This window comes from Bradyrhizobium glycinis (genome assembly GCF_016031655.1).
Classification (GTDB): domain Bacteria; phylum Pseudomonadota; class Alphaproteobacteria; order Rhizobiales; family Xanthobacteraceae; genus Bradyrhizobium; species Bradyrhizobium glycinis.
The window spans coordinates 1-83,367 of sequence record NZ_JACCHQ010000032.1; the positions used below are offsets into that span (position 1 = coordinate 1).

An 83,367-nucleotide genomic window follows, 5' to 3' on the forward strand; every position below is an offset into this window, starting at 1 on the left:
TTTGTGCCATTTGCCCGGAAAGATGCCAGATTGACGCAGCGCCGGGGACATACGGCGCGGCGCATTTCCGGGGAATAGGCCTGACCATGAAACTCGTCGTCGCGATCATCAAACCCTTCAAGCTCGATGAGGTCCGCCAGGCCCTGACAGCGATCGGCGTGCACGGCATGACCGTGACCGAGGTGAAAGGCTATGGCCGGCAGAAGGGCCACACCGAGATCTATCGCGGCGCCGAATATGTCGTGAACTTCCTGCCCAAGCTGCGCATCGAGATCGCGGTCGCTTCCGACGTCGCCGACAAGGCGGTCGCCGTGATCACCGCGACGGCGCGCACCGGCCAGATCGGCGACGGCAAGATCTTCGTCACGCCGATCGACCACGCGCTGCGCATCCGCACCGGCGAGACCGACAGCGACGCGCTCTGAATTCTGTTTTGACGCGTTTCTTCGGGCGAACCGGTATCCACTTCGCTTGAAAACGCTTTGATCTGCTTCGATCGCACCGGGCAACGACGCCACGATGTGCGACACCAATTGATGCCGGGGGAACGATATGGCGGGATTGTTGCGCCGCGTAGCTGTTATGGCTGCGCCAATCGGATTGTTGTCCGTCATAGCTTTGCCGGCACGCGCTGCAGGCTCCGAGATCAACACCGCCGACACGGCCTGGATGATCGTCGCGACAGCGCTGGTGCTGATGATGACGATCCCCGGGCTCGCACTGTTCTATTCCGGCATGGTGCGCAAGAAGAACGTGCTCGCCACCATGGCGCAGAGCCTGGCCGCGGTGACACTGATCTCCATTCTCTGGGTGGCGTTCGGCTATTCCCTTTGCTTCGTCGGCGACGGCCCGTGGATCGGCACGCTCGATCGCTGGTTTCTCGCCGGCATGACCATGGACAGCGTCAACCCTGCGGCGAAGACGATCCCGGAATCGCTGTTCATGCTGTACCAGATGACGTTTGCCATCATCACGGTGGCGCTGGTCGCGGGCTCGGTCGCCGACCGCATGCGGTTCTCGGCCTATCTGCTGTTCTCGGTCGCCTGGTTCATCTTCGTCTACATTCCGTTGGCGCATTGGGTGTGGGGCGGCGGCTTCCTCGCCAGCATGGGCGTGCTCGATTTCGCCGGCGGTCTCGTCGTGCATCTGTCGGCCGGCACCGGCGGCCTCGTTGCGGCCAAGGTGATGGGACGCCGTCACGGCTACGGCACCGAGAATCTCTCGCCGTTCGATCTGTCGCTCGCGGTGATGGGCACCGGCCTGTTGTGGGTCGGCTGGTTCGGCTTCAACGGCGGCTCGGCGCTCGGAGCGAACTCACGCGCGGTGATGGCGATCATCGCGACCCATCTTGCCGCCTGCGCCGGCGCGCTGACCTGGGGCGCGATCGAATGGTCGACGCGGCGCAAGCCCTCGGTGCTCGGCATGATCTCGGGCGCCGTCGCGGGTCTCGGCACCATCACGCCGGCCTCGGGCTTCGTCGCACCATGGCACGGCATCGTCATCGGTATCATGGCCGGTGCGGTCTGCTATTGGGCCTGTACCTGGCTGAAGCACCGCTTCGACTACGACGATTCGCTCGACGTCTTCGGCGTCCACGGCATCGGCGGCCTGACCGGCACCCTGCTTGGCGGCGTGTTCGCCACCAGCGCCATCGGTGGCACCGCCGGCCTGCTGGAGGGCCATCCGCAGCAGCTCCTGATCCAATTCTATGGGGTCGCCGTGACCTTCGTCTGGTCGGCGGGCGTCAGCTTCATTCTGCTCAAGCTGGTCGGCCTGTTCGTGCCCTTGCGCGTATCCCGTGAGCACGAGCTTGAGGGTCTGGATATTTCGCAGCATGGAGAAGCCCTGCAATAGGCGCCGATGCTACGTAAATACCGTCCTGCTGCCCGACGCGTGAGCAACATTGTGTCGGGAGCCTGTCTTGCCCATTTTTTGAGCTGGTGCGACCACGTTTTGAGCGCGACGTAATAGCGCACCGCATTACAACACCCGCCGAAGGCGAAAACACCCGTTTTCATAATCCGTTAGGCAATCCGCCTGATCTGGCACGGCATTTGATTCTAGGGGTCCGGCTGTGCCCGCGTAGTGAAACTTCTCCCTCGTGGCGAACCAGTCGAGAACGCCCGGCCAGGACCGGGCCCAAGCGGGGATAGGACCCATGAAAATTGTTATGGCGATCATCAAGCCATTCAAGCTTGAAGAAGTCCGTGACGCCCTGACCGCCATCGGCGTTCACGGTCTCACGGTGACGGAAGTCAAGGGGTATGGCCGTCAGAAGGGCCACACGGAAATCTATCGCGGCGCCGAGTATGCCGTGAGCTTCCTGCCCAAGATCAAGATCGAGGTCGCTGTCGCCTCCGACCAGGTCGACAAGACCATCGACGCCATCACGTCCGCGGCGAAAACCGGACAGATCGGCGACGGCAAGATCTTCGTCATCAACCTCGACCACGCGGTGCGCATCCGCACCGGCGAGGCCGATGCCGCGGCCCTCTGATTTCGCGCTCAACCTTATCCAAGCAGGAGTAAACAATATGACGTTCAAGCGTCCCTATGGCGCGGGATTGGCGGCTCTCGCAGTCGGCCTGTTCGCTGCGACCGCAGCCTACGCCGAGCCAACGGTCAACAAGGGAGACAACGCCTGGATGCTGACATCGACAGTCCTGGTGCTGTTGATGACGATCCCTGGCCTCGCGCTGTTCTACGGCGGCCTGGTCCGTTCCAAGAACATGCTCTCGGTCCTGATGCAGGTGTTCTACACCGTTTGCGTCGTCACCGTGATCTGGGCCGTGTACGGCTACAGCCTCACCTTCACCGGCGGCTCCGACTTCATCGGTGGCTTCTCCAAGGCCTTCATGATGGGCGTCACCACCGATTCGAAGGCTGCGACCTTCTCGGTCGACGCCAACATCTCGGAGCTCATCTACATGTGCTTCCAGATGACCTTCGCGGCGATCACGCCCGCCCTCATCGTCGGCGCCTTCGCCGAGCGCATGAAGTTCTCGGCCATCGCGCTCTTCATTCCGCTCTGGGTCACCCTGATCTACTTCCCGATCGCGCACATGGTCTGGTATTGGCCCGGCCCGGACCTGATCCAGGACGCGGCCAAGGCGCTTGCGGCGGCGGGTGATGCGGCGGCGAAGACCGCGGCGCAGGCCAAGCTCGACGAGATCAACGCCGACGCCGGCTGGATCTTCAAGATGGGCGCCATCGACTTCGCGGGCGGCACCGTGGTGCACATCAACGCCGGCATCGCAGGCCTCGTCGGCGCTCTCCTGATCGGCAAGCGCGTCGGCTACGGCAAGGAGCTGATGGCTCCGCACTCGCTGACCATGTCGATGATCGGCGCCTCGCTGCTCTGGGTCGGCTGGTTCGGCTTCAACGCCGGCTCCAACCTCGAGGCCAGCGGCGGCGCTGCGCTCGCCATGACCAACTCCTTCGTCGCCACCGCGGCCGCCGCACTGTCGTGGATGTTCGCGGAGTGGATCATCAAGGGCCATCCCTCCGTGCTCGGCGTCATCTCCGGCGCGGTCGCGGGCCTCGTGGCCGTCACGCCTGCGGCCGGCTTTGCCGGCGTCATGGGCGCGATCGTCCTCGGCCTCGTGGTCGGCGTGGTCTGCCTGTTCTTCTGCACCGTCGTGAAGAACGCGCTCGGCTACGACGACTCGCTCGACGTGTTCGGCGTGCATTGCATCGGCGGCATCGTCGGCGCCATCGGCACTGGCATCCTGGTGAACCCCGCGCTTGGCGGCGCCGGCATCGTCGACTACACGGCGATCCCGCCGAAGGTCGCCGATTACGACTTCGCCACGCAGATTCTCGCCCAGCTCAAGGCCGTCTGCACCACGCTGGTGTGGTCGGGCGTCGGTTCGGCGATCCTCTACAAGGTCGTCGACGTGATTGTTGGTCTCCGCGCCAACGTCGAGAGCGAGCGTGAAGGCCTCGACATCACCGAGCACACCGAACGCGCCTACAACATGTAACCCTCTCCTCCCGGGCGCGGTCTCTTCGGGGACCGCGTCCACAACTACGGTTCGGGCACATACCCGGCAATGCCCTGACCGTTGAGGGGCTCCAGCGCAAGCTGGAGCCCCTTTCTTTTGGCCCGGGCTCGAAAGAAAAACATTGCCATTCCGCGCGGCCGGCGCAGAAATATCGACCATAAAGATAACAATCGGGAGGTCATCATGCGTTTGGAAGGCGGATGCTATTGCGGCGAGGTGCGCTACGTGGCCGAGGGCGATGCGATGATGCAGGCGCAATGTCACTGCCGTGAGTGCCAGTACATCTCGGGCGGCGCGCCCAACACCTTCATCGCGATGCCGGCGGCCGGCTTCACCTACATCACCGGGCAACCGAAACAGTTCACGCGCAAGGACCTCGAGCGCCCCGTCACGCGCGAATTCTGCGCCGAATGCGGCACGCACCTCGTGACCAAGGTTCCGGGCCTGCCGGCCGCGATCCTGAAGGTCGGCACACTCGACGAGCCGGCGCAGTTCCAGCCGCAGATGGCGATCTACACCTGCGACATGCAGGAATTCCACACCATCCCCGCCGGCATGAAGACCTTCGAGAAGCTGCCGGGGCGCTAGGCACCTGATTCTGCGAAGCTCGTCTCGAGCAGCCGGCATCCCGTTGTTATCCGGCCCCATTATTCCCGCTCTGGACGCGGGCGGCGGCCGATGGTTAATCGCGTCTTAACCTCGCCCTATCTATGGTGAACTGAACCGCTTCCCGCCGGCGCCTTGGTGCGACCGGCCGTTCCAAGAGTACTGGCGCCCAACGAATGGCTCTGACCGCTTCATCCCGTGCGCCGCAGGGCGGTAATGGCTCCGATTCCGAACGCTCGCCCTTCGTCCGGCTGAACGAGCTTTTGTCCTCGCATCAGCCGGGCAAGCCTTTGATTTCGCTTGCGGTCGGCGAGCCCCAGCATCCCGTGCCCGACTTCGTCGGCCCGGTGCTGGCCAAGCACATCGCCGATTTCGGCCGTTACCCCGCGAACAAGGGCACTGATCCATTCCGCAACGCCGCCGGGGCCTGGCTGTCGACGCGCTTCAAGCTGCCGCGGCCGCTCGACCCCGAGAGCGAGATTCTCGTGCTCAATGGCAGCCGCGAGGGGCTGTTCCTCGCCGCGATCGCGGCCGCGCGCTATGTCGGCCCGCGTCCGGGCAAGCCCGCGATCCTGATGCCGAACCCATTCTATCCGGTCTACGGCGCGGGCGCTCTTGCGGCGGCTTGCGAGCCGGTCCATCTGCCGACCACGGTCGAGAACGGCTTCCTGCCCGACCTCGACGCCGTCGATGAAACGACGCTGGCGCGCACGGTGGCGTTCTACCTGGCTTCGCCCGCGAATCCGCAGGGCTCGGTCGCGAGGCCCGGCTACTTCAAGCGCTTGAAGCAGCTCGCCGACCGCTATGGCTTCGTGATCCTCAGCGACGAATGTTATTCCGAGATCTACACCCGCGAGGCTCCCGGCAGCGCGCTGGAATGCGCCGGCCCCGACTTCACGCGCGTGGTCGCGTTCCAGTCGCTGTCGAAGCGCTCCAACCTGCCGGGCCTGCGCGTCGGCTTTGCAGCCGGAGACAAGAGGTTCATCGGCATGTTCCTCGAGCTGCGCAACATCGCAGCGCCCCAGGTGCCGGTGCCGCTGCAGCATGTCGCGACCGTTGCCTATGGCGACGAGGCGCATGTCGAGGAGAATCGGCGGCTGTACCGGATCAAGTTCGATCTCGCCGACCAGATCATCGGCAATCGTTACGGCTATCGCCGGCCCGATGCCGGCTTCTGCGTCTGGCTCAACACCTCAGGGATCGGCGATGACGTGTCGGTGACGCTCAAGTTGTTCAGGGAAGCAGGCGTGCGCGTGGTGCCCGGCAGCTTCCTGGCGCGACAGCAGCCTGACGGATTCAATCCCGGCGCAGGCTATATCCGCCTCGCGCTGGTGCAGGACGGCGAGACCACGGCGCAGGCGCTGCACCGGCTGGTCGAGACTCTGGGTTAGGCAGGGCCCATGAGCATGTCGGCAATCGAACGCGTCATTCCTCTGGTCGGCCATTTGCCGCCCTCGATCCGCGAGGGGCTGGCGCGGCGCATGCGCGAGCTCGCCGGCCTCGGCCTGATCGCGCTGGCGGGCGTCGCTGCGGCGGCACTGATGACGTGGTCGGTGCAGGATCCCAGTCTCAGCCACGCGACCTCGCGGCCGATCCGCAACATCCTCGGCTATGCCGGCGCGATCGGCGCCGATCTCGCCATGCAGATCCTGGGACTCGGCGCGATCATGCTGGTGCTGACCGTTGCGGTCTGGGGCTGGCGCATGATGACGCACCGCCCGTTCGACCGCGAGGCGCTGCGGCTCGGCTCCTGGATTCTCTGCACGGTGATCGCAGCAGGATTCGTCAGTTGCTTTCAGCATGGCGGGGCCTGGCCGCTGCCGACCGGCCTCGGCGGCGTGGTCGGCGATGCGCTGGTGCGCGCACCGGCGGTGATCTTCGGGCCCGCCGGCACGATCTATCGCATCGTGCTGGGCACGATCCTGTTCGCCGCGATGACCGCGACCTTCCTGATCGCCTGCGGCCTCGGCGCGCGCGAGCAAGACGACGAGCTCGCTGAGGTCGCCGATGACGACAAGCCGCTCGACGAAGACGAGGAGAGCGACCGCGGCTCGGTCTCGCTGGGCTGGCTGTTCCACGCGCTGATGAGCACCAAGGCGCGGCTGATCTGGCTGTGTGGCGCCGCCTACCGCTCGCTGGTCTCGAGCGGACCGAAGACCAAGGCCGCCCAGTTCAGCCGGCAGGAGCCTAACCTCGGCGGCGGCCGCTCAGCGCCGCCGATCTCGCCGCAGTCTCAAGACGAGGACTACGAGGACGAGCACGAAGACGAATTGGAAGACGACGAGGAGGAAGAGGAGGAGCCCGCCGCGCGCGCCCCGAAGAAGAAGGCCGCGCCTAAGCCCGCTTCCAAGAAATCCTCCGACAAGTTCGATCTTCCTTCCGTCTCCATGCTGGCCGCACCGAAGGCCGGCGATCGCCAGCCGCTCAGCAAGGCCGAGCTGGAGAACAATTCCCGTTCGCTCGAAGGCGTGCTGCAGGATTTCGGCGTGCGCGGCGAGATCGTGAAGGCCAATCCGGGTCCGGTGGTCACGCTGTACGAACTGGAGCCGGCGCCCGGCATCAAGTCCTCGCGCGTGATCGGGCTCGCCGACGACATCGCCCGCTCGATGAGCGCGCTGTCGGCGCGCGTCGCCGTCGTGCCTGGGCGCAACGCGATCGGCATCGAGCTGCCGAACGCGCATCGCGAGAAAGTCTATTTGCGCGAATTGCTGGTGGCGAAGGAGGCGACCGAGACGGTGGCAAAGCTGCCGCTCTGCCTCGGCAAGACCATCGGCGGCGAACCCGTCATCATCGACCTCGCGCGCACGCCGCACATGCTGATCGCCGGTACCACCGGCTCGGGCAAGTCGGTCGCGATCAACACCATGATCCTCAGCCTGGTCTACAGGCTGCGCCCGGACCAGTGCCGCCTGATCATGGTCGATCCGAAGATGCTCGAGCTCTCTGTCTATGACGGCATTCCCCATCTGCTCACGCCCGTCGTGACCGACCCGAAGAAGGCGGTGGTCGCGCTGAAATGGGCTGTGCGCGAGATGGAGGAGCGCTACAAGAACATGGCCAAGCTCGGTGTGCGCAACATCGACGGCTACAACACGCGCCTGCTCGAATTGAAGGCCAAGGGCGAGGAGCCGACGCGCACGGTGCATACCGGCTTCGACAAGGAGACCGGCAAGGCGATCTACGAGGAAGAGAAGCTCTCCCTCGACCCGCTGCCCTATATCGTCATCATCGTCGACGAAATGGCCGATCTGATGATGGTCGCCGGCAAGGACATCGAAGGCGCGGTGCAGCGTCTGGCGCAGATGGCGCGCGCCGCCGGCCTGCACGTGATCCTGGCGACGCAGCGTCCATCGGTCGACGTCATCACCGGCACCATCAAGGCCAACTTCCCGACCCGCATCGCCTTCCAGGTCACGTCCAAGATCGACAGCCGCACCATTCTGGGCGAGATGGGCGCCGAGCAGCTGCTCGGCCAGGGCGACATGCTCTACATGGCCGGCGGCGGTCGCATCAGCCGCGTGCACGGACCGTTCGCCTCCGACGAGGAAGTCGAGAAGGTGGTGCGTCACCTCAAGACGCAGGGACAGCCGGAATATCTCGAAGCCGTCACCGCAGAAGAGCCGACCGAGGACGAGGACGGCGCCGTGTTCGACGCCACCGGCATGGGCGGCGATGGCGGGGGCGATCTCTTCCAGCAGGCGGTTGCGATCGTCAAACGCGATCGCAAGGCCTCGACCAGCTACATCCAGCGCCGCCTGCAAATCGGCTACAACCGCGCCGCATCGCTGATGGAGCGCATGGAACTGGAGGGCATCGTCGGTCCCGCCAACCATGCTGGCAAGCGCGAGATTCTGGTCGAGGAAGAAGACAGCCATATGTGAGGCGAGGAGCCTCTGAGCAACATTTCACGCAAATTCGATATCTGCTTTTGCCCGAAATCACGGTAAAAGGGCGCCCAGCCACACAGGACGACGCGTTGATCAGACATCCGGACATTCGATTCGCTGCCACCATCGCCGCGCGAAGCGCGCGCATGGCCGGCGTGCTACTCGTCACCGCCGCGATGGTGACCGCTGCGTCTTTCGCGCAGACCGTGCCGGTGCCGAAGCCCGCGCCGAAGGGGCGCGACAGCGGCGCATCCGCCGGCGGGCCGGCCGTCACCGGCGCGACGCAGGCGCCGCCCAATCCGGTGATCCCGGATCCGCGGCGCAACGTTCCGAGCAGCATCTTCCAGACCTTCGACGCCAACCAGAAGGCGCAGGCGGCCAAGGTCAGCGCCTACCTGTCGTCGCTGCAGACGTTGGTCGGGAATTTCGTCCAGGTCGGTCCCGACGGCAGCAAGACGCAGGGCGATTTCTACATCCAGAAACCCGGCAAGGTGCGCTTCGAATATGACGCGCCGAACCCGATCGACATCGTCGCCGACGGATCCTCGCTCGTGGTACGCGACCGCAAGCTCGCGACCCAGGACGTCTACCCGCTGTCGCAGACGCCGCTGCGCTTTCTCCTGTCCGACCGCATCGACTTGATGAAGGACACCAATGTCGTTGGCGTCTCGGCCGACGACGTCTTCATCAGCGTCACCATCGAGGAGAAGCAGGCCCTGGTCGGCACCAGCCGCTTGCTGCTGATGTTCGGCGCCAAGGACGGCCAGCTCAAGCAGTGGACCGTCACCGATCCGCAGGGCTACGACACGACGATCGCGGTGTACAATTTGGACTCGAGCAAGAAGCTCGATCCCAACATGTTCAAGATCGATTTCACCAATTACAGCACGCCGTCGCCGGGTTGAGACATTGATGGCCGCTCGGATGACCGTCATGCCCGGGCTTGTCCCGGGCATCCACGTTTTGGGTCAGACAAAAAGGCGTGGATGGCCGGGCCAAGCCCGGCCATGACGAATGGAGTTTGTTAGACCGCTCCCATGCGTCTTTCCCTGACAACCTGGAACATCAATTCGGTGCGGCTGCGCATCGACTTGGTCGCGAAGTTTCTCAAGAGCGCGCGGCCGGAGGTGCTGTGCCTGCAGGAGACCAAGTGCATCGACGACGCCTTTCCGCTGAAGCGCTTCAAGCGGCTCGGCTACGAGCACGTCGCGCTGAACGGGCAGAAGGGCTATCACGGCGTCGCCATCGTCTCGAAGATCCCGTTCGAATCGAAGGACATCCGCACCTTCTGCGACAAGGTGGATTCGCGCCACATCTCGGTGTCGTTCGGCGAAAAGGCGGGCATTGCAAAACCGCTGGTGCTGCATAATTTCTACGTGCCCGCGGGCGGCGACATTCCCGATCCCGCACTGAACGAGAAATTCGACCACAAGCTCCGCTTCCTCGACGAGATGGCGGCCTGCGAGCCCCTGCATCCGCGCTCTGAGGACCGCCACATCCTGGTCGGCGATCTCAACGTCGCCCCGCACGAGAACGACGTGTGGTCGCACAAGCAACTGCTGAAGGTGGTCTCGCACACGCCTGTCGAAACCGAGAAGCTAAAGGCGGCGCTCGCCGCTGGCGAATGGGTCGACGTCGCGCGTGATCGCATTCCGATGTCGGAGAAGGTCTATACGTGGTGGAGCTACCGCTCGCCCGACTGGACCGTCGGCGATCGCGGCCGCAGACTCGACCATATCTGGGTCTCGCGCGCGCTGAAGGATGCGGTCAGCGATTTCAAGATTTTGCGCGATGCGCGCAGCTGGGAGCGTCCGTCGGACCATGTGCCCGTCACGGTGACGCTGGAGGTATGAGCTCCGGCGTCATGGAGAAAACTACGACGTCAGCTTCGCACCCGCCATCAGGATATCGCTGGCGATCTGGCTGGAGCGCACTGCGAATTCGTCGCGCAGGCGCACCGCCGCGGCGGGATCGCTTTCGAGCACGCGCTGAAACAGGCTGCGGGCGACGCGGATGACGGAGGAATGCTCCAGCGCGATCGCGCTCGACGGCCGTTTCATCGGCACCACCAGCGCGAGCTCGCCGATCAGCGCGCCGGGACCGGCGATCATTTCGGCGCCGGCGCCGTCCTCGACCCGGAAGGCGCCGCGCTGGACCACGAAACCTGCATCGGCGTCGTCGCCGAGATTGAACAGTACGTCGCCGCGGACGAAGTCACGCTGCTCGGAGCCGATCGCCAGCATGCGCAACGAGGCGTCTCCCAACAGGCGCAGTGTCGGGACACGCTCGAGAAGCGCTACATCATCGTCGATTGACATTCAGGTCCGAGGCTCGAAGGCGTGCGATCTAAAACGATTCGCACGCCGTCGAAGCGTATCACGGCACCAGCTTGTAGCCACCGGCTTCCGTCACCAGGATCTCCGGGTTGGCGGCATCCTTCTCGATCTTCTGGCGGAGGCGATAGATGTGGGTTTCCAGCGTGTGGGTGGTGACGCCGGAATTATAGCCCCAGACCTCCTGGAGCAGGGTCTCGCGCGACACCGGCATCTGGCCGGCCCGGTAGAGGAAGCGGAGAATCGCGGTTTCCTTCTCGGTGAGGCGGACCTTACGGGCATTGGCCGCGGTCAGCATCTTCGAGCCGGGGCGGAAGGAGTAGGGTCCGACCGAGAACACCGCGTCCTCGCTGGCTTCGTGCTGGCGGAGCTGGGCGCGGATGCGGGCCAGCAGCACGGCGAAGCGGAAGGGCTTTGCGACATAGTCGTTGGCGCCGGATTCCAGGCCCAGGATCGTGTCAGAATCGGTGTCGTGCCCGGTCAGCATGATGATCGGCGCCTTGAAGCCACCCTTCCGCAGCGAGCGGACAACCTCGCGGCCATCGGTGTCGGGCAGGCCGACATCCATCAGGACCAGATCGGGGGAATTGGCCTTCGCGGCGCTGGCGCCCTTGGCGCCGGTATCGACAGCAGAAGCCTCGAATTCTTCGTGTAGCGATAATTGCTCCACCAACGTATCGCGCAGATCGGTATCGTCATCCACGATCAGGATCTTGCGGGCATTGGCCATGGGGGGTCATCCTTTTAGGGTCCGGCTCGGCGGCACATCCGTGCCGCACCAGCCGCGAGGGGAAGTTTAAGGTCGCCGTTATTATTGTTGTTCGTGTTGAAGTAGTGGGCTGTTACCGATTCACAAGCCAGAAGCACTCTAACTCAGAATAGCAGGACGTTTTGATGAATGTCCTGTAATGAATTCGACATTGCACATTCACATGAAAAATAAAGCAGCTTCAGTTGGTTATACCAGGAATCGAGGCGGCGGGCCGCTCTCGGCAATCCGCGTTAAGCCTGCTGCCGGCAATCCCCGCCGGGGCTGGCTGACGGCCGGAGCGCTGACCATTCCGGTTGCGCTGGGGCGAGGCGGCATTCTCGCCAACAAGCGCGAGGGCGATGGCGGCACCCCCAGAGGCAGCTTCCGGCCAAGGCAATTGTGGTGGCGGGCCGACCGGCACAGCCGTCCCCGGACGTTCCTGCCGGCCCGGATGATCACCGGCGTGGACGCCTGGTGCGAGGATCCGCGGGACCGCCATTACAACCAGAGCATCCGGCTCGGCGAGGGGCAGGGCGGTGACCGGCTCCAGCGCGCCGACCATCTCTACGACTTCATCATCGAGATCGACCACAACACCCGACCCCGCATCGCCGGCCGCGGCAGCGCGGTGTTCTTGCACCTTGCCCGCGACAATTTCGGCCCGACCGCCGGCTGCGTCTCCATGACGAAATCCGCGATGCTGCAATTGCTGCGGCGCCTGGGCCCGCGCACAAAGATCATCATCGGATGAGGGGCACATGCTCGACAAGCGCAGCGCCCTTCGTGGTGCGCGGCCGAGCCGCGCCTGTCTCGGCACTGTACCCTGTGCCCTGGGTCCCGGCTCTGCGCCGCAACGCTTGGGCGTTCCAGCTTGTCCGGGAGACGACAGGGAGCACCGAGGGCGCACCTTGTTCCGTCATTGCGAGGAGCCCTTGCGACGAAGCAATCCAGACTCTTTGCGCGGAGGGACTCTGGATTGCTTCGCTTCGCTCGCAATGACGAAATCGAGGACCTGTATGGCTCCCCGGACCCGGCTTACGGCAACTACCGATGCCCGAAGATGGCGCTGCCGACGCGCACATGGGTGGCGCCCAGCATGATGGCGGTCGCGAAATCGGCGCTCATGCCCATCGAGAGATTCGTCAAGCCATTGCGCGCGGCAATCTTGGCGGTGAGCGCAAAGTGCGCGGCGGGCGGCTCGTCGACCGGCGGGATGCACATCAATCCGGAGATCGTCAGCCCGTAGGTGTCGCGGCAGCTTGCAATGAAGGCATCGGCCTCGCCGGGGGCAATCCCGGCCTTCTGCGGCTCCTCGCCGGTGTTGATCTGAACGAACAGCTGCGGGTGCCTGTTCTGGGATTCGATTTCCTTGGCTAACGCTTGGCAAATGCTCGGACGGTCGACCGAATGGATGGCGTCGAACAGCGCGACCGCCTCTTTCGCCTTGTTGGATTGCAGCGGCCCGATCAGATGCAGCGCGATATCCGGGTAAGCAGACGTTAACGCCGGCCACTTGGCTTTGGCCTCCTGCACCCGATTCTCGCCAAATGCGCGCTGTCCGGCGGCGATAACCGGGATAATTGCATCGGCCGCGAACGTCTTGGACACGGCGATCAGCGTGACCGAGGCGCGATCACGCTGCGCGTCCCTGCAGGCGCGTGCAATTTCGGCTTCGACCGCGGCGAGCGCGTTTGGTGAATGGCCGGTTACCGGCGCGCCGTTGGCTTCCGTCATGACGTCTCTTTGTTGTGACCCGAGCCCGAGTTAGGTCCAACTTTATCGAGTTCAAGAAACAGTTTTTGAACCCTTCGTTTTACCTTAGCCCGCGGGGTGGGTAGCGAAAATGGCAAGCGTCAGTCTCAACCGCAAGCGCGCGAAACTCAAGCAGGTTCTCGGAATCCGGGCGCGGCTTGCGTTGCTCGCGGTGATTCTCGTGACGCCCTTGATGATCGAGCGCATCCGTTCCCTCGAAGACACGCGCGCGCGGCAAGTTGCGCAGGCCGCGGCTGAATTCACCACGGTGGCAAGGCACAGCGCCGATGCGCAGCGCCAGGTCATCTCGTCGGTCGAGACCATCCTGAAATCCGAGGCCTTTATCCGCGCCTCCGCCGGCGGCATCAGCAAGAGTTGCGACGTGCTGCGCGCGAGCCTGCCGTCGAGCCTTCCCTGGATCCGCACGCTTCTGATCGCCGGCCAGGACGGCCGCATCCAATGCGCCACCAACAACATGTATGTCGGCCTCGATCTCAGTGACCGGCCGTACTTCCAGCAGGCCCAGGAAACCGGCCGCTTCGTGCTGAGCGACTTCATCATGTCGCGACCGGTACCCTCGCCGACGGTAATGGCGGTTTATCCGGTTTCCGCCTTCAGCGGCGTGGCCGATGCGGTCGTGCTCGCCACCGTCAATCTCGACTGGATGTCGAAGGTCATGAACAATCTGGGCGGTCGCGCCGGCATCACCGCGGTGCTGGTCGACAGCGCGGGCACAGTGCTGGCGGCCCCGGCCGATCAGCACAGCGCGGTCGGCCGTCCGCTCGACAACATGCCGCTGATGTCCGCAATCGCCGACAAGGCGCTGCGCTCCGATCAGGATGAGGGTTCGCTGTCCTTCCTCGCCGCCGACGGCTCCCGCCGCGCGGTCAGCTATATCCGCATCGCCGGCACCAATGCCCGCCTGATCGCCAGCATCGACGAAGACAAGGTGTCCGCAGCGGTCAGCCGCGACATCCGCACCGCCTATCTGCAGCTCGCCTTCGTCCTCATGTTCGTCCTGCTCGGCGCGCTGATCGCCGCCGAAAAGCTCGTGATCAAGCCGATCGAGATGCTCGCCGACATGGCCAAGCGGCTCGGCGAAGGCGACCTGTCGGCGCGCGCCGCGCGCAATCGCCTGCCCGCCGAGTTCGTGCCGCTGGCCCGCGCGTTCAACGCGATGGCCGCGCAGCTGAGCCAGCGCGAGCGCGAGCTGATCGCAAGCAACGACCGCCTGACGGTGATGGCTTCGATCGACATGCTGTCCGGTCTCGCCAACCGCCGCGGTTTCCAGAGCCGGCTGGATTTCGAATGGATGCGCGCGCAGCAATATGGCAGCGAGCTGGCGCTTCTGATGATCGACGTCGATCATTTCAAACTGTTCAACGACACCTACGGCCATCTCGAAGGCGATTCCTGCCTGACGCGGCTCGGCGAATCGCTGTCCGGCATCGCGGCCGACACGATGGGCTTTGCGGCGCGGTATGGCGGCGAGGAGTTCTGCCTGCTGCTGCCGAACACCGACGTGACGCGCGCCGTCGAGATCGGCGAGCAGGTGCGTTCGGCCGTGCTGAGACTCTGTCTGCCGCACATCACCTCGAACCACATGATCGTCACGGTCTCGATCGGCGTCGCCGCGACCAAGCCGAACGAGACCCTGCGCCCAGGCGACCTGATCGAAGCCGCAGACGCCGCGCTCTACGCCGCCAAGCACCGCGGCCGCAACAACGTCGTCGAGCACGGCGTGCAGGCGATCGAGACCAGCGCGGCCGGCATGATGATGGTGGCGAGCGCCTAAAGCGCTGGTTCTTCACCTCGCCCAGCTTGCGGGGAGAGGGAGCATACCGTCGCTGACCGCTACCCCGCAGCCCCGGCCCGCTCGAGCTCGATCTCCGTCACCACACGATTACGACCGCCGCCCTTGGCGAGATAGAGCGCGCGGTCGCAGCGCTCGATCAGATCCGTCATCGTCTCGCCGACCCGATATTGCGCCACGCCGATCGACACGCTGATGCTGGGCAGGGTCTCGCCGGTCGAACGACGCGTGATCGTGGCTTCGGCGATCGCGCGCCTGATGCGTTCGGCGATCTCGGCGCAAGCGGCCAGATCGGCGTCCGGCAGCACCGCGATCAGCTCCTCGCCGCCATAGCGGGCCGGCAGATCCTGCGCGCGAACCTTCTCGCGCAGCACCTTGGCCATCAGGCGCAGCACCTGGTCGCCGACGCCGTGGCCGAAATTGTCGTTGAACGACTTGAAGTGGTCGATGTCGAGCATCAGCACGCTGAGCGGCTCGCCCCATTCCGCGGTCGTCTGCGCCTTGCGCAGGAATTCGTCGAGGGCCCGCCGATTCGCCAGCCCGGTCAGCGTGTCGGTCCGGGCGCGCTGCTCGGACCGCGACAGCGAATCGCGAATCACGTCGAGCTCGCGGGTCTTTTCCGCAAAGCCCGCCTCCAGCCGCGTCGCCCGCGTGGCGGCCCGCGCCAGCTCGTTCATGAGCTGGGCAACCAGCAGCTTTGGATCGACGCCGGCCTTGCCCTGGTCGGCCACCTGGCTGATGACCTGCATCTGCGAATGATTGTCGGCGATCGCCGTCGCCAGAAACTCCTTCGCCGTCCCCATCAGGGCCTGCAGCCGCTCGGAGGTGTCGACCACGGCGGCACTCACTTTCGGCGCGACGTAGGTCTCGAACAGATCCTGATTGGTTTGGGCGTCGAAGGGACGATTGTGATCGATCAGGAGATCGATCGCATTGCGCAGATCGTCATGGCTGCCCGCGAAATACTGGAACCAGACGGCAAAATTGGCCGGAGTTGGAGCAATCCGCTGTTCGGCCATGCTCCGCATCGCCCGTCCGGCGACGGACGCGGCGTAGTCGTAATCGGGATCGTCGAAGCTGGAATCCATGTGCGGTAACGCGGGCCCTGTCGGACCGCAAATTGGCATTGACCCCTTAATCACACCCCAACGCGGGCCCTCGTAGTTATGCGGAGGCGTCGTCAAAGTTCCAGAACGCGGCAACCCATTGACCCCTTAAGGTCTTCTATGGCCTAGTCCGCCGTCTTGAGACGGCCGAACCACGAAAACCCAACGATTCCATGACCTCCGAACGCTATAACGCCCGCGACGCCGAACCGCGCTGGCAACGCCTCTGGGACGAGCAGGCGATCTTCGTCTCCAAGAACGACGATCCGCGGCCGAAATATTACGTGCTCGAGATGTTCCCCTACCCGTCCGGGCGCATCCATATCGGCCATGTCCGGAATTACACGCTCGGCGACGTGCTGGCCCGCTTCATGCGCGCCAAGGGGTTCAACGTGCTGCATCCGATGGGGTGGGACGCCTTCGGCCTGCCGGCCGAGAACGCCGCGATTGAGCGCAAGGTGGCGCCGAAAGCCTGGACCTACGACAACATCGCCGCGATGAAGAAGCAGCTCCGCTCGATCGGGCTGTCGCTGGACTGGTCCAGGGAGATCGCGACCTGCGATCCCTCCTATTACAAGCACCAGCAGAAGATGTTCCTGGACTTCCTGCGCGCAGGGCTTGCCGAGCGCGAGAAGCGCAAGGTGAACTGGGACCCCGTCGATATGACCGTGCTCGCCAACGAGCAGGTGATCGACGGCCGCGGCTGGCGTTCGGGCGCCGTGGTCGAGCAGCGCGAGATGAACCAGTGGGTCTTCAAGATCACGAAGTACTCGCAGGAGCTCTTGAGCGCATTGGACGGGCTGGACCGCTGGCCCGACAAGGTGCGGCTGATGCAGCGCAACTGGATCGGCCGCTCCGAGGGCCTGTTGATCCGCTTCGCGCTGGATGCAGCGACGACGCCGGCCGGCGAGAGCGAGCTGAAGATTTTCACGACGCGGCCGGACACGCTGTTCGGCGCGAAGTTCATGGCGATCTCGGCGGATCATCCGCTGGCACAGGCCGCCGCGTCGAAGAACCCGAAACTCGCGGAGTTCATCGCCGAGATCAAGAAGATCGGCACCGCGCAGGAGATCATCGATACCGCTGAGAAACAGGGTTTCGACACCGGCATCCGCGCGGTGCACCCGTTCGATCCCTCCTGGAAGCTGCCGGTCTATGTCGCCAATTTCGTGCTGATGGAATACGGCACCGGCGCCATCTTCGGCTGCCCGGCGCACGACCAGCGCGACCTCGACTTCGTCAACAAGTACAATCTCGGCAACACGCCCGTCGTATGCCCGGAAGGCCAGGACCCGAAGAGCTTCGTCATCACCGACACCGCCTATGACGGTGACGGCCGCATGATCAATTCGCGCTTCCTGGACGGCATGACCATCGAGCAGGCCAAGGAAGAGGTGGCGAAGCGGCTCGAGACGGAGCTGCGCGGCAATGCGCCCGTCGGCGAGCGGCAGGTGAATTTCCGTCTGCGCGACTGGGGCATTTCGCGCCAGCGCTATTGGGGCTGCCCGATTCCCGTCATTCATTGTCCAAAGTGCGACGTGGTGCCGGTGCCGGATGCCGACCTGCCTGTGAAGCTGCCCGACGATGCGACCTTCGACAGGCCGGGCAACGCGCTCGATCATCATCCGACCTGGAAGCACGTCACTTGCCCGCAATGCGGCGGCAAAGCCCAACGCGAAACCGACACCATGGACACCTTCGTGGATTCGTCCTGGTACTTCGCGCGCTTCACCGATCCCTGGAACGAGACAACGCCAACGACGCCTGTGGTCGCCAACCGCATGCTGCCGGTCGACCAATATATCGGCGGCGTCGAGCACGCGATCCTGCATCTGCTCTACAGCCGCTTCTTCACCCGCGCGATGAAAGCGACGGGGCATGTCGCGCTGGACGAGCCGTTCGCCGGCATGTTCACGCAAGGCATGGTGGTGCACGAGACCTACCAGAAGGCCGACGGCACCTATGTGCAGCCGGCCGAGGTGAAGGTCGAGGTCGGCGGCAACGGACGGCGCGCCACGCTGCTGACGACAGGCGAAGACATCTCGATCGGCCCGATCGAGAAGATGTCCAAGTCGAAGAAGAACACGGTCGACCCCGACGACATCATCGAGACCTATGGCGCCGACGTCGCCCGCTGGTTCATGCTGTCGGACTCCCCGCCCGACCGCGACGTGATCTGGAGCGACGAGCGCGTCCAGGGCGCCTCCCGCTTCGTGCAGCGGCTGTGGCGTCTGGTGAACGATTCCGTCGAGCTCGGCAAAGCCGCGCCGGCAGCCCGACCGGCCAGCTTCGGCCCGGTCGCCACGGCGTTGCGCAAGGCCGCCCATGGCGCGCTGGACAAGGTCACCACCGGCATCGAGCGGCTGCACTTCAACGTTTGCCTGGCCCATATCCGCGAATTCACCAATGTCTTCTCCGAGGTGCTCCAGCGCCCCGGCCAGCCTGCCCCGGATCTCGCCTGGGCGATCCAGGAGGCCAGCCAAATCCTGGTCCAGCTGTTCTCGCCGATGATGCCGCATCTGGCCGAGGAGTGCTGGCAGGTTCTGGGCCGAGCGGGGCTGGTGTCGGAGGCCGATTGGCCGCAAATCGAACGCGATCTGCTGGTTGAAGACAGCGTGACCCTGGTGGTCCAGGTCAACGGCAAGAAGCGGGGTGAGGTCACAGTTGCAACAGCGGCCCAAAATCCGGAAATCGAGGCTGCCGTTTTGGCCCTCGATGCGGTAAAGCTGGCCCTGGACGGCAAGCCCGTCCGCAAGGTGATCATCGTCCCCAAGAGGATCGTGAATGTTGTCGGCTAGGATCCGTATCGCAGCCCGCTTGCTGGCAGTTGCCGCGCTGGCGGCGCTGACGGCCGGCTGCTTCCAGCCGATGTATGCCGAGCGCAGCGACGGCACCCCAGGCCTGCGCGAGAAGCTGATGGGGGTCGAGCTGCCCCCGATCATCAAGCCCAATGCTTCCCGCGAGGCCCGCGTGGGCGTCGAAATCCGCAACGCGCTGGCGTTCAAGCTTTACGGGACCGCGACGGGCATGCCGCCGACCCACCGGCTCGACATCCGCTTCACCACCAGCCGCTCCTCCCTGATCGTCAGCTCCGCGACGGGACTGCCGACCAGCGAAAATCTCGGCATCGACGCCCAGTACAATCTGGTCGAGGTCGCGACCGGCCGGTCGGTGATGTCAGGCTCGACGTTCTCGCGCGTGTCCTATGACATGCCGGGGTCCTATCAGCGCTTCTCGCGCACCCGCGCCGTGCGCGATGCCGAGGATCGCGCCGCCAACGAGATTGCCGAGAACATCACCACCCGGCTCGCCTCGTTCTTCACCGCGGGGACGTAGTTCACTCCCATCATTCCGGGGCGCCCGCGGAGCGAAACGGAATCTCGATCCCAACCTCCGGATTCCGGGTTCGCGCTGCGCGCGTCCCGGAATGACAATCTGGACCATGGTCGCACTGCGCGGAAAAGAGATCGACGCCTTCCTCGCCCGCCCCGATGCGGGCCGTCCGATCATCCTGCTCTATGGTCCTGATGCCGGCCTCGTGCGCGAGCGCGCCGACGCGTTGATCGCATCCAGCGTCGATGATCCCAACGATCCGTTCTCGCTGGTCAAGCTCGATGGCGACGAGCTCTCCGCCGAGCCTTCGCGCCTCGTCGACGAAGCCATGACCGTGCCGCTGTTCGGCGGCCGCCGCGCCATCCGCGTTCGCGCCGGCTCGCGCAGCTTTGCCTCCGGCATCGAGACGCTGGCCGAGATGAACGTGAAGGATTGCCGCATCGTGATCGAGGCCGGCGAGCTTCGCCCGGAATCACCGCTGCGCAAGGCTTGCGAGAAAGCCAAGACCGCCGTGGCGATCGGCTGTTATCCCGACACCGAGCGCGATCTTGCCAAGCTGATGGACGACGAGCTGCGCATCGCGAATTTGCGCATCGCGCCGGACGCCCGCGCGGCGCTGATGTCGTTCCTCGGCGGCGACCGCCAGGCCTCGCGTAACGAGTTGCGCAAGCTGACGCTCTACGCCCACGGCAAGGGCGAGGTCACGCTGGATGACGTCATGGCCGTGGTCGCCGATGCCTCGGAGCTGAAGCTCGATCCGATCGTCGACGGCGCCTTCGCCGGGCGGCCCGACATCGTCGAGACCGAGTTCGCCAAGGCCATGATCGCCGGGACCTATCCCGGCGTGATCATCTCGGCCGCACAGCGCCAGGCGGCGTGGCTGCACAAATCGGCGCTCGCGATTGCCGACGGCACGCCTGCCTCCGCCGTGCTCGACGGCGGTTTTCCGCGCCTGCATTTCTCGCGAAAGCCCGCGGTCGAAACCGCGCTGCGCAATTTCAGCCCGGCGCGACTCGCCGCCATCATCGAGCAGCTGGCGACCGCCGCGCTCGACACGCGCAAGCATTCCACCCTCGCCGCCGCCATCGCCCAGCGTGCGCTGATGGCGATTGCCGCGAATGCAAAGCGGCGGGGCTAGGCTCTCCGCTCCGACGTCAAGCGAGCGCAACTCTCTCCACGTCATTGCGAGGAGCGCAAGCGACGAAGCAATCCAGACTCCCTCCGCGGAGAGATTCTGGATTGCTTCGCTGCGCTCGCAATGACGGTGTTGGCGCAGATGCGCATCACACTCGGTGTCGCCCCTGCGTTGGCGGGTCGACACCGAGACCGCGTCTACACCGCGCCCTTGGCCAGCCGCTTCATCACCTCATCGAGCTGATCGAGGTTGCGGTAGTTGATCTGCACGGAGCCGCCGGGGTCGCGGTGATTGACGGTGACCTTGAGGCCGAGCGCGTCGCTGACGCGCTTCTCCAGATCGATCGTGTCGGGGTCCTTTTCCTTGCCGCCGCTGGCGCGCGCCTTCTGCGGCTTGCGCTCCGGCACCCCCTCTTCATGCGCGAGCGCCTCGGCCTGGCGGACGTTGAGACCTTCCTCGACGATGCGCTTGGCGGCGGCGAGCGGATCGGGCACGCCGATCAAGGCGCGAGCGTGGCCGGCCGTTAGCTCGCCGGTCGCGATGAAGGCCTGCACCTCAGCCGGCAGCTTGGTCAGCCGCATCATGTTGGCGACGTGGCTGCGGCTCTTGCCGACGACCTTGGCAATGTCGTCCTGGCTGCGTTTGAACTCGTTGGCGAGCGCGTGATAGCCCTGCGCCTCTTCCATCGGGTTGAGATCCTCGCGCTGCACGTTCTCGACGATCGCGAATTCCAGCGCGTCGCTGTCGCTGATGTCGACCGGAACGATCGGCACCTCGTGCAGGCCGGCCATCTGCGAGGCGCGCCAGCGCCGTTCGCCGGCGATGATCTCGTAGCGATCCTGCGCGCCCTTCACCGGACGCACCACGATCGGCTGGATCACGCCATGCTGCTTGATGGAGTCGGAGAGCTCCTTCAGCTCGGTATCCGAAAAGGTACGGCGCGGGTTGCGCGGATTGGCCTTGATGAATTCGATCGGCACCTTGCGCTGTGCGCGCGGACGATCGACATGCTGAGCCTCGCCGCCGACATCACCGATCAGACTTGCAAGACCCCGGCCCAGTCGCGAACGCGCTTCGTCGGCCATCGCCAGCTCCCTTGGATTCAACTTGAACGCTCCTGCTACTCTGTTCCTGTCATTCCGGGACGCGCAAAGCGCGAACCCGGAATCTCGACGTTGTTCAATTTCAAATCTCGGGATTCCGGATCAATTCGCGTGCCGCGAATTGTCCGGAATGACATCGCCTGGAATTCAATGCGTCGTGCGCAGCTCGCGCTCGCGCTGGATCACTTCGGTGGCGAGCCGCAAATAGGCTTCGCTGCCGACGCATTTGAGATCGTAGACCAGCACCGGCTTGCCGTAGGACGGCGCTTCCGAAATGCGCACGTTGCGCGGGATCATGGTCTTGTAGACCTTCTCGCCCATGAACTGGCGAACGTCGGCGACGACCTGGTTCGACAGGTTGTTGCGCGAGTCGAACATGGTCAGCACGATGCCGTGGATCGACAGGTTCGGATTGAGCGTCGAGCGCACCTGCTCCACCGTCTGCAACAATTGCGACAGACCTTCGAGCGCGAAGAACTCGCATTGCAGCGGCACCAGGATCGCGTCCGAGGCCGCCATGGCGTTGACCGTGAGCAGGTTGAGCGAGGGCGGGCAGTCGATCAGCACATAGGTGTAGTCGGCGTCCGGGGAGACGTTGTTGTTGAGCGCGCCGATCGCATCGCGCAACTTGAAGGCGCGGCCAGGCGTGGTGCCGAGCTCAAGCTCGAGGCCGGAGAGATCCATGGTCGACGGCGCGATGTGCAGCCGCGGCACCGCAGTCGAGACCACCGCCTCGCGCAAGGCGGCTTCGCCGATCAGCACGTCATAGGTCGAGCAGGAGCGGTTGCGGCGATCGATGCCGAGGCCGGTCGAGGCGTTGCCCTGCGGATCGAGATCGACAATCAGGACGCGCTCGCCGATTGCCGCGAGCGCCGTGCCCAGATTGATCGCTGTGGTTGTTTTCCCCACGCCGCCCTTTTGATTCGCCAAGGCCAGGATGCGCGGATGACCATGGGGGACCTCATCGGTCTTTTGCGCCGTCTGTTCTTGCTGTGGTTCGTCAATCACGCTCATCGCAATTCCCCACTCACCTCTCAACGCCTCAGCTGCGCCGTTCGGCGGCATTGAGCTCCACGATCCAGCCGTCGCCCGTGCGGCTTTGATGGAGCTGCGGCCGAATATTCCAATATTTAGCGGCTTCGGTCAATTCAGCCTCTACATCTTGACCCTTGAGAAATAACGCCTTTGCGCCCTGGCGCAGCAGCGGCTCCGCGAAGCCGATAAGTTGATGTAGCGGAGCCAACGCACGTGCGGTGACGCAATCGACGGGGCCGGTGATTCTATCCACATTATCCCCGATCTCAGCGAGATGTACGACTCCCGGAGATGCGGTGACGCGGATCGCTTCGCGCAAAAAGGCGGTCTTCTTGGCGATTCGCTCGACGAGATGGACGCTCGCGGCAGGTGTGCCGGCCATGGCGCAGGCGAGCACGACGCCGGGAAAGCCGCCGCCGCTCCCAAGATCAACCCAGCGTTTTGCGGCCGGCGCGAGATCCACCAGCTGGAGCGAGTCGGCGATGTGCCGCGTCCAGAGCTGCGGCAAGGTCGAGGGCGCGATCAGATTGGTCTTGGCCTGCCACTCCCGTAGCAGCGCGATGTAGCGATCAAGCCGCTCCTCGGTTTCACGTGAAACGGGAGCGAGCTTGAGGGCGGCGATCTTGTCAGCGGCGATGATGGAATCGAGCGCCTTGTCGTTGGCCGCGGCCTTGCTGATCGTCGGGCTGGCCGTCCCAGGTTCGGTTCGCCGCCCGGCGCCCTCACCCGCCCCGGGGCGTCGCGATGGCGGGCGATCTCCGCCTGATCCGCGCTGTTTCACGTGAAACGCCTATACGATTGCCTTGGAAGTCTTTCGTGCCTCCCGGCGGAGATAGGCCGCGAGAATGCCGAGCGCCGCCGGCGTCATTCCGTCAATCCGGCCGGCCTGGCCGACGGTGAACGGTCGCGCCTTCTCCAGCTTGGCGCGCACTTCATTGGAGAGACCAGGAACGAGCTGGTAATCGACATCCGCCAGCACCATTCCCTCGTCGCGCCGGAAGGCTTCGACGTCGGCGCTCTGGCGCTCCAGATAGACGTCGTACTTGGCGTCGATCTCGAGATGGGTTGCGATGACGGGATCGATGGCCGACAGCTCGGGCCAGATCGCACGGACCTGGCGCCAGCCGATCTCCGGATAGGCCATCAGCTCGAAAGCAGAACGGCGCTGACCGTCCCGGTTCAACGACAGCCCGTGCTTGATGGCTTCGTTCGGGGTGATCGTCAGGGATTTCGACAGCGTCCGGGCGGCGTTCAGGGCGTCCATCTTGGCGCGATGATGCCTGATACGGGTGCTGCCGACGCACCCCAGCGCGATCCCCTTCTCCGTCAGACGCTGGTCGGCATTGTCGGCCCGCAGGGTCAGCCGGTACTCGGCCCTGGACGTGAACATCCGATAGGGCTCGCTGATCCCGCGGGTCACGAGGTCGTCGATCATCACACCAAGATAGCCGTCCGCGCGGTTGAACACGGTCAGTGCGGCACCGCTGGCGGAAAGGGCCGCGTTCAGGCCGGCAACGATGCCCTGCCCGGCGGCTTCCTCATATCCGGTGGTGCCGTTGATCTGCCCGGCCAGGAACAGCCCGCGCAGACGCTTGGTCTGGAGGGTCGGATCGAGCTCGCGAGGATCGATATGGTCGTATTCGATGGCGTAACCGGGGCGGACCATCTTCACCCGCTCCAAGCCGGGAATGCTGGCGAGGATCGCAAGCTGGACCTCCTCCGGCAACGAAGTCGAGATGCCGTTGGGGTAGACGGTGCTATCGTCGAGCCCTTCCGGCTCCAGGAAGATCTGGTGGCCGTCGCGGTCGCCGAAGCGGACGATCTTGTCTTCGATCGAGGGGCAATAACGCGGTCCGGAGCTCTTGATCTGGCCGGAGTACATCGGAGAGCGATGGACGTTGGCCCGGATAACCTCATGGGTCGCGGGCGTGGTCCGGGTGATCCCACACTGGATCTGTGGCGTCGTGATCCGCTCCGTCATCACCGAGAACGGCTCTGGCGGTTCGTCGCCGGGCTGCATCTCGACTGCGCACCAGTCGATGGTGGTGCCGTCGAGGCGTGGCGGAGTCCCGGTCTTGAGGCGTCCAAGAGTGAAGCCGGCGCGCTCGAAGGAGCTGGAAAGGCCCATCGCAGGGGCCTCGCCGACGCGTCCGGCGGGCCAGTTCTTCTCACCGAGATGGATCAGTCCGCGGAGAAAGGTGCCGGTGGTGACGACAACGGCCCCTGCCCGGAGCTCCCGGCCGTCCGCCAGGCGGAGCCCGGTGACCCGGCCATCGACCACGACCAGCTCGTCGGCTTCGCACTCGATGACAGAAAGGCCTTCGGTCTGGCGGATGGCCGCCTGCATCGCCGCCGCATAGAGCTTGCGGTCGGCCTGGGCCCGCGGACCGCGGACAGCAGGACCCTTCCGGCGATTAAGGACACGAAACTGGATACCGCCGGCATCGCCGACGCGGCCCATCAGGCCGTCGAGCGCATCGACCTCGCGCACCAGATGGCCCTTGCCGAGCCCGCCGATGGCGGGATTGCAGGACATCGCGCCGACCGTGGAGAAGCGGTGCGTCACCAGAGCGGTCGTCGCCCCCATGCGCGCAGCCGCAGCCGCGGCCTCACAGCCGGCGTGGCCGCCGCCGATGACGATGACGTCGAAGCTCCCTCGCTCTGTTCGCATGGACGGACTTCTAGCTCACCGGCGAAAAAGCCGGAAGTGGAAACTCGGGGTGTGTTTCACGTGAAACAAGCGCGGGCCAGGTCGGCAGCAATTTCGCGAAAACAACCCCATGCACAGTAGGAGGAGGATTATTCACATGCTGTTTCACGTGAAACAAAAGAGAGGCTCTCGCTCGACGGGGTCGAACACAAGCCGTGTCGTGTGTCTATTGTCTCTCTGCCGGAGCTGCCAGTCGAATGCAGGCGGCAACCACGTCATACTCCGTCATTGCGGGCCAATGGGTCGCACGGCGCGCGGCCCGATCGCAGGCTCCGCGAAACAATCCGGGTCTCGCGGTGGAGGCAGTCTGGATTGCTTCGTCGCATGGGCTCCTCGCAATGACGAGATCCGAAGTATGGCCGTCGCCCTGCCGCTCGCTCCCTAGATCGGAACGGCAACTGGCACTAGCTCACCCTCGGCGGTGTTTCACGTGAAACAATCAGGAACCCCCTGGGAGAAGCGGGCCACCGTTTCACGTGAAACAAAAGAAATGGAACAAAGACTAGTTCTACAATGAAGGACTAGTGCTACTTTCCGATGCAGAACTTCTGGAAGATCGCGCCAAGAACGTCCTCGACGTCCACCCGGCCCAAGAGTCGGCCTAGAGTATAGGCGGCGGCACGCAGCTCTTCGGCCGCGAGCTCCTCGCCGTCTTCTACAAGGTCCAGACTCCGGCGCAAGCTCTCTGAGGCACGGCTCAATAACTCGCGCTGGCGTGCTCGGGTCACCATGGCCCCCTCGGTCGTTCCAAAGAACTCCGAAGCGAATTTCACCAGCGCCTCGACCAGCTCAGGGATGCCGTCGCCCCGGCTCGCCGAGATCTCGAACTCAACGCCCGGCCTGACCCCTCCGACCCGTTCAAGATCAATCTTGTTGCGCACGATCCAGACCGAGCCGCCGGACGAAGCAACACCGTCCGCAGATGTCCCCCGCGAGCGGATCGTGTCCGGCTCGACGGCTTTCCCGCCCTCCACCAGCCACAGCACCAGATCGGCGTCCTCGGCGCGCGCGCGGGCGCGGCGCACGCCTTCCTGCTCGACCGGATCCTCGGTCTCGCGGATGCCGGCAGTGTCGATCACGGTGACGGGATAGCCGTCGAGATCGAGCTGCACCTCGATCACGTCGCGCGTGGTGCCGGCATGCGGCGAGACGATCGCGACCTCGCGGCGCGCGAGCTGGTTGATCAGCGTCGATTTGCCGACATTCGGCTCGCCCGCGATGGCAACCACGAGGCCGTCGCGCAGCCGTTCAGAATGTCCCTGTGCCGCAAGCACCTTTGTGATTTCGTCGTGAAGCGCTCCGATCGCTTTCACTGCCGGCGCCCTCAGCTCCGCCGGCACGTCGCCTTCATCGGAAAAATCGATGCCGGCCTCGATCAGCGCAGAGGCCTCGATGATGCGCTCGCGCCAGTCGCGCGCGCGGTCGCCGAGCAAGCCCTGTAATTGGCGCAGCGCCTGGCGGCGCTGGCGGTCGGTGTCGGCGTGGATGAGATCATCGAGGCCCTCCGCCTCGGTGAGGTCGATCTTGCCATTCTCGAAGGCGCGGCGCGTGAACTCACCGGGCTCCGCCGCGCGCGTATTCGGGATATTGGAAATCGTTGTGAAGAGCGCCGCCAGCACCGCCCGGCCGCCATGGACGTGAAATTCGGCGATGTCCTCGCCGGTGGCGCTGGCCGGTCCGGGGAACCAGAGCACGACCGCATCGTCGATCGGCTGGCCCGCGCCGTCGCGGAGCAGCCGGCGGCTCGCTTGTCGCGGCGCCGGCAGCCGGCCCGCAAGCGTCGTCAGCGCCGCGCCGGCTTGCGAGCCGGAGACGCGGATCACGGCGATCGCGCTGGGCGCCCGGCCGGATGACAGCGCGAAAATGGTCTGGTCTCGCGGATGCATAGCCTATTTGTCCGGCCGCGGCTGAAAACGCAAACGTCCGTTTTCACCTCGAGCCAATCGGATTTTGCTGCACCAGATTCCGCAGCAAATCTATTTTGCACTGCAACATAATTGCAGCATTTTGCTGCAGGTCACGCGATCGCAGGCGGGGAGGCCGACCAGAATTTCAAGAATTGGTTTTATATCAATGGTTTAAGAGAAACGAAGATCGGGCAGCGGCTGCCGCTCATGCTGCACCTTCGCTGCAGCAAAGCCGCAACAAAAAGGGCGCCCGAAGGCGCCCCGGAATCTTTGCTGCAGTGCACTCAGGTGTTCATGGAGTCGAAGAACTCCGAATTGCTCTTGGTCGAGCGCAGCTTGTCGAGCAGGAAGTCGATCGCGTCCATCGTACCCATCGGATTGAGGATGCGGCGGAGCACGTACATCTTCTTGAGCACCTGCGGATCGGTGATGAGCTCCTCCTTGCGGGTGCCGGAGCGCGAGATATCGATCGCCGGGAAGGTACGCTTGTCCGAGACCTTGCGATCCAGGATCAGCTCCGAGTTACCGGTGCCCTTGAACTCTTCGAAGATGACTTCGTCCATGCGGCTGCCGGTATCGACCAGCGCGGTCGCGATGATGGTCAGCGAGCCGCCTTCCTCGATGTTGCGGGCCGCGCCGAAGAAGCGCTTCGGACGCTGCAGCGCGTTGGCGTCGACACCGCCGGTCAGCACCTTGCCGGATGACGGCACCACGGTGTTGTAGGCGCGGCCGAGGCGCGTGATCGAATCGAGCAGGATCACGACGTCGCGACCATGCTCGACCAGGCGCTTGGCTTTTTCGATCACCATCTCGGCGACCTGAACGTGGCGCACCGCCGGCTCGTCGAAGGTCGAGGACACCACCTCGCCCTTCACCGAGCGCTGCATGTCCGTGACTTCTTCCGGACGTTCGTCGATCAAGAGCACGATCAGATAGCATTCGGGGTGATTGTGCGTGATCGAGTGCGCGATGTTCTGCATCAGCACGGTTTTACCGGTGCGCGGCGGCGCCACGATCAAGGCGCGCTGGCCCTTGCCGATGGGAGCAACGATGTCGATCACGCGTGCAGACAGATCTTTCCGAGTGGGATCGTCGATCTCCATGCGAAAACGCTGATTCGGAAACAGCGGCGTGAGGTTGTCGAAATTGACCTTGTGCTTGGCCTTTTCCGGGTCCTCGAAATTGAGCGTGTTGACCTTCAGCAGCGCGAAGTAGCGCTCGCCCTCTTTCGGGCTGCGAATATGACCTTCGATGGTGTCGCCGGTGCGCAGGCCGAAACGGCGGATCTGCGACGGCGAAACGTAGATATCGTCCGGACCAGGCAGATAATTCGCATCGGGCGAGCGGAGGAAGCCGAAGCCGTCGGAGAGCACCTCGACGACGCCCTCGCCGACGATATCGGTCTCAGCGAGCGAGAGCTGCTTGAGAATGGCGAACAGCAGCTCCTGCTTGCGCATGGTGCTGGCATTTTCGACCCCGTTCTCTTCCGCGAACGAGACCAGCTCGGCCGGGGTTTTCGACTTGAGGTCCTGAAGTTTGATTTCCCGCATTGGGGTGGTCCTGTGGGGTAGCCTGAAAAGAGGGGGGTGCGAGGAGGCTCTGAAATGCGGACGCGAGCAGGTGCAGGTAAGGTCCGCAGGTCTGGCAAGGTGAGCGCCGGTGAGGCTTCAAACCTGATGCGGTGTCCGGCCTCTGGAAGGCTCGGACACAACCACATCCGCCTGCGTTGGGTGGGATATCGATAATATAGAAAATCGCTTAGCGCTCCGCAAGCCGAAGCGCTGAGCTAATGCCGCGCACTTTGCCTAGAACGGCTTCACGATCACCATGATGACGATGAAAATCATCAGGACGGTCGGCACCTCGTTGATTATTCGATAGAATTTCTGGCTTCGCGGGCGCCGATCGGCGGCGAAATCCTTGACCCAGCGGGAAAAAAAGCCGTGGACCGCCGAGAGCACCAGGACCAGTGCCAGTTTGACGTGCAGCCAGCCGAACGCGAACCAATGGCCGGACCAGGCGAGATAGAGCCCGGCGAGCCAGGTGACCATCATCGCGGGGTTGATGATCGCCTTGAGCAGCCGGCGTTCCATCACCTTGAACGTCTCGGACTGCTTCGAGCCGATTTCGGCCTCGCAGTGATAGACGAACAGCCGCGGCAGATAGAGCATGCCGGCCATCCAGGAGATGACGGCGATGACGTGCAGCGCCTTGATCCAGAGATAGACGTCTTCGAACATTTTCGGGGGTCCGGCTTGCTGCCCAGCTCGGGAACGCTGGGGATAGTAAGAACTCGTTAAGGTCTTACACTGCACACATATCCGTCCGTAGCGCCTTCCTCAAATCTAGAATCTTAGATTCTTAAGGTTTGAGTCTATGTGAGCGTGGATTGGACTCACACAATTCCGTCCGCGCGTTCACGCGCGCTTGTTCACATCCATCCACATATTCCGGACAGCATCTGGCAACTTCCGATAAGTCCGCCGGCTTCAAAGGCTTGCGCGTTTGTATCGGCAGCTTATCAAGGGACTTGTCCGCGCAATCCCGCTTCCCTCTCGGCGAGGCGCCGGATTTGTCCTGACCGGCAGCGGTGTGAAGAAAATCACGCCTTGTCCCGCCCCTGGTGTCGCGCATCCCTTTCCAAGGGGTTAAGCTCCACAGAAATCCACAAACCACCCCAACGAAATTCAAAGGGTTTTTGTGCCGACCTCGAACAATTATTTCCATCTCCACCTGGTCTCGGACTCCACGGGTGAGACGCTCATCACCGTGGCGCGCGCGGTCGCGGCCCAATATGCCAACGTGACGCCGGTCGAGCACGTCTATCCCTTGGTGCGCAGCCAGAAGCAGCTCGACCGCGTGCTCGACGAGATCGAGGAAGCGCCGGGGATCGTGCTGTTCACGCTGCTCGAGAAGGATCTGGTCGCGAGACTCGAGGACAAGTGCAAGCAGATCAATGTTCCGAGCCTGTCGATCATCGGGCCGGTGATGCAGCTGTTCGAGGCCTATCTGGGAGCCGCGACCACCGGCCGTGTCGGCGCCCAGCACGTGCTCAATGCCGAATATTTCAAGCGTATCGACGCCTTGAACTACACGATGATCCATGACGACGGTCAGCATGTCGAAGGTCTCGACGAGGCCGACGTGGTCCTGGTCGGCGTGTCACGGACATCGAAGACACCGACATCGATCTATCTCGCCAATCGCGGCATTCGTACCGCCAACGTGCCGCTGGTGCCGGGCATTCCGGTGCCCCCGCAATTGGAGACGCTGACGCGGCCGCTGGTGGTCAGCCTGCACGCGACGCCGGAACGCCTGATTCAGATCCGGCAGAATCGCCTGCTGTCCATGGGCGCCGAGTCCGGCAGCCGCAGCGACACCTACACCGACAAGCAATCGGTCACCGAGGAGGTCGCGTTCGCGCGCAAGCTGAGCGCCAAGCATGATTGGCCGCTGCTGGACGTCACGCGCCGCTCCATCGAGGAAACCGCGGCGGCGATCATGAAGCTGTATAGCGATCGCCAGCGCAACCGGCCGTCCGAGTAAGTGTCGCCGATGAGTCTGTGGCGCGGCAAAACTCCCTTGATCCTGGCCTCGCAAAGCAGCGCGCGCAAAATACTGCTGGCCAATGCCGGGCTCGAATTCGAAGCCGTCACCGCTGACATCGACGAGCGCAGCGTCCAGGCCGCGTCAAAGCTCTCGAACCCGCGCGAGATCGCCCTGCTCCTGGCCCGCGAAAAGGCCAAGGCTGTTTCTGCCGATCGTCCCGGAAGCTATGTGATCGGCGCCGACCAGACGCTGGCGCTCGGGATGCGCCTCTTCAACAAGCCGGCAGGCCGCGCGCAGGCGCTGGCGCAATTGCGCGATCTCGCCGGTCAGACGCACGAGCTGAATTCAGGCGTAGCCGTGGCGCAGGATGGCAGGATCCTCTTCGAGGACGTTTCCGTGGCGCGCATGACCATGCGGGGAATGAGCGAAGCCGAGCTTTCGGCCTATCTCGACGCCGCCGGCAATGCCGTCACGACCAGCGTCGGCGCCTATCAGCTCGAGGGCCTCGGCATCCATCTGTTCGAGCGCATCGAGGGCGACCATTTCACCATTCTCGGCCTGCCGCTGCTGCCGCTGCTTGCGTATCTGCGCAGCGAGCAGCTAATTGCGGTGTAGATGCGACAGAAGGCTGGGCGCTGATGCGGATTCTCGGACTGACCGGCTCGATCGGGATGGGCAAATCCACCACCGCGAAATTGTTCGCGGAGGCCGGCGTCCCCGTCTACGACGCCGATGCCGCCGTGCATCAGCTCTATGAGGGCGAGGCCGCTCCCGCGATCGAGGCCGCCTTCCCCGGCACCACTGCGAACGGCAAGGTCGACCGGCAAAAACTGTCGGCGCGCGTCGTGCACGATCCCGCCGCGATCAAGCAGCTCGAGCAGATCGTTCATCCCATGCTCGGCGCTTCCCGGCAGAAATTCTTTGCCGACGCCGAGGCCGCCAAGGCGCCGGTCGTGGTGCTGGACATCCCGCTGCTGTTCGAGACCGGCGGCGAGAAACGGGTCGATGCTGTGGTCGTGGTATCGACCTCGCCGGAGCTGCAGCGCCAGCGGGTGCTGGCGCGTGGCACGATGGACGAGGCCAAGCTCGATGCTATCATCGCCAAGCAGATGCCGGATGCCGAGAAGCGCAAGCGGGCCGATTTCGTGGTGGATACCTCACACGGACTTGACCCGGTGCGCGCCCAAATCGCGCACATCCTGGCCGAGGTCGTTAAGATGCCGCAACGGCGGGCCTGATTCGCCGCTTCACACGGCTTCTTAAGACATGCGCGAAATCGTCCTCGACACCGAAACCACCGGCCTCGATCCGCTGCGCGGCGATCGACTGGTCGAGATCGGTTGCGTCGAGATCTTCAACCGTATGCCGACCGGACAGACCTATCACGTCTACATCAATCCTGAGCGGGACATGCCGGCGGAAGCGTTTGCGGTGCACGGATTGTCGTCCGAATTCCTGGCGACCAAGCCGTTGTTCCACGAGGTCGCCGACGACTTTCTCGCGTTCATCGGCGACGCCCCACTGGTGATCCACAACGCCTCGTTCGACATCGGCTTCATCAATGCCGAGCTCGACCGCATCAAGCGGGCTGCGATCCCGCGCGAGCGCCTGGTCGACACGCTGCTGCTGGCGCGTCGCAAGCATCCCGGCGTGTCCAACCGGCTCGACGATCTCTGCTCGCGCTATTCGATCGACAATTCACACCGCACCAAGCACGGTGCGCTGCTCGACGCCGAGCTGCTCGCTGAGGTCTATGTCGATCTGGTTGGAGCGCGGCAGTCGCAGCTGCTGCTGGCCTCGGACACCGAGGAGATCAGGATCAGCAGCGCCGGCGATGCGCCGCGGCGGCAACGTCCGGTGCCGCTCGCGCCGCGGATTTCCGAAGTTGAGCGCGAGGCCCATCGGGCCTTCATCGCAACGCTGGGCGACAAGGCGATCTGGAACGAGTACCTGCCCGCTCCAGCCGCGCTCGCGGTGGCTCAGGCCTGACCGGCCTGTCCGCCCTGAGCGGCCATTTGCCGCTCCATGTTCTGGCGGTAGAGACCGACGAAGTCGACCGGGTCCAGCATCAGGGGCGGGAACCCGCCGTCGCGCACCGCCGTCGCGATGATCTCGCGTGCGAACGGGAACAAGAGCCGCGGGCACTCGATCATGACCAGCGGGTGCAGGTTCTCCTTGGGCACGTTGACGATCCGGAACACGCCGGCATAGGCGAGCTCGAACGAGAACATCACTTTACCTGCGGTCTCGGCCTTGCCCTCGACCGACAACGTCACCTCGAATTCCTGTTCGCTGAGATTGTTGGCGCTGACGTTGATCTGGATGTTGATCTGCGGCGGCTGGCTCTGCTGCTGCAGCGAGCTCGGAGCGTTGGGATTTTCGAACGAGAGGTCCTTGGTGTATTGCGCCAGCACGTTGAGCTGGGGAGCCTGGGCCGCCTCGGGAGGGGTGCCGTTACCGTTGGTCATGAAAGTGTCTCCTTACCCGATTGGGGCTGAATTTCGCGGCGGTTGGCTAACATAGGGCCGGCTCGTTCCACAAGGACGAACGGTCCCGGGTCGGGAGTTCAGGCCGCACCCGCGCCTTGGACGTTCATCCTGCCTTTTCCGCGAAATTTCGCCTTAAACGTTTGAAGATGCGCCGTTTCCAGGCAGGATCGGGTTTCCCCTTAAGCATAAAACGCGCTACACTTGGCGCTGTGCCAAAAGGCGCCATTGGCCGGGCCAGATTTCGTGCCTACATCCCACGGACCTGACGTGGACCTAAAATGGTGATGTAGACTTGCCGTTTCAGTAGGGAACGGTCTACTGGCCGGATTGATTTTCCCGGCAACGAGCCCTGAAAAGACCAGAAAGCGAATACGACGTGGACATCTACACCATCATATTCCTGGCGCTGGCCGTCTTCATCTTCTTGCGGCTGCGTAGCGTGCTGGGGCAGCGCACCGGCAACGAGCGGCCGCCGTTCGATCGCACCGCCGCCCGTAACGCGCTGGGAGGTGCCCAGGACAACAACGTCGTGACCATGCCGGGCAAGGTGATCGACCAGGCGCCGCTGGCGCCGACGGCCGAGCCGACCGCACCGACCGATCGCTGGAAGGGACTGGCCGAGCCGGGCACTGCGCTGGCGCAGGGTCTCGATGCTATCGTCGAGAAGGATTCCAGCTTCGACCCGCGCCATTTCCTCTCGGGCGCGCGCGGCGCCTACGAGATGATTGTGCTGGCCTTCGCCAATGGCGATCGCCGCGCGCTGCGCGATCTGTTGTCGTCGGACGTCTATGACAGCTTCGACGCCGCGATCAAGGAGCGCGAGAAGAACGAGCAGAAGACCGAAACGCGGTTCGTGTCGATCGACAAAGCCGAGCTCGTCGGCGCCGAGTTGCGCGATCGCAGCGCGCAGCTCACCGTACGCTTCGTCTCACAGATGATCTCGGCCACCCGCGACAAGGCCGGCAACATCGTCGACGGCAGCGCCGACACGGTCGCCGACATCACCGATATCTGGACTTTCGCCCGCGACACCTCCTCTCGCGATCCGAACTGGAAGCTGGTTGGCACCGGAAGCGCGAATTAAGATCTTCCTGAAGAACGGCGCGACGGCGCTTTGCGCAGGCGCCGTCGTGCTGTCGTCGTTTTCGCTCGGTGCCGAGGCGGCGCGGCGTCACCATCGCAGCCACCATCATCATCTGCCGCGAACGCCTGCCGCTCCGTCGCGGCCCTTGCCCTATCCGCAGCTCTCCCTGCCGTTCGAAATTCCCGGTGCGCAATATCTGCCGCTCGCCTGGGCGGACGTGAAGGGGTGGGGCGACGACAATCATCTCGCCGCCTACAAGACCTTCCGCGCCAGCTGCAAACCGATCAATGCGCAGAACGGTGCGGCCGAAGCCAAGGCTGAACCCAAGGCCGAACCGAAGGCTTTGGGTGCCTCGCTGGGCGAGCCCTGCCGGGTTGCCAAGACGCTCGATCTCACCGATGACGGCAAAGCGAAGACCTTCTTCGAGGAGAATTTCACGCCGCTGCGGATCTCGCGGCTGGGCGAGCCCGATGGCTTCGTCACCGGCTATTACGAGCCGGTGCTGGAGGGGTCGCGCACGCAGACCGACGTCTACAACGTGCCGGTCTATCGCCGTCCCTCGAACCTGTTCGTGCGCGGCTACAAGCAGGATTCGGTCAGCCTGCCCAACAAGGGTCCGGTCTATCGCAAGATCGGTCGCCGCAAGCTGGTGCCCTATTACGACCGCGGCGAAATCGAGGACGGCAAGATCGCCGGCCGCGGCCTCGAGATCGCGTGGCTGAAGGATCCGACCGATCTGTTGTTCGCCCAGATCCAGGGCTCGGCGCGGATCAAGTTCGAGGACGGCAGCTCGGTCCGGCTCAATTACGACGCCTATAACGGCTATCCCTACACGGCGGTCGGTCGCATCCTGATCGAACGCGGCATCATCCCGAAAGAGGAGATGTCGATGCAGAAGATCAGGGAGTGGATGGCGCAGAATCCCGATGGCGCCAAGGAGCTGCGGCGCGCGAACCGTGCCTACGTCTTCTTCCGCGAGGTCAATCTCTCCGACAAGGACGAGGCGGTGGGCGCGCAAGGAATTCCGCTGACCGCGGGGCGCTCGATCGCGGTCGACAAATCGCTGCATGTCTACGGCACGCCGTTCTTCATCGAGGGCGAGCTGCCGATCGAATCCGAGCGCGCCAAGACGCCGTTCCATCGGCTGATGATCGCGCAGGACACCGGCTCGGCCATCATCGGTCCCGCGCGTGCCGATCTGTTTTTCGGCGCCGGCGCGGATGCCGGCCGTGTCTCTGGCCGGCTGCGCCACCCCATGCAATTCGTGATGCTGGTGCCGAAGAGCCTCGATCCTGCCCCGCGGGCCGCGAAGCTGCCGATCCCGGATCCAAGGCCGTCGGAGAAGATCGCAAAGCTGTTTCCGCAGACGGACCCGGCAAAGACCGGCACGCCTGTCGCCGCGTCGGCGCAAGGCAAGAACGAAACGATTGCCGTCGCCGGCCCGGTACCGCTGCCGGTGCCGCGTCCCGCGATCGAGCCTGCCCCTGAGCCGCGCCGTCCGGCGAAGAATCGTCCTCATCGCCCGCAATGAAACGGCCGTCCCGTCCGCCCGTGCTGGAGCCTCGCCCCTCGCGGCGCCGTCGCGCGCTGAGCGAGGAGGAGCGCGAGCTGTGGGATCTCGTCGCAAAGCATGTCAAGCCGCTGCGGAAGCATCGCGCGGCGAAGGCGCATCCTACTCCGCGCGCCGAGTCGTCGTCCGCGACCCAGGTGACGAGGACGTCGCCACCGCCAACACCGGTTGCCGCTGCACCGTCACCACGCGTCGCAAAGCCGTCGATTCCGCCGCTGGCGCCGCTCGGCAAGCGCGAGCGGACTAAGCTGTCGCGCGGCCGCCGCGAGATCGAGGCGCGGCTCGATCTGCACGGCATGACCCAGATGCGCGCCCATCGCGCGCTGGCCGGCTTCCTGCACCGCGCCCATCAGGACGGCCTCACCTTCGTGCTCGTCATCACCGGCAAGGGCCGCAGCGGCGGCGAAAGCGGCGTGCTCCGCCGCCAGGTGCCGGAATGGCTCAGCCTGCCCGAATTCCGCGCCTTCGTTGTCGGCTTCGAGAAAGCCGCGATCGGCCATGGCGGCGAGGGGGCGCTGTATGTGCGGATCAGGCGGGCGAGAGGGTAGTGATTCTACACCTCTCCAGCTTGCCGGAGAGGTCGGCGCGAAGCACCGGGTGAGGGCTCTCTCCTCTTGGGGAATCCCTATGCGGAGAAAGCCCTCTCCCCCCCTCCCCCGCGGGGGAGGGAGCGCACCGCCTAAAACGGCCGCACGATTCCGACGCGCGGGATCAAGGTGATGATCAAACCGAAGATGTTTGTCCTTTGATCCTCCGCCGGAATCAGCGGGACCTGCTGCTTGGCCGGCAGCATCTTCACCGCATGCAGGATCAGGAACAGGCAGACCGCCCAGTTGGAGATCCAGCGCGAATAGTCGAACACCATCGCGAACATCACGAGATAGGCGGCGCTGATGCCGACCAGCGCTGCGGTGATGAGCCGCTTGTGCAGATCGCTGGCGAGCGCGCTGATCAGGCTCGCGAAGAAGCGCCACAACGGCGTGTGCAGCCAGATCAGAAGCGCAAACACGGGCACGCCGAGGATGTTGTGCGGCAGGCGGCCCCAGGTGTCGGCAACCTCCTTCGCCAGCGGCTGGTACCAGATGTAGGCGAATTGCAGGAGGTCGGTGCGCGCAGGGTCGGTCATCCGACTCTTCAGATAGGCGACGAAGTCTGCTTCGGCGACCGGCATCGTTCCCAGAAACTGCGCGGCGAAGAACAGCGCGGAGACGGCGGCGAGAGCGATCATGCCGAAGACGACATTGCCGCGATTGTAGCCGCAAGCGAGGTAGTGCCGGATCACGACGATGGTGATGATCGTCGGCACATACATCAGGAGATGAATGTGATGGATCAGCACGAGAATGATCGAGAACAGCGCAGCCGTCGCCACGAAGCCGAGCGAGCCCGCCGGCATCAGCAAGAGGATGATGGCCAGCGCGCAGCCATAGATGTCGAAATGGCCGAGCGTGTGCATGAAGTTCTTGAGGAAGAACGGCGATCCCGCGGTGAAGACGAACAGCGGCAGCGTTCTCGCCGAGAAGCCGAACGTCTTCTGGAAGAGCCTGGCATAGAGGCCCAGGGTCGCAAGCCACGTCGCCCCGCCGAGCGCGAACACTGGCCATACCGGCACCTTGTCCGTGAACAGCGCGACGATAGCCCCGATCAGCGCGCGCTTGATGAAGCCGAAATGATAATCGACCAGAAGATGGATGTAGGGGACGTAAGGCGGCAGCTGGATCTTGTGAATGAGCACGCCAACGATGACCGCCGCGTTGATCGCGAGCAGGAGCCGCCAGGGATTTTGCAGGATGCGCACGGTCACGCCGCATCCATAGCGTGACCGCCCCGAATTACAAAATGAACCGGCTCAGATCCGCGTTCTTGGCGAGGTCGCCGATGTGCTTTTGCACGTAATCCGCATCGAGCCGGACGGTCTCGCCGTTTCGGTCCGGGGCGGTGAAGGAGATCTCGTCCAGCACCCGCTCCATCACGGTCTGAAGCCGCCGGGCGCCGATGTTCTCGACCGTTGAATTGACGGCAACCGCAATGTCGGCCAGCGCATCGATGGCGCTGTCGGTGATGTCGAGCGTCACGCCTTCGGTCTGCATCAGGGCGACATATTGCTTGATCAGCGAGGCCTCCGGTTCGGTGAGGATGCGGCGCATGTCGTCGCGGGTCAGCGCCTGCAATTCGACGCGGATCGGCAGGCGGCCCTGCAATTCCGGCAACAGGTCGGACGGCTTGGCGACGTGGAAGGCGCCGGATGCGATGAACAGGATGTGGTCGGTCTTGACGGCGCCGTGCTTGGTCGAGACGGTGGTGCCTTCGATCAGCGGCAGGAGATCGCGCTGCACGCCCTCGCGCGAGACGTCGCCGCCGACGCGGCCGTCGCGGGCGCAGATCTTGTCGATCTCGTCGAGGAACACGATGCCGTTGTTCTCGACCGCGCTGATCGCCTCCAGCGTCAGCTGCTCGGTGTCCAGCAGCTTGTCGGATTCCTCGTTGACGAGGATCTCGTGCGAGCCTTCCACCGTCAGCCGGCGCGTCTTGCTGCGGCCGCCGAGCTTGCCGAAGATGTCGCCGATCGAGATCGCGCCCATCTGGGCGCCCGGCATGCCCGGGATCTCGAACATCGGCAGGCCGCCGCCGGACGATTGCGTCTCGATCTCGATTTCCTTGTCGTTCAATTCGCCGGCGCGCAGCTTCTTGCGGAAGGATTCCCGCGTCGCCGAGCTCGCATTGGCGCCGACCAGCGCATCGAGCACGCGCTCCTCCGCGGCAAGCTGGGCGCGCGCCTGCACGTCCTTGCGCTTCCGCTCGCGCACCTGCGCGATTGCGACCTCGACGAGATCGCGGACGATCTGCTCGACGTCGCGGCCGACATAGCCGACCTCGGTGAACTTGGTCGCCTCCACCTTCAGGAACGGCGCATTCGCGAGTTTGGCGAGCCGACGCGCGATCTCCGTCTTACCGACGCCGGTGGGGCCGATCATCAGGATGTTCTTCGGCAGCACCTCCTCGCGCAAGGAGCCTTCGAGCTGCTGCCGCCGCCAGCGGTTGCGCAGCGCGATCGAGACGGCGCGCTTGGCGTCGCCCTGGCCGACGATGAAACGGTCGAGTTCGGAAACGATTTCGCGGGGGGAGAAGTCTGTCATGTCACCTTAGCTAGGGTCAGAAGCGGGCCGGGACAAGCTGCTTTTTTCCGCCGTCAGATGATCGGCGGGCCGGATTGCCATTGCTTCACGGCCTCGACCGGATGGATCAGCATCAGGATATTGAGCGTCAGATTGTCGCGAATGTGGAGCGCCAGCATGATCTCCAAGGCGAGCCCAAGCAGCGCCGTCGCGCTGACAGGCAGCGCGCGCGCGATCAGGAACCCCAGGATCATGGCGAGATTGTCCGAGACCGAATTGACGATGCTGTCGCCGTAATAATCCAGCGAGATGGTGCCGGCGCGGTAGCGTTCGATGATGAACGGCGAATTCTCGACGATCTCCCAGGTGCCTTCGATCAGCATCGCGACGATCAGCCGTGCCGGCCAGGAGAGACGCAGGAACGGCAAGCGCGCGAACAGCAGCCAGGTCAGGCCGTAGAACAGGAAGCCGTGCAGGACGTGTGAGAACGTGTACCAGTCGGCGATCTGCTGAGAATTCTCCGAGCTGTTCACCACGCCGTGCCACAGCTTGATGGTGCCGCAGGTGCAGATCGGCACGCGCCCCATCGCAAGCAGGATCACGGCCTGCAGCGCCAGCAGCAACAGCGCGATGCCGGCCCAGGCGAGCGGCGGGACAGCGACCTTGCTCTCGCGCGTCTGCACCAGCGTCACGGTTCGCGCACCATCAGCAATGCCGGACCGTCCGGCGTCTCGACCATGCGCTCGCGGACGAATCCCGCCTTCTCATAAGCGCGTATCGCGCGAGCGTTGAGCGGGTCCGGATCGGTGACCATGCGGGGCAGACCCTGCCGAAACCATTCATCGACGAATTGGCGCGTCAACGCCGAACCATGCCCGCGCGCGATCATGTCGCTTTCGCCGATGAACTGGTCGATGCCACGCGTGCCCTCCGGTTGCGGCCCGAAGCCCGTATTCCAGGCGGTCAGGCGGTAGCATTGAAGATAGCCGAACGGCCTGTCGCCGGCCAACACGATGAACTGGTCCATCGCCGGCTCGTCGAGATCGCCGCTGACCAGCGAAAACTGCTCGTCCGGATCGCCCCACCACTCCCGCACATGCGCCTCGCCGAGCCAGCGCCGGATCAGCGGCAGGTCGGCTGAGGTCATGGGATGGAAGGTGTAGGTGGGGGCCATTCTATCGGCCGCGGCGGCACTGTGCTCCCTCCCCCGCGTGCGGGGGAGGGTTGGGGAGAGGGTGCCTCCCCAATGGGACAATCCCCCAGAGGAAAGAGCCCTCACCCGGCGCTACGCGCCGACCTCTCCCGCAAGCGGGAGAGGTTAGAGCCAGTCCGGAGCTCCGCTGTTCAATCACACCCCTAACCGCTTGCCAGGCTCTCGATCGTCACATTCCGATTGGTGTAGACGCAGATGTCCGCGGCGATGTCCAGCGAGCGGCGGACGATGCTCTCGGCGTCCTTGTCGGTGTCGAGCAGGGCCCGTGCCGCCGCCAGCGCGTAATTGCCGCCGGAGCCGATCGCCATCACGCCGGCCTCGGGTTCGAGCACGTCGCCGGTGCCGGTGAGCACCAGGGAGACGTCCTTGTCGGCCACGATCATCATGGCCTCCAGCCGCCGCAAATAGCGGTCAGTGCGCCAGTCCTTGGCGAGCTCCACCGCCGCTCGGGTCAGCTGCCCCGGATATTGCTCGAGCTTGGATTCGAGCCGCTCGAACAGCGTAAACGCGTCAGCCGTGGCGCCGGCGAAGCCGCCGATCACGTCGCCCTTGCCGAGCTTGCGGACCTTCTTGGCATTGGACTTGATCACGGTCTGGCCGATCGAGACCTGGCCGTCGCCGCCGACCACCACCTTGCCGCCCTTGCGGACCGTCAGAATCGTGGTGCCGTGCCAGCCGGGCGAGCTGTTCTGGGAATCCTGCATGAATGATCCTCGTTGTCCGGCCTGATTTAGGCGGTCAGGACCGAGGGCACAACGGGCCGTTCCGGGCCGAATTCGCTCACCATAGGCAGAAGTAGAGGCCCGGCCAGCCGTTCCCGCAGTAGCGAAGGTGTCATTTGGCTGTTAAGAGACTGGCGTTTTCGGCTCCCAAGCTAGAATGGAAACCGCATTTCAATGCGCACCGCGACGATCAAGCGCAAGACCAAGGAAACCGACATCGAGGTCTCCGTGAACCTCGATGGCACCGGCGTGGCCAATATCGCGACCGGCATCGGCTTTTTCGACCATATGCTCGATCTCCTCGCCCGCCATTCCCGCATCGACCTTACGGTCAAGGCCGTGGGCGACCTGCACATTGATTATCACCATACCACCGAAGACACCGGCATCGCGCTTGGCCAGGCGGTCAAGCAGGCGCTCGGAAACATGGCGGGCATCACCCGCTATGCCGGCGTGCACATGCCCATGGACGAGACGCTCACGCGCGTGGTGATCGACATCTCGGGCCGCCCGTTCCTGGTGTTCAAGGCCGACTTCCCCCGGCACAAGATCGGCGAGTTCGACACCGAGCTGGTGCGCGAGTGGTTCCAGGCCTTTGCCATCAACGCCGGCGTGACTCTCCACGTCGAAACCCTATATGGCGATAACAGCCATCATATCGCCGAGTCCTGCTTCAAGGGTCTGGCGCGGGCGCTGCGCACGGCCGTGGCGATCGATCCGAAGGCGGCGGGCGAAATCCCGTCCACCAAGGGCTCGCTCGGCGGCTGACATCTCCGTCTTGCGGCGAACGCTTGCTGGCGGTATCACTGAATTCGAGTACGGGGCATCACCATGCCTGTCTACACAGTCCACGCTCCCTCACCCGCCGGAGCCGATCTGCGCGCGACCGACAGATTCGTGTTCGTACGCGACGGCTTCCATTTCTGGGCGATGATCTTCGGTCCGTTCTGGCTGTTGTGGAATCGGCTGTGGCTGGCGCTGATCGGCTATCTGATCTTCCTGGCCGCGTTCAACGTGGGGCTGTCGAGCCTCGGCGTCGGGCGCTCCTCGATCTTCTTCGCCGATTGCATCCTCGCGCTGCTGATGGGCCTCGAGGCCTCGAGCCTGCGCCGCTGGACCTTGTCGCGCGGCAAGTGGCGGCAGCTCGACATCGTGGTCGCCGACGACAGCGATACCGCGGAGCACCGCTTCTTCGAGCGCTGGAGCCAGAAGCAGAACGGCATTGCTGGCGATCAATGGGCGGTCGAGCGCGGCGGGCCGCCGCCCACCCGCAACGTGCCGGGCCAGCCATTTTCGAACCCGCCGCCGATTCCGGCCGGCGGCATCATTGGATTGTTTCCAGAACCGGGAGGGTCAAGATGAGCGTCGCCATCATCGATTACGGTTCCGGCAATCTGCATTCCGCCGCGAAAGCCTTCGAGCGCGCCGCGCGCAGCCTGGAGAGCCCGCAACAGGTCTTCGTCACCAGCGATCCGGACCGGGCCTACAGCGCCGATCGATTGGTGCTGCCGGGCGTCGGTGCCTTCGCCGATTGCCGGCGTGGGCTCGACGCCGTCAACGGCATGGTCGAGGCCATTACCGAAGCGGTCCGCGTCAAGGCGCGGCCGTTCTTCGGCATCTGCGTCGGCATGCAGCTGATGGCGAGCCGCGGCAAGGAGCATGTCGTCACCGAAGGCCTGAACTGGATCGGCGGCGACGTCGAGAAGATCACGCCGCGCGATGAAAGCCTGAAGATCCCGCACATGGGCTGGAATACGCTCGAGGTGCTCAGGGAGCATCCGGTGCTCGACAAGCTGCCGCTCGGCCCGAAGGGCCAGCACGCTTATTTCGTGCACTCCTATCACCTCAACCCCGCCAGCGAGGCGGACGTGCTCGCGCGCGCCGATTACGGCGGGCCCGTCACCGCGATCGTCGCGAAGGACACCGCCATCGGCACGCAGTTTCACCCCGAGAAGAGCCAGCGCTTTGGCTTGGCCCTGATCTCGAACTTCTTGCGATGGAAACCGTGATTAATTCGGCGGCTCTCACCTCGTCATTGCGAGCACAGCGAAGCAATCCAGCGTCTTTCCGCGGCGGCAGTCTGGATTGCTTCGCTGCGCTCGCAATGACGGAGCGCTTAGCTGGCAGGTGCGTTCCCATGATGGGGACGAGAGCAGGTGCGACATGATTCTCTATCCGGCGATCGACCTCAAGAACGGCCAGTGCGTGCGCCTCGAGCAAGGCGACATGGCGCGCGCGACCGTGTTCAATCTCAATCCCGCATCCCAGGCGCAGAGCTTTGCCGCGCAGGGTTTTGAATATCTCCACGTCGTCGACCTCGACGGTGCCTTCGCCGGCAAGCCGGTGAATGCCGAGGCTGTCGAAGCGATGCTGAAGACAATCAAGATTCCGGTGCAGCTCGGCGGCGGCATCCGCGATCTCGCGACCGTCGAAGCCTGGCTCGACAAGGGCATCACCCGCGTCATCATCGGCACCGCCGCGGTGCGCGATCCGGAGCTGGTGAAGTCCGCCGCGAAGACATTCCCCGGCCGGGTGGCCGTGGGCCTCGATGCCCGTGACGGCAAGGTCGCGGTCGAAGGCTGGGCCGAGACCTCGCAGGTGACGGCGCTGGAGATCGCAAAGCGGTTCGAGGATGCGGGCGTTGCCGCCATCATCTTCACCGACATCGCGCGCGACGGCCTGCTCAAGGGCTTGAACTTAGAGGCGACGATTGCGCTGGCCGACGCCATCTCGATCCCCGTGATCGCCTCCGGCGGCCTCGCCTCGATCGAGGACGTGAAAGCCATGCTGACGCCGCGCGCCAAGAAGCTCGCCGGTGCGATCGCCGGCCGCGCACTCTATGACGGCCGGCTCGATCCGGCCGCCGCCCTCACCCTGATCCGCGACGCGCGCAGGAGCTGACCCATGTTCAAGGTACGCGTCATCCCCTGCCTCGACGTCAAGGACGGCCGCGTCGTCAAGGGCGTCAACTTCGTCGATCTCAGGGATGCCGGCGATCCCGTCGAAGCCGCGATCGCTTATGACGCGGCCGGCGCCGACGAGCTCACCTTCCTCGACATCACCGCGACCCACGAGAACCGCGGCATCATGCTGGACGTGGTCCGACGCACGGCGGAAGCCTGCTTCATGCCTGTCACCGTCGGCGGCGGCGTGCGCGAGGTCAACGACATCAAGACGCTGCTGCGCGCCGGTGCCGACAAGGTCTCGATCAACAGCGCCGCAGTATCCCGCCGCGAATTCGTCAAGGAAGCGGCCGAAAAATTCGGCGAGCAATGTGTGGTGGTCGCGATCGACGCCAAGCGGGTCAAGCGTCCGGGCGGCGACCGCTGGGAGATCTTCACCCATGGCGGGCGCAACTCCACCGGCATCGACGCGATCGAATACGCGCAAGAGGTGGTTTCCCTCGGCGCCGGGGAGATCCTGCTCACATCGATGGACCGCGACGGCACGCGGCAGGGATTCGACATTCCGCTGACCCGCGCGATCGCCGACAGCGTACCCGTTCCCGTGATCGCCTCGGGCGGCGTCGGCAATCTCGACCATCTCGTCGACGGTATCCGCGACGGGCACGCCACGGCGGTGCTGGCGGCTTCGATCTTCCATTTCGGGGAATTCACCATCCGTGAGGCCAAGGAGCACATGGCGCGGCGTGGGCTGCCGATGCGCCTGGATGCCTGACGACTCCCGTTCGTAACGATGCTACATTGGCGGATGGAGATGGCCGCCGTGGCCAAATCTGTTGCCAAGCGTGTTTTTCGAGTGAGTCCGATGCCGCGTTTCACGATCCATGATCTGGCCGAGACCATCGACGCCCGCGCGGCGTCCGGCGGCGAAGCATCGTATACCCGCAAGCTGCTCGACAAAGGCCCCGAGCATTGCGCCAAGAAGTTCGGCGAGGAGGCAGTCGAAACCGTAATCGCTGCAATCGAAAACGATCGCGCGCACCTGATCGCTGAAAGTGCCGACCTGCTCTATCATTTCCTTGTGCTACTGAAGGCCCGCGGCATAAAGCTGGAAGAGGTCGAGGCCGCGCTGGACAAGCGGACCTCGATGTCGGGGCTGGAAGAGAAGGCGTCGCGCAAGGGCGGCTAGGCAAGGGCGAATAGATCGCAACGGAAAGGCGGCGTCATGGATATCCGCGCACCCGAGCAGCAGTACAATCCCTACCGCGTCTATACGCGCGAGCAATGGGCGCGGCTGCGCGACGATACGCCGATGACGCTGGAGCCGGGCGAGTTCGACCGGCTGCGCTCGCTGCACGACCGCCTCGACCTGCAGGAGGTCGAGGACATTTATCTGCCGCTGTCGCGCCTGTTGTCGATCTACGTCGACGCGACGCAGCGGCTGTATTACGCCGAGCGCCAGTTCCTCAACATCCGGGATCGCAAGGTGCCCTACATCATCGGCGTCGCCGGCTCGGTGGCGGTCGGGAAATCCACCACGGCACGTGTGCTCCAGGCGCTCCTGGCACGCTGGTCGCCGCGGCCGAAGGTCGAGCTGATCACCACGGACGGATTTCTCTATCCCAACGCGGTGCTCGAGCGTCAGGGCATCATGCAGAAGAAGGGTTTCCCGGAGAGCTACGATCTGCCGCTGCTGCTCAGCTTCCTCTCCGATATCAAGTCCGGCCGCGGCCACGTGCGCGCGCCGGTCTATTCGCATCTGACCTACGACATCGTGCCGAACCAATGGGCCGAGATCGACCAGCCCGACATCCTGATCGTCGAAGGCGTCAATGTGCTGCAGACCGGCAAGCTGCCGCGCGACGGCAAGGCGGTGCCGGTGGTTTCCGACTTCTTCGATTTCTCGGTCTATATCGACGCCGACGAAGCGGCGCTGCGGCAATGGTACATCAAGCGCTTCCTGGCGCTGCGCGACACCGCGTTCACCGATCCAAAATCCTACTTCAACCGCTATGCGCTGTTGTCGGACGAGGAAGCCACCGCCACCGCGATCGCGATCTGGGAGCGCACCAACCTCGCCAATCTCGAGGACAACATCCTGCCGACCCGGCCGCGTGCGACGCTGATCCTCAAGAAGGGCGCCGACCATACGGTGGAGAGCGTGGCGCTCAGACGGCTGTAAGCGCGCCGGACAGCCGAGCCGATTGCAATTTTCCGGCTGAGTATCTTTTGATGCAGACCGACAAAGGGTATTCCGATATGGCCTTCGAAAACGTGAGGGGCCATGGTTGATCGTCTCAGAAGCGCTGCAGAGCATCTTGAAGCGCCGACATGTCCAGACTGCCACGTCGAGATGAAGTGGTTCCGCTCGGAATTGCTCACGGACGAGCCGACCCCAGTCATCGCGCATCTCTTCGTGTGCCCGCATTGCAAGCGCGCCGCACAGGCAAATACCGTCTTCCGGAGAGGCCAGACGACGCCCGACAGGCTATCTGCACCGCGCTTTATTGCCTCTGCTGCATGACATGCTGCGATCGACCGATCGCCCGCTCCAGGCCCGGCATGACGATCATTTCGGGGACCCCTGTTGCGACTTCGAGACGACGAAGATGTGCCACGTCGTCAGAAACATCGCAGCGACGAGCGGGCCGATGACGAAGCCGTTCGCGCCGAACGTCGCAAGGCCGCCCAGGGTGGCAAGCAGCACGACATAGCTCGGCATCTGGATCGACTGGCCGACCAGGATCGGGCGGAGAAAATTGTCCGCAAGGCCGATCACGAAAGTGCCGAAAGCGAGCAGGATGAGGCCCTTAGTGACGGCGCCTGCCACGAGCAGATAGAGCGCGACCGGAACCCAGACCAGGGCGGAGCCGAGGACGGGCAGAAGTGAAAGCAGCGCCATGACGGCGCCCGCCAGCAGCGGCGCAGTCAGCCCGAGCACCCAGAAGATCAGCCCGCCAAGCGCTCCCTGGATCATTGCAACCAGGATGATGCCCTTGATCGTCCCGCGAACCGACAGGGTGAACGCATCCAGGATCTCGGCGGTATGGCTCGCACGCAGCGGCAGCGCGCTCCGGATGCGCAGGTTCAGTTCGTCACCGTCGCGCAGGAAGAAGAACAGCAGGTACAGCATCACGAGCAGGCTCGCGACAAACTCCACGGTCAACTGGCCGATATTGATCGCGTGCCCCGCCAGTTGCTGTCCGGCCGGGACCACCAGGCTCGACAGGCGTTCTTTCAGGGCCGTCAGATCGATGCCAGCCAGGCGATCCGAGATGGAAGCGGCCCAGCCCGGCAGCGCGGCTTTCAGCTGCTGCAGGGGATGCGCCAGATTGATCTCGCCACTTTGGACGCGCTGAACCAGCTCGCCTCCCTGGTCGATGAGCGAAGCGATCACGATGGCGACGGGGATCAGGACCATGACGACCACGACGACGACAGTGAAAAGTGCCGCAAGGTTGCGCCGTTTCGGAAACGTTTCCAGGCAACGCCGATAGAACGGCGCGAAGATGATCGCCAGCAGCGTGGCCCACAACACAGCGCCGGAGAACGGCCAAAGCAGCCAACCGAACGCGAGTGAGATCACGCCAAGCCAGACGAGGAATGAGCGGCTTTCCGATGTCCTCACGTGCTTGCCGGCCTCCCGTCGCTACTTGCCCGACGTGCTAGCACATGACAGCGGCGGGGCGGCAAGTTTCGCCCCGCCTCCGTCGCGCCGGCGGCGGGATCAGATGAGGCCTGTCACTTGCCGGCTTTTGCGGCCCAATCGGCCATCTTGATGCGGCCCGCAAAGGTGGCGGGACCAGGGGCGCCGGCCTTGTAGACGAAGGCCTCGCCTTCATGGACGTCGCCCGCGTCCTTGCCGAAGGCATCGGCGATGTTGGTCTTGTGGGTGACCAGGACCGTGTTGGTGCCGGCCTGCGGCGGCGCATCGACGAGCTGACGCACGGCCTGCCCGGCCTTGGCATTGGCGCCGGTCGGGTTTGCCATTCCCGATGCGCTGGCGTTGCTGCTGTCGGTCAACGCATCTACCGGCTTGACCTCGCGGCCGGAGATCAGTTTGCCGGCCTCGACCGCGCGGTTCAGGCGGCTGGTGTAGACGTCACCGATGGGGATCGCGAGGTCCTTGATCGCCGTCCCGATCAGGCGCGCCGCCTCCCTGCCCTTCTCGCTGAGCTGACGCTGGGCGCTCATGTCGTCGAACTTGAAGGGGTAGACATCCTTCTGGCTGTCGTCGGTCGCGGTGTGACGGAAAATCAGGACATAGCCGCCCTGCTTGAGCGACGAGATGAGGTCCGGTGTATCGGCGGCTGCGTGCCGAGAGATTCCAGCGAGGAGGACAATCAGGACAAGGCGGCAAAGCACGTTCATGCGCAAAATCCTTTGTTGCAAATGGCCCCTCAAGGATCGTGACGCGCAACACGCGCGATTTCAATTGCGATCGTCGGACGAGATCAGGTTCCCGTGAGATCCGGAACCGTCAGGTGTCGGGACGCGGCGAGGCCCGCCAGCGCCTCCTCGAGCTTCTCGCGGTCGAGCGGCTTGATCAGAAATCCGTTCATGCCCGCCTCGAAGCAGGCATAGCGATCCTCCACCAGCGTGTTGGCGGTGAGCGCCAGGATCGGCGTGTGCTGAGCGCCCAAGTGACCACCCAAGTGACCGCCTAAGGCGGCCTCGTGAGCGCGGATGCGCTTTGTCGCCTCGATGCCGTCGAGCTGCGGCATCTGGATGTCCATCAGCACGAGATCGTAGGGCGTGCCGGCCGATGAGGCGGCGAGCCAGGACTCCAGCGCGGCTTCGCCGTGGACGGCGATGACGACGCGATGGCCGAGCTTGGTCAGCAGCGAGCGCATCAGCAAGGCGTTGATCTCGTTGTCCTCGGCGACGAGGATCGACAGGCCTTTCGCGGGCGCGGCGCCAGCCGATGCCAGCGGCGGCTCCGGCGCGAGATCCGGCGAGGCGACCTCCGGCGTCAGGGCAAGGCGTGCGGCGAGCGAGGCCGCACGCAGCGGCTTCACCAGAAAGCCGGTGAAGGCCGGCGACAGCTTCTCGTGCCGCGAGCTCGACGTCAGCAGCACGAGGCGCTGCAAGGCATGCGCGCGGGCGGCCTCACCGAGATGATCGGCCATGGCTGGACCGATCGCACGATCGATCAGCACCGCGTGCCATGAGCGTTCCGGCAGCAACGCTTCGGCGACCGCCGCATCTGCAACCAGGCAGGTCTGGCCGCCCCAGCGTTCGAGGCGCCGCGCGATGAGCGAGGCTTCGATGCCGTCGGCGACGAGGAGCATCGACTTGCCGGTGAGGTCGGGGCTCGGAAATGCGGTTTGTCCCGCCCCGCCTTGCGACGGCGGAAGCGGCACCGCGACCTCGAAGGTCGAGCCCTTCCCCGGTTCGCTCGTGAGCGTGATGCGGCCGCCCATGCGCTTGACGATGCGCTCGCTGATGGCGAGGCCAAGTCCGGTGCCGCCATAGGTGCGGGCGACGCGCTCGTCGGCCTGCTCGAACTCGCGGAAGATGCGCTGCTGGGCCTCGGCTGCGATGCCGATGCCGGTGTCGCGAACCAGGAAGCTGATCTCGTTCGCCCAGATGCCGGGCTCGACGATCAGTGCCACGCCGCCGTTGCTCGTGAACTTGATGGCGTTGCCGGCGAGGTTGAGCAGCACCTGACGCAGCCGCGCGGCATCGCCGACCACTTCGAGCGGCAGGCGCTCGTCGACATAGGCGGCGATCTCGAGCGTCTTCGCCTGCGCGCGCGGCGCGAGCAGCTCGGTGATCTCCTCGATCAGGGTCGAGAGTGCGAAGGGACGTTGATCGAGGTCGAGCTTGCCGGCTTCGATCTTGGAATAGTCGAGCAGCTCCTCGATCAGAGCCATCAAGGCTTCGCCGGAGGTCTTCACCGCTCTGGCATAGGTCGCCTGCTCCGGCGTCAGATTGGTGTCGAGCAATAGGCCGCCCATGCCGATGATGCCGTTCAATGGCGTGCGGATTTCGTGCGAGGCCATCGCCAGGAAGCGCGACTTGGCGCGGTTGGCGGCATCGGCCTGGTCGCGCGCGTCGGACAATGCGCGCTCGGTCTCGGTGCGGTCGGTGACGTCGCGTCCCACGCTCTGCAACTCGGCGGGCTGGCCAGCATCGCGGCGGACATAGCCCTCGCGCCAGGCGATCCAGCGCGCGCCGAGCGGCGTTGCGATCTTCTGGTCGTGAATGCGCGTGCCGCTGCTCTCGCGGGCGCTGTCGCCCTGCTCCAGCACGTCGAAATCGAAGCGCGTGCCGACCAGCGCGCTGCGCGCCTGCCCTGCGAGCGCGCAATAGGCCTCGTTGGCAAAGGTGATGCGGCCATCGGTAGCGCGTAGCACGATCAGGTCGCCCTGCTGCTCGAACAGGCTGCGGGCGCGCTCTTCCGCTTCCTTCAGCTCCCAATTGCGATCGATCAAGGCCTCATTGTGTGCGGCGAGCGTCCGTAGGCGTTTGCTAACGAAGCGCAGGCGCATGCTCAGCGTCGCAAGGCCGAGGCAGGCGAGCGCGAACAGGAAGCTGGCGCCGATCGCAAAGGCGTGGGGATCGTAGCCGGAATTGTCGGACCGGCTGCCGGAGACGAAGCCATAGGCGCCGCCGAACGTCGCCGAGAAGATCATGAAGGAGCGGATCGCGAAGGCGAGCCTCGGATGCCGCCGCCTGAAGCGGCGCATGCGCACCTTGATCCGGAACGTCCGACTCATCGCAACCGACCCTTGCCTGAAACCCCCGCCGCCGCGTGCGACGATGGCCCGCCGACCTTGCGAACAGCTTGCGGCGGTGACGCCGCCTCCGAACAGGGTTGACGAGGTGTTAACCGATCAGAGCGACGCCGCCTGGAAGCGGCCGTGGCCGCCACGAGCGCCGACGATCAGCGCCGCCGCCTCGCGCGGCGAGAACGTCTTCGAGCGCACATAGATTCGGTAATCCGCCGGTCCTTCACTGGAGAGATAGACCACCTGGCCGCCATCGACCGGCTGCGCGGCGATCGAAACGAGACGCGTCGAGGGACTAGCCTGGCAGGAGTCCGGCTCGGAGCCGAGGCCGTCGTCGACCACGGCGAAATCCGCAGCGTCGGCATCCTCAGTGATCTGGACCCGCACCGTGGCCCGCGCGGGATCGTCGGTGAAGGCGACATGCACGCCGGCGGTCCAGAACAGTGAGGTGAGCGCGACCGATGTGTCGCCCAGCGCGATGCAGGGATGCGACACCGATCCGATCTCGGCGCGGGCGAACACCGCAGCCGCGAACAGGGGAACCGCCGAGGCCAGGAACTTGAAACGCAACATGACGCTCTACTCGCTAGGCCCGGGAACTCACAACCGAAACGCGTCGGGCCTTATGGTTTGCAGAGCGTAAAGGAAAGTCGTTACCGCCGGGTTGATGCGTGGAATGATCAAGCCAGCTGCCGCACATCCTCCGCGAGTGCGCGGTAGGACAGCGCTTCGGCGAGGTGCAGCCGGCCGATCTTGTCGGCATGGTCGAGATCGGCCAGCGTGCGCGCCACCCGGAGCACGCGGTGATAGCCGCGCGCCGACAGGCGCATCGTCTCCGCGGCATCGCGCAGCAGTTTGGCGCCTTGCGCGTCCGGCTTTGCGATCTCCTCCAGCACGGAAGCGGGGGCTTCGGCGTTGGTGCGGACATGGGGCAGGCCTGCATCCGCATAGCGCGCCAGCTGGATGTCGCGCGCCGCCGCCACACGGGCGGCGACCTCGGCCGATCCTTCCAACGGCGGCGGCAGGATCAGGTCGGCGGCGGTCACCGCCGGCACTTCGATGCGCAGATCGATGCGGTCCATCAGCGGACCGGAGATGCGCGCTTGGTAATCGCCGGTGCAGCGGTCGATGCGGCCGCGCTTGCAGGCATAGCCGGGCTCGAACGCGTTGCCGCAGCGGCAGGGATTCATCGCCGCGACCAGCATGAAGCGGGCAGGGTAGGTGACGCGATGATTGGCGCGCGACACCGCGACCTCGCCGTTCTCCAGCGGCTGGCGCAGCGAATCCAGCACGCGCGGATCGAACTCCGGCAATTCGTCGAGGAACAGCACGCCCTGATGCGCCAGCGAGATCTCGCCGGGCTTGGCGCGCGCGCCGCCGCCGGTGAGCGCCGCCATGCTGGCGGAATGATGTGGCGAGCGGAACGGGCGCCGCGCCGTCAGCGCGCCGCCTTCGATCTCGCCGGCAACGGAGGCGATCATCGAGACCTCGAGCAGCTCGCTTGGCGAGAGCGGCGGCAGGATCGAGGGCAGGCGCGCGGCCAGCATCGATTTGCCCGCGCCCGGCGCGCCGATCATGAGCAGATGATGCCCGCCGGCGGCCGCGATCTCCAGCGCGCGCTTGGCGCTTTCCTGGCCCTTGATGTCGCGCAGGTCGAGTGTCGAGGCGGCGGCCTCGTGCACCTTCGGTGTCGGCCGCGACAGCACCTGCGTGCCCTTGAAATGGTTGGCGATCTGGATCAGCGAGTGTGCGGCAATGATCTGGATGTCCGGGCTCGCCCACGCCGCTTCGGAGCCGCAGGACGCCGGGCAGATCAGCCCTTCCTCGCGCATATTGGCGCCGATCGCGGCGGGCAGGACGCCGGCCACGGGCGCGATCGAGCCGTCGAGGCCGAGCTCGCCGAGCACGGTGAAGCCGGTCAGCGCATCCGGCGGGATCGCGCCGATCGCCGCCATCAGCCCGAGCGCGATCGGCAGGTCGTAATGGCTGCCCTCCTTGGGCAGGTCGGCGGGCGCCAGATTGACGATGATCCGCCGCGCCGGCAGCGCCAGCCCCGAGGCGATCAGCGCCGAGCGCACCCGCTCGCGCGCCTCCGACACCGCCTTGTCCGGCAGGCCGACGATGGCGAACGCCGGCAGGCCGGGCGCGACCTGCACCTGCACGTCGACCGCGCGGGCCTCGATCCCCTCAAAGGCGACGGTTGAAACTCGCTGAACCATGCCGAACCAGCCTGCCCATTGCTGCAATTAGGGGTAGCAGAGCGCGGCCGGTTTCGCAAGAACAATACGGGAACAATCGTTTGGCGGCGGTCAAGTCCTAACAAGGCGTAAACGCGACGCGGAGACTACGTCTCGAATGCCACCGGCTCTCCTCAGCACATTCCAACGAATGTTCGCTACTCCTAGGCCTGCGGGATGGGCCGTGGTCTAACGGGTGAACAGTTCAAATGCTTGTAAATCGCCGGAGAAGCGAACGTCGGGTGTGCAGCCGTCTCGCCAAGATCCATTTTGGCGCGGGCTCGCTGCCGCGGGATTGCACGATCACGGATATTTCGGATGGCGGCGTCAAAGTGGTGGCGGAATTTCTCGAGGTGCCGCCGCAATTCACCATCATCTTCGCGCCTGATTATTCGCGCCAATGCCGCCTGCGCTGGCGCATCGGCTGCGAATTCGGCGCCGAGTTCGTCGACTGAACCTCAACAGGCGCGCCGCCTTAACGGGACTTTAGCGTTAATCGGTAAGCATCTCTGATCAGTTGCCGAGTGATCAGAGTATGTCCAAGCGTTCGTTCCCCGCCTTTGCCCCGGCGGGATATCTGTGTTCCGCCGTCCTGATCCTCGCCCTCGGCGGCTGTCAGACGGCCGGCATCGAGGACGTCACCGGTGCGCTAGGCCGCAAGCAGGAGTCCGTCGCCAAGGACGGCGACAGGACCGACAGCAAGGCCGACGCCAGGCCGGAGATGGACGCACTTCGCGAGCGTTATCGCGCCAAGCCCGGCGATCCCGCAATTGCTCTCGAATACGGCAAGGCGCTGCGTGGCAGCGGCCAGCGCGCGCAGGCGGTCGCGGTGCTCGAGCAGGCCGTGCTCGCCCATCCCGGCAACAAGGCGCTGCTCGCCGGCTATGGCCGTGCGCTCGCCGACAACGGCAATTTCCAGCAGGCCTTCGACGTGCTCGGCCGCGCGCATTCGCCTGAGGATCCCGATTGGCGCATCCTGTCGGCGCAGGGCGCGGCGCTCGATCAGCTCGGCCGCAACGAGGAAGCCCAGCAATATTACGCCGCGGCGTTGAAGATCGTGCCGAACGAGCCGACCGTGCTGTCCAATCTCGGCCTGTCTTACATGCTGCAGAACAATCTGTCGAAGGCCGAGCAGGTGCTCGGCCGCGCCTATCAGCGCAATCAGAACGATGCGCGGGTGCGTGCTAACCTCGCGCTCGTGCTGGGATTGCAGGGCCGCGAGGCCGAGGCCGAAATCCTCGTGAAGGCAGATCTGCCGCCGGACCAGGCCGCGGCCAAGGTCGCGGCGCTGAAGCAACTGCTGGCGAAGAAGCAGCAGCGGGCGGACAGGTAATCCGCCCCTCCTGCTGTACGCCAGGGCAATCGCATTGAATTTTGCAGAGGTCGTCATGCCCGGGCTTGTCCCGGGCATCCACGTTCTTTGTGCTGCGTGGAAAGGCGTGGATGGCCGGGACAAGCCCGGCCATGACGTTGTGGAGACAGCTGGTGCCCCAGCCAGATCTCATATGTGATTGCGCAGCGCTGTGGCCCTTACGACGCCTTGCGATGCGGGGCCGAGCTGCGTCCTGACTTGCCCTTCAGCTTCTTCAGCAGCGGCTCGAGCAGCGAGCGCTTCGGCTTCTTCACCTCGCCGCGGCCGGCGAGGCGGTTCGCCATATTCTGGAACAGAACGGTGGTGCGGTGGGTCCTGGAGACCTCCGCGATCATCTGGCCGTTATTGGCCGCGGTCGAGAACAGCTTCGAATCGAACGGGATCACCGCGATCGGCTGGCTCTCCATGGTCTTGGCGAAGGCCTTGACCTCGATCTCCGCGCGCTTGTGCATGCCGACCTGGTTGAGGCAGTACAGCGGCGGCCGGTCGTTCGGTCGCGCCGCCTTCAGCACGCTCAGCATGTTCTTGGTGTTGCGCAAGTTGGCGAGATCGGGCTCGGCCACGATCACGATGTCGTCGGCGTTCACCAGCGCGCGCCTTGTCCAGCCGGACCATTGATGGGGCACGTCGAGCACGATGCAGGGCGTCGTCATGCGCAGCGTGTCGAACACCGCGTCAAAAGCTTCGGCACCGAAATCGTAGACGCGGTCGAGCGTGGCGGGCGCCGCCAGGAGGCTGAGGCGATCGGTGCATTTGGCGAGCAGGCGCTCCATCAGCGCCGTGTCCGGCCGGTCCTGCGACAGCACCGCATTGGCGATGCCCTGCACCGGATCCTGATTGTAGTCGAGGCCCGCGGTGCCGAAGGCGAGGTCGAGATCGATCACCACGGAATCGAGCGAAAGGTCGCGGGCGATGGTCCAGGCCAGATTATGCGCGACGGTGGACGCGCCGACGCCGCCCTTGGCGCCGACCACGGCGATGACGCGGCCGGTGATGATGGCCTCTGAGGCCGAGAACAGGCTGCAGATCGAGCGGACCACGTCGAGGGTCTCGACCGGCCCGACCACGTAATCGTTGACGCCGCGGCGGACCAGCTCGCGATAGGGCGCGGTGTCGTTGGGGCTGCCGATCACGACCACGCGGGTGCCGGGATCGCAGACGCCGGCGAGGTCGTCCAGTCCCTCGAGGATGTCGCGCGTGCCGTCGGACTCGATGACGATCACGTTCGGCGTCGGCATCGATTCATAGGCCTCGATCGCCGCTGCGAGGCCGCCGTCCTTGGCGCTGAGATGGGCCTTGGCGAGCCGGCGGTCCTGGCCAGCCGCCGTCACGGCCTTGAGCGTCTGCTCGGTCTCGCAGAAGGCTTGCACCGAAATGCGAGGAACCGGCGCGATGTGTTCCTCGGGATGCTGCGGATCGTCGCCGTCGTCTTGAATGCCTATCATTTGGCGGTATCGCTGAGTTTGGCCTTGTCGGATTCGGGATAGGTGGTCGTCGTCGTCGTGCCCTTGCGATAGCGATCGAACGCGATGTCGCGCCGTGCGGTGTAGGCGGGCGTCTCGGCGCGCGGTTGCTCGAGGTCGGCCGGGTTGTCGATCATCGCGGCGAGATTGCGCTGGCTGGCGCAGCCCAGATTGAAATAGGGCCGGTTCTCGTTGTAGCCGGGATCGAGGATGTTGGGGCCGACGTCTTCCGGCCACAGCCCGCAGGGGCCGGCGACCGCGGTGATCTTCGAATAGCTCAGGCGGATGGTGGGCAGCAGCCCGGGATCATCAGGGCGAAAGGGCCGCTGGACGATGGCACGTGACGGCACGCCGCCGGAGGTGAGCACCGAGCGAATCTCGTGGTAGGTCGCAGCCGCCGCGCGCGAATTGGCGGTGTCGACGGGCACGTCGACGACCACGGAGCCGGTGCCTTCGCGCACCCAGTCCCGCGCGATGCCTGCAACGTCCGAATGCTGCGCAGCCGAGAGGCCGCCTCTGCTCTTGCCGACGAAGATAACGATCGACTTCTTGCCTTCCTGCACCGCGATCGGGTGGCGCTGGCGATAATCGGTCGGCACCGTCTGGGTGACGATCTCGGTGGTGTTACAGGCGCCCAGCATGACGGACAGCCCCGTCAGTGCCAGTGCGAGCCGCAAATTGCGACGTCGATCGGCTGATGTTGTCGTCATCCCCAGATCCCTCCTGCCCCGTGTCTTGCCCGGTCCCCAAACCGTTCGTCTCAGTCGATGATGAAGCCGAAATCACCCGGCGTGCCGGCGACCGGATCGACACGGCTCGCAATGCCGTAGAGGCGGTTGACCCGGCCGAGCAGCGCCCTCTGCGCGTCCGAGGCCGGTGCGAAGCCGTCGTCGGGCCGCGACAATTCCTTCTGGGCGACCGCGCGCACCACATAGGGGGTCACGATCACCATCAATTCGGTCTCGTTGTTGACGAAGTCCTGGCTGCGGAACAGCGCGCCGATGATCGGCACCTGGTCGACCCCGGGCAGTCCGTTGATCGCCTGCTTGGTCTGCTGCTGAATCAGGCCGGCCATCGCCATCGAGCCGCCCGAGGGAATTTCCAGGGTCGTTTCGGCGCGGCGGGTCTGGATCGAAGGAATGGTGATCGAGTTGGTCGTGTTCAAGGACGCCGACTGCGTCAGCGTGATCGAGTTGGTGTTCGACAGCTCCGAGACCTCGGTCATCACGCGCAGGCTGATGCGGCCTTCGCTCAGCACGACCGGCGTGAAGTTCAGGGAGATGCCGAACTTCTTGTAGGTGACTTGGGTGGTGCAGACGTGAGTGACCGGATCGCAGGCATAGCCGCCGGGAATCGGGAATTCGCCGCCAGCAACGAAAGTGGCGGATTCGCCCGAGATCGCGGTCAGGCTCGGTTCGGCCAGCGTGCGCATGACGCCAGCGCTTTCCATCGCCCGCATCGTGGCGTTGACGGTGGCGACGCCCTTGGCGAGCCCGGTGACGCCGAGCCCATTGCTGCCGACGATCGGCCCGCCGGAGACCGAGAACGGATTGGAATTGTTGAAATTCACTACCGCCGTGCCGGCATTCAGGCTGGCGCTGAGATCGACGCCGAGCTGCTTGACGATGTCGCGGCGGACTTCGCCGACCACGACCTTGAGCATGACCTGGTCGCGGCCGCGCACGACAATGTTGTTGACGACCTTATCCGCGCCGCCGACCAGCTTTGCGGCGACGTCGCCGGCCTGCTGGGCCTCGACCGGGCTCGACACCGAGCCGGTCAGCATCACGCTGTCGCCGACGCCTTCGATCTGCACGCCCGGCAGCGACTGGCGCAGCGCCGAACGCATGCCGTTGAGGTCGCGCTTCACCGCGATGTCATAGGAGGCGACCTGCTGGCCGTCCGCGGCGAAGAACACGACGTTGGTCTGGCCGACCTGGCCGCCGATGATATAGGCGCGCTGGGCCGAGCGGATCACCGCATTGGCGATCTTTGGATCGGCCACCAGCACGTCCTTGACCTCGCGCGGCAGGTCGATGACGACGGACTTGCCGATGCCGAGGGACAGAAAACGCGACCGCGCCGGTGCGATGCTTGCAACCGATGACACGCTGAGATCCGATGCCTGCATCGGCGCCTGGTCGCCGACCGGCGCCTCCGCAGCACTGGGGACGCCGGGAGCCGCCAGCAGCCCCAGCATCAACATCGTCCCCGTCAGGACCGAGCGCGCGCGCTTCCCCCGAATGCGCAGGCCCGTCCGATCACCCCCATAGTTCATGCTGTCCCCATCACTTCTGTGACGTCAGTTGCCGTGCCTGGACGCCGTAACGGATTACGTTCACGCCGCCTGGGCGCTTGATCGCCTGGTCCTCGGGCGTGCCGTCGACTGCGTTGGCATCGACGATGCTGCGCAGCGCGAGTGTCAGAGTGCCGCCCTGGCGTGCGGCCGAAAGCGTGGCGACCTGGTCGGGCCGCAGCTCGAGCGTGACGGTCTTGCCGATGACGGCGTTCTGGCCCTCCTTTTCCTTCGGGGCCTGGTCGATCGCGAGCACGCGGATGTTGGTGAGAATGACCTCCGACAGGACGAGGTCGTTGCCGCCCGTCGGGCCGTTGGCGTTGCCGCCGTCCGGATTCTTCAGCCGGCGGGTCAGGACGATGTCGACGCGGTCATTCGGCAGGATGAAGCCGCCGGCGCCGGTCTCGGCCGAAATCTCGGTGGAGACCGCGCGCATCCCGGACGGCAGGATTGCGGCCATGAAGCCGGAGCCTTCGGCCTTGACAAGCTTCTGCTCGCGGATCGGTTCGCCCTGCATCAGCGGCACGCGCGCGATCGAGCCTGCGATCTGGGTCGGTGCTTGCGGCCTGCTGTCGCGGCGGATGAAGGCGCTGCTGGCGGTTGCCGCGGGCCAGGCCTGCCATTGCAGGTCCTCGGGCTTGACGGCCTGGCCGAGCTGGATGTCGTTCTTGGCGACGAGGACCTCGACCGTCGGCAGCTTCTCGGCGACAGGCAGGACGGCCGCGGGTGGATTCTGATAGCCGCTCGCCAGATACGCTGCGACGCCGCCGGCGCCGAGAGCGATGACGAGAACGACAATGCGTGCGGTATTCATACGCTTCTACTCTTACGCGGGGCACTCGAACCGCACCTGGCGTGTTCCCCCGCGTCGATGAGTAGGGAGCAAAAGTATAAGGGGTGTTGCGAGGCCGAACGCGATGCCCGGCCGCGATGCTGGTTCTCGGCAGATGGTGAACGCGGCGTTATCGGGCTGGCCGGCGGCCCCGTAGTTTCACGTATGCGGGCGCGCACGTTCGCACGACGCGCGCGGCGTCATGGTGAATACGTCGTTAGCGCGCAGAGGTGGCCGCGAGCGTCATCCGTGGCCCCGAATGGAGCGCAAGCGTAATCCGGGGCCGGTGCGAGTGATGAGCGTCCCGGATTTCGCTAACGCTCCATCCGGCTACGCGCAGAGCTCTACTTCTTCCGCTTCGCTTCGATCACGTCCCAGATCTTCGCCGCGACATCGGGGCCGCCGAGACGCGCGATGGCGCGGATGCCAGTCGGTGAGGTCACGTTGATCTCGGTGAGGTTGCCGTTGATGACGTCGATGCCGACGAACAACAGGCCGCGCTCGCGCAGCGCAGGTCCGACGGTGGCGCAGATCTCGCGCTCGCGCGGGGTGAGCTCGGTCTCCTGCGCCGCGCCGCCGCGCACCATGTTGGAGCGGAGGTCGTCGGCCGCCGGCACGCGGTTCACCGCGCCGGCGAACTCGCCGTCGACCAGGATGATACGCTTGTCGCCGTGCTTCACCTCGGGGATGAATTGCTGGATCACCCAGGGCTCCCTGAACGTCACCGAGAACATGTCGAACAGCGAGCCGAAATTCATGTCCTGCGGCATCACGCGGAACACCGCCGCGCCGCCATGGCCGTGCAGCGGCTTCATGACCACCGCGCCGTACTTGTCGCGGAACGCGTTGATCTCATCCAGGTCGCGCGAGATCAGCGTCGGCGGCATCAGCTGCGGAAAATTCATCACGAACAGCTTTTCTGGCGCGTTGCGCACCGAGGCGGGATCGTTGACGACCAGCGTCTTCGGATGGATGCGCTCCAGGAAATGCGTCGACGTGATGTAGGCGAGGTCGAACGGCGGATCCTGGCGCAGCAGCACCACGTCGAAGCCGTTCAGCGCCTCGCGCTTGGGCTCACCGAGGGTGAAATGGTCGCCGGGCTCGTCGCGCACGGTCAGGAGCTGAACCGGCGCGACCAGCTCCTCGCCGACCATCGAGAGCTTGTCCGGGGTGTAATAGGACAGGCCATGGCCGCGCTTCTGCGCCTCCAACAGCAGCGCGAAGGTGGAATCGGCCTTGATGTTGATGCGGGCGATGGGGTCCATCTGGACGGCGACGTTCAGTTTCATGGGCTGCCTTTCAGGTCGAGGCGTCGAATGCCGCCAACACATGGCGCGGAAGCGAGCGCGGCGCAATCAGCATGGCGTCGAATCGCAATTCGAATTCGGCATGCTCGGGATGCGCTGCGAGCCAGCCTTGCGCGGCATCGATGATGCGCTGCTGCTGGCGCGGCGTCACGGCAAAGGCGGCATCGTCCAGCGTGGCGCGGGCCTTGACCTCGACGAAGGCGATCAGGTTGCGGCGCCGCGCCACGATGTCGATCTCGCCATGCGGCGTGCGGTAACGTTTGGCGAGAATGCGGTAGCCCTTGGCCATGAGATAGGCGGCGGCGCGGCTCTCCGCGGAAATGCCCGTCTGGAACGCCGCCACGCGCTCGGGCGAGGCGACCTTCGGTTCCGCAGGGATCTCAGTCTTCGCCATCGCTTCCCTTCGAATCCTTTGCGAGCGCGAGCGCCCGGGCATAGACCTCGCGGCGCGGCCGGCCCGACAATGCGACCGCATGCGCCACGGCATCCTTGACGCTGTGCGCGGCAAGCTGCTCGCGCAACAGACCATCGAGCGCGTCCGATGTCAGGACCTCGGCGTCGGCCGCCGGCGGAGCGATCACCAGCACGAATTCGCCGCGCGTCTCCAGCGTTGCAGTCTCGCGCGCCAGCTCGCTCAGCGTTGCGCGCGAAATCTCCTCGTGCAGCTTGGTCAGCTCACGGCAGATCGCGGCCTCGCGCGGTCCCATGATCTCGGCGAGATCGGCCAGCGTATCCTGCACGCGGTTGCCTGACTCGAACATCACCAGCGTCGCATCGATGCGGGCGAGCTCGGTGAGACGGCTGCGGCGCGCGGCTGATTTCGCCGGCAAGAAGCCTTCGAAGAAGAAACGGTCGGTCGGCAGCGCGGCGACCGACAGCGCGGCCAGCACCGAGGACGGGCCAGGCAGCGCATATACCGCATGGCCGGCGGCGCAGACCTCGCGCACCAGCTTGAAGCCGGGGTCGGAGATCAGCGGCGTGCCGGCGTCCGACACCAGCGCGACCGAGCCGCCCTGTCCGAGGGTTTCGAGGATTTTTGGACGCGCAGCCTCCGCATTGTGCTCGTGATATGGCTTGAGCTGCGCCGTGATCGCATAGCGTTCGGTCAGGCGGCGCGTGATGCGGGTGTCCTCACAGGCAATGATGTCGACTCCGGCGAGCGTCTGCAGTGCCCGCAGGGTGATGTCGCCGAGATTGCCGATCGGGGTCGCGACCAGATGGAGGCCTGGCGCGGCCTTCGGCGCCGCGAGCCGATGGGCATCGATGGAGAAACCGCGCGAGGCGGCGTCTTGAGCTTCAGGCGTATTTATCGGGGCCGGCTTTGCGCGCATAATGGAGCCAACTTAGGCACGATCGCTAAGGCTGGGAACCGGCTCGCCGAAAAAGATCGTGCCCAAAGATCGTATCCAGGTCAGGGGCGAGGAACGGACGGGAATGTGATCGGTCGGAGATCACGTCGCGAGGGAGTGAGGGCCTCGCGCCATATTCGCGACGGAAACGCCGCCTTGATGAGTGAATGAGTGGCGGCGAGAGCTGCCGGGACAGGATTGCGGCCGCGTTAAGCGGTTGTTATCCTTTTGTTTCGGTTAACTATTTGCCGACACACTGCCTGAATCCGCGGCCCTCGTCGCGGACGCAATGTCGTGATCGGCCGGCGAACGGCGGGTCGGAAGAGAAGCTGCCATGGTCGGCCCGCGTCATCCAAAGTCTCACCTTCCGGGGTCCCGATCGCCAGGGGCGACCCGGCGGACTGCGCTCGGCCTGATGCTGGGTGCGCCCGTGCTGTCGGCCTGTGCCGGCGTGCAGCAAAGTCTCAGCCAGTTCTCCAACCCGTTCTCGAGCTCCACACCGCCGGCCCAGCCGGCCGGCCCGCAGCAGCAGGCGACGACCGCCGGCACCGGCGGCGTGAAGGTCGGTCTGATCCTGCCACTCTCCGCGGCCGGCAACGCCGGGCTCGCTGCGCAATCGATGCGCAACGCCGCCGAGATGGCGCTGGCCGAGTTCCAGAACCCGAACATCCAGCTCCTGATCAAGGACGACAATGGCAGCCCGCAGGGCGCGCAGGCCGGCGCGCAGCAGGCAGTCGACGAGGGCGCCGAGATCATCCTCGGGCCGCTGTTCGCGCAATCGGTGCCGGCGGTGGCACAGGTCGCGCGCACGCGCGGCATCCCGGTGATCGCGTTCTCGACGGATTCCAGCATTGCCGGACGCGGCGTCTACCTGCTCTCGTTCCTGCCGGAATCCGACGTCAATCGCATCGTCGAATATTCCGCCGGCATCGGAAAGCGTTCCTTCGCCGTGCTGGTGCCCGACAACGCCTATGGCAATGTCGTCGAGGCCGCGGTGAAGGCGGCGGTGCCGCGGCGGGGCGGGCGCATAGTCGCGTTCGAGAAATACGGCGCCGATCGCGCCACGCCCGCGCGCACCGTGGCGCAGCAGCTCGGCAGTGCGGACGCGCTGTTCATGGCCGATGACGGCGATGCCGTCGTGTCAGTCGCGGATGCGATGACCGCCGCTGGCGCGAACCTGCGCAACATCCAGCTGCTCGGCACCGGCCTGTGGGATAATCCGCGCGTCTATGCCAGCTCCGCGCTGCAGGGCGGCCTCTACGCCGCGCCCGACCCGGCCGGGTTCCGCGCCTTCTCCGGCCGCTACCGTACCAAATACGGCGCCGAGCCGATCCGCACCGCGACCCTTTCCTATGACGCGGTCGCGCTCGTCGCCGCGCTGGCGCGCACGCAAGGCGGCCAGCGCTTCTCGTCCGACGTGCTCACGAACCCCTCCGGCTTTGCCGGCATCGACGGCCTGTTCCGCTTCCGCGCGGATGGCACGAATGAACGTGGGCTTGCCGTGATGAAGGTGACGCAAGGCGGCGGCGTCGCGGTTGCGGGCTCGCCGAAGAGCTTTGGGGCGTAGCTGGTTCACCTCTCTCGCTTGCGAGAGAGGTCCGCGCGTCGTTCGTCTCCGGAGGCGGCAAGCTCGATCGAGCAGTAGGCCGGCTGGTGACAAAGCCAATCCTGTGGGCCACCCAACTCGGCACTTGACTCGCAGTTAGGCAGGCGATCAACTTTGGATGCCGCAACCATATGTTGCGTCTGTTTTTAGAGTTAGCCGAGCAGAATCTTTTCAGCAGTCGCCGGTATCCCGGCATTCAAGACGTAAACCTGGCCGTTTTCGCGCATCGCCTTCAGTGACGCGGCTGCAAAATGCGTAGATCATAGAGACCATCCACGCGTGTCGATCCCGTTGAATACCGCATACGCACAGCCTGATAACCCGCAGCGAGAGACGTAAACGGCCTTCATGCGTCGCGCTTTCCATTGCAACGCAACCTCGATGAGGGATCGTCATCATGGCAAAGAGGTACGTGATCAACGTCGATCTTGCTGACGTCTGGCAGGAGAAGAACCGCAAAAGCCTCCTGAGGACGTTGGCCTGGGGTGATGAGGTCAGCGTTGTTAAGATGGGTCGGGACTATGCTGAGATCGAAACGGTCGAATTCGTGGAACGCCAGGATGGCAGCATTCTGCCGGAAAAGAGGTTTGGTTACCTCCAGCCGAAGAAGACGTCGGGTTTGAAGCTGACCGATGTTCTCATCCCGCGGAATCGCAACAAGGTCCTCAAGGTCAATTTCGTCGATGTTCAGCAGGGCGACGGCTCGGTGATCGAATCGCCGCAAGGTAAGGCGATGCTTGTCGATGGTGGCGACAATGAGCTCTTTGCCCGTTATCTCGCCTCCAGGTTTCGTGGCACGTCGCCCAATAGGCCGAAGGAAATCGAGTGCATCCTCGTCACGCATGGAGACGCCGACCATTTCGTCGGCCTGCCCGAGATCCAAATATCTGAGCAAAATGAGGCGGTTCGAAAGCGCCTCTTCATCGAGCCGAAACGGGTCTACCACAACGGGATTGTGAAGCGGCCCGAAAAGAAGGCCAACGATAAGCGACGGAACGAAACAGAGCTGCTGGGTCCAACAAGGAAGGTGGGTAAGGACCTCTATCTCGTCGGATTGGTGGATAACCTCCTCAAAGTACCCGACAAGGAGATGAACAAGCCTTTCAAGGTTTGGAAGGATACCCTGGCGAAGTACAACAAGAGGTCAAAGATCGAGTTCAGGCGACTTGAGATTGGCGATGACGATGCCTTCGACTTCTTCGCTGAGGAGGACATAAAGGTAGAGGTACTGGGGCCGTTGACGTCCAAGGTGGGGGGCAAGTCTGCCCTGAAATTTCTCGGCACTCCGCCGAAGGGGCCGAGGATCGGCCACGAGTCGCTGGAAACAGACGACCTTAAGAGCAGCGGCTTTTCGGCCTCACATACGATCAATGGCCACTCAATCGTATTCCGGCTGACCTATGGAAGAATGAGCTACCTGTTCACCGGCGATCTCAATGATGAGTCCAGCCGCTTCCTCACGCGTGAACACAATAGCGGGACAATCAACCTCAAGGCGGAAGTCTTCAAGGTCCCGCACCATGGGTCGGCGGACTTTTCAGGGGCTTTCATCCAGGCGGTGGATCCGATCGTCAGCGTGATCTCCAGCGGCGACGAGAATGCCCGCAAGGAATACATTCATCCCAGGGCGACCTTGGTCGGGGCCTTAGGCAAATGGTCGCGCGTGCCGGAGCCCCTGGTTCTGGTGACGGAGCTTGTAGCGTTCTTTAACGTCGAGGGGCCCTCCAGGGTGATCGACCCCAAGAAGGACAAGAAGCGCGGCAAGTTCTTCGGCTTCAGTCGTACGGCATTCGGCATGGTTAAGACCCGTACTGACGGCAAGAGATTGCTCGTCTACACCGACAGCGGGAATCTCAAGATGAAAGAGGCGTACGCCTACGCACTGGATAAGGCCGGATTGCTAGAACCGTCTGAAGTCGTCCGCGCTTGACTGCGCTTCGCTAAGCTTTGGGACACCGGGTGAAGGTTGGGGGATTGTCCCCTTGTGGAGACACCCTATCCCAACTCCTCTCCCGCAAGCGGGCGAGGGAGCGCACCGCCAGTTTGGCTAAGACTACGCCGCCAAATCCGCGACCACGGCATCCAATACCGGAAACCCGCTGCTGGTCACGCGCAGCCGCCCCGTCGCGTCGACCGTGATCGCGCCTTCCTCGCGCAAGAGCGCAATGCGGCGGGGGTCGAGCGGGCGGCCGGCGAGGGCCTTGTAGCGCTCGGGGTCGATGCCTTCGGCAAGACGCAAACCCATCAGCAGGAATTCGTCGGCGCGCTCCTCGCTGTTGAGGAGCTCGTCGCTGACGACACCGTCGCCGTTGGTCTCGACCCGCATCAGCCAGGCCTCGGGACGCTTCTCGGTCGCGGTGGCGTGCCTGATGCCGTCGATGTCGAGGCGGCCATGTGCGCCGGGGCCGATGCCGGCATATTCCTCGCCGCGCCAGTAAACCAGATTGTGCCGGCACTCGGCGCCGCGCCGCGCGTGATTGGAGATCTCGTAAGCGGGTAGCCCCAGCTTGTCGCAGGTCTCCTGCGTGACGTCGTAGAGCGCGCGTGCGACCGCCTCGTCCGGCGTCTTCAGCTTGCCGGCCTGGTGCAGGCCGAAGAACGGCGTGCCTTCCTCGATCGTCAATTGATAGAGCGACAAATGCTCGGCCGCTTCATCGATGGCGTGCCGCAGCTCGCCCGCCCACATTGCCGGCGTCTGGTCGGGGCGGGCGTAGATCAGGTCAAACGAATAGCGGTCGAACGCGCGGCGCGCGATAGCGACGGCATCGAGCGCTTCGCGGGCGCTGTGCATGCGGCCGAGCGCCTTCAGCGAGGCATCGTCGAGCGCCTGCACGCCGAGCGAGACGCGGTTGACGCCTGCGATGCGATAGCCGGCAAAGCGCGTGGCTTCGACACTGGTCGGGTTCGCTTCCAGCGTCACCTCGACGTCGCCTGCGACGGTCCAGTGCTTGCCGATCGCATCGAGCACCGCGCCGACGGTCGAAGGCTGCATCAAAGACGGCGTGCCACCGCCGAGGAAGATCGAGGTGACCTCGCGGCCAGGCGCGCGCTCGGCGGTCGTTGCGATCTCGCGCGCGAAGGCGGAGGCGAAGCGCGCTTCGTCGATCGCGGCGTGGCGGACGTGGCTGTTGAAGTCGCAATAGGGGCACTTCGACAGGCAGAACGGCCAATGCACATAGACGCCAAACGCATCCTTGTTAGCGCGGCTCAAGGCAGATCTCCGCCAGTTTCCGAAAAGCGCGGGCACGGTGCGACAGGCCGAGGCCGAGCGGCGGCAGGCCGTGCTTCTCGATGCTGGTCATCTCGCCGAATGTGCGGCTGTGCCCGTCCGGCAGGAACATCGGATCGTAGCCGAAGCCGGCAGTGCCGCGCGGTGGCCAGATCAGCGTGCCGTCCACGCGCGCCTCGACCTCCTCGCGATGATCGTCGGGCCAGGCCACGCAGAGCGCGGAGACGAAGTGGGCCCTGCGCTTGTCCGGCGTGGTGGCGCCGCGCTCCTGCAGCAGGCGCTCGATCTGCGCCATCGCCGCGTTGAAATCCTTGGTCGGACCGGCCCAGCGCGCGCTGTAGATTCCGGGCGCGCCGTCGAGCGCGTCGACGACGATGCCGGAATCGTCGGCGAAGGCGGGGAGCTTCGCCGCCTGCGCCGCGGCGATCGCCTTGATCGCGGCGTTGCTGCGGAAATCGCTGCCGGTTTCCTCGGGCTCGTCCAGGCCGAGCTCGCCGGCCGATATCGCCTCGATGCCATACGGCGCAAGCAGCTCCCTCATCTCGGCGAGCTTGCCGGGATTGTGGGTGGCGATGACGAGCTTGTCCGTGATTCGGCGGTGCATGGCCCTATTGACTACGCCACGGCCAGTTTCTGCAAGTCCACCAGGCGCGCGATGCCCTTCTGCGCCAGGGCGATCAGCTTCAGGAACTCGTCCTGCGTGAACGGCTCGCGTTCCGCGGTGCCCTGCACCTCGATGATCCGGCCATCGCCCGTCATGACGAAATTGGCGTCGGTCTCGGCTTCCGAATCCTCGGCATAGTCGAGGTCGAGCACCGGCGTGCCGTTGAAGATGCCGCAGGAGATCGCGGCGACGTTGTCGCGCAGCACGTTGGCCTTCAGCATGTTGCGCGCCTTCATCCAGTTGATGCAATCGGCCAGCGCGACCCAGGCGCCGGTGATCGAGGCCGTGCGGGTGCCGCCGTCGGCCTGGAGCACGTCGCAATCGACCGTGATCTGGCGCTCGCCGAGCGCTTCGAGATCGACGATGGTGCGAAGCGAGCGGCCGATCAGGCGCTGGATCTCGACGGTACGCCCGCTCTGCTTGCCGGCGGAGGCCTCGCGGCGGGTGCGTTCGGAGGTCGCGCGCGGCAGCATGCCGTATTCGGCGGTGACCCAGCCGCGGCCCTGGCCCTTCAGCCACGGCGGCAGGCGGTCTTCCAGCGTGGCGGTGACCAGCACATGGGTGTCGCCGAATTTCACCAGGCAGGAGCCTTCCGCATATTTGACCACGCCGCGCTCCAGCGTCACGGGGCGCAATTCGTCGGGCGCACGGCGGCTTGGCCGCATGGGAAATCTCCAAAACTCACGGGAATAGGCTGTTCGCGGTGCTTGTAGGTGGGGCGGGGGTGGGCGGCAAGGGCTTATTCACCCCCTGATCGTCGGCCTGCAAACGCCACGCTTGTCAGAAGCGGCCCGGATGGACAAATTATAAGTATCTGAGAGGAGTTACCGTCTGTGGCCCATCACGATCCGATCCATCTGATCGCGCCGCGCGCAGGCCTTGCCCAGCTCAACGAGCGTTCCCGCGACATCTTTCGTCAAATTGTCGAAAGCTATCTCGCGACCGGTGAGCCGGTCGGCTCGCGGAACATTTCCCGCCTGATCGCCATGCCGCTGTCGCCGGCCTCGGTCCGCAACGTCATGGCCGATCTGGAACAGCTCGGCTTGATCTATGCCCCGCACACCTCCGCCGGCCGGCTGCCGACGGAACTGGGCCTGCGCTTCTTCGTCGATGCCCTGATGCAGGTCGGCGATCTCAACGAGGCCGAGCGGCAGTCGATCCAGAGCCAGCTCTCCTCCGTCGGCGAGGCGCAATCGGTCGAGGCGGCGCTGGACCAGGCCTTGATGCGGCTCTCCGGCCTGACCCGGGCCGCCGCCGTCGTGCTGACGCCGAAATCCAATGCGCGGCTGAAGCACATCGAATTCGTCCGCCTGGAACCGGAAAAAGCGCTGGTGATCCTGGTCGGCGAGGACGGCCAGGTCGAAAACCGCGTGCTGACGCTGCCGCCCGGGGTTCCCTCCTCGGCGCTGACGGAAGCCAGCAATTTCCTCAATGCGCGGATCCGCGGCCGCACGCTCGCCGAGGCGCGGCTCGAGCTCGAGACCGCACTCGGCGAGGCTCGTGCCGAGCTCGATCAGCTGACACAGAAAGTGATCTCGGCCGGCATCGCCAGCTGGTCCGGCGGCGAGAGCGAGGACCGCCAGCTTATCGTGCGCGGCCATGCCAATCTGCTCGAAGATCTGCACGCGCTGGAGGATCTGGAGCGGGTGCGCCTGTTGTTCGACGACCTCGAGACCAAGCGCGGCGTGATCGACCTGCTCGGCCGGGCCGAGACCGCCGAAGGCGTGCGCATCTTCATCGGCAGTGAGAACAAGCTGTTCTCGCTGTCGGGATCGTCCACCATCATCTCGCCCTATCGGGATGCCGCCGGCCACATCGTCGGCGTCCTCGGCGTGATCGGCCCGACGCGGCTGAATTATGCCCGCGTGATCCCGACCGTGGACTACGCCGCCCGCATCGTCAGCCGTCTCTTGGGGGGCTGACCCGCCTTTCCGCCGATCACGGGCGCTTGATTTTCGCGGGCTTAAGCACGATATCCGGGCCAACATCCCTGAAACGAGTTCGAGATCAGAGCCGATGACCGAGCAAGACCGGCAACCCGAAGACACGACTGCAGCGACCGGCGAGCCCGTGGTGTCGAAACCCTACATCATGCCCGACGATCCCGAGCCCGGCTCGGTCGAGACCCTGCAGAAGGAAGCCGCCGAGGCGCGCGACCGCATGTTGCGGACGCTGGCCGAGATGGAGAACCTGCGCAAGCGCACTGCCAAGGAAGTCGCCGACGCCCGCCTCTACGGCATCACCGGCTTTGCCCGCGACGTGCTCGAAATCGCCGACAATCTCCAGCGTGCGCTCGACGCCGTTCCGGCCGAAGCGCGCGCCGCGGCCGATCCCGGCTTGACGGCGCTGATCGAGGGCGTCGAGCTCACCGAGCGCTCGCTGCTCAACGCGCTGGAAAAGCACGGCGTGAAGAAGCTCGATCCGCAGGGCCAGAAGTTCGATCCGAACTTCCACCAGGCGATGTTCGAAGTGCCCGATGCCTCGGTGCCGTCGGGCACCGTGGTGCAGGTCGTGCAGGCCGGCTACACAATCGGCGAGCGCGTGCTGCGCCCGGCGCTGGTCGGCGTCGCCAAGGGCGGCGCGAAGGCTGCGCCCGCGGCGAACAACAACGAGTCGAGCAGCGCGGCGAACTGAGCTTGGCGTCATTCCGGGGCGATGCGAAGCATCGAACCCGGAATCTCGAGATTCCGGGTTCGGCTCTTCGAGCCGCCCCGGAATGACAGCTCCGAAAATCCTACGCGCTCACCGCGATATCCGCAGACTGAATCCGCTTCACGCCCGCCTTGGCCATATCGGCCCAGGCCTTGGCGAGCGAGCCCTGCGTGTCGATGCCGCGGCAGGCGTCTTCCACCACATAGACCTCGAAGCCCGCCTTGCGCCCGTCGAGCGCGGTCCAGGCGACGCAGAAGTCCGTCGCGAGACCCGCGACGAAGAGGCGCTTGATCTTGCGGCCCCTCAGGTAGCCGGCGAGCCCCGTCGAGGTCTTGCCGTCGGCTTCGAGGAAGGCCGAATAGCTGTCGACGTCCTTGTGAAAACCCTTGCGGATGATGAGCTCGGCGTGCGGGATCGACAGGTCCTTCGACAGCGCCGCGCCATCGGTGCCTTGCACGCAATGGTCCGGCCACAGCACCTGCTTGCCGTAGGGAAGGTCCACCGTTTCGAACGGCTTCTTGCCGGAATGAACCGACGCAAACGAGACGTGGCCCGGCGTGTGCCAGTCCTGCGTCAGCACCACGTTCGCAAATGCCTTCGAGATCCTGTTGATGACCGGCACCACCTGCTCGCCTTCCTTCACCGCGAGGCTGCCGCCGGGCAGGAAGCAGTTCTGCACGTCGATCACGAGCAGCGCGGACGTTTCGTCCGGCTTGATCGATGCGGCCGCGAACAGCGCATCTGGCGCGAGCGTCGCCAGCGCCGTCGTTCCAAGCATTGCCAAGACTTGCCGCCGAACCAGCATGTATGCCTCCCCTGAAGGTGATCCAACGGGAGGAAGCCTAGTTCCGTTCGTGTACGAACAGAAGCCCGAAAATGCAGCCGGGTTTGGTGAGTAATCGAGCTTAAGCCGCGAACTCAGTGCACCTCTCCCGCTTGCGGGAGAGCATAGGCCGCCTTCGGCGGCCGTCCTTCAAAAGGACGCCGAGGCGTAGCCTCGGCTATCGCGCTCGCAGAGCTCGGCAGGTGAGGGCTCTCTCCTCTTGGGGGTTCTCGATTGCGGAGACACCCTCTCCCCAGCCCTCCCCCGCAGGCGGGGAGGGAGCGCATCTCGTTCGGAGATGCAGCTACCCCTTCGGCTGAATCCCGTCGCGCACGGCGCGGAAGCGGGTGAAGGCGGCTTGCCATTGGTCGCGCGGGGCGCTGGCGATGATGCGCAATGATGCGCCGCCCGTCGAGAAGCGGATCCACTGCACCACCGTCACCGGGACCTTGTCCTTGCCGCTGACGCCGTCGATCCGGGTCTCGAAGCCTTGCTGGCCGTTGATGCGGATCGGCTCGGACATGGTGATGCGCGACTCGCGCACGCCGGGAATCTGCAGCGCCGCCTCCTGGGCGAAGCGGGCGCGGTCGTCGGCGGCTTGCGGGGTGGCGCCGATCAGGCCGAGGATCATGAACGGCCTCGTTTCGTAGCCGGCGCTCTCATTGCCGTCGGCCAGGATGATGCTCGAGCCCGGTGCCAGGGTCCGGATGTCCTTGAAGTCGGCGAGATCGGTGATCTTGAACGGCAGCAGCGCGATCTGCTCTTCGGCCGAGACCTGCCTGCGGGTGGTGGCGCTCGCGAACATCTGCCGCACCGCCTCGTCCGTGTAGATCTTGGTCGCATTCTCCGGGATCTGCACCGCGACATAGCCGGAGAAGCCGGCGCCGGGCACGATCATCGAATAGCGCTTCACCGGAATATCCCCGGCCTTGCCGCTTTCAGTGGTGAAATAGGCAAGACCTGCGGGGGTCTCGACCTTGTCCTGCTTGACGCCGCCCGTTCCGCCGGGATTGGCATTGAAGGCGCTCACGACCTCGCCATAGGCGGCCGGCGGCAGCTCGGTAACCAGCACCTTGACGCTGCCGTCCTCGCTCTCGAAGCCCGGAAAGGTCTTGGCCGTGCTGAGGCCGATCAGCGGCACCATGCCGAGACGCAGGCCAGGTGGGAAAACGACGTCGGCGGCGAGGGCCGGAAGCGCTGTTGCGGCGAGGAGGGCGAGCGCGGCGAGGGGGCGGATCAGCTTCATGGCCACTCTGATTGGTTCACATTGAGGCCGTTCGATGGTCGGCCACGGGGCCGCTTTGTCGCGCGAAGCAGCTGCGCCGGCTGTGCGGTCGGTCCGCCTTTTAGCCGGTTTGGCCTCGCCGCAACAGGGCGGCCGGGCTCCCGGGTGCGGGGGCTTGCCGAAGCCGGGACCTGTTAATAATTCCTCACCCGCAAGGGCGATTGAGCCCGGATATCATCTTCCAAAACCCGATGTTTTAGCGACAGAAACGTAGCTTCGGTCCTTGCGGGCCCCTCCCCCCCTCCTATATGAGCCTCAATCATCGCAATATCGCGGATGTTTGATCTTAGGGGGTTTCGGTCGGGTGCCTCTTGGGCCCAGCCAACCTGCCGCAAAAAGAAGGATATCAGGACCATGGGAAAGGTCATTGGGATCGACCTCGGCACCACGAATTCGTGCGTCGCCGTGATGGATGGCAAGAACGCCAAAGTCATCGAGAATTCCGAAGGCATGCGCACGACGCCTTCGATCGTCGCCGTCACGGATGACGGCGAGCGCCTCGTCGGTCAGCCGGCCAAGCGCCAGGCCGTCACCAATCCCGAGCGCACTTTCTTCGCAGTGAAGCGCCTCATCGGCCGCCGCTACGACGACCCGATGGTCGAGAAGGACAAGAAGCTCGTTCCCTACAAGATCGTGAAGGCTTCCAACGGCGACGCCTGGGTCGAGGCCGACGGCCAGACCTACTCGCCCTCGCAGGTCTCGGCCTTCATCCTGCAGAAGATGAAGGAGACCGCGGAAGCCCATCTCGGCCAGAAGGTCGAGCAGGCCGTCATCACCGTTCCCGCCTACTTCAACGACGCCCAGCGCCAGGCGACCAAGGACGCCGGCAAGATCGCGGGTCTCGAAGTGCTGCGCATCATCAACGAGCCGACCGCGGCCGCGCTCGCCTATGGCCTCGACAAGACCAAGGCCGGCACCATCGCGGTGTACGACCTCGGCGGCGGCACGTTCGATATCTCCATTCTCGAAATCGGCGACGGCGTGTTCGAGGTGAAGTCGACCAACGGCGACACCTTCCTCGGCGGCGAAGACTTCGACATGCGCCTCGTGGGTTATCTCGCCGACGAGTTCCAGAAGGAGCAGGGCATCAACCTGCGCAACGACAAGCTCGCTTTGCAGCGCCTGAAGGAAGCCGCTGAAAAGGCCAAGATCGAGCTGTCGTCGACGACGCAGACCGAGATCAACCTGCCCTTCATCACCGCGGACCAGACCGGCCCGAAGCATCTGACCATGAAGCTCACCCGCGCCAAGTTCGAGGCGCTGGTCGACGACCTCGTGCAGAAGACCATCGAGCCGTGCCGCAAGGCGCTGAAGGACGCCGGCGTCACCGCCGGTGAGATCGGCGAGGTCGTTTTGGTCGGCGGCATGACCCGCATGCCGAAGGTCCAGGAAGTCGTGAAGCAGCTGTTCGGCAAGGAGCCGCACAAGGGTGTCAACCCGGACGAAGTCGTGGCGATCGGTGCCGCGATCCAGGCCGGCGTGCTCCAGGGCGACGTCAAGGACGTGCTGCTGCTCGACGTGACCCCGCTGTCGCTGGGTATCGAGACGCTGGGTGGCGTGTTCACCCGCATCATCGACCGCAACACCACGATCCCGACCAAGAAGAGCCAGGTGTTCTCGACGGCCGAAGACAATCAGAATGCCGTCACCATTCGCGTCTTCCAGGGCGAGCGTGAAATGGCCGCCGACAATAAGATGCTCGGGCAGTTTGACCTGATGGGCATTCCGCCGGCGCCGCGCGGCATGCCGCAGATCGAGGTGACCTTCGACATCGACGCCAACGGCATCGTCAACGTCTCGGCCAAGGACAAGGCCACCGGCAAGGAGCAGCAGATCCGCATCCAGGCTTCCGGTGGTCTGTCGGAAGCCGACATCGAGAAGATGGTCAAGGACGCCGAGGCCAATGCCGAGGCGGACAAGAAGCGCCGCGAGGCCGTGACCGCCAAGAACGAGGCGGATGGCCTGGTGCATTCGACCGAGAAGGCTTTGGCCGAGCATGGCTCGAAGGTCGCCGAGAGCGAGCGCCGCGCCATCGAGGATGCCGTCAGCGACCTCAAGGAAGCGCTGAAGGGCGACGATGCCGAGGCGATCAAGGCCAAGACCCAGACGCTGGCGCAGGCTTCGATGAAGCTCGGCGAGGCCATGTACAAGCAGCAGGCCGAGGCCGACGCCAAGAAGGATGCGGCCAAGGACGACGTCGTCGACGCGGAATTCACCGAGGTCGACGACGACAAGAACAACAAGAAGTCCGCTTAAGCCCCGAGAGGGTGACGATGCGGACGGCTTGGACCCCACACGCGCTACCGGCCTCCTCCCTCGCGGGGGAGGCCGTCGTGTCGGGGCGGGCGAGCACGTCGCCCGTTACGATCGATCAATTCCCAGCGGTTATTCTCAGCGCTGCCAGGCTGCCCTCTGCTGCAAGGTCGAAGGGCGCTCATACCGCCGCATGTCAGCGTTGTTCCGCGCCAACTTGAATCGCGATTGGATAGACCGAGCTCACCATGTCCACGTCCACCAAGCGCTGCTATTACGAGACCCTCGAAGTCGATCGCGACGCCGACGAATCCAAGCTGAAATCGTCGTTCCGCAAGCTCGCAATGAAATTCCATCCCGACCGCAATCCCGGGGATGAGACCAGCGAAGTCAAGTTCAAGGAAATCAACGAGGCTTACGAGGTCCTGAAGGACAAAGACAAGCGCGCCGCCTATGACCGTTACGGCCACGCCGCGTTCGAGCAGGGCGGCGGCTTCGGCGGCGGCGCCGGTTTCGGCGCGGGCTTCGCCTCCTCTTTCTCCGACATCTTCGAGGACCTGTTCGGCATGGCCGGACAGCGCGGCCGCGGCGGCCGCGAGCGCGGCGCCGATCTGCGCTACAACATGGAAATCACGCTCGAGGAAGCCTTTGGCGGCAAGACCGCGCAGATCGAGATTCCGGTCTCGGTCACCTGCGAGGCCTGCTCGGGCATCGGTGCCAAGGCCGGCACCAAGCCGAAGACCTGCTCGACCTGCGGCGGCGCCGGCCGCGTGCGGCAGTCGCAGGGCTTCTTCACGCTGGAGCGGACCTGCCCGGGTTGTCAGGGCCGCGGCCAGATGATCGAGGACGCCTGCCCGTCCTGCTCGGGACAAGGGCGGGTCACGCGGGAGCGGACGCTCTCGGTCAATATTCCGCAGGGCGTCGAGGATGGCACTCGGATCAGGCTCGCCGGCGAGGGCGAGGCTGGCGTCCGCGGCGGGCCGCCCGGCGACCTCTACATCTTCCTCTCGCTAGCACAGCACCAGTTCTTCCAGCGCGACGGCGCCGACCTGCATTGTCGCGTGCCGATCTCGATGGTCACCGCCGCGCTCGGCGGCGAATTCGAGGTGCCGACCATCGACAAAGGCAAGACCAAAGTGAAGGTGCCCGCGGGCACCCAGTCGGGCCGCCGATTCCGCATTGCATCAAAGGGCATGCCGGTGCTGCGGTCGCGCCAGATGGGCGATATGTACGTTCAGGTCATGGTCGAGACCCCGCAGAACCTGACCAAGAAGCAGCAGGAATTGCTGGCCGAGTTCGAGAAGCTCTCCTCCGGCAACACCCAGCCGGAAGCCGAGGGTTTCTTCGCCAAGGTCAAGGATTTCTTCGGCAATCGGGCGAATTGACTCGTCTTGACCGTATCGCCTCCGGCCTATACGTCTTTATGACCATTTTCTGACACGCCGCGGTCCCGCGGTTCCGTCCGGTCCCGACATGCCCTTGCCATCGTCCGCGCGTGCGTTGAAGAAGCCTCGTCTCGATGACGAGGTGCGCTTTCTCAGATCGTGGATTGAAAAGCCGCTGCACATGGGCGCGGTGATGCCGTCCGGCAAGCTGCTGGCACGGACCATGGCTCATTATGTCGATCCCGATTCCGACGCACCGGTGATCGAGCTCGGACCTGGCACCGGCGCCATCACGTCAGCGCTGATCGAGCGCGGGGTCGACCAGAAGCGTCTCGTTCTCGTCGAATACAATCCCGGCTTCTGCGCGCTGCTGCGCGACCGCTATCCGCAAGCTAAGGTGGTGCAGGGCGATGCCTACCGCCTGCGCGACACGCTTTGGAATGTGTTGAGCGCGCCCGCTGGCGCTGTCGTTTCCGGCCTGCCGCTCGTCACCAAGCCGATGCTGACGCGGCTGCGGCTGGTTCGCGATGCCTTCACCGCGCTCGCGCCCGGTGCGCCCTTCATCCAGTTCACCTATGCGGTAGTGCCGCCGATCCCGAAATCGCTGCCCGGCGTGTCCACAGAGGCATCGGAACGGATCTGGATGAACCTTCCGCCGGCCCGCGTCTGGGTGTATCGCAAGCATTAATTCCGCCGGCTCCTCTTTGCGCGGCGGTTCGTTTCGCCGAACGCATGGAAGCGGATGCCCGCACCCAAGATCCTGATCATTCCCGGCTCGCTGCGCACTGGCTCGCATAATGCGAAGCTGGCGGCGGTGGCCGCCTACGAATTCGTTCAGGCCGGCGTCGACGTCACCCGCATCTCGCTCGCCGATTTTCCGCTGCCGATCTATGACGGCGATCTCCAGGCCAAATCCGGCGTGCCCAAGCACGCGATCAATCTGAAGCGCATGATCGGCGCGCATCACGGCATCCTCATCGTCTCGCCCGAATACAACGCCTCGGTGCCGCCGCTCCTGAAGAACGCGATCGACTGGGTCAGCCGCGTGCACGAGCTGCACGAGGCGCGCGGCGAGGTGTTCCGCAACCGCGTCTTCGCGCTTGCCGGCGCGTCCCAGAGCCGGTTAGGTGCTGCCCGCGCGCTGCAGGCGCTGCGGCTGATCCTCTCCTCCTGCCACGCCAACGTGATTGCCAGCCAGCTCACGCTCGCCTTTGCCGACCAGGCCTATGACGATAGGGACAGGCTGAAGAATGAGGGCGATATCGCCGCCTTGAAGGAGCTGGTGGCGCAGTTGATCGACGTTTCCCAACGCATGATGTGAGGTGACATGACGCCAGCCGAGATCGCCCCGAAGGACCGCCTGATCATTGCGCTCGATCTGCCGAGCGTTGATGCCGCGGAGGCGATGATCGCGAAGCTCGGCGACAGCGTCACGTTCTACAAGATCGGCTACCAGCTCGCTTATGCCGGCGGCCTGCCGCTGATCGGCAAGCTCGCCGACAAGGGCAAGAAGGTGTTCGCCGATCTCAAGATGCACGACATCGGCAATACGGTGACGCGTGGCGTGGAGAGCGTCGCCAAGCTGGGCGCGACCTTCGTCACCGTGCACGCCTATCCGCAGACCATGAAGGGCGCCGTCGAAGGCCGTGGCAGCGCCAGCCTGAAGATCCTCGCCGTTACGGTGCTGACGTCCTACAACGACGACGATTTGCATGCGGCGGGGTATCGGCTCAGCGTGTCGGAGCTGGTCGAGGCGCGTGCGCAGCAGGCGCAGGTGCTCGGTGTCGACGGCCTCGTGTCCTCGCCTGAGGAGGTCGGGGCCTTGCGCAAGATCGTCGGCCACCAGATGAGCCTCGTCACCCCCGGCATTCGTCCGGCGGGCGCCGCCAGCGGCGACCAGAAGCGCATCATGACTCCGGGCCGTGCGATCGCCGCGGGGGCGGATTATCTCGTCGTCGGGCGTCCGGTTGTGGAAGCCGCCGATCCCAAGGCCGTCGCGGACACCATCCACGCCGAGATCGCGCAAGCGCTCGGCTAACCACCAACAACAGGGAGAACAACAATGGCAAAGGGTTACTGGATCGGGCGTGTCGACGTCAGCAATGACGAGGGCTACAAGCCCTACGCGATTGCCAACGGCCCGATCTTCAAGAAATGGGGCGGCCGTTTCGTCGTCCGCGCCGGCAAGTTCACCACCGTCGAAGGCGCCAGTCGCAACCGCAACGTCGTGATCGAATTCCCTGACTACGAGACCGCGCTCGCCTGCTACAACTCGCCGGAATACCAGGCCAACATCAAGGTGCGCCAGCCGCACTCGATCGCCGACCTCATCGTCATCGAAGGCTACGACGGCCCGCAGCCGCAGGACGGCTGAGGCTCTCTTCCTTACCCTCCCCTGGATTCTTACCCTCCCCTGGAGGGGGAGGGTCGCTGAGCATGTAGCGAAGCGGAATGCGCAGCGGGGTGGGGTGATCTCTCCACACGGCACTGTTCGTCGCGGAGGGACCGTCACCCCACCCCGCTCGCGCTGCGCGCGATCGACCCTCCCCCTCCAGGGGAGGGTTGGAGCATGCCGCGTGTTCGGCGGCCTCGGTTGCCGGAACTGCCTCCCCCCGCTACAACGGCTCCGAAGAGGATCACACCATGTCCGACATGCGCTTGATTGTTGCGGGGGCCGGTGGCCGGATGGGCCGGGCGCTGGTGCGGGCGATTGCCGAAAGCAAGGGCGCGGTGCTGGCGGGCGCGCTGGAGGCGCCGGGCTCCGAGCTGCTCGGCAAGGATGCCGGCGTGCTCGCCGGCCTGCCCGCCAACGGCATCAAGCTCTCCGCCGATCTCTGGGCGATGTGCAAGGAGGCCGACGGCATCCTCGACTTTACCGTGCCTGCCGCAACCATCGCCAACGTCGCGATCGCCGCCGAGCGCGGCCTCGTGCATGTCATCGGCACGACCGGCCTGTCCGGCTCGGACAATGCCGTGATCAAGAGCGTCACCAACCGCGCGGTGGTGGTGCAGTCGGGCAATATGAGTCTCGGCGTCAATCTGCTCGCCGCCGTGGTCAAGCGCGTTGCCAAGGCGCTCGACCAGAGCTTTGATATCGAGATCGTCGAGACCCATCACCGCATGAAGGTCGATGCGCCCTCGGGCACGGCGCTGATGCTGGGCCAGGCCGCAGCGAGCGGCCGCGGCGTCACCCTCGATGACCATTCCGAACGTGGGCGTGACGGCATCACCGGCGCGCGCCGGCCGGGCAATATCGGCTTCGCCTCCTTGCGCGGCGGCACCGTGGCCGGCGACCACAGCGTGACCTTCCTCGGCCCGTTCGAGCGCCTGACGCTGTCGCATCAGGCCGAGGACCGCATGCTGTTCGCCCATGGTGCGCTCAAGGCGGCGCTGTGGGCGCACGGCAAGCCGCCGGGGCACTACACCATGGCCGACGTGCTCGGCCTCGACGATATCTGATCCAATCAAGCAACGGAAAGCAGTCAATGAGCGAACGCCTTCTCGTGCTCGTGCGCCACGGCCAGAGCGAATGGAATCTGAAGAACCTGTTCACGGGCTGGAAGGACCCCGACCTCACCGAGCTCGGCGTGAAGGAAGCCAAGGAAGCCGGCCGCAAGCTGAAGGCACAGGGCCTGGTGTTCGACATCGCCTTCACCTCGGTGCTGACGCGCGCGCAACACACGCTCGATCTCATTCTTTCCGAGCTCGGCCAGACCGGTCTTCCGACTTCGAAGAATCTCGCGCTCAACGAGCGCGACTACGGCGATCTCTCCGGTCTCAACAAGGACGACGCCCGCAAGAAATGGGGCGAGGAGCAGGTTCATGTCTGGCGCCGCTCCTACGACGTGCCGCCGCCCGGCGGCGAAAGCCTGAAGGACACGCTCGCGCGCGCGCTGCCGTACTACGTGCAGGAGATTCTGCCCGGCGTGCTCAACGGCAAGCGCACGCTGGTTGCCGCCCACGGCAACTCGCTGCGCGCGCTGATCATGGTGCTGGAAAAGCTCTCGCCCGAAGGCATTTTGAAGCGCGAGCTCGCCACCGGCGTGCCGATCATCTACCGCCTCAATGCGGATTCGACGGTGGCCTCGAAGCTGGATCTGGCGTCGTAAGACCTGATGCCGTCATTCCGGGGCGGCTCGAAGAGCCGAACCCGGAATCTCGAGATTCCGGGTTCAGTGCTGACGCACTGCCCCGGAATGACGATGGACCCTACTGCAGCCCCAGCTGACCCGCCTCCCAGCCCAGCATCGCCTGCTTGCGGGTGATGCCCCAATGATAACCGGTGAGCGTGCCGCTTTTGCCGAGCGCGCGGTGGCAGGGCACGACGAAAGAGACCGGGTTCTTGCCGACCGCAGCGCCGACGGCGCGCGAAGCCTTCGGATTCCTGATGTTGCAGGCGATATCGGAATACGACACCGCACGGCCCATCGGAATCTTCAAGAGCGTCTCCCACACCCGCACCTCGAAATCGGTGCCGATCAGCACCACGCGCAGCGGCTGGTCCGGCCGCCACAGCTTTGGATCGAAGATGCGCGCTGCGAGCGGCGCGGTGCCTTCGTGATCTTCCACATAGGTGGCGTTCGGCCACCGCCGCGTCATGTCGGCGAGCGCGATCTTCTCCTCGCCGTGATCGGCGAAGGCGAGGCCTGACAGGCCGCGATCGGTGGCGATCACGATCGCGGTGCCGAACGGCGAAGGGTGGAAGCCGTAGCGCAGGGTGAGGCCGGCACCGCCGTTCTTCCATTCGCCCGGCGACATCGCTTCATGGGTGACGAAGAGATCGTGCAGCCGGCCCGGCCCGGACAGGCCGGAGTCCAGCGCCGCGTCAAGGATGCTGGCGGAATCCCTGAGCAGATTCTTGGCGTGGTCGAGGGTGAGCGCCTGCATGAAAGCCTTCGGCGTGATCGAAGCCCAGCGGCGGAACAGATGGTGCAGCTCATCCGGCGTCACGCCGGCGGCATCCGCCATCGCCTCGATGGTTGGCTGCGCGCGCCAATTCGCCGAGATGAAGGCGATCGCCCGCCGCACCGAATCATAGTCGCGCAAGGCGGCGTTCTGGGTGCCCGGCCTGGCCAGGCGCTGGTCATGTATCGCAAGGGTCATCATGACCGGAAATGTAGGGAAGGCACTGGCGCGAAACCACCCGATTTCCGACTGTGCTCAGGTCGCAGGATTATAGGTCGGGCCACGCCGCGCGGCGTTGAGAGCCACGACCAAGGCATTGTAAAAGCTAGCCTTTTCTTCCGGCCCGAGAAAGCCGGCGATGAGCAGGCGTTGGCCGCGGGAGATCAGATAAAGGTGCTCGATGCCGTATTCCTCATCGACCTCCTGGTCGAGCCGGACCCAGAGCGGATTGAAGGTCCATTCGGCAACCTGGCCACGATGGCTGACGCGACGCACCCGCAATTCCGACGGCGTCACCACGATCTCCTCGCTGGCCCGTGCCGCGCGAAAATTGACCTTGAAGGCCCACCAGATCACGAGCACGTCGAGACCGAAGAAACCGAACACCGGCCAGGCGCCCATCATCAGGAAAGCGAGGCCCGTGACGAAGCCGACGGCGCTCAGGAACAGCATCACGGCGAGAAAGCCGGTGCGGTTCAGCGAGCGGTGCGGCGTCAGCAGCGCGGAGAAAATCTGAGGCTCGTCCTCGCTTTCAGATCGCGCTCGCGCAATTTCGTTGCCTGTGCTCATCGTCCATCAGTATATCCCGATCATGGCGAAAATCACCCGCAAGCCGGTCCCGCGCAAAGCGGCAGTTCCGAAGAAAAAGGCAAAACCGGTCGCGACCAAGCCGAAAGCGCCCGCCAAGAAATCACTCAAGGCCGCAAAACCGTGGACGCCGGCCGAGGTCCACGAGGTCTTCAGCCGCTTCCGCAAGGCCAATCCGGAGCCCAAGGGCGAGCTCGAGCACATCAATCCGTTCACGCTCCTAGTCGCCGTGGTGCTGTCGGCACAGGCGACCGATGCCGGCGTCAACAAGGCGACGCGTGCGCTGTTCGAGGTTGCCGACACCCCGCAAAAGATGCTCGATCTCGGCGAGGAGCGCTTGCGCGACTACATCAAGACGATCGGCCTCTACCGCACCAAGGCCAGGAACGTGATCGCGCTATCGGCCAAGCTGCTCAGTGAATTCGGCGGCGAGGTGCCGCGCACGCGGGCCGAGATCGAATCGTTGCCCGGCGCAGGACGCAAGACTGCCAACGTCGTGCTCAACATGGCTTTCGGCGAGCACACGATGGCGGTCGACACCCATGTCTTCCGCGTCGGCAATCGCACGGGGCTTGCGCCCGGCAAGACGCCGCTCGACGTCGAGCTTGGCCTCGAAAAGGTGGTCCCGGCCGAATTCATGCTGCACGCGCATCATTGGCTGATCCTGCACGGCCGCTATACCTGCCTCGCCCGCAAGCCGCGCTGCGAAGTCTGCCTGATCAACGACCTCTGTCGGTGGCCGGAGAAGACGGTGTGAGCAGGCCGCGCCGGGCGCCGCTATCGCACCTGCCGTGCCGGCTCGATCAGCTCGGGCCGCGGGCCTGACAGGCGCTTGTGCATGTGGACCATGAAGGCCATGCCGAAGATCGGCGTCGCCAGATTGACGATCGGGATCGAGACGAAGGCGGCGATGAACAGGCCGGCGGTGAAGATGGTCGCGGCATTGTCGCGTCGCATGGCCTTGGCTTCCTCCGGCGAGCGGAAGCGCATCGCGGCGAGCTCGAAATATTCGCGGCCGAGCAGCCAGGCGGCGGCGAGGAAGAAGATCAGGAAGCCGGCGCCGGCGAACAGCACCAGCGGCAGCGCAGCGAGATAGACCAGGATGGCCACGAGCGCGGTCTTGATGCCCTCGAGCATCGCCTGGCTGAACGGCAGTGCGGTGCCCGGCCGCTCGGCGGGATAATGCTCGCGCTCGACGATGTCGGCGACGTCATCGACGAACAGGCTCGCCACCAGCGAGGTGATCGCCGGCATCAGGAAGATGCCGCCGAACACCACGCCGAGGCCCGCCGCGATCGAGACGATCCAGGAGAGAACCTCGAGCGAGGAATGCCAGCCCGGCCCGAGCAGGCCTTCCAGCCACACCTCGCCGGAGGTCGCAAACCAGCTGAGCAGCCGCTGCAAGCCGATCGCCAGCACGGTGATCAGCACCAGCGCGAGCCCGATCGACCGCCACAGGATCGAGCGCATCGGCGGTGAGACCATTTGCGACAGCGCCTTGATGGCGGCATCCAGCATGAAAGACCCTCTGAATAAGCACCTCGCGAGAGGTAGATACCCAACGCGGCTTCGGCAAGGGCGGCTGGCCGCTGCGAAGGTGGCGCGAGCTCTTGCTTACCCTCCCCTGGAGGGGAGGGTCGGCTCACATTGAGCGCAGCGAAATGTGAGACGGGGTGGGGTGATCTCTCCCCACGGGCACTGTTCGACGCGGAGAGACCGTCACCCCACCCCGCTCGCGCTGCGCGCGATCGACCCTCCCCCTCCAGGGTAGGGCTATCGCATATGAGCGAGGGCGGAGAGAAGGAAGTCGTTATTCCATCTGGCTTCGAGCATTTTGTGGCTGGTGCGGGCAGGTCCAGGTGTTGCCTGCAGCGTATTGATAGCCAGCTTGCGGATGGCTGCGAGGTTTTCGGCAGCATGGCCTTTCCGGCTGCGGCAAGCGTCCTCGTCGAACAGAACGTCGAGAACCCAGTGCAAATTGTTTTCGATGCCCCAATGAGCGCGCACGGCTTCAAGCAGCTTCTTGGCTGGGAGCGGACGCGATGCC

81 protein-coding genes are annotated in these 83,367 nt (G+C 64.8%); 43 read left to right on the plus strand and 38 right to left on the minus strand.

The window, feature by feature from the left end:
- Positions 1-86 precede the first annotated feature (86 nt).
- The 9 genes from HZZ16_RS31760 (at position 87) to HZZ16_RS31800 (ending at position 10,350) form a co-directional block, all read left to right on the plus strand.
- Positions 87-425 (plus strand): P-II family nitrogen regulator, encoded by a 339-nt coding sequence (locus HZZ16_RS31760; protein ID WP_008142802.1) that lies wholly within the window; start codon positions 87-89, stop codon positions 423-425.
- 127 nt (positions 426-552) lie between these two features.
- Positions 553-1,854 carry an ammonium transporter gene (locus HZZ16_RS31765; protein WP_197954030.1) on the plus strand — a complete coding sequence of 434 codons (1,302 nt, stop codon included), beginning with the start codon at positions 553-555 and terminating at the stop codon, positions 1,852-1,854.
- Between the two features lie 304 nt (positions 1,855-2,158).
- The gene (locus tag HZZ16_RS31770; RefSeq protein WP_008142813.1) at positions 2,159-2,497 is read left to right on the plus strand and encodes a P-II family nitrogen regulator; all 339 of its coding nucleotides are present in this window, start codon (positions 2,159-2,161) and stop codon (positions 2,495-2,497) included.
- Positions 2,498-2,534: 37 nt separating this feature from the next.
- The gene (locus HZZ16_RS31775; RefSeq protein ID WP_197954032.1) at positions 2,535-3,983 is read left to right on the plus strand and encodes an ammonium transporter; all 1,449 of its coding nucleotides are present in this window, start codon (positions 2,535-2,537) and stop codon (positions 3,981-3,983) included.
- Between the two features lie 204 nt (positions 3,984-4,187).
- A complete protein-coding gene (locus HZZ16_RS31780; RefSeq protein WP_197954034.1) occupies positions 4,188-4,592 on the plus strand; it encodes a GFA family protein in 405 nt (134 codons plus the stop codon).
- Positions 4,593-4,786: 194 nt separating this feature from the next.
- The gene (locus HZZ16_RS31785; RefSeq protein WP_197954040.1) at positions 4,787-6,001 is read left to right on the plus strand and encodes an aminotransferase class I/II-fold pyridoxal phosphate-dependent enzyme; all 1,215 of its coding nucleotides are present in this window, start codon (positions 4,787-4,789) and stop codon (positions 5,999-6,001) included.
- A 9-nt stretch (positions 6,002-6,010) separates the two neighbouring features.
- A complete protein-coding gene (locus HZZ16_RS31790; RefSeq protein WP_197954042.1) occupies positions 6,011-8,491 on the plus strand; it encodes a DNA translocase FtsK in 2,481 nt (826 codons plus the stop codon).
- A gap of 152 nt (positions 8,492-8,643) precedes the next feature.
- A complete protein-coding gene (locus tag HZZ16_RS31795) occupies positions 8,644-9,402 on the plus strand; it encodes an outer membrane lipoprotein carrier protein LolA (RefSeq protein WP_197954198.1) in 759 nt (252 codons plus the stop codon).
- A gap of 132 nt (positions 9,403-9,534) precedes the next feature.
- The gene (locus HZZ16_RS31800) at positions 9,535-10,350 is read left to right on the plus strand and encodes an exodeoxyribonuclease III (RefSeq protein ID WP_197954044.1); all 816 of its coding nucleotides are present in this window, start codon (positions 9,535-9,537) and stop codon (positions 10,348-10,350) included.
- Between the two features lie 21 nt (positions 10,351-10,371).
- On the opposite strand, the gene HZZ16_RS31805 is transcribed toward HZZ16_RS31800, so the two are convergent.
- Entirely contained in the window at positions 10,372-10,815 is a 444-nt protein-coding gene (locus HZZ16_RS31805; protein ID WP_018646009.1) for a cyclic nucleotide-binding domain-containing protein, read from the minus strand.
- A 58-nt stretch (positions 10,816-10,873) separates the two neighbouring features.
- Positions 10,874-11,560: a response regulator transcription factor gene (locus tag HZZ16_RS31810; RefSeq protein ID WP_008142830.1), complete on the minus strand. Its 687-nt coding sequence runs from the start codon at positions 11,558-11,560 to the stop codon at positions 10,874-10,876.
- Positions 11,561-11,762: 202 nt separating this feature from the next.
- Here HZZ16_RS31810 and HZZ16_RS31815 point away from each other — a divergent pair, with 202 nt between their 5' ends.
- Positions 11,763-12,332: a L,D-transpeptidase family protein gene (locus tag HZZ16_RS31815; RefSeq protein ID WP_197954053.1), complete on the plus strand. Its 570-nt coding sequence runs from the start codon at positions 11,763-11,765 to the stop codon at positions 12,330-12,332.
- Between the two features lie 293 nt (positions 12,333-12,625).
- Here the strand turns inward: HZZ16_RS31815 and HZZ16_RS31820 are convergent, their stop codons facing one another.
- Positions 12,626-13,315, minus strand: coding sequence for a YggS family pyridoxal phosphate-dependent enzyme (locus HZZ16_RS31820; protein ID WP_197954059.1), 690 nt, complete (start codon positions 13,313-13,315; stop codon positions 12,626-12,628).
- Between the two features lie 109 nt (positions 13,316-13,424).
- On the opposite strand from HZZ16_RS31820, the gene HZZ16_RS31825 reads away from it, so the two are divergent.
- Positions 13,425-15,128, plus strand: coding sequence for a diguanylate cyclase domain-containing protein (locus HZZ16_RS31825; RefSeq protein WP_197954065.1), 1,704 nt, complete (start codon positions 13,425-13,427; stop codon positions 15,126-15,128).
- 59 nt (positions 15,129-15,187) lie between these two features.
- Here the strand turns inward: HZZ16_RS31825 and HZZ16_RS31830 are convergent, their stop codons facing one another.
- Positions 15,188-16,234 (minus strand): GGDEF domain-containing protein, encoded by a 1,047-nt coding sequence (locus HZZ16_RS31830; protein WP_197954067.1) that lies wholly within the window; start codon positions 16,232-16,234, stop codon positions 15,188-15,190.
- Between the two features lie 191 nt (positions 16,235-16,425).
- Between HZZ16_RS31830 and leuS the strand changes: the two genes are divergently transcribed.
- From leuS to holA, 3 genes are all read left to right on the plus strand, one after another.
- On the plus strand, positions 16,426-19,050 hold the full coding sequence (leuS, locus tag HZZ16_RS31835; protein ID WP_197954075.1) for a leucine--tRNA ligase: 2,625 nt from the start codon (positions 16,426-16,428) through the stop codon (positions 19,048-19,050).
- Positions 19,037-19,588 (plus strand): LPS assembly lipoprotein LptE, encoded by a 552-nt coding sequence (lptE, locus tag HZZ16_RS31840; protein ID WP_197954076.1) that lies wholly within the window; start codon positions 19,037-19,039, stop codon positions 19,586-19,588. The genes leuS and lptE overlap by 14 nt, the downstream gene beginning before the upstream one ends.
- A 106-nt stretch (positions 19,589-19,694) precedes the next feature.
- Positions 19,695-20,723, plus strand: coding sequence for a DNA polymerase III subunit delta (gene holA, locus HZZ16_RS31845; protein ID WP_197954200.1), 1,029 nt, complete (start codon positions 19,695-19,697; stop codon positions 20,721-20,723).
- 194 nt (positions 20,724-20,917) lie between these two features.
- Here the strand turns inward: holA and HZZ16_RS31850 are convergent, their stop codons facing one another.
- From HZZ16_RS31850 to hemJ, 7 genes are all read right to left on the minus strand, one after another.
- Entirely contained in the window at positions 20,918-21,805 is an 888-nt protein-coding gene (locus tag HZZ16_RS31850; RefSeq protein WP_197954081.1) for a ParB/RepB/Spo0J family partition protein, read from the minus strand.
- A gap of 165 nt (positions 21,806-21,970) precedes the next feature.
- Positions 21,971-22,837 (minus strand): ParA family protein, encoded by an 867-nt coding sequence (locus tag HZZ16_RS31855; protein ID WP_025033064.1) that lies wholly within the window; start codon positions 22,835-22,837, stop codon positions 21,971-21,973.
- Between the two features lie 28 nt (positions 22,838-22,865).
- Complete coding sequence (rsmG, locus tag HZZ16_RS31860; protein ID WP_311974434.1) at positions 22,866-23,537, minus strand: 16S rRNA (guanine(527)-N(7))-methyltransferase RsmG; 672 nt, start codon at positions 23,535-23,537, stop codon at positions 22,866-22,868.
- Between the two features lie 111 nt (positions 23,538-23,648).
- Entirely contained in the window at positions 23,649-25,529 is a 1,881-nt protein-coding gene (gene mnmG, locus HZZ16_RS31865) for a tRNA uridine-5-carboxymethylaminomethyl(34) synthesis enzyme MnmG (protein WP_197954091.1), read from the minus strand.
- A 566-nt stretch (positions 25,530-26,095) separates the two neighbouring features.
- Entirely contained in the window at positions 26,096-27,454 is a 1,359-nt protein-coding gene (gene mnmE / locus HZZ16_RS31870) for a tRNA uridine-5-carboxymethylaminomethyl(34) synthesis GTPase MnmE (protein ID WP_197954093.1), read from the minus strand.
- A gap of 305 nt (positions 27,455-27,759) precedes the next feature.
- The gene (gene rho, locus HZZ16_RS31875) at positions 27,760-29,025 is read right to left on the minus strand and encodes a transcription termination factor Rho (RefSeq protein ID WP_011083462.1); all 1,266 of its coding nucleotides are present in this window, start codon (positions 29,023-29,025) and stop codon (positions 27,760-27,762) included.
- A 255-nt stretch (positions 29,026-29,280) separates the two neighbouring features.
- The gene (hemJ, locus tag HZZ16_RS31880; RefSeq protein ID WP_197954101.1) at positions 29,281-29,715 is read right to left on the minus strand and encodes a protoporphyrinogen oxidase HemJ; all 435 of its coding nucleotides are present in this window, start codon (positions 29,713-29,715) and stop codon (positions 29,281-29,283) included.
- A gap of 460 nt (positions 29,716-30,175) precedes the next feature.
- On the opposite strand from hemJ, the gene HZZ16_RS31885 reads away from it, so the two are divergent.
- The 4 genes from HZZ16_RS31885 to dnaQ are packed head-to-tail and all read left to right on the plus strand — an operon-like array spanning position 30,176 to position 33,013.
- Positions 30,176-31,021, plus strand: a complete 846-nt coding sequence (locus tag HZZ16_RS31885; protein WP_197954102.1) for a pyruvate, water dikinase regulatory protein — start codon at positions 30,176-30,178, stop codon at positions 31,019-31,021.
- Positions 31,022-31,030: 9 nt separating this feature from the next.
- On the plus strand, positions 31,031-31,639 hold the full coding sequence (locus HZZ16_RS31890) for a Maf family nucleotide pyrophosphatase (RefSeq protein WP_197954103.1): 609 nt from the start codon (positions 31,031-31,033) through the stop codon (positions 31,637-31,639).
- Between the two features lie 23 nt (positions 31,640-31,662).
- A complete protein-coding gene (coaE, locus tag HZZ16_RS31895; protein WP_197954104.1) occupies positions 31,663-32,262 on the plus strand; it encodes a dephospho-CoA kinase in 600 nt (199 codons plus the stop codon).
- A gap of 28 nt (positions 32,263-32,290) precedes the next feature.
- Complete coding sequence (dnaQ, locus tag HZZ16_RS31900) at positions 32,291-33,013, plus strand: DNA polymerase III subunit epsilon (RefSeq protein ID WP_197954105.1); 723 nt, start codon at positions 32,291-32,293, stop codon at positions 33,011-33,013.
- On the opposite strand, the gene secB is transcribed toward dnaQ, so the two are convergent.
- Positions 33,004-33,492 carry a protein-export chaperone SecB gene (secB, locus tag HZZ16_RS31905; protein ID WP_197954106.1) on the minus strand — a complete coding sequence of 163 codons (489 nt, stop codon included), beginning with the start codon at positions 33,490-33,492 and terminating at the stop codon, positions 33,004-33,006. The two genes, dnaQ and secB, sit on opposite strands and share 10 nt — an antisense overlap.
- A 397-nt stretch (positions 33,493-33,889) precedes the next feature.
- Between secB and HZZ16_RS31910 the strand changes: the two genes are divergently transcribed.
- The 3 genes from HZZ16_RS31910 to HZZ16_RS31920 are packed head-to-tail and all read left to right on the plus strand — an operon-like array spanning position 33,890 to position 36,715.
- Complete coding sequence (locus HZZ16_RS31910) at positions 33,890-34,597, plus strand: Tim44/TimA family putative adaptor protein (RefSeq protein ID WP_197954107.1); 708 nt, start codon at positions 33,890-33,892, stop codon at positions 34,595-34,597.
- Positions 34,575-36,128: a murein transglycosylase A gene (gene mltA, locus HZZ16_RS31915; protein WP_197954109.1), complete on the plus strand. Its 1,554-nt coding sequence runs from the start codon at positions 34,575-34,577 to the stop codon at positions 36,126-36,128. The genes HZZ16_RS31910 and mltA overlap by 23 nt, the downstream gene beginning before the upstream one ends.
- Positions 36,125-36,715: a Smr/MutS family protein gene (locus HZZ16_RS31920; protein ID WP_197954117.1), complete on the plus strand. Its 591-nt coding sequence runs from the start codon at positions 36,125-36,127 to the stop codon at positions 36,713-36,715. Before mltA ends, HZZ16_RS31920 begins: the two co-directional genes overlap by 4 nt.
- A 131-nt stretch (positions 36,716-36,846) precedes the next feature.
- On the opposite strand, the gene HZZ16_RS31925 is transcribed toward HZZ16_RS31920, so the two are convergent.
- The 5 genes from HZZ16_RS31925 to hslV form a co-directional block, all read right to left on the minus strand.
- On the minus strand, positions 36,847-37,971 hold the full coding sequence (locus HZZ16_RS31925) for a hypothetical protein (protein WP_197954118.1): 1,125 nt from the start codon (positions 37,969-37,971) through the stop codon (positions 36,847-36,849).
- Between the two features lie 28 nt (positions 37,972-37,999).
- Positions 38,000-39,304: an ATP-dependent protease ATPase subunit HslU gene (gene hslU / locus HZZ16_RS31930; RefSeq protein ID WP_197954119.1), complete on the minus strand. Its 1,305-nt coding sequence runs from the start codon at positions 39,302-39,304 to the stop codon at positions 38,000-38,002.
- A 53-nt stretch (positions 39,305-39,357) separates the two neighbouring features.
- Complete coding sequence (locus HZZ16_RS31935) at positions 39,358-39,975, minus strand: DUF2585 domain-containing protein (protein ID WP_197954120.1); 618 nt, start codon at positions 39,973-39,975, stop codon at positions 39,358-39,360.
- Positions 39,972-40,457, minus strand: a complete 486-nt coding sequence (locus HZZ16_RS31940) for a GNAT family N-acetyltransferase (protein WP_197954122.1) — start codon at positions 40,455-40,457, stop codon at positions 39,972-39,974. Before HZZ16_RS31940 ends, HZZ16_RS31935 begins: the two co-directional genes overlap by 4 nt.
- A gap of 182 nt (positions 40,458-40,639) precedes the next feature.
- A complete protein-coding gene (hslV, locus tag HZZ16_RS31945) occupies positions 40,640-41,200 on the minus strand; it encodes an ATP-dependent protease subunit HslV (protein WP_197954124.1) in 561 nt (186 codons plus the stop codon).
- A gap of 192 nt (positions 41,201-41,392) precedes the next feature.
- On the opposite strand from hslV, the gene hisB reads away from it, so the two are divergent.
- The 7 genes from hisB to coaA all read left to right on the plus strand — a co-directional run bounded on the left by hisB (position 41,393) and on the right by coaA (position 46,303).
- Entirely contained in the window at positions 41,393-41,986 is a 594-nt protein-coding gene (gene hisB / locus HZZ16_RS31950; protein ID WP_036044988.1) for an imidazoleglycerol-phosphate dehydratase HisB, read from the plus strand.
- Positions 41,987-42,049: 63 nt separating this feature from the next.
- Positions 42,050-42,580 carry a DUF2628 domain-containing protein gene (locus tag HZZ16_RS31955; protein WP_197954126.1) on the plus strand — a complete coding sequence of 177 codons (531 nt, stop codon included), beginning with the start codon at positions 42,050-42,052 and terminating at the stop codon, positions 42,578-42,580.
- Complete coding sequence (hisH, locus tag HZZ16_RS31960) at positions 42,577-43,227, plus strand: imidazole glycerol phosphate synthase subunit HisH (protein WP_197954127.1); 651 nt, start codon at positions 42,577-42,579, stop codon at positions 43,225-43,227. The genes HZZ16_RS31955 and hisH overlap by 4 nt, the downstream gene beginning before the upstream one ends.
- A gap of 154 nt (positions 43,228-43,381) precedes the next feature.
- Positions 43,382-44,119, plus strand: coding sequence for a 1-(5-phosphoribosyl)-5-[(5-phosphoribosylamino)methylideneamino]imidazole-4-carboxamide isomerase (gene hisA / locus HZZ16_RS31965; protein ID WP_197954129.1), 738 nt, complete (start codon positions 43,382-43,384; stop codon positions 44,117-44,119).
- 3 nt (positions 44,120-44,122) lie between these two features.
- A complete protein-coding gene (gene hisF / locus HZZ16_RS31970; protein WP_018646048.1) occupies positions 44,123-44,896 on the plus strand; it encodes an imidazole glycerol phosphate synthase subunit HisF in 774 nt (257 codons plus the stop codon).
- 90 nt (positions 44,897-44,986) lie between these two features.
- Complete coding sequence (locus tag HZZ16_RS31975; protein WP_197954201.1) at positions 44,987-45,310, plus strand: phosphoribosyl-ATP diphosphatase; 324 nt, start codon at positions 44,987-44,989, stop codon at positions 45,308-45,310.
- A gap of 36 nt (positions 45,311-45,346) precedes the next feature.
- A complete protein-coding gene (gene coaA, locus HZZ16_RS31980; protein WP_197954130.1) occupies positions 45,347-46,303 on the plus strand; it encodes a type I pantothenate kinase in 957 nt (318 codons plus the stop codon).
- A gap of 387 nt (positions 46,304-46,690) precedes the next feature.
- On the opposite strand, the gene HZZ16_RS31985 is transcribed toward coaA, so the two are convergent.
- The 5 genes from HZZ16_RS31985 to HZZ16_RS32005 all read right to left on the minus strand — a co-directional run bounded on the left by HZZ16_RS31985 (position 46,691) and on the right by HZZ16_RS32005 (position 53,074).
- The gene (locus HZZ16_RS31985; protein WP_197954131.1) at positions 46,691-47,749 is read right to left on the minus strand and encodes an AI-2E family transporter; all 1,059 of its coding nucleotides are present in this window, start codon (positions 47,747-47,749) and stop codon (positions 46,691-46,693) included.
- A gap of 113 nt (positions 47,750-47,862) precedes the next feature.
- Entirely contained in the window at positions 47,863-48,492 is a 630-nt protein-coding gene (locus HZZ16_RS31990; RefSeq protein WP_197954132.1) for a histidine phosphatase family protein, read from the minus strand.
- 83 nt (positions 48,493-48,575) lie between these two features.
- Positions 48,576-50,843 carry an ATP-binding protein gene (locus HZZ16_RS31995; protein ID WP_197954133.1) on the minus strand — a complete coding sequence of 756 codons (2,268 nt, stop codon included), beginning with the start codon at positions 50,841-50,843 and terminating at the stop codon, positions 48,576-48,578.
- Positions 50,844-50,960: 117 nt separating this feature from the next.
- A complete protein-coding gene (locus HZZ16_RS32000) occupies positions 50,961-51,428 on the minus strand; it encodes a hypothetical protein (protein WP_197954134.1) in 468 nt (155 codons plus the stop codon).
- A gap of 107 nt (positions 51,429-51,535) precedes the next feature.
- Positions 51,536-53,074 (minus strand): YifB family Mg chelatase-like AAA ATPase, encoded by a 1,539-nt coding sequence (locus HZZ16_RS32005; protein WP_197954136.1) that lies wholly within the window; start codon positions 53,072-53,074, stop codon positions 51,536-51,538.
- 227 nt (positions 53,075-53,301) lie between these two features.
- On the opposite strand from HZZ16_RS32005, the gene HZZ16_RS32010 reads away from it, so the two are divergent.
- Positions 53,302-53,547 (plus strand): PilZ domain-containing protein, encoded by a 246-nt coding sequence (locus tag HZZ16_RS32010; RefSeq protein WP_028145870.1) that lies wholly within the window; start codon positions 53,302-53,304, stop codon positions 53,545-53,547.
- A gap of 80 nt (positions 53,548-53,627) precedes the next feature.
- Positions 53,628-54,425, plus strand: coding sequence for a tetratricopeptide repeat protein (locus HZZ16_RS32015; RefSeq protein WP_197954138.1), 798 nt, complete (start codon positions 53,628-53,630; stop codon positions 54,423-54,425).
- Between the two features lie 197 nt (positions 54,426-54,622).
- Here HZZ16_RS32015 and HZZ16_RS32020 read toward each other — a convergent pair whose 3' ends face one another.
- From HZZ16_RS32020 to rsmI, 7 genes are all read right to left on the minus strand, one after another.
- Positions 54,623-55,909, minus strand: a complete 1,287-nt coding sequence (locus HZZ16_RS32020) for a CpaE/TadZ family protein (protein ID WP_197954140.1) — start codon at positions 55,907-55,909, stop codon at positions 54,623-54,625.
- Complete coding sequence (locus HZZ16_RS32025; RefSeq protein WP_197954142.1) at positions 55,906-56,637, minus strand: CpaD family pilus assembly protein; 732 nt, start codon at positions 56,635-56,637, stop codon at positions 55,906-55,908. Before HZZ16_RS32025 ends, HZZ16_RS32020 begins: the two co-directional genes overlap by 4 nt.
- Before the next feature lie 50 nt (positions 56,638-56,687).
- Positions 56,688-58,205, minus strand: a complete 1,518-nt coding sequence (locus tag HZZ16_RS32030) for a type II and III secretion system protein family protein (RefSeq protein WP_197954144.1) — start codon at positions 58,203-58,205, stop codon at positions 56,688-56,690.
- Between the two features lie 10 nt (positions 58,206-58,215).
- The gene (gene cpaB / locus HZZ16_RS32035) at positions 58,216-59,037 is read right to left on the minus strand and encodes a Flp pilus assembly protein CpaB (RefSeq protein WP_197954146.1); all 822 of its coding nucleotides are present in this window, start codon (positions 59,035-59,037) and stop codon (positions 58,216-58,218) included.
- Positions 59,038-59,399: 362 nt separating this feature from the next.
- Positions 59,400-60,344 carry a glutathione synthase gene (gshB, locus tag HZZ16_RS32040; protein ID WP_197954149.1) on the minus strand — a complete coding sequence of 315 codons (945 nt, stop codon included), beginning with the start codon at positions 60,342-60,344 and terminating at the stop codon, positions 59,400-59,402.
- 10 nt (positions 60,345-60,354) lie between these two features.
- Positions 60,355-60,756 carry a YraN family protein gene (locus HZZ16_RS32045; protein ID WP_197954151.1) on the minus strand — a complete coding sequence of 134 codons (402 nt, stop codon included), beginning with the start codon at positions 60,754-60,756 and terminating at the stop codon, positions 60,355-60,357.
- Entirely contained in the window at positions 60,743-61,693 is a 951-nt protein-coding gene (rsmI, locus tag HZZ16_RS32050; RefSeq protein WP_197954153.1) for a 16S rRNA (cytidine(1402)-2'-O)-methyltransferase, read from the minus strand. Before rsmI ends, HZZ16_RS32045 begins: the two co-directional genes overlap by 14 nt.
- A gap of 352 nt (positions 61,694-62,045) precedes the next feature.
- Here rsmI and HZZ16_RS32055 point away from each other — a divergent pair, with 352 nt between their 5' ends.
- On the plus strand, positions 62,046-63,278 hold the full coding sequence (locus HZZ16_RS32055) for a penicillin-binding protein activator (protein ID WP_197954154.1): 1,233 nt from the start codon (positions 62,046-62,048) through the stop codon (positions 63,276-63,278).
- 436 nt (positions 63,279-63,714) lie between these two features.
- Entirely contained in the window at positions 63,715-65,247 is a 1,533-nt protein-coding gene (locus tag HZZ16_RS32060) for a ComEC/Rec2 family competence protein (protein WP_197954155.1), read from the plus strand.
- Positions 65,248-65,370: 123 nt separating this feature from the next.
- Here the strand turns inward: HZZ16_RS32060 and hemW are convergent, their stop codons facing one another.
- The 3 genes from hemW to rph are packed head-to-tail and all read right to left on the minus strand — an operon-like array spanning position 65,371 to position 67,875.
- Positions 65,371-66,528 carry a radical SAM family heme chaperone HemW gene (gene hemW / locus HZZ16_RS32065; protein WP_197954156.1) on the minus strand — a complete coding sequence of 386 codons (1,158 nt, stop codon included), beginning with the start codon at positions 66,526-66,528 and terminating at the stop codon, positions 65,371-65,373.
- On the minus strand, positions 66,515-67,150 hold the full coding sequence (gene rdgB, locus HZZ16_RS32070) for an RdgB/HAM1 family non-canonical purine NTP pyrophosphatase (protein ID WP_197954159.1): 636 nt from the start codon (positions 67,148-67,150) through the stop codon (positions 66,515-66,517). Before rdgB ends, hemW begins: the two co-directional genes overlap by 14 nt.
- Before the next feature lie 11 nt (positions 67,151-67,161).
- The gene (gene rph / locus HZZ16_RS32075; protein WP_197954161.1) at positions 67,162-67,875 is read right to left on the minus strand and encodes a ribonuclease PH; all 714 of its coding nucleotides are present in this window, start codon (positions 67,873-67,875) and stop codon (positions 67,162-67,164) included.
- Between the two features lie 168 nt (positions 67,876-68,043).
- Here rph and hrcA point away from each other — a divergent pair, with 168 nt between their 5' ends.
- Both hrcA and grpE read left to right on the plus strand, forming a co-directional pair.
- Positions 68,044-69,132, plus strand: a complete 1,089-nt coding sequence (gene hrcA / locus HZZ16_RS32080) for a heat-inducible transcriptional repressor HrcA (RefSeq protein ID WP_197954162.1) — start codon at positions 68,044-68,046, stop codon at positions 69,130-69,132.
- Between the two features lie 94 nt (positions 69,133-69,226).
- Entirely contained in the window at positions 69,227-69,844 is a 618-nt protein-coding gene (grpE, locus tag HZZ16_RS32085) for a nucleotide exchange factor GrpE (protein WP_197954164.1), read from the plus strand.
- 100 nt (positions 69,845-69,944) lie between these two features.
- On the opposite strand, the gene pncA is transcribed toward grpE, so the two are convergent.
- A complete protein-coding gene (pncA, locus tag HZZ16_RS32090) occupies positions 69,945-70,667 on the minus strand; it encodes a bifunctional nicotinamidase/pyrazinamidase (RefSeq protein ID WP_197954170.1) in 723 nt (240 codons plus the stop codon).
- Between the two features lie 322 nt (positions 70,668-70,989).
- On the minus strand, positions 70,990-71,931 hold the full coding sequence (locus HZZ16_RS32095; RefSeq protein WP_197954171.1) for a hypothetical protein: 942 nt from the start codon (positions 71,929-71,931) through the stop codon (positions 70,990-70,992).
- 393 nt (positions 71,932-72,324) lie between these two features.
- Here HZZ16_RS32095 and dnaK point away from each other — a divergent pair, with 393 nt between their 5' ends.
- The 8 genes from dnaK to HZZ16_RS32135 all read left to right on the plus strand — a co-directional run bounded on the left by dnaK (position 72,325) and on the right by HZZ16_RS32135 (position 79,717).
- On the plus strand, positions 72,325-74,226 hold the full coding sequence (gene dnaK / locus HZZ16_RS32100) for a molecular chaperone DnaK (RefSeq protein ID WP_197954174.1): 1,902 nt from the start codon (positions 72,325-72,327) through the stop codon (positions 74,224-74,226).
- A 245-nt stretch (positions 74,227-74,471) separates the two neighbouring features.
- A complete protein-coding gene (dnaJ, locus tag HZZ16_RS32105) occupies positions 74,472-75,608 on the plus strand; it encodes a molecular chaperone DnaJ (RefSeq protein ID WP_197954176.1) in 1,137 nt (378 codons plus the stop codon).
- Positions 75,609-75,696: 88 nt separating this feature from the next.
- Entirely contained in the window at positions 75,697-76,296 is a 600-nt protein-coding gene (locus HZZ16_RS32110) for a class I SAM-dependent methyltransferase (RefSeq protein WP_197954178.1), read from the plus strand.
- Between the two features lie 54 nt (positions 76,297-76,350).
- Positions 76,351-76,929 carry an NADPH-dependent FMN reductase gene (locus HZZ16_RS32115; RefSeq protein WP_197954180.1) on the plus strand — a complete coding sequence of 193 codons (579 nt, stop codon included), beginning with the start codon at positions 76,351-76,353 and terminating at the stop codon, positions 76,927-76,929.
- A gap of 6 nt (positions 76,930-76,935) precedes the next feature.
- Positions 76,936-77,646 (plus strand): orotidine-5'-phosphate decarboxylase, encoded by a 711-nt coding sequence (gene pyrF / locus HZZ16_RS32120; protein WP_197954182.1) that lies wholly within the window; start codon positions 76,936-76,938, stop codon positions 77,644-77,646.
- Between the two features lie 24 nt (positions 77,647-77,670).
- Positions 77,671-77,982, plus strand: a complete 312-nt coding sequence (locus HZZ16_RS32125) for a DUF1330 domain-containing protein (RefSeq protein WP_036046075.1) — start codon at positions 77,671-77,673, stop codon at positions 77,980-77,982.
- Between the two features lie 269 nt (positions 77,983-78,251).
- Complete coding sequence (gene dapB, locus HZZ16_RS32130; RefSeq protein WP_197954184.1) at positions 78,252-79,067, plus strand: 4-hydroxy-tetrahydrodipicolinate reductase; 816 nt, start codon at positions 78,252-78,254, stop codon at positions 79,065-79,067.
- A gap of 26 nt (positions 79,068-79,093) precedes the next feature.
- The gene (locus HZZ16_RS32135; protein ID WP_197954186.1) at positions 79,094-79,717 is read left to right on the plus strand and encodes a 2,3-bisphosphoglycerate-dependent phosphoglycerate mutase; all 624 of its coding nucleotides are present in this window, start codon (positions 79,094-79,096) and stop codon (positions 79,715-79,717) included.
- Between the two features lie 100 nt (positions 79,718-79,817).
- Here the strand turns inward: HZZ16_RS32135 and HZZ16_RS32140 are convergent, their stop codons facing one another.
- The gene (locus HZZ16_RS32140) at positions 79,818-80,714 is read right to left on the minus strand and encodes a methylated-DNA--[protein]-cysteine S-methyltransferase (RefSeq protein ID WP_157287299.1); all 897 of its coding nucleotides are present in this window, start codon (positions 80,712-80,714) and stop codon (positions 79,818-79,820) included.
- Positions 80,715-80,768: 54 nt separating this feature from the next.
- On the minus strand, positions 80,769-81,302 hold the full coding sequence (locus tag HZZ16_RS32145) for a DUF2244 domain-containing protein (RefSeq protein ID WP_197954188.1): 534 nt from the start codon (positions 81,300-81,302) through the stop codon (positions 80,769-80,771).
- A gap of 22 nt (positions 81,303-81,324) precedes the next feature.
- On the opposite strand from HZZ16_RS32145, the gene nth reads away from it, so the two are divergent.
- Positions 81,325-82,077, plus strand: a complete 753-nt coding sequence (gene nth, locus HZZ16_RS32150) for an endonuclease III (protein WP_197954190.1) — start codon at positions 81,325-81,327, stop codon at positions 82,075-82,077.
- 20 nt (positions 82,078-82,097) lie between these two features.
- Here nth and HZZ16_RS32155 read toward each other — a convergent pair whose 3' ends face one another.
- A complete protein-coding gene (locus HZZ16_RS32155; protein ID WP_197954193.1) occupies positions 82,098-82,838 on the minus strand; it encodes a sulfate transporter family protein in 741 nt (246 codons plus the stop codon).
- 255 nt (positions 82,839-83,093) lie between these two features.
- On the minus strand, positions 83,094-83,367 hold a 274-nt coding region (locus HZZ16_RS38470), incomplete at its 5' end, for an ISAs1 family transposase (protein ID WP_197954195.1).

Bases quoted from the DNA above. Each gene is read 5' to 3' on its own strand.
- HZZ16_RS31815 (WP_197954053.1), top strand. From the start codon at position 11,763: ATGAAAAATAAAGCAGCTTCAGTTGGTTATACCAGGAATCGAGGCGGC.
- HZZ16_RS32055 (WP_197954154.1), top strand. From the start codon at position 62,046: ATGGTCGGCCCGCGTCATCCAAAGTCTCACCTTCCGGGGTCCCGATCG.
- grpE (WP_197954164.1), top strand. From the start codon at position 69,227: ATGACCGAGCAAGACCGGCAACCCGAAGACACGACTGCAGCGACCGGC.
- HZZ16_RS31825 (WP_197954065.1), top strand. From the start codon at position 13,425: ATGGCAAGCGTCAGTCTCAACCGCAAGCGCGCGAAACTCAAGCAGGTT.
- HZZ16_RS32060 (WP_197954155.1), top strand. From the start codon at position 63,715: ATGGCAAAGAGGTACGTGATCAACGTCGATCTTGCTGACGTCTGGCAG.
- HZZ16_RS32125 (WP_036046075.1), top strand. From the start codon at position 77,671: ATGGCAAAGGGTTACTGGATCGGGCGTGTCGACGTCAGCAATGACGAG.
- HZZ16_RS32025 (WP_197954142.1), bottom strand. From the start codon at position 56,637: ATGACGACAACATCAGCCGATCGACGTCGCAATTTGCGGCTCGCACTG.
- HZZ16_RS31990 (WP_197954132.1), bottom strand. From the start codon at position 48,492: ATGAACGTGCTTTGCCGCCTTGTCCTGATTGTCCTCCTCGCTGGAATC.
- mnmG (WP_197954091.1), bottom strand. From the start codon at position 25,529: ATGCGAACAGAGCGAGGGAGCTTCGACGTCATCGTCATCGGCGGCGGC.
- HZZ16_RS31975 (WP_197954201.1), top strand. From the start codon at position 44,987: ATGCCGCGTTTCACGATCCATGATCTGGCCGAGACCATCGACGCCCGC.
- HZZ16_RS32135 (WP_197954186.1), top strand. From the start codon at position 79,094: ATGAGCGAACGCCTTCTCGTGCTCGTGCGCCACGGCCAGAGCGAATGG.
- HZZ16_RS32030 (WP_197954144.1), bottom strand. From the start codon at position 58,205: ATGAACTATGGGGGTGATCGGACGGGCCTGCGCATTCGGGGGAAGCGC.
- dnaJ (WP_197954176.1), top strand. From the start codon at position 74,472: ATGTCCACGTCCACCAAGCGCTGCTATTACGAGACCCTCGAAGTCGAT.
- HZZ16_RS31770 (WP_008142813.1), top strand. From the start codon at position 2,159: ATGAAAATTGTTATGGCGATCATCAAGCCATTCAAGCTTGAAGAAGTC.
- HZZ16_RS32095 (WP_197954171.1), bottom strand. From the start codon at position 71,931: ATGAAGCTGATCCGCCCCCTCGCCGCGCTCGCCCTCCTCGCCGCAACA.
- HZZ16_RS31955 (WP_197954126.1), top strand. From the start codon at position 42,050: ATGCCTGTCTACACAGTCCACGCTCCCTCACCCGCCGGAGCCGATCTG.
- HZZ16_RS32145 (WP_197954188.1), bottom strand. From the start codon at position 81,302: ATGAGCACAGGCAACGAAATTGCGCGAGCGCGATCTGAAAGCGAGGAC.
- pncA (WP_197954170.1), bottom strand. From the start codon at position 70,667: ATGCTGGTTCGGCGGCAAGTCTTGGCAATGCTTGGAACGACGGCGCTG.
- HZZ16_RS31765 (WP_197954030.1), top strand. From the start codon at position 553: ATGGCGGGATTGTTGCGCCGCGTAGCTGTTATGGCTGCGCCAATCGGA.
- HZZ16_RS32045 (WP_197954151.1), bottom strand. From the start codon at position 60,756: ATGGCGAAGACTGAGATCCCTGCGGAACCGAAGGTCGCCTCGCCCGAG.
- rdgB (WP_197954159.1), bottom strand. From the start codon at position 67,150: ATGCACCGCCGAATCACGGACAAGCTCGTCATCGCCACCCACAATCCC.
- HZZ16_RS32155 (WP_197954193.1), bottom strand. From the start codon at position 82,838: ATGCTGGATGCCGCCATCAAGGCGCTGTCGCAAATGGTCTCACCGCCG.
- hslV (WP_197954124.1), bottom strand. From the start codon at position 41,200: ATGCAGGATTCCCAGAACAGCTCGCCCGGCTGGCACGGCACCACGATT.
- cpaB (WP_197954146.1), bottom strand. From the start codon at position 59,037: ATGAATACCGCACGCATTGTCGTTCTCGTCATCGCTCTCGGCGCCGGC.
- HZZ16_RS32110 (WP_197954178.1), top strand. From the start codon at position 75,697: ATGCCCTTGCCATCGTCCGCGCGTGCGTTGAAGAAGCCTCGTCTCGAT.
- dapB (WP_197954184.1), top strand. From the start codon at position 78,252: ATGTCCGACATGCGCTTGATTGTTGCGGGGGCCGGTGGCCGGATGGGC.
- dnaQ (WP_197954105.1), top strand. From the start codon at position 32,291: ATGCGCGAAATCGTCCTCGACACCGAAACCACCGGCCTCGATCCGCTG.
- coaE (WP_197954104.1), top strand. From the start codon at position 31,663: ATGCGGATTCTCGGACTGACCGGCTCGATCGGGATGGGCAAATCCACC.
- rho (WP_011083462.1), bottom strand. From the start codon at position 29,025: ATGCGGGAAATCAAACTTCAGGACCTCAAGTCGAAAACCCCGGCCGAG.
- hisA (WP_197954129.1), top strand. From the start codon at position 43,382: ATGATTCTCTATCCGGCGATCGACCTCAAGAACGGCCAGTGCGTGCGC.
- hisH (WP_197954127.1), top strand. From the start codon at position 42,577: ATGAGCGTCGCCATCATCGATTACGGTTCCGGCAATCTGCATTCCGCC.
- HZZ16_RS31790 (WP_197954042.1), top strand. From the start codon at position 6,011: ATGAGCATGTCGGCAATCGAACGCGTCATTCCTCTGGTCGGCCATTTG.
- HZZ16_RS31940 (WP_197954122.1), bottom strand. From the start codon at position 40,457: ATGGCCCCCACCTACACCTTCCATCCCATGACCTCAGCCGACCTGCCG.
- HZZ16_RS32015 (WP_197954138.1), top strand. From the start codon at position 53,628: ATGTCCAAGCGTTCGTTCCCCGCCTTTGCCCCGGCGGGATATCTGTGT.
- hisB (WP_036044988.1), top strand. From the start codon at position 41,393: ATGCGCACCGCGACGATCAAGCGCAAGACCAAGGAAACCGACATCGAG.
- HZZ16_RS31830 (WP_197954067.1), bottom strand. From the start codon at position 16,234: ATGGATTCCAGCTTCGACGATCCCGATTACGACTACGCCGCGTCCGTC.
- HZZ16_RS32000 (WP_197954134.1), bottom strand. From the start codon at position 51,428: ATGTTGCGTTTCAAGTTCCTGGCCTCGGCGGTTCCCCTGTTCGCGGCT.
- HZZ16_RS31800 (WP_197954044.1), top strand. From the start codon at position 9,535: ATGCGTCTTTCCCTGACAACCTGGAACATCAATTCGGTGCGGCTGCGC.
- secB (WP_197954106.1), bottom strand. From the start codon at position 33,492: ATGACCAACGGTAACGGCACCCCTCCCGAGGCGGCCCAGGCTCCCCAG.
- rph (WP_197954161.1), bottom strand. From the start codon at position 67,875: ATGCGGCCAAGCCGCCGTGCGCCCGACGAATTGCGCCCCGTGACGCTG.
- HZZ16_RS31780 (WP_197954034.1), top strand. From the start codon at position 4,188: ATGCGTTTGGAAGGCGGATGCTATTGCGGCGAGGTGCGCTACGTGGCC.
- lptE (WP_197954076.1), top strand. From the start codon at position 19,037: ATGTTGTCGGCTAGGATCCGTATCGCAGCCCGCTTGCTGGCAGTTGCC.
- hslU (WP_197954119.1), bottom strand. From the start codon at position 39,304: ATGACAGACTTCTCCCCCCGCGAAATCGTTTCCGAACTCGACCGTTTC.
- HZZ16_RS32020 (WP_197954140.1), bottom strand. From the start codon at position 55,909: ATGATAGGCATTCAAGACGACGGCGACGATCCGCAGCATCCCGAGGAA.
- HZZ16_RS32115 (WP_197954180.1), top strand. From the start codon at position 76,351: ATGCCCGCACCCAAGATCCTGATCATTCCCGGCTCGCTGCGCACTGGC.
- nth (WP_197954190.1), top strand. From the start codon at position 81,325: ATGGCGAAAATCACCCGCAAGCCGGTCCCGCGCAAAGCGGCAGTTCCG.
- mnmE (WP_197954093.1), bottom strand. From the start codon at position 27,454: ATGCATCCGCGAGACCAGACCATTTTCGCGCTGTCATCCGGCCGGGCG.
- HZZ16_RS31850 (WP_197954081.1), bottom strand. From the start codon at position 21,805: ATGGCCGACGAAGCGCGTTCGCGACTGGGCCGGGGTCTTGCAAGTCTG.
- HZZ16_RS31785 (WP_197954040.1), top strand. From the start codon at position 4,787: ATGGCTCTGACCGCTTCATCCCGTGCGCCGCAGGGCGGTAATGGCTCC.
- coaA (WP_197954130.1), top strand. From the start codon at position 45,347: ATGGATATCCGCGCACCCGAGCAGCAGTACAATCCCTACCGCGTCTAT.
- HZZ16_RS31795 (WP_197954198.1), top strand. From the start codon at position 8,644: ATGGCCGGCGTGCTACTCGTCACCGCCGCGATGGTGACCGCTGCGTCT.
- hisF (WP_018646048.1), top strand. From the start codon at position 44,123: ATGTTCAAGGTACGCGTCATCCCCTGCCTCGACGTCAAGGACGGCCGC.
- pyrF (WP_197954182.1), top strand. From the start codon at position 76,936: ATGACGCCAGCCGAGATCGCCCCGAAGGACCGCCTGATCATTGCGCTC.
- HZZ16_RS32010 (WP_028145870.1), top strand. From the start codon at position 53,302: ATGCTTGTAAATCGCCGGAGAAGCGAACGTCGGGTGTGCAGCCGTCTC.
- holA (WP_197954200.1), top strand. From the start codon at position 19,695: ATGGTCGCACTGCGCGGAAAAGAGATCGACGCCTTCCTCGCCCGCCCC.
- dnaK (WP_197954174.1), top strand. From the start codon at position 72,325: ATGGGAAAGGTCATTGGGATCGACCTCGGCACCACGAATTCGTGCGTC.
- HZZ16_RS31805 (WP_018646009.1), bottom strand. From the start codon at position 10,815: ATGTCAATCGACGATGATGTAGCGCTTCTCGAGCGTGTCCCGACACTG.
- HZZ16_RS31855 (WP_025033064.1), bottom strand. From the start codon at position 22,837: ATGAGCGTGATTGACGAACCACAGCAAGAACAGACGGCGCAAAAGACC.
- rsmI (WP_197954153.1), bottom strand. From the start codon at position 61,693: ATGCGCGCAAAGCCGGCCCCGATAAATACGCCTGAAGCTCAAGACGCC.
- HZZ16_RS31775 (WP_197954032.1), top strand. From the start codon at position 2,535: ATGACGTTCAAGCGTCCCTATGGCGCGGGATTGGCGGCTCTCGCAGTC.
- HZZ16_RS32140 (WP_157287299.1), bottom strand. From the start codon at position 80,714: ATGATGACCCTTGCGATACATGACCAGCGCCTGGCCAGGCCGGGCACC.
- HZZ16_RS31890 (WP_197954103.1), top strand. From the start codon at position 31,031: ATGAGTCTGTGGCGCGGCAAAACTCCCTTGATCCTGGCCTCGCAAAGC.
- HZZ16_RS31760 (WP_008142802.1), top strand. From the start codon at position 87: ATGAAACTCGTCGTCGCGATCATCAAACCCTTCAAGCTCGATGAGGTC.
- HZZ16_RS31810 (WP_008142830.1), bottom strand. From the start codon at position 11,560: ATGGCCAATGCCCGCAAGATCCTGATCGTGGATGACGATACCGATCTG.
- hemJ (WP_197954101.1), bottom strand. From the start codon at position 29,715: ATGTTCGAAGACGTCTATCTCTGGATCAAGGCGCTGCACGTCATCGCC.
- leuS (WP_197954075.1), top strand. From the start codon at position 16,426: ATGACCTCCGAACGCTATAACGCCCGCGACGCCGAACCGCGCTGGCAA.
- HZZ16_RS32005 (WP_197954136.1), bottom strand. From the start codon at position 53,074: ATGGTTCAGCGAGTTTCAACCGTCGCCTTTGAGGGGATCGAGGCCCGC.
- HZZ16_RS31995 (WP_197954133.1), bottom strand. From the start codon at position 50,843: ATGAGTCGGACGTTCCGGATCAAGGTGCGCATGCGCCGCTTCAGGCGG.
- HZZ16_RS31920 (WP_197954117.1), top strand. From the start codon at position 36,125: ATGAAACGGCCGTCCCGTCCGCCCGTGCTGGAGCCTCGCCCCTCGCGG.
- HZZ16_RS31820 (WP_197954059.1), bottom strand. From the start codon at position 13,315: ATGACGGAAGCCAACGGCGCGCCGGTAACCGGCCATTCACCAAACGCG.
- gshB (WP_197954149.1), bottom strand. From the start codon at position 60,344: ATGAAACTGAACGTCGCCGTCCAGATGGACCCCATCGCCCGCATCAAC.